Source organism: Billgrantia antri, assembly GCF_019430905.1.
GTDB classification, from domain to species: domain Bacteria; phylum Pseudomonadota; class Gammaproteobacteria; order Pseudomonadales; family Halomonadaceae; genus Halomonas; species Halomonas antri.
Genome location: NZ_JAHYCA010000006.1, coordinates 1 through 112,497, shown reverse-complemented (window position 1 = coordinate 112,497; position 112,497 = coordinate 1). Strand labels below are relative to the sequence as shown.

General features: G+C 64.6%; 107 protein-coding genes and 1 pseudogene (1 of these 108 only partly in view). 36 read left to right on the top strand and 72 right to left on the bottom strand.

Translation table 11 applies throughout. The features are described from left to right. The 8 genes from nosR to KPL81_RS15850 all read left to right on the top strand — a co-directional run. Positions 1-1,804, top strand: the 3' portion of a protein-coding gene (nosR, locus tag KPL81_RS15885) for a transcriptional regulator NosR (protein ID WP_219793017.1). 332 nt of this gene lie to the left of the window's left edge; the window shows 1,804 of its 2,136 coding nt (coding positions 333-2,136); the start codon falls outside the window, past its left edge; its stop codon occupies positions 1,802-1,804. Positions 1,805-1,807: 3 nt separating this feature from the next. Beyond that, entirely contained in the window at positions 1,808-3,682 is a 1,875-nt protein-coding gene (gene nosZ, locus KPL81_RS15880) for a TAT-dependent nitrous-oxide reductase (RefSeq protein ID WP_219793016.1), read from the top strand. Positions 3,683-3,765: 83 nt separating this feature from the next. Then, on the top strand, positions 3,766-5,076 hold the full coding sequence (locus KPL81_RS15875; protein WP_240549331.1) for a nitrous oxide reductase family maturation protein NosD: 1,311 nt from the start codon (positions 3,766-3,768) through the stop codon (positions 5,074-5,076). Then, positions 5,073-6,005 (top strand): ABC transporter ATP-binding protein, encoded by a 933-nt coding sequence (locus tag KPL81_RS15870; protein ID WP_219793015.1) that lies wholly within the window; start codon positions 5,073-5,075, stop codon positions 6,003-6,005. Before KPL81_RS15875 ends, KPL81_RS15870 begins: the two co-directional genes overlap by 4 nt. After that, positions 6,002-6,826, top strand: a complete 825-nt coding sequence (locus KPL81_RS15865) for an ABC transporter permease (protein WP_219793014.1) — start codon at positions 6,002-6,004, stop codon at positions 6,824-6,826. The genes KPL81_RS15870 and KPL81_RS15865 overlap by 4 nt, the downstream gene beginning before the upstream one ends. A gap of 29 nt (positions 6,827-6,855) precedes the next feature. After that, positions 6,856-7,440 carry a nitrous oxide reductase accessory protein NosL gene (locus KPL81_RS15860; RefSeq protein ID WP_219793013.1) on the top strand — a complete coding sequence of 195 codons (585 nt, stop codon included), beginning with the start codon at positions 6,856-6,858 and terminating at the stop codon, positions 7,438-7,440. Positions 7,441-7,504: 64 nt separating this feature from the next. After that, entirely contained in the window at positions 7,505-8,047 is a 543-nt protein-coding gene (locus KPL81_RS15855; RefSeq protein WP_219793012.1) for a hypothetical protein, read from the top strand. Beyond that, positions 8,047-8,427: a DUF6164 family protein gene (locus KPL81_RS15850; protein ID WP_219793011.1), complete on the top strand. Its 381-nt coding sequence runs from the start codon at positions 8,047-8,049 to the stop codon at positions 8,425-8,427. Before KPL81_RS15855 ends, KPL81_RS15850 begins: the two co-directional genes overlap by 1 nt. 46 nt (positions 8,428-8,473) lie before the next feature. Here KPL81_RS15850 and KPL81_RS15845 read toward each other — a convergent pair whose 3' ends face one another. The 9 genes from KPL81_RS15845 to KPL81_RS15805 all read right to left on the bottom strand — a co-directional run bounded on the left by KPL81_RS15845 (position 8,474) and on the right by KPL81_RS15805 (position 17,920). Beyond that, positions 8,474-9,028: a hypothetical protein gene (locus tag KPL81_RS15845; protein ID WP_219793010.1), complete on the bottom strand. Its 555-nt coding sequence runs from the start codon at positions 9,026-9,028 to the stop codon at positions 8,474-8,476. A 76-nt stretch (positions 9,029-9,104) separates the two neighbouring features. After that, the gene (locus KPL81_RS15840; protein ID WP_219793009.1) at positions 9,105-9,449 is read right to left on the bottom strand and encodes a cupredoxin domain-containing protein; all 345 of its coding nucleotides are present in this window, start codon (positions 9,447-9,449) and stop codon (positions 9,105-9,107) included. 26 nt (positions 9,450-9,475) lie between these two features. Continuing rightward, positions 9,476-11,149 carry a NapC/NirT family cytochrome c gene (locus KPL81_RS15835; RefSeq protein ID WP_240549330.1) on the bottom strand — a complete coding sequence of 558 codons (1,674 nt, stop codon included), beginning with the start codon at positions 11,147-11,149 and terminating at the stop codon, positions 9,476-9,478. Between the two features lie 163 nt (positions 11,150-11,312). Continuing rightward, a complete protein-coding gene (locus KPL81_RS15830) occupies positions 11,313-12,920 on the bottom strand; it encodes a cytochrome D1 domain-containing protein (RefSeq protein ID WP_219793008.1) in 1,608 nt (535 codons plus the stop codon). 270 nt (positions 12,921-13,190) lie between these two features. Next, positions 13,191-13,952: a Crp/Fnr family transcriptional regulator gene (locus KPL81_RS15825; protein ID WP_209475329.1), complete on the bottom strand. Its 762-nt coding sequence runs from the start codon at positions 13,950-13,952 to the stop codon at positions 13,191-13,193. Continuing rightward, positions 13,949-14,869, bottom strand: coding sequence for a c-type cytochrome biogenesis protein CcmI (gene ccmI, locus KPL81_RS15820; RefSeq protein ID WP_219793007.1), 921 nt, complete (start codon positions 14,867-14,869; stop codon positions 13,949-13,951). The genes KPL81_RS15825 and ccmI overlap by 4 nt, the downstream gene beginning before the upstream one ends. Beyond that, positions 14,866-15,348 carry a cytochrome c-type biogenesis protein gene (locus KPL81_RS15815; protein ID WP_209475325.1) on the bottom strand — a complete coding sequence of 161 codons (483 nt, stop codon included), beginning with the start codon at positions 15,346-15,348 and terminating at the stop codon, positions 14,866-14,868. The genes ccmI and KPL81_RS15815 overlap by 4 nt, the downstream gene beginning before the upstream one ends. Next, a complete protein-coding gene (locus KPL81_RS15810; protein WP_219793006.1) occupies positions 15,345-15,923 on the bottom strand; it encodes a DsbE family thiol:disulfide interchange protein in 579 nt (192 codons plus the stop codon). The genes KPL81_RS15815 and KPL81_RS15810 overlap by 4 nt, the downstream gene beginning before the upstream one ends. Continuing rightward, positions 15,923-17,920, bottom strand: a complete 1,998-nt coding sequence (locus KPL81_RS15805) for a heme lyase CcmF/NrfE family subunit (RefSeq protein WP_219793005.1) — start codon at positions 17,918-17,920, stop codon at positions 15,923-15,925. Before KPL81_RS15805 ends, KPL81_RS15810 begins: the two co-directional genes overlap by 1 nt. A 372-nt stretch (positions 17,921-18,292) precedes the next feature. On the opposite strand from KPL81_RS15805, the gene KPL81_RS15800 reads away from it, so the two are divergent. Beyond that, positions 18,293-18,814, top strand: coding sequence for a peptidylprolyl isomerase (locus tag KPL81_RS15800; protein ID WP_275951370.1), 522 nt, complete (start codon positions 18,293-18,295; stop codon positions 18,812-18,814). A 350-nt stretch (positions 18,815-19,164) separates the two neighbouring features. On the opposite strand, the gene KPL81_RS15795 is transcribed toward KPL81_RS15800, so the two are convergent. Together KPL81_RS15795 and hemE are read right to left on the bottom strand one after the other, a co-directional pair. Then, positions 19,165-19,485, bottom strand: coding sequence for a VanZ family protein (locus KPL81_RS15795; RefSeq protein ID WP_338035633.1), 321 nt, complete (start codon positions 19,483-19,485; stop codon positions 19,165-19,167). 46 nt (positions 19,486-19,531) lie between these two features. Beyond that, positions 19,532-20,614, bottom strand: coding sequence for a uroporphyrinogen decarboxylase (gene hemE / locus KPL81_RS15790; protein WP_209475315.1), 1,083 nt, complete (start codon positions 20,612-20,614; stop codon positions 19,532-19,534). Between the two features lie 168 nt (positions 20,615-20,782). Between hemE and ribA the strand changes: the two genes are divergently transcribed. After that, positions 20,783-21,418: a GTP cyclohydrolase II gene (gene ribA, locus KPL81_RS15785; RefSeq protein ID WP_209475313.1), complete on the top strand. Its 636-nt coding sequence runs from the start codon at positions 20,783-20,785 to the stop codon at positions 21,416-21,418. Between the two features lie 39 nt (positions 21,419-21,457). Beyond that, positions 21,458-22,129: a PAQR family membrane homeostasis protein TrhA gene (trhA, locus tag KPL81_RS15780; protein WP_209475311.1), complete on the top strand. Its 672-nt coding sequence runs from the start codon at positions 21,458-21,460 to the stop codon at positions 22,127-22,129. A 296-nt stretch (positions 22,130-22,425) separates the two neighbouring features. On the opposite strand, the gene KPL81_RS15775 is transcribed toward trhA, so the two are convergent. The 4 genes from KPL81_RS15775 to KPL81_RS15760 are packed head-to-tail and all read right to left on the bottom strand — an operon-like array spanning position 22,426 to position 25,640. Then, positions 22,426-23,295, bottom strand: a complete 870-nt coding sequence (locus KPL81_RS15775) for a DUF6999 family protein (RefSeq protein ID WP_219793003.1) — start codon at positions 23,293-23,295, stop codon at positions 22,426-22,428. Next, the gene (locus KPL81_RS15770) at positions 23,288-23,971 is read right to left on the bottom strand and encodes an iron-containing redox enzyme family protein (RefSeq protein WP_209475307.1); all 684 of its coding nucleotides are present in this window, start codon (positions 23,969-23,971) and stop codon (positions 23,288-23,290) included. The genes KPL81_RS15775 and KPL81_RS15770 overlap by 8 nt, the downstream gene beginning before the upstream one ends. 2 nt (positions 23,972-23,973) lie before the next feature. Beyond that, positions 23,974-25,074, bottom strand: coding sequence for a beta-ketoacyl-ACP synthase III (locus KPL81_RS15765; RefSeq protein ID WP_219793002.1), 1,101 nt, complete (start codon positions 25,072-25,074; stop codon positions 23,974-23,976). After that, a complete protein-coding gene (locus tag KPL81_RS15760) occupies positions 25,071-25,640 on the bottom strand; it encodes a diguanylate cyclase (RefSeq protein ID WP_209475303.1) in 570 nt (189 codons plus the stop codon). Before KPL81_RS15760 ends, KPL81_RS15765 begins: the two co-directional genes overlap by 4 nt. Positions 25,641-25,788: 148 nt before the next feature. Here KPL81_RS15760 and KPL81_RS15755 point away from each other — a divergent pair, with 148 nt between their 5' ends. The 3 genes from KPL81_RS15755 to KPL81_RS15745 all read left to right on the top strand — a co-directional run bounded on the left by KPL81_RS15755 (position 25,789) and on the right by KPL81_RS15745 (position 28,733). Beyond that, positions 25,789-27,174, top strand: a complete 1,386-nt coding sequence (locus KPL81_RS15755; protein ID WP_219793001.1) for an acyltransferase family protein — start codon at positions 25,789-25,791, stop codon at positions 27,172-27,174. A gap of 107 nt (positions 27,175-27,281) precedes the next feature. Next, positions 27,282-28,148, top strand: a complete 867-nt coding sequence (locus KPL81_RS15750) for a dienelactone hydrolase family protein (RefSeq protein WP_240549329.1) — start codon at positions 27,282-27,284, stop codon at positions 28,146-28,148. A 33-nt stretch (positions 28,149-28,181) separates the two neighbouring features. Then, positions 28,182-28,733: a thioredoxin family protein gene (locus KPL81_RS15745; RefSeq protein ID WP_219793000.1), complete on the top strand. Its 552-nt coding sequence runs from the start codon at positions 28,182-28,184 to the stop codon at positions 28,731-28,733. A 325-nt stretch (positions 28,734-29,058) separates the two neighbouring features. On the opposite strand, the gene KPL81_RS15740 is transcribed toward KPL81_RS15745, so the two are convergent. From KPL81_RS15740 to KPL81_RS15710, 7 genes are all read right to left on the bottom strand, one after another. Beyond that, on the bottom strand, positions 29,059-29,529 hold the full coding sequence (locus KPL81_RS15740; RefSeq protein WP_219792999.1) for a GNAT family N-acetyltransferase: 471 nt from the start codon (positions 29,527-29,529) through the stop codon (positions 29,059-29,061). Positions 29,530-29,640: 111 nt separating this feature from the next. Further along, positions 29,641-29,838: a hypothetical protein gene (locus KPL81_RS15735; protein WP_219792998.1), complete on the bottom strand. Its 198-nt coding sequence runs from the start codon at positions 29,836-29,838 to the stop codon at positions 29,641-29,643. Between the two features lie 35 nt (positions 29,839-29,873). After that, positions 29,874-30,152 (bottom strand): hypothetical protein, encoded by a 279-nt coding sequence (locus tag KPL81_RS15730; protein ID WP_219792997.1) that lies wholly within the window; start codon positions 30,150-30,152, stop codon positions 29,874-29,876. A gap of 518 nt (positions 30,153-30,670) precedes the next feature. Next, positions 30,671-31,435 (bottom strand): hypothetical protein, encoded by a 765-nt coding sequence (locus KPL81_RS15725; protein ID WP_219792996.1) that lies wholly within the window; start codon positions 31,433-31,435, stop codon positions 30,671-30,673. A gap of 774 nt (positions 31,436-32,209) precedes the next feature. Beyond that, complete coding sequence (locus tag KPL81_RS15720; RefSeq protein ID WP_219792995.1) at positions 32,210-32,578, bottom strand: hypothetical protein; 369 nt, start codon at positions 32,576-32,578, stop codon at positions 32,210-32,212. Positions 32,579-32,783: 205 nt separating this feature from the next. Further along, the gene (locus KPL81_RS15715) at positions 32,784-33,203 is read right to left on the bottom strand and encodes a hypothetical protein (protein ID WP_219792994.1); all 420 of its coding nucleotides are present in this window, start codon (positions 33,201-33,203) and stop codon (positions 32,784-32,786) included. A 379-nt stretch (positions 33,204-33,582) separates the two neighbouring features. Beyond that, positions 33,583-34,860, bottom strand: coding sequence for a hypothetical protein (locus KPL81_RS15710; RefSeq protein ID WP_219792993.1), 1,278 nt, complete (start codon positions 34,858-34,860; stop codon positions 33,583-33,585). A 77-nt stretch (positions 34,861-34,937) separates the two neighbouring features. Here KPL81_RS15710 and KPL81_RS15705 point away from each other — a divergent pair. Next, positions 34,938-35,437 (top strand): annotated as a pseudogene (locus tag KPL81_RS15705) (transposase); the annotation flags it as partial. Between the two features lie 633 nt (positions 35,438-36,070). Here the strand turns inward: KPL81_RS15705 and KPL81_RS15700 are convergent. From KPL81_RS15700 to KPL81_RS15575, 26 genes are all read right to left on the bottom strand, one after another. Further along, on the bottom strand, positions 36,071-37,066 hold the full coding sequence (locus tag KPL81_RS15700; protein WP_219792992.1) for a hypothetical protein: 996 nt from the start codon (positions 37,064-37,066) through the stop codon (positions 36,071-36,073). 481 nt (positions 37,067-37,547) lie between these two features. Then, positions 37,548-38,276 (bottom strand): hypothetical protein, encoded by a 729-nt coding sequence (locus KPL81_RS15695; protein ID WP_219792991.1) that lies wholly within the window; start codon positions 38,274-38,276, stop codon positions 37,548-37,550. A 370-nt stretch (positions 38,277-38,646) separates the two neighbouring features. Beyond that, positions 38,647-39,396, bottom strand: coding sequence for a hypothetical protein (locus KPL81_RS15690; protein WP_219792990.1), 750 nt, complete (start codon positions 39,394-39,396; stop codon positions 38,647-38,649). 69 nt (positions 39,397-39,465) lie between these two features. Beyond that, positions 39,466-42,816 (bottom strand): T6SS effector BTH_I2691 family protein, encoded by a 3,351-nt coding sequence (locus KPL81_RS15685; RefSeq protein WP_219792989.1) that lies wholly within the window; start codon positions 42,814-42,816, stop codon positions 39,466-39,468. Continuing rightward, positions 42,809-43,732, bottom strand: coding sequence for a DUF4123 domain-containing protein (locus tag KPL81_RS15680; protein WP_219792988.1), 924 nt, complete (start codon positions 43,730-43,732; stop codon positions 42,809-42,811). The genes KPL81_RS15685 and KPL81_RS15680 overlap by 8 nt, the downstream gene beginning before the upstream one ends. After that, entirely contained in the window at positions 43,733-45,805 is a 2,073-nt protein-coding gene (locus KPL81_RS15675; RefSeq protein ID WP_219792987.1) for a type VI secretion system Vgr family protein, read from the bottom strand. It lies immediately after the preceding gene. Between the two features lie 46 nt (positions 45,806-45,851). Continuing rightward, positions 45,852-46,322, bottom strand: a complete 471-nt coding sequence (locus KPL81_RS15670) for a hypothetical protein (RefSeq protein ID WP_219792986.1) — start codon at positions 46,320-46,322, stop codon at positions 45,852-45,854. Then, positions 46,316-47,221 carry a type VI secretion system PAAR protein gene (locus KPL81_RS15665; protein ID WP_219792985.1) on the bottom strand — a complete coding sequence of 302 codons (906 nt, stop codon included), beginning with the start codon at positions 47,219-47,221 and terminating at the stop codon, positions 46,316-46,318. Before KPL81_RS15665 ends, KPL81_RS15670 begins: the two co-directional genes overlap by 7 nt. Before the next feature lie 37 nt (positions 47,222-47,258). Next, positions 47,259-47,837 (bottom strand): GNAT family N-acetyltransferase, encoded by a 579-nt coding sequence (locus KPL81_RS15660; protein WP_219792984.1) that lies wholly within the window; start codon positions 47,835-47,837, stop codon positions 47,259-47,261. Then, positions 47,821-51,486: a type VI secretion system membrane subunit TssM gene (tssM, locus tag KPL81_RS15655; RefSeq protein ID WP_219792983.1), complete on the bottom strand. Its 3,666-nt coding sequence runs from the start codon at positions 51,484-51,486 to the stop codon at positions 47,821-47,823. Before tssM ends, KPL81_RS15660 begins: the two co-directional genes overlap by 17 nt. Positions 51,487-51,562: 76 nt before the next feature. Beyond that, complete coding sequence (tssA, locus tag KPL81_RS15650; protein WP_219792982.1) at positions 51,563-52,993, bottom strand: type VI secretion system protein TssA; 1,431 nt, start codon at positions 52,991-52,993, stop codon at positions 51,563-51,565. Positions 52,994-53,001: 8 nt separating this feature from the next. Continuing rightward, complete coding sequence (gene vasI / locus KPL81_RS15645) at positions 53,002-53,655, bottom strand: type VI secretion system-associated protein VasI (RefSeq protein ID WP_209475279.1); 654 nt, start codon at positions 53,653-53,655, stop codon at positions 53,002-53,004. Continuing rightward, positions 53,652-55,253, bottom strand: a complete 1,602-nt coding sequence (locus KPL81_RS15640; protein ID WP_219792981.1) for a sigma-54 interaction domain-containing protein — start codon at positions 55,251-55,253, stop codon at positions 53,652-53,654. The genes vasI and KPL81_RS15640 overlap by 4 nt, the downstream gene beginning before the upstream one ends. Before the next feature lie 3 nt (positions 55,254-55,256). Next, on the bottom strand, positions 55,257-58,019 hold the full coding sequence (gene tssH / locus KPL81_RS15635) for a type VI secretion system ATPase TssH (protein WP_219792980.1): 2,763 nt from the start codon (positions 58,017-58,019) through the stop codon (positions 55,257-55,259). 8 nt (positions 58,020-58,027) lie between these two features. After that, complete coding sequence (gene icmH / locus KPL81_RS15630) at positions 58,028-58,870, bottom strand: type IVB secretion system protein IcmH/DotU (RefSeq protein WP_219792979.1); 843 nt, start codon at positions 58,868-58,870, stop codon at positions 58,028-58,030. A gap of 3 nt (positions 58,871-58,873) precedes the next feature. After that, a complete protein-coding gene (gene tssK / locus KPL81_RS15625) occupies positions 58,874-60,208 on the bottom strand; it encodes a type VI secretion system baseplate subunit TssK (RefSeq protein ID WP_219792978.1) in 1,335 nt (444 codons plus the stop codon). Continuing rightward, a complete protein-coding gene (gene tssJ, locus KPL81_RS15620) occupies positions 60,208-60,729 on the bottom strand; it encodes a type VI secretion system lipoprotein TssJ (RefSeq protein ID WP_422674140.1) in 522 nt (173 codons plus the stop codon). Before tssJ ends, tssK begins: the two co-directional genes overlap by 1 nt. A 71-nt stretch (positions 60,730-60,800) precedes the next feature. After that, positions 60,801-62,183 (bottom strand): type VI secretion system-associated FHA domain protein TagH, encoded by a 1,383-nt coding sequence (gene tagH / locus KPL81_RS15615; RefSeq protein ID WP_219792976.1) that lies wholly within the window; start codon positions 62,181-62,183, stop codon positions 60,801-60,803. A 5-nt stretch (positions 62,184-62,188) separates the two neighbouring features. Further along, positions 62,189-63,208 (bottom strand): type VI secretion system baseplate subunit TssG, encoded by a 1,020-nt coding sequence (gene tssG / locus KPL81_RS15610; RefSeq protein ID WP_219792975.1) that lies wholly within the window; start codon positions 63,206-63,208, stop codon positions 62,189-62,191. Further along, positions 63,172-64,935, bottom strand: coding sequence for a type VI secretion system baseplate subunit TssF (gene tssF, locus KPL81_RS15605; RefSeq protein ID WP_219792974.1), 1,764 nt, complete (start codon positions 64,933-64,935; stop codon positions 63,172-63,174). The genes tssG and tssF overlap by 37 nt, the downstream gene beginning before the upstream one ends. A 74-nt stretch (positions 64,936-65,009) precedes the next feature. Then, positions 65,010-65,441 carry a type VI secretion system baseplate subunit TssE gene (tssE, locus tag KPL81_RS15600; protein ID WP_219792973.1) on the bottom strand — a complete coding sequence of 144 codons (432 nt, stop codon included), beginning with the start codon at positions 65,439-65,441 and terminating at the stop codon, positions 65,010-65,012. Positions 65,442-65,456: 15 nt separating this feature from the next. Beyond that, complete coding sequence (gene tssC, locus KPL81_RS15595; RefSeq protein ID WP_209475259.1) at positions 65,457-66,938, bottom strand: type VI secretion system contractile sheath large subunit; 1,482 nt, start codon at positions 66,936-66,938, stop codon at positions 65,457-65,459. An 83-nt stretch (positions 66,939-67,021) separates the two neighbouring features. Further along, a complete protein-coding gene (gene tssB / locus KPL81_RS15590; protein WP_209475257.1) occupies positions 67,022-67,531 on the bottom strand; it encodes a type VI secretion system contractile sheath small subunit in 510 nt (169 codons plus the stop codon). Between the two features lie 510 nt (positions 67,532-68,041). Then, positions 68,042-69,952, bottom strand: coding sequence for a 1-deoxy-D-xylulose-5-phosphate synthase (dxs, locus tag KPL81_RS15585; protein WP_219792972.1), 1,911 nt, complete (start codon positions 69,950-69,952; stop codon positions 68,042-68,044). 36 nt (positions 69,953-69,988) lie between these two features. Then, on the bottom strand, positions 69,989-70,897 hold the full coding sequence (gene ispA / locus KPL81_RS15580) for a (2E,6E)-farnesyl diphosphate synthase (protein ID WP_219792971.1): 909 nt from the start codon (positions 70,895-70,897) through the stop codon (positions 69,989-69,991). Continuing rightward, positions 70,863-71,159 (bottom strand): exodeoxyribonuclease VII small subunit, encoded by a 297-nt coding sequence (locus KPL81_RS15575; RefSeq protein ID WP_209475252.1) that lies wholly within the window; start codon positions 71,157-71,159, stop codon positions 70,863-70,865. Before KPL81_RS15575 ends, ispA begins: the two co-directional genes overlap by 35 nt. A 199-nt stretch (positions 71,160-71,358) precedes the next feature. On the opposite strand from KPL81_RS15575, the gene serA reads away from it, so the two are divergent. Beyond that, positions 71,359-72,609: a phosphoglycerate dehydrogenase gene (gene serA, locus KPL81_RS15570; protein WP_209475250.1), complete on the top strand. Its 1,251-nt coding sequence runs from the start codon at positions 71,359-71,361 to the stop codon at positions 72,607-72,609. Between the two features lie 78 nt (positions 72,610-72,687). On the opposite strand, the gene KPL81_RS15565 is transcribed toward serA, so the two are convergent. Then, the gene (locus KPL81_RS15565) at positions 72,688-73,362 is read right to left on the bottom strand and encodes a Fe2+-dependent dioxygenase (protein WP_219792970.1); all 675 of its coding nucleotides are present in this window, start codon (positions 73,360-73,362) and stop codon (positions 72,688-72,690) included. A 151-nt stretch (positions 73,363-73,513) separates the two neighbouring features. On the opposite strand from KPL81_RS15565, the gene KPL81_RS15560 reads away from it, so the two are divergent. Further along, positions 73,514-74,638, top strand: a complete 1,125-nt coding sequence (locus tag KPL81_RS15560) for a hypothetical protein (protein ID WP_219793209.1) — start codon at positions 73,514-73,516, stop codon at positions 74,636-74,638. A gap of 160 nt (positions 74,639-74,798) precedes the next feature. Here KPL81_RS15560 and KPL81_RS15555 read toward each other — a convergent pair whose 3' ends face one another. The 4 genes from KPL81_RS15555 to KPL81_RS15545 all read right to left on the bottom strand — a co-directional run bounded on the left by KPL81_RS15555 (position 74,799) and on the right by KPL81_RS15545 (position 76,758). After that, entirely contained in the window at positions 74,799-75,140 is a 342-nt protein-coding gene (locus KPL81_RS15555) for a hypothetical protein (RefSeq protein WP_209475243.1), read from the bottom strand. 74 nt (positions 75,141-75,214) lie between these two features. After that, entirely contained in the window at positions 75,215-75,337 is a 123-nt protein-coding gene (locus tag KPL81_RS20780) for a hypothetical protein (protein ID WP_276314099.1), read from the bottom strand. Then, entirely contained in the window at positions 75,334-75,492 is a 159-nt protein-coding gene (locus KPL81_RS15550; RefSeq protein ID WP_219792969.1) for a hypothetical protein, read from the bottom strand. The genes KPL81_RS20780 and KPL81_RS15550 overlap by 4 nt, the downstream gene beginning before the upstream one ends. Positions 75,493-75,519: 27 nt before the next feature. Next, positions 75,520-76,758, bottom strand: coding sequence for an amino acid deaminase (locus KPL81_RS15545; protein ID WP_219792968.1), 1,239 nt, complete (start codon positions 76,756-76,758; stop codon positions 75,520-75,522). A gap of 117 nt (positions 76,759-76,875) precedes the next feature. Between KPL81_RS15545 and KPL81_RS15540 the strand changes: the two genes are divergently transcribed. The 3 genes from KPL81_RS15540 (at position 76,876) to KPL81_RS15530 (ending at position 79,145) form a co-directional block, all read left to right on the top strand. Next, positions 76,876-77,667: an enoyl-CoA hydratase gene (locus tag KPL81_RS15540; protein WP_219792967.1), complete on the top strand. Its 792-nt coding sequence runs from the start codon at positions 76,876-76,878 to the stop codon at positions 77,665-77,667. Between the two features lie 132 nt (positions 77,668-77,799). Further along, a complete protein-coding gene (locus KPL81_RS15535; RefSeq protein WP_219792966.1) occupies positions 77,800-78,645 on the top strand; it encodes an IclR family transcriptional regulator in 846 nt (281 codons plus the stop codon). After that, complete coding sequence (locus tag KPL81_RS15530; protein WP_219792965.1) at positions 78,642-79,145, top strand: Lcl C-terminal domain-containing protein; 504 nt, start codon at positions 78,642-78,644, stop codon at positions 79,143-79,145. Before KPL81_RS15535 ends, KPL81_RS15530 begins: the two co-directional genes overlap by 4 nt. A 22-nt stretch (positions 79,146-79,167) precedes the next feature. On the opposite strand, the gene KPL81_RS15525 is transcribed toward KPL81_RS15530, so the two are convergent. Genes KPL81_RS15525 through KPL81_RS15510 form a run of 4 tightly spaced genes read right to left on the bottom strand, consistent with a single transcriptional unit; the run spans position 79,168 to position 82,627 of the window. Continuing rightward, the gene (locus KPL81_RS15525; RefSeq protein WP_240549328.1) at positions 79,168-79,677 is read right to left on the bottom strand and encodes a MarR family winged helix-turn-helix transcriptional regulator; all 510 of its coding nucleotides are present in this window, start codon (positions 79,675-79,677) and stop codon (positions 79,168-79,170) included. A 33-nt stretch (positions 79,678-79,710) separates the two neighbouring features. Continuing rightward, positions 79,711-81,006 (bottom strand): TRAP transporter large permease, encoded by a 1,296-nt coding sequence (locus KPL81_RS15520; RefSeq protein WP_219792964.1) that lies wholly within the window; start codon positions 81,004-81,006, stop codon positions 79,711-79,713. Beyond that, the gene (locus tag KPL81_RS15515; protein WP_219792963.1) at positions 81,003-81,554 is read right to left on the bottom strand and encodes a TRAP transporter small permease; all 552 of its coding nucleotides are present in this window, start codon (positions 81,552-81,554) and stop codon (positions 81,003-81,005) included. The genes KPL81_RS15520 and KPL81_RS15515 overlap by 4 nt, the downstream gene beginning before the upstream one ends. 17 nt (positions 81,555-81,571) lie before the next feature. Next, positions 81,572-82,627 carry a TRAP transporter substrate-binding protein gene (locus tag KPL81_RS15510; RefSeq protein ID WP_209475228.1) on the bottom strand — a complete coding sequence of 352 codons (1,056 nt, stop codon included), beginning with the start codon at positions 82,625-82,627 and terminating at the stop codon, positions 81,572-81,574. 384 nt (positions 82,628-83,011) lie between these two features. Between KPL81_RS15510 and KPL81_RS15505 the strand changes: the two genes are divergently transcribed. From KPL81_RS15505 to KPL81_RS15470, 8 genes are all read left to right on the top strand, one after another. Further along, positions 83,012-83,980, top strand: coding sequence for an MBL fold metallo-hydrolase (locus KPL81_RS15505; protein WP_209475226.1), 969 nt, complete (start codon positions 83,012-83,014; stop codon positions 83,978-83,980). A 100-nt stretch (positions 83,981-84,080) separates the two neighbouring features. Next, positions 84,081-85,793 (top strand): FAD-dependent oxidoreductase, encoded by a 1,713-nt coding sequence (locus KPL81_RS15500; protein ID WP_219792962.1) that lies wholly within the window; start codon positions 84,081-84,083, stop codon positions 85,791-85,793. Continuing rightward, positions 85,780-85,989, top strand: coding sequence for a DUF2783 domain-containing protein (locus KPL81_RS15495; protein WP_219792961.1), 210 nt, complete (start codon positions 85,780-85,782; stop codon positions 85,987-85,989). The genes KPL81_RS15500 and KPL81_RS15495 overlap by 14 nt, the downstream gene beginning before the upstream one ends. A gap of 16 nt (positions 85,990-86,005) precedes the next feature. Further along, positions 86,006-87,313, top strand: coding sequence for a homogentisate 1,2-dioxygenase (hmgA, locus tag KPL81_RS15490; protein ID WP_219792960.1), 1,308 nt, complete (start codon positions 86,006-86,008; stop codon positions 87,311-87,313). 93 nt (positions 87,314-87,406) lie between these two features. Continuing rightward, complete coding sequence (locus KPL81_RS15485; RefSeq protein ID WP_219792959.1) at positions 87,407-88,426, top strand: fumarylacetoacetate hydrolase family protein; 1,020 nt, start codon at positions 87,407-87,409, stop codon at positions 88,424-88,426. Positions 88,427-88,446: 20 nt separating this feature from the next. Beyond that, the gene (gene maiA, locus KPL81_RS15480) at positions 88,447-89,091 is read left to right on the top strand and encodes a maleylacetoacetate isomerase (RefSeq protein WP_219792958.1); all 645 of its coding nucleotides are present in this window, start codon (positions 88,447-88,449) and stop codon (positions 89,089-89,091) included. A 128-nt stretch (positions 89,092-89,219) separates the two neighbouring features. Then, positions 89,220-90,434 carry a multidrug effflux MFS transporter gene (locus tag KPL81_RS15475; RefSeq protein WP_219792957.1) on the top strand — a complete coding sequence of 405 codons (1,215 nt, stop codon included), beginning with the start codon at positions 89,220-89,222 and terminating at the stop codon, positions 90,432-90,434. A gap of 2 nt (positions 90,435-90,436) precedes the next feature. Further along, positions 90,437-91,645, top strand: coding sequence for an MFS transporter (locus KPL81_RS15470; RefSeq protein ID WP_219792956.1), 1,209 nt, complete (start codon positions 90,437-90,439; stop codon positions 91,643-91,645). Here KPL81_RS15470 and KPL81_RS20775 read toward each other — a convergent pair. Together KPL81_RS20775 and KPL81_RS15460 are read right to left on the bottom strand one after the other, a co-directional pair. After that, on the bottom strand, positions 91,640-92,146 hold the full coding sequence (locus KPL81_RS20775) for a SpoIIAA family protein (RefSeq protein ID WP_338035631.1): 507 nt from the start codon (positions 92,144-92,146) through the stop codon (positions 91,640-91,642). The two genes, KPL81_RS15470 and KPL81_RS20775, sit on opposite strands and share 6 nt — an antisense overlap. Beyond that, positions 92,118-92,282 carry a DUF1127 domain-containing protein gene (locus KPL81_RS15460; RefSeq protein ID WP_219792954.1) on the bottom strand — a complete coding sequence of 55 codons (165 nt, stop codon included), beginning with the start codon at positions 92,280-92,282 and terminating at the stop codon, positions 92,118-92,120. Before KPL81_RS15460 ends, KPL81_RS20775 begins: the two co-directional genes overlap by 29 nt. A gap of 166 nt (positions 92,283-92,448) precedes the next feature. Between KPL81_RS15460 and KPL81_RS15455 the strand changes: the two genes are divergently transcribed. Continuing rightward, positions 92,449-93,879 (top strand): aminotransferase-like domain-containing protein, encoded by a 1,431-nt coding sequence (locus KPL81_RS15455; RefSeq protein ID WP_219792953.1) that lies wholly within the window; start codon positions 92,449-92,451, stop codon positions 93,877-93,879. A gap of 1 nt (position 93,880) precedes the next feature. On the opposite strand, the gene KPL81_RS15450 is transcribed toward KPL81_RS15455, so the two are convergent. Next, positions 93,881-94,783, bottom strand: a complete 903-nt coding sequence (locus KPL81_RS15450; RefSeq protein WP_219792952.1) for an alpha/beta hydrolase family protein — start codon at positions 94,781-94,783, stop codon at positions 93,881-93,883. A gap of 96 nt (positions 94,784-94,879) precedes the next feature. Between KPL81_RS15450 and KPL81_RS15445 the strand changes: the two genes are divergently transcribed. After that, positions 94,880-95,233 (top strand): MerR family transcriptional regulator, encoded by a 354-nt coding sequence (locus KPL81_RS15445; protein ID WP_219792951.1) that lies wholly within the window; start codon positions 94,880-94,882, stop codon positions 95,231-95,233. 8 nt (positions 95,234-95,241) lie between these two features. Here KPL81_RS15445 and KPL81_RS15440 read toward each other — a convergent pair whose 3' ends face one another. The 3 genes from KPL81_RS15440 to KPL81_RS15430 form a co-directional block, all read right to left on the bottom strand. Beyond that, positions 95,242-95,685, bottom strand: a complete 444-nt coding sequence (locus KPL81_RS15440) for a hypothetical protein (protein WP_219792950.1) — start codon at positions 95,683-95,685, stop codon at positions 95,242-95,244. 118 nt (positions 95,686-95,803) lie between these two features. Continuing rightward, positions 95,804-96,007, bottom strand: coding sequence for a DUF2783 domain-containing protein (locus KPL81_RS15435; protein ID WP_219792949.1), 204 nt, complete (start codon positions 96,005-96,007; stop codon positions 95,804-95,806). A gap of 1 nt (position 96,008) precedes the next feature. Then, positions 96,009-97,688, bottom strand: coding sequence for an FAD-dependent monooxygenase (locus tag KPL81_RS15430; protein WP_219792948.1), 1,680 nt, complete (start codon positions 97,686-97,688; stop codon positions 96,009-96,011). A 103-nt stretch (positions 97,689-97,791) separates the two neighbouring features. Here KPL81_RS15430 and KPL81_RS15425 point away from each other — a divergent pair, with 103 nt between their 5' ends. Continuing rightward, positions 97,792-98,577: a helix-turn-helix domain-containing protein gene (locus KPL81_RS15425; RefSeq protein WP_219792947.1), complete on the top strand. Its 786-nt coding sequence runs from the start codon at positions 97,792-97,794 to the stop codon at positions 98,575-98,577. 152 nt (positions 98,578-98,729) lie between these two features. Further along, positions 98,730-100,094, top strand: a complete 1,365-nt coding sequence (gene chrA / locus KPL81_RS15420) for a chromate efflux transporter (protein ID WP_219792946.1) — start codon at positions 98,730-98,732, stop codon at positions 100,092-100,094. A 16-nt stretch (positions 100,095-100,110) separates the two neighbouring features. Here chrA and KPL81_RS15415 read toward each other — a convergent pair whose 3' ends face one another. The 3 genes from KPL81_RS15415 to KPL81_RS15405 form a co-directional block, all read right to left on the bottom strand. Next, a complete protein-coding gene (locus KPL81_RS15415) occupies positions 100,111-100,536 on the bottom strand; it encodes a hypothetical protein (RefSeq protein WP_219792945.1) in 426 nt (141 codons plus the stop codon). 161 nt (positions 100,537-100,697) lie between these two features. Beyond that, complete coding sequence (locus KPL81_RS15410) at positions 100,698-101,753, bottom strand: TRAP transporter substrate-binding protein (protein WP_219793196.1); 1,056 nt, start codon at positions 101,751-101,753, stop codon at positions 100,698-100,700. An 80-nt stretch (positions 101,754-101,833) separates the two neighbouring features. Beyond that, the gene (locus KPL81_RS15405) at positions 101,834-104,179 is read right to left on the bottom strand and encodes a cytochrome P450/oxidoreductase (RefSeq protein ID WP_219792944.1); all 2,346 of its coding nucleotides are present in this window, start codon (positions 104,177-104,179) and stop codon (positions 101,834-101,836) included. Positions 104,180-104,378: 199 nt separating this feature from the next. On the opposite strand from KPL81_RS15405, the gene KPL81_RS15400 reads away from it, so the two are divergent. The 3 genes from KPL81_RS15400 to KPL81_RS15390 all read left to right on the top strand — a co-directional run bounded on the left by KPL81_RS15400 (position 104,379) and on the right by KPL81_RS15390 (position 106,940). Beyond that, a complete protein-coding gene (locus tag KPL81_RS15400) occupies positions 104,379-105,056 on the top strand; it encodes an IclR family transcriptional regulator (RefSeq protein ID WP_219792943.1) in 678 nt (225 codons plus the stop codon). A gap of 85 nt (positions 105,057-105,141) precedes the next feature. Beyond that, positions 105,142-106,170, top strand: a complete 1,029-nt coding sequence (locus tag KPL81_RS15395) for an aspartate carbamoyltransferase (protein WP_209475184.1) — start codon at positions 105,142-105,144, stop codon at positions 106,168-106,170. A gap of 122 nt (positions 106,171-106,292) precedes the next feature. Continuing rightward, positions 106,293-106,940 carry a hypothetical protein gene (locus KPL81_RS15390; RefSeq protein ID WP_209475182.1) on the top strand — a complete coding sequence of 216 codons (648 nt, stop codon included), beginning with the start codon at positions 106,293-106,295 and terminating at the stop codon, positions 106,938-106,940. Between the two features lie 16 nt (positions 106,941-106,956). Here KPL81_RS15390 and ruvX read toward each other — a convergent pair whose 3' ends face one another. Genes ruvX through gshB form a run of 4 tightly spaced genes read right to left on the bottom strand, consistent with a single transcriptional unit; the run spans position 106,957 to position 109,946 of the window. Beyond that, on the bottom strand, positions 106,957-107,415 hold the full coding sequence (gene ruvX, locus KPL81_RS15385) for a Holliday junction resolvase RuvX (RefSeq protein WP_219792942.1): 459 nt from the start codon (positions 107,413-107,415) through the stop codon (positions 106,957-106,959). Continuing rightward, positions 107,415-107,987 carry a YqgE/AlgH family protein gene (locus KPL81_RS15380; RefSeq protein WP_209475178.1) on the bottom strand — a complete coding sequence of 191 codons (573 nt, stop codon included), beginning with the start codon at positions 107,985-107,987 and terminating at the stop codon, positions 107,415-107,417. Before KPL81_RS15380 ends, ruvX begins: the two co-directional genes overlap by 1 nt. Before the next feature lie 53 nt (positions 107,988-108,040). Then, complete coding sequence (locus tag KPL81_RS15375; RefSeq protein WP_219792941.1) at positions 108,041-108,949, bottom strand: TonB family protein; 909 nt, start codon at positions 108,947-108,949, stop codon at positions 108,041-108,043. Positions 108,950-108,974: 25 nt separating this feature from the next. Beyond that, complete coding sequence (gene gshB / locus KPL81_RS15370; RefSeq protein ID WP_219792940.1) at positions 108,975-109,946, bottom strand: glutathione synthase; 972 nt, start codon at positions 109,944-109,946, stop codon at positions 108,975-108,977. A 181-nt stretch (positions 109,947-110,127) separates the two neighbouring features. On the opposite strand from gshB, the gene KPL81_RS15365 reads away from it, so the two are divergent. Continuing rightward, complete coding sequence (locus tag KPL81_RS15365; protein WP_219792939.1) at positions 110,128-110,673, top strand: VOC family protein; 546 nt, start codon at positions 110,128-110,130, stop codon at positions 110,671-110,673. A gap of 32 nt (positions 110,674-110,705) precedes the next feature. Here KPL81_RS15365 and KPL81_RS15360 read toward each other — a convergent pair whose 3' ends face one another. Together KPL81_RS15360 and KPL81_RS15355 are read right to left on the bottom strand one after the other, a co-directional pair. Continuing rightward, a complete protein-coding gene (locus tag KPL81_RS15360; RefSeq protein WP_219792938.1) occupies positions 110,706-111,452 on the bottom strand; it encodes a CvfB family protein in 747 nt (248 codons plus the stop codon). Between the two features lie 99 nt (positions 111,453-111,551). Beyond that, positions 111,552-112,497 (bottom strand): aldehyde dehydrogenase family protein (locus KPL81_RS15355; protein WP_219792937.1); only part of this gene is annotated, 946 nt, incomplete at its 5' end.

The following is a 112,497-nucleotide window of genomic DNA, read 5'->3' as shown; positions in this document are numbered from 1 at the left end:
GGGTATTCCCGAGGCGAAGCTGGAGGGCTTCGCCGATGCGCACGTGGGCGCTCACGTCAACGACCGGCTCAAGGTTGGTGACAACCTCGACGCCATCTCCGGCGCCACCGTCACCGTCATCGTGGTCAGCGATACCATTCTGCGCGCCGCGCGCCAGGTGGCCGCCGAGCAGGGGCTGATCGCCGATCCTTCCGCCACTCCACCGGCGCGGGTGCTCGAGAACGTCTACGCCCCTGCCGACTGGGAAACCCTCACAGGCGACGGCACCATCCGTCGTTTCCAGCTGACCCACGGCGAAGTGGATGAGACCTTCGCCGGCACGCCCGCCGAAAACTACCTGCATACGCCGCAGCCAGCTGATCGCACCTTCATCGAACTCTTCTATACCTACCTCAACCCGCCTACCGCCGGCCGCAACCTGCTCGGCGACAATGTCTACGAGCAGCTGATGGCCCAGCTCGACGAGGGCGAGCATGCCATCGCGGTGATGGGCCGCGGCGACTATTCGTTCAAGGGCTCGGGCTATGTGCGCGGCGGTATCTTCGATCGCCTGGAGCTCAGCCAGGGCAACACCACCGTCAGCTTCCACGACCGCGACCACATCCGCCTGGGCAACCTGTCGATCGAGGGCGCGCCCGATTTCGCCGAGCGTGACATCTTCATCGTGCGCGATACGGCGGCCTTCGATCCGGGCCGGCCGTGGCAACTCGAGCTGCTGGTACGCCGCGCCTCCGGTCCGCTGGATACCGAGTTCAGCCGCTTCAGCGCCGACTACAGCGTGCCCGAGGCCTATATCGAACGACCCGTACCGCCCAAGGAGGAGCCGATCTGGGTCCAGGTATGGCGGGACAAGGCGTTCCAGATCGCCGTACTCGGCGCCGGCCTCGTCGTGCTCACCGGCATCATGCTGTTCCAGGACGTGCTGGTGCGCTATCCCCGCATCATGGGTCCGCTGCGCCTGGGCTTCCTGGTCTACACCCTGGTCTTCATCGGCTGGTACTCGCTGGCCCAGCTCTCTGTGGTCAATGTCCTGACCTTCACCAACTCGCTGATCAACGGCTTCAGTTGGGAATCGTTCCTGATCGACCCGATGCTGTTCATTCTCTGGTCGTTCGTGGCGGTGAGCCTGCTGCTGTGGGGTCGAGGCGTGTTCTGCGGCTGGCTGTGTCCGTTCGGCGCGCTGCAGGATCTGGTCAACAAGGCCGCGCGCAAGCTGGGTGTCAAGCAGTACGAACTGCCCTTCGGCCTGCATGAACGGCTGTGGGCGATCAAGTACATCATCCTGCTGGCGCTGTTCGCCGTCTCGCTGCACTCGTTGGGGCAGGCCGAGCGCTACGCCGAGGTGGAGCCGTTCAAGACCGCCATCACCCTGCGCTTCCAGCGCGAATGGGGCTTTTTGCTCTATGCCTTGGGCCTGGTCGCGATCTCGGCCTTCACCCACAAGGCCTACTGCCGCTACGTCTGCCCGCTGGGCGCGGGGCTCGCCATTCCCGCCCGTCTGCGCCTGTTCGACTGGCTCAAGCGCCATCGTGGCAGCTGCGGCACGCCCTGCCAGATCTGCGCCAACGAATGTGAAGTGGCCGCCATCCATCCCGACGGCCGCATCAATGCCAACGAGTGCCACTACTGTCTCGACTGCCAGATCACCTACCACGATGACCGCCGCTGCCCACCGATGATCAAGCGGCGCAAGCGCTACGAGAAGGCGGCGCGCGTGTCGGGCGGCAAGGACCGCGTCGAGATCCACGAACCCGCCAACGCCGTCGACCGGCTGCAGCGTATTCCGACCCACCAAGAGGACTGAACCATGAGTGACAAGAAGCAGATCGAGAACCTCGGTCGCCGGCACTTCCTGCGCAACAGCGCGGTGACCGGCGTCGCCGGGGCCGGCCTGGCCAGCGGCTTCGGCGCCGGCGCGCTGATGAGCAGCCGTCAGGCCCAGGCCGCGGGCGCCGCCGAGGGCAGCGTGGCGCCGGGCGAACTCGACGAGTACTACGGTTTCTGGAGCGGCGGTCACTCCGGCGAGGTGCGCGTGCTGGGCGTGCCCTCCATGCGCGAGCTGATGCGCATCCCGGTATTCAACACCGACAGCGCCACCGGCTGGGGCATCAGCAACGAGTCCCGTCGCATCCTCGGCGACTCCGCACGCTTCCTCAACGGCGACAGCCATCACCCGCACGTCTCGATGACCGACGGCCGCTACGACGGCAAGTACCTGTTCATCAACGACAAGGCCAACACCCGCGTGGCACGCATCCGTCTCGACATCATGAAGACGGACAAGATCACCACCATTCCCAACGTCCAGGCGATCCACGGCCTGCGCCTGCAGAAGGTGCCCCACACCAAGTATGTGTTCTGCAACGCCGAGATGCCGATCCCGCAGATCAACGACGGCCGCGACCTGGAGAACCCGGAGAACTACTGGACCATGTTCAACGCGGTGGACGCGGAGAGCATGGACGTGGCTTGGCAGGTGATCGTCGATGGCAACCTCGACAACACCGACGCCGACTACACCGGACGCTTCGTCGCTTCCACCTGCTACAACTCCGAAAAGGGTATGACCCTCTCCGAGACCATGAGCGCCGAGCGCGACTGGGTGGTGGTGTTCGACGTCGAGGCGATCGAAGCCGCCGTCGCCGCCGGTGAGTACGAGACCTTGGGCGACTCCCCGGTGCCGGTGCTCGACGGCCGCAAGGGCTCCCAGCTGACCCGCTATATCCCGGTGCCCAAGAACCCGCACGGCCTGAACACCTCGCCGGACGGCAAATACTTCATGGCCAACGGCAAGCTGTCGCCGACCGTGACCATCATCGCGATCGACAAGCTGCCCGAGCTGTTCGACGACGCCATCGAGCCGCGCGACACCGTGGTCGGCGAGCCCGAGCTGGGCCTGGGGCCGCTGCACACCACCTTCGACGGTCGCGGCTACGCCTACACCACGCTGTTCATCGACAGCCAGGTGGCCAAGTGGAACATCGAGGACGCCATTCGCCACTACAACGGCGAAGAGGTGAACTACATCCGTCAGAAGCTCGACGTGCACTACCAGCCCGGCCACAACCACGCCAGCCTCACCGAGTCGCGCGATGCCGATGGAAAGTGGCTGGTGGTGCTGTGCAAGTTCTCCAAGGACCGCTTCCTGCCGGTGGGTCCGCTGCGGCCCGAGAACGATCAGTTGATCGACATCAGCGGCGACGAGATGAAGCTGGTGCACGACGGCCCGACCTACGCCGAGCCGCATGACTGCATCCTGGTGCGCGCCGACCAGATCAATCCGGTGCGCGTGTGGCAACGCGACGACCCCTTCTTCGCCGACACCGTGGCCATGGCCGAGGCCGATGGCGTCGCTCTCGAGCGTGATAACAAGGTGGTCCGCGACGGCAACAAGGTGCGCGTCTACATGACCTCCGTGGCGCCGACGTTCGGCCTGACCGAATTCAAGGTCAAGCAGGGCGACGAGGTTACCGTGGTCATCACCAACCTCGACCAGGTGGAGGACCTGACCCACGGCTTCTGCATGGTCAACCACGGTGCGCAGATGGAGATCGGTCCGCAGCAGACCGCCAGCGTCACCTTCGTCGCCGACAAGCCCGGGGTGCATTGGTACTACTGCAACTGGTTCTGCCACGCCATGCACATGGAAATGACCGGCCGCATGCTGGTCGAGAAGGCCTGATAGCCTTCTGAGTGCCTGAAGGGAGTCGGGATCAGGCTGAAGAGAGCCTGGTCCCGGCCCACCCTTTAGTTCTGGAGAAACGTATGACCCGACGACCGACTCTCGGCGTCCTGACCCTGATTCTGACCGCCTGGCTGATGATGCCGGGCGAGTTGCTGGCGGCCGATTGGCGTGCCAGCCCGGGCGAATCGCTGCAGCCGCTGGTCGAACGGGCCAGCGACGGCGATCGCCTGTTATTGCCCGCGGGCCGCTACCCCGGTCCGTTGACCATCGACCGCTCCCTGACCGTGGAAGCCGCGCCCGGCGCCGTCATCGATGCCGGCGGCAGTGGCCACGGCGTGGTCCTCGAAGCCCCCGGCAGCGTGATCGACGGCCTCACCGTCGAGAACTGGGGCAGCGACCTCACCGCCATGGACAGCGGTATCCTGGTGGAGCACACCGCCACCGGCAGCATCATTCGCCGCTCGCACCTCGAAGGTCCCGGCTTCGGCATTCGCCTCGATTCGGTGAACGACGTCGAAGTGCTGGATAACGTCATTCGCGGCGACACTTCGCTGCGCTCGCAGGATCGCGGCAACGGCATACATCTGTACAACGTGCGCGACGTGCGGGTGGAGGGCAACGACATCCGCGAGGTGCGCGACGGTATCTACATCGACACCAGCAGCCAGAGCCTGCTGCGCGGCAACAGCATGCAGGATCTGCGCTACGGCGTGCACTACATGTACGCCCATGACAACCGACTGGAAGAGAACCTGACCCGTAACACTCGCACCGGCTACGCGCTGATGCAGTCGCGTCACCTGACGGTGATCGACAACCGCTCCGAGGGCGACCTCAACTACGGCATCCTGATGAACAACATCACCTACTCCACGCTGCGCGGCAATCGCATCAACGGCGTGCGCCAACCGCTCGATGCCAGCGGCCAGGGGATGGTCAGCGGCGCCGAAGGCAAGGCACTGTTCGTCTATAACGCCCAGTACAACCACTTCGAGGGCAACCGCCTGGCCGACAGCGACATCGGCATCCACCTCACCGCCGGCTCCGAGGACAACCGCGTGGTGGGCAACGCCTTCGTCGACAACCGCCAGCAGGTGATGTACGTCGCCACGCGCACCCAGGAGTGGTCGGAGGAGGGGCGCGGCAACTACTGGAGCGACTACCTGGGCTGGGATCTGGCCGGCGACGGCTTGGGCGATACGCCCTACGAGCCCAACGACGCCATGGATCGCCTGCTGTGGCGCTACCCCGTCGCGCGGCTGCTGATGCACAGCCCCGCGGTGCTGACCCTGCGCTGGGTGCAGCGCCAGTTCCCCGTCTTTCGCCCCCAGGGCGTGAAGGACAGCGCACCCCTGATGACAGAACCCGACTTCGGAGACACCGACCCATGACCGCGGTGATCGAATTCCACGGCGTGACCCGGCGCGACGGCGACGTGGTGCGCCTCGACGCCCTCGACCTCAGGGTCAGCGAGGGCGAGGTCCTCGCCCTGCTCGGCCACAACGGCGCCGGCAAGACCACTACCATGAAGCTGATCCTGGGGCTGCTCTCGCCCAGCGAAGGTTCGATCTCGGTACTCGGCGGCGCCCCCGACGGTGCTCATGCGGAGACGCTTCGCCGCCGGCTGGGTTACCTGCCCGAGAACGTCAGCTTCTATGAACAACTCAGCGGCCGCGAGGTATTGGAGTTCTTCGCCCGGCTCAAGCGTGTCGACCGGCGCCAAGTGGGCCAACTGCTCGAGCAGGTTGGCCTGGGGGCGGCCGCCGAGCGCCGCGTGAAGACCTACTCCAAGGGCATGCGTCAACGCCTCGGTCTGGCCCAGGCGCTGCTCGGCGAGCCGCGTCTGCTCCTGCTCGACGAGCCCACCACCGGGCTCGACCCCGCCGCCACCCGCGACTTCTACGAGACGGTACGCAGCCTGCGCGAGCGCGGCTGTACGGTACTGCTCTCTTCCCACGTGCTGCCGGGTGTGGAGCCCTATATCGACCGCGCGCTTATCCTGGGTGGCGGCCGGCGCCTGGCACTCGGCAGCCTCGAGACCCTGCGCGCCGAAGCCGCACTGCCGATGACCATTCGTGCCCGCGGCCGACTGGAGGGTGATGACTGGCAACGGCCCTGGAACGACACGCGCATCCAGGCCCGGCCGCTCAACGGTCATGAGGTGTCGCTTTCGGTTCCCGCCGACGCCAAGCTCGCCGTGCTGCGCCATCTCTCCACGCACCCCGGGGTCGAGGACATCGAGCTGCTGCCGCCTACCCTGGAGCACCTCTACACCCATTTCTCCGCCGGGCTCGCCCCCGCACAAGGAGAGGCTCGATGAACGCCATCCTGACACTCGCCGGCAAGGAGTTCCGCGACGGCATGCGCAACCGCTGGGTGCTGGCCATCACGCTGGTGCTGGCCCTGCTCGCCGTGGGCATCGCCTGGTTCGGCGCGGCGGCCAGCGGCGGACTGGGCTTCACCTCGCTGGCCACCACGCTGGTCAGCCTCGCCACCCTGGCGGTCTTCCTGATACCGCTGATCGCTCTGCTGCTGGCCTACGACGCCGTAGTCGGCGAGCAGGAAGCGGGCACCCTGCTGCTGCTGCTCACCTATCCGGTCAGCCGCACCTCGCTGCTACTGGGCAAGTTCCTCGGTCACGGCCTGATACTGGGCAGCGCCACGGCACTCGGCTTCGGCATTGCCGGTGTGGTGATCGCCGTGGGCGCGGAAGGCGTGGCACTGGGCGAACTCGCCGCCGGCATGGGCCTGCTGATCGCCAGCAGCGTGCTGCTGGGCTGGGTGTTCATCGCCTTCGCCTACCTGATCAGCGTATGGGTCAGCGAGAAGGCCCGCGCCGCCGGCCTGGCGCTAGTGGTGTGGTTCCTGTTCGTACTGGTATTCGACCTGGGCCTGTTGGCGCTGCTGGTCAGCGTCAAGCAGGGCGGCGACTGGCTGCCCTGGCTGCTGCTGCTCAACCCCACCGAGCTGTTCCGCCTGATCAACCTGGCCGGCTTCGAGGCGGCGCGCAGCTATACCGGCCTGACCTCCATTGCCGAGGGCGGCGCCTTCCGTCCTACCGTGCTGCTGCCACTGCTGACGGCCTGGGTCCTGGTGCCCCTGGGCCTGGCGCTGCTGCGTTTCCGTCATCGCTCGGCCTGAAACCGTCTCCCCTGTCCGGAGTGTTCGATATGTCGCGTTATCTTCTGCTTCCCCTGCTCCTGCTCTCGCTGCTGCTCGCCGGCTGCGGCGAGCCGGAGACGACCGCCCTGGCCGCCGCCGAGCCCATCGAGTCCGGCGACAGCTGTCACGTCTGCGGCATGCTGATCGACGAGCACCCCGGCCCCAAAGGGCAGGCTTTCCTGGACAAGAGCACCTCGGCGCTCAAGTTCTGCTCCACCGCGGAGCTGTTCGCCTTCCTACGCCAGCCGGAGAACGAGACGCGCCTCTCCCATGCCTATGTGCACGATGTCGCAGTAGCACCCTGGGCCACGCCGTCCGACGACGCCTTCGTACTGGCCAGCGAGGCGTGGTACGTGGCGGGTCACGATCAGCGCGGCTCCATGGGCCACACCCTGGCCTCGTTCAAGCAGCGCCACCATGCCGAAGCCTTCGCCGAGACCCACGGTGGCGAGCTCTATGCCTTCGACGACATCGACCTCGACCTGCTGGCCCGTCTGAGCCGCGGCGAGCTGGGTGGCGGCGACGCCATGGCCAGCATGACAGATCACGCCAGTGGGCACGCCGACATGCACGACACCAGCGGGGCACACTGAGCCCCGTGGGACAGCCGCCACACGGCGTGCTAGGCTCGGGCGCATCGCTTCTCGAGGATCCCGCATGCGTTTTTCCGCCCTGCTCGCTTCCACGCTAGCTGGCCTGGCCCTGGCCGGGCCTGTCGCAGCCACCAACTACAACGTCAGCGATGCCGAGCAGCATGACAGCTGGCACTCCGTGGTGCTGTCGCTGGGTGACGAGCGCCACTTTCGCGCCCTCGAGCAGACCAGCTACAGCGACTCGATCCTGAGCGTCAACTACACCGCCGGCGTGTGCGACCTGCCATGGCTCGAGGTGCGCGTCGAGCTGGAAAAGCACCAGCCCGAGAGCCGCGTGGCCAACCTGGTGCCCGGCGACCTGCGAGTGGATCACGAGACCATCCACAACGGTATGGCGGAGTTCATCACCCAGCGCGGTGACCGCGGCTTTTACGTCAACTTCTATCTCGACAACCAGACGCTGCTGCTCGACGAGATGCGCAAGGGCGAGACGCTGCGCCTGCGCTTCGATCGTGGCAACGAGGACTACTGGTTCATGAGCTTCGACCTCGAGGGTGCCGATGCGGCCATTGCCCGTGCCGAACGACTGTGCGAGGCGGCCGGCTGATGGCGACGCTGCTGTTTCGGCTGGCCAACGTCACCGAGGAGGAAGCCTGGGAAGTGCGCCGACTGCTCGACGAGCACGGCTTCGACACTTATGAGACCCAGGCCGGCTTCTGGCGCCTGGGAGTCGATGCCATCTGGCTGCGTGACCCCGCGCAGTTGGAGGCAGCACGCGAGGTGCTCGAGCGCTACCAGGCCGAGCGGCAAACGCGCGTTCGGCGTGAGCATGCCGAGATGGCCGAGCGCGGCCAGTCCCCGACCCTGTGGCAACGCCTACGCCACCATCCCATGCAACTGCTGCTGGTGGCGCTGGCGGTACTGGCCATGCTGGCGCTTACGCTGACACCCTTTCTGGGCCTGATCGAGCGCAGCGCTACTGGCTGAAGGCTGTCCATCGGCATGGCCGCCGGCAGGCGGCCATCGAGTTGCGCTACGGCTCTAAGCGAAACCCTTGGGTATCGAGGTACTCCACCGACAGGTAGTCGTCGAAGGTCCACAGTCGCACGAAGCGCCCGCGCTGTGACGTCCCTTGTCCCTCACCGCCCCATACTTCCAGGCTTTGCGGTGTTTCAGGCATGCCTCCGGCGAGCTGTTCGAACCACCAGGCGGCCATCTCTTCCTTCCACGGCTCGCCATACTCGGCCGCGAGTTCCTCAATGATTCGCTCGCGCTGGGCCACCTCGGGATGAAAGGCTACCACCAGAGCCAACTGATCGCTGCCGTCCGGAAAGACGTAGCGCAGGTCAGTGACTGGCTCGTTGGGCACCTGCAACGCACCGTCGACGAGCAGATCGCCCTCAGCCGTTTCGTGCACTTCGACCTCGGACACCCCATCGGCCGCAAGCCGGGCCATCACCTCCTGATGTGACATGCCGAACTCGGCGCTGCGGTAGCCCGTCGGCCCTTCCGCCGCCAGGGCCGCCGTGAACATCACCGCCGCCAGGCTGCCGACGAGCCAGGTCGACGCTTGGGTGTATCGTCTCATTGTCGCTCCTCCAGCATTGAATGGCTGGAGCCACCGGTCACGCCGGCGCTCGCAGCGAATGGCGATTTGTTGCTGATCATTCGGTCGGCACCACCGTGATTACCCCCTCCATGTCGCGCCGCTCGTGCGGGCGGCAGTGGTAGGGATAAGTGCCGGGTTCATCGAAGGTGCGCTCCCAGTACTCTTCGGGAAACAGCCGCGGCGAGCCCAAGTCCTCGTCGGCGAAGTAGACATCGTGGCTGGTGCGCTTCTCGGCGTTGACCCAGCGCACCGTGGTGCCGGCCTCCACCTCGAGCTCGGCGGGGTGAAAGCCGTAGTCGCGCATTTCCACTTCGACCACGGCATCGGCGGCCTGTACCGCCCCGCTCAGCAGGGCGGCGATCAGGAGGATCATGTTCGGTCGACGATATCGCTTGTTCATGTCGCAACCTCCTTCCCAGCGGGACCTCAGGGAGAGACTCGCGTGGCATTGATTTCCACCATGTCCTCGCCGAAGGCCTCGTCCGGATTCTCGACGCCGAAGGCCAGGCCGTACTGGAAGGAGACATGGTGGAAGCGCGAGTCGGCATGGTCGTCGTGCAGCGCCAGATTGAGGCTGTAGAGACTCCCCAGATCGAGCGGCTTGTCGCCCTCGGTGCCGGTCTTGAGCGCTCGGGTCAGGTAGGCGGTCCATACGCCGTCCTGCTCCTCGGCACTGAAGGCGATGGCCTGGCTGTCGCTGAAGTGACGCTCGTCAAGGACATAACCCGACTCGACGCTGCCGTCGCCGCTGCTGTAGCGCGCCAGGTCGAGATAGACGCCGGCATCGAGCAGCTCCTGGATCTCTGCCTCCTCCTTGAGCTTGTCCCAGCCGCCGCGGGCCGCGCCACGACGTCCCTTTATCTCGATGTCGGTACGGCTCTCGGCAAGATACTTGGTCACCCCGTTGCCGCTCATGAAGTCGAGCCGCTCAGCGAGTTCGCTCGCCGCCAGCGCCTCAGCCTCGGGCGCATCCGGCATGTAGGCGGAATCGTGGTGACAGCTTGCCCAACAGCCCCCCTGCTCTGCCAGCTCGACGCGTCCGTCGGATAGACCCACGGTCAGCTTGAAGGGATTTTCCGGATCCATCATGCCACCCTCGACGAAGGGCAGCGGGGCATGCTCGCCGGCCTCCCACTGGAATTGCATGTAGAGGTATTCATCGTCGAATGCGGCCTTGACGCTCATCGGCACGTGGCCGCGCTTGTCGCCCAGGTCGAAGGTCTCGATCTTCTCGCCGGCAACGGCCATTGCACCGATATCGGCTTCCTCGCCCTGGTGACACCACAGGCAGCGGTCGCCGAACTTGACCGCCCTGCCGCCGCCATGCTCGCTGCCGTCCTGAATCCACTCGATGGACGCCTGACCCGGCAGGAACAGCGTCAGATCGGTGGCCGGCACGGCCTCCCAGTCGAGCGAGGCAGCGAGGTTCTCGCTGACCGTCGCGGCTTCGCCCAGATCTTCCGTCTCCAGCGGCACCTCGCTCTCTTCGGTCTCAGTCTCCTCGTCCACGGCATCGAAGCGACCCGCCCAGACCGGCGACTCGTCCCAAGCCTCGGGCAGCTGATGCGCAATGCCCTGGTGACACTCGATGCAGGTCATGCCCTGCTCGAAGGCGCGGGCATGCTCGCGCGAGGCCCGGGCAGCCTGCTGCTCCAGGTCCATCGCCGACCAGTCATGACAGTTGCGACACTCGCGCGAATCGGTGCGCAGCATCGAGCGCCATACGTTCTCGGCCAGATGGAGACGCTTGGCCTCGAACTCCTCCTGGGTATCGATCGAGCCCAGCATCCAGTGCCACACCTCGCGGCTGGCCTGGATCTTGCGAATCATCTTGGGCCCCCAGGCCTCGGGCACGTGGCAGTCCGAACAGATCGCGCCCACGCCGGTGGCGTTCTGGTAGTGCGGTCGCTCCTGGTACTCCTCGTGGACCCAGCTCATCTCATGGCAGGAGGTGGTACAGAACTTGTAGCTGTTGGTCGCCTCCATCACGGTATTGAAGCCGCCCCAGAAGATGATGCCGGCAACGAAGAAGAGCACAGCGGCACCCAACGATGCCCCCAGGATGGTGATTTTGCGCCAATTGCGTGGACGCTCCCCCATGATCTTTCTCCCAAAGTGTCATGACACGAGTGCTTGCCTCACCTGCCGCCGCCCCAGTTATGATTGTTCGTGTCGGCCCCTTCTCCAGCCGCCCTGGCGTGCAAAGCGGCTGGAGAAGGGGCCGGGGTGCCCTGATGGCACCCCGGCGGTAGCGGCTGAGCGATCAGCCGACGTGATGCTTGCGGTTGTAGACGTTGAACTTGCCGGTCGGCGTGTTGAGTCCCTCGACGACCGCCTTCACTTCCAGGGTCTTGTCATCGAAGACGACGATGGCACCGTCGTTCTGGTGACCCTCACCGCGTGCCCAGATGGAGACCCACACCTCGGTACCGGTCTGGTCGTACTCCATGTGCACCGCCACGGCATCGTGCTCCAGCGGACGGTCGGCGACGTGGATCGGCGTCAGCTCGCGGGTCTCCTTGTTCATGACCATGACCCACTGGTTGACGTCGGGCTCGGGGTGCATGGCCTGATCGATCCACACGTGGGGCGAATCGGGATGGGTGCGCACGAACAGCCCCGGGCCGTCGGTCTCGATCTGGTCGCAGATCTGCCAGGCCTGATCGGGATGCCCTTCGGGATCGTTGCCCCAGAAGGTCAACAGGCCCTCACCCAAGTGGGTGGTGCCGGCCACCGGGCCGCATTCAGGATCGACCCAGTTGGCGCCCGGCCCCGGATGAGGCTTGGTACCGGTCTCCAGCATGCTGACCAGCTTGCGCGTCTCGGTGTCGATGAACACCATCTTGTCGCTCATGTTGGCGGCGATCTGGAAGTAGCGACCGGTGGGATCGAAGAAGCCGTCGTGCAGGAATTCAGCGGTCTCCATCTGGTCGATGCGCAGGTTGTCGATGTCGCTGTAGTCGACCTGCCAGACCTGGCCGGACTCCTTGACGTTGACCAGGAAGGTGGGGGCGTGCGGGGTGTTGTAGAGTGCCGCGACGCGCGCCTCGTTGCGGAAGTTGCCTTCGGTGTCGTAGCTGCGGGTGGAGACGACCTTGAGCGGCTCCATGGTCTCGGCATCGGCGATCACGAAGTGCGGCGGCCAGTAGGAACCGCCGATGACGTACTTGTCCTTCCACTCGCCGTAGTGGGAGACCGCCACGTCGCGGGCGTCATAGCCGATGAAGACTTCGGCGGTGACCTGCGGCGGGTCCATCCACAGGTCGATCTTGGAGAGGCGGCCGTCACGGCCCTGGACGTACCAGAAGCGGCCGTCGGAACTCTCCTTGGCCACGTGCACCGCGTAGCCGGTCTCGACCTCGGTGACCAGCTCCTTGGTGTCGGCGTCGATGATGCCCATGGCGCCACGGTCACGCAGGATGGTGACCATGAAGTTTTCCCAGTTGAGATCGTGCTGGGGCTCGGTGGGCAGATCCTCCGGCGCGACGAAGACCTGCCAGCGCTCCTTCATGTCGGCCAGCGACATCTCCGGCGGATCAACCGGGTCGTGCTGGATGTACTTCGAAATCAGCGTGATATCTTCCTCGGGGAGGATGCCGTCGAAGTTGTTCATGCCGCCTTCGGTGCCCAGCGTGATGATGCTCTCCAGACGACGCTGGCCCAGTTCCTGAGTGGTCTCTGGCAGCAGGTTCGGGCCGGTGGCACCGTTGCGCGTGGTGCCGTGGCAGCCGGCACAGCGCTGGAAGTAGATGGTATTGGCGCGATCCATCTCCTCGGCGGTCAGCTCCGGTGCAGCGGCCTGAACGGTACTCATGGCAGCCAACGGGAAGCTGAGGGCGAAGATCCCCTTGGTCAATGCTCTCTTGTGCATAACGTGCCTCGCTTGGTTTCCCCTTCGGGTGTGGCTGGCGGGTGCCCGGCATGACCTTTTCTTCTTGGTGCTGCGACCAGGTCCTTCAGCCACCCCCCACCTACCGCCATTAGTAGCAATTTTGTCTTCCGGCTCACTTGACCACTGTCAATTGATGCATCCTGGAGTTGACTTATGTCAGAGGAGGAGAAAAGAAATCGCATCCCGACATGCAACGACCCGCCGAGCGGGCCGTTTGGAGAGGTGGAAGGTATCGCCGGCCGAGACGACTCAGCGGCAGGGGCGTAGCATGGCCGCTTGCCGACTGCCCTGGACGGCGCTCGGCAACGGCGAGAGCACTTCTTCGGAGGTATTGGCGAAACGGCGCAAGGTGGTGATGTCTTCGACATACACGCAGTTGCGCTCGCAGCTGACGCCCACTTCCCGTAGTCGCGCCATGGCTCGGGAAAAACTTTCCGGCTTCATGCCCAGCCGACCGGCGATCAGCAGCTTGTCGCAGGGCAGGCAGACCCTGACGGGGCCATCCTCGTCGGGGCACAGCGAGACGATGAAGGCCGCCAGACGCTGGTAGGTGGGCTGCAGGGTGAGCTGGTCGAGCTGGCGTACCAGCGAGCGCAGCATGCCGGAGAGGTTGGCGAGCATATTGAGCGCCAAGCCATGGTTGCGCTCCAGCGTGGTAAGGAAGTGGTCGGCAGGGAAGAGCAGCAGCCGTGCATCCTCGGCCACCGCCGCGTTGACCGGAAAGCCCAGCCGGTCGAACATCGCCGCCTCGGCGAAGGATTCGCCGCGGGTGAACAGCCCGACCATGCACTCGTTGCCTTCGGCGCTTTCGCGGAACAGCTTCACCCAACCGTCGAGCACCACATAGAAGCGGTCCGCCGGTTCGCCCTTGCTGAACAACAGCGAACCGCGACGGTAGCTGCGCTCCACGGCACCGCCGGTGAGCAGCGCCAGGGTCTCGTCTTCCAGACCGGCGAACAGCGGCACCTGGCGCACCGCCTGCAGGGCCTCACGGCTCAACGAATTCTTCATGTCTCCCTCCTTGCCTGAGCCCCGTCGTGAAGGCCGTCGCCAGCTTGGCCAAGCTGATCGAGATTGCCTCGAATCACCTCAGCCTTGGCAGACTCCGCCGGCAACACGCCGAGCAGACGCTGCCAGTAGCGTCGCGCGGCGGTCTCGTCCGCCTGTTGCAGCGCCAGCGTGCCCGCCAGCCACAGCGCCTGGACATGCTCGGGGTCGATGGCCAGGGCGCGCTCGATTAACGCCGCAGGCTCGCCAGCCAGGCTGCCCTTGCGCTCGGCCAGCAAGTCGGCGTACCGGCTCAGCAGATCAGGGTCGCGCTCGCCGCCGTGCACCATGGCCTCGCGAAAGGCACGCTCGGCGGCCGGCAGGTCGTCGAGGAATACCAGAGTGCGTCCAAGCAGGACCCAGCTCTGCAGATCGGTAGGTTCCTGCGCCAGGCGGCCCTGCAGCTGCCGGGCCAGATGCTCGAACTCACGGCGCCGGTCGCCCTCAGAAAGCGGCTCGGCTTCGGCGATCGTCGCTCCTGCCGGCGCCTGAGTCGCGAAGACCTCCTCGGCATGCCCCACCGTCAGGTAGAGGCCAGTGGCAAGGAACGGCAACAAGGCGACACTGGCGCAGGCAGCCACCAGTGATGCACGCCGTTTGCCCTGCCCCTCGGTAGCGGAGCATGCATCGTGATCGGCGATCCCGCTATCGAGCAGCTCTCGCTCGAGATCGGCCAGCGCACTGTCATGCTGTTTTCGGGTCAGCATCCCCGACGCCAGGTCCTGTGCCAGCTCGCGCACCCGGTCACGGTGTACGGCCAGCAGGGACGCGCCCCGGGACTGCCCCTCCTCGTCGCGTGGAGCACGCAGCAGCGGTGTGAGCACGAAGCCCAGCGCCACGCCGCACAGGCCCATGGCCAAAAGCAGAAACAATCCGTTCATGGTTGCCTCCCGGTGTCCTCACGGCTCAGCCGATCGAGCAAGGCCCGCTCCCGACGGGTGAATGCAGGGTACGCTGCCATGTGCCGGCGTCCGACGACGATACGCCACCAGGTGAAGCCACCGACTACCAGCAACAGAAAAGGGCTGGCCCACAACAGCAGGGTGTTGGCCTGCAGCGGCGGCCGGTAGCGCACATAGTCACCGTAGCGTTGCACCATGAAGCCGACGATGGCCTCGGCGTCCTGCCCGGCCAGGGTCATGGCGTAGACCCGGCGGCGCATGTCGGCGGCGAGTTCGGCATTGGACTCATGGATGGTCTCGCTCTGGCAGACCGTGCAGCGCAGCTCGCGCACCAGGGTGTCGTACTGGCGCTGCTGGGCCTCGGTGGCGAACTCGAGCGGCTCGCCGATGGCAAGCGCCATGGCAAGCCCGGCGGGCAGCAGCCAGGCAAGCAGAAGGCAGGAGACTCGTGGGATCATGATTGCGCCACCCTCCTTGCCTCGCTGCCGAGCGGCTCTTCACGCAGCGACTCCGCCCTGAGTTTCTCAACCAGCGGCAACACTTCATCGAGAAGCAGCTGGCGGGTGAGCGGTCCGATACGCTTGTAGCGAATCACGCCTTCGGCATCGAGCACGTAGGTTTCCGGCGTGGCGTAGACGCCCCAGTCGATGCCGGCATCGCCCGCAGGGTCATAGGCAATGGTGCGGTAGGGATTATCGCTGACGCTGAGATAGCGCAGCGCCGATTCGCGCTCATCGCGGTAATTGAAGGCGTGAATGGGGATGTCGCCTTGCGCCAGTTCCATCAGCAGCGGTTTCTCCGCGCGGCAGGTGCTGCACCAGGTGGCCCAGACATTGACCAGCGCTACCTCGCCGATGAAGTCCTGCTCGGTCAGGGTGACCTCGGCGTCCTCCAGTGCTTCCAGCACGAACGGCGGGGCCGGCTTGCCTACCAGCGGAGACGGCAAGTCACGGGAATCGATGCCCAGTCCAAGGTACAGCAGCCCGAGCAGGGCAACCGTGGCCACCAGCGGAATCAACAGTCGGCGGTTCATCAGCTTGTCACCTCCCCGGGAAGAGCCCCCGCACTCTCCATCCGCTGACGGGGAGCGCGGCGACTGGCCAGACGATAGCGTTTGTCGGCGGCAGCCAGCAGGCCACCCAGTGCCAGCAGGAGGCCGCCGAACCACATCCAGGCCATGTAAGGCTTGTAATAGAGCCGAAAGCTCCAGGCATCGCCTTCCAGCCGTTCACCCAGCGAGACATAGACGTCGCGGGTCGGCCTGCGATCGAGCGAAGCCTGATTCATCGGCATGCCCACATGGGTGTCGTAATAGCGACGCTGCGGCGCGAGCTGGGCGACGGGCCGGCCTTCGCGGGTCACGTCGATGATCGCCTGATCGGCCTCCCAGTTGGGCCCCTGCACGCTCTCCATGCGCCGTAGTGTGAAATCGTAGCCGCCGACCGAGGCACTCTGCCCCGGCTCCAGTCGCACGTCGCGCTCGACCTCGTAGGTATTGACCATGGCGATGGCCACCACCACCAGCGCCAGCCCCACATGGGCCAAGTGCATACCGAGGAAGCTCGGCCGCGCGATCCGCCGTAGCCTCGTAGCGAACGGCTGGCGCGCCGAGCCCATGCGCTTGCGGATATCCAGCAGCGCTGTGAGCACGATCCAGATAGCCAGCATCAGCGAGAGTGCCGTCATCGGGCGCCAGACGCCCAACGCAAGTGGCCACAGTCCACCGGCCACCCCACTGACCAGAAGTGCCCAGCGCAGCTGGCGGAAGGTCTCCCCGGGATTCGCCTGCTTCCAGGTCACTGCCGGGCCGAGGCCGACCAGCAGCAGCAGCGGCAGCATCAGCGGGGCAAATACCGCATCGAAGTAGGGCGGCCCCACCGAGACCTTGCCCAGACCGAAGGCATCCAGCGCCAGCGGGTAGAGCGTGCCGATGAACACCGCCGCACATGCCACCGTCAGCAGCACGTTGTTGGCCAGCAACAGCGACTCGCGCGAATACCCGGCGAAGGCACCGCCGAGCCCGACTCTCGGTGCCCGCCAGGCATAGAGCGTCAGCGCGCCAAGCAGGGTCAGACTCAGCATGCCGAGGAGGAAGACGCCGCGCTCGGGGTCGGTGGCGAAGGCATGCACCGAGGTAATCACGCCGGAGCGGACGATGAAAGCACCGAGCACGGTGAGGGCAAAGGTGACGATAGCCAGCATCAGGGTCCATACCTTGAAGCCGCCGCGCTTCTCGGTCACCGCCAGCGAGTGGATCAGAGCGGTAGCGGTGAGCCAGGGCAGAAAGGAGGCGTTCTCCACCGGATCCCAGAACCACCAGCCACCCCAGCCCAGCTCGTAATAGGCCCACCACGCCCCCACCGCAATGCCCAGGGTGAGAAAGACCCAGGTCACCGTGGTCCACGGCCGCGACCAGCGCGCCCAAGCCGGGTCGAGCCGACCTCCGAGCAGTGCCGCCATGGCGAAGGCGAAGACCACCGCGGTGCCCACGTAACCCATGTAGAGCAGCGGGGGATGCAGAATCATGCCCGGGTCCTGGAGCAGCGGGTTCATTCCGCGGCCGTCCATGGGGCCCGGCACGATGCGCTCGAACGGGTTCGAGGTGAACAGCGTGAAGGCGATGAAGCCCACGCCGACCATGCCCATGACGGCCAATACCCGGGCCGTCATTTCTCGGGGTAGCGATTGGCTGAAGCAGGCCACGGCCACTCCCCATGCACTCAGCATGAATACCCACAGCAGCAGCGACCCTTCATGTCCGCCCCACACCGCCGTGAGCCGGTAGATCAACGGCTGCTCGAGGCTCGAGTGGCCGGCCACATAGCGCACCGTGAAGTCGCTGGCGACGAAGGCCCAAGTCAGTACGGCAAACGAGAGCGAGAGAAAGACGAACTGACCGCTGGCCAGAAAGCGGGCGCTGCGCATCAGGCGGTCATCGTCGAGTCGCACCCCCACCAGCGGCAGCAAGCTCTGCGCCAGTGCCAGGCAGAGCGCCAGAATCAAGGCAAAGCTTCCGAGTTCCGCCACCATGGGCTGGCACCTCCCGCCTCGCCGGCGACGACGCTTGGCGCCTGCCGGTCACTGTGTCAGGTCATGGCCGGGGCGAACAGGTCGGAGAGATGCGAAACAGGCTGCCTCGGCCGGCATGGGTGCATCGTCCGACCAACGCGACTAAATATCCATACCCGATACTTCTTTTCCCGGGCGGGTTGTGATCCATGTCAAAGTATGCGGCGTGGCGGGATGCCGCGCCCCGCATCGCGAGGCGAAAGCCTGACAGCGAGCGCGTCTGGACGTAAGCTAGGCACACCGTTTAATCGCCGAACATAAGTTTCCCACAATCAGGAGCTCACTGTGCTGAAGCGAACCTTGCTTTCCCTGCTCGCCGCCGCCAGCCTGCCGCTGGCCGCTTTCCAGGCCAACGCGGCCGACGTGGTGCTGCATACCAATCATGGCCCCATCGCCATCGAGCTGTTCCAGGAGCAGGCGCCGGAGAGCGTAAACAACTTCCTCACCTACGTGCAGGAGGGCCACTACGACGGCACGCTGTTTCACCGCGTCATCGACGGTTTCATGATCCAGGGCGGCGGCTTCGATCAGGACTTCCAGCAGAAGCCGACGCGCGCGCCGATCACAAACGAAGCCGACAACGGCCTGCGCAACGAGCGCGGCACACTCGCCATGGCACGTACCGGCGACCCGCACTCGGCCACCTCTCAATTCTTCATCAACGTCAACGACAACCGCTTCCTCGATCATCAGGGCACCCACTCCGGGCAGGCCTGGGGCTATGCGGTGTTCGGCCGTGTGGTAGAGGGTATGGACGTAGTCGATGCCATCAAACGGCTGCCCACCGGTAGCCGAGGGCCATTCCAGGACGTACCGCGCGAGCCGGTGATCATCGAGCGTGCCGAAGTGCAGTAGGCGAGCCTCTCCCAGACACGACGACGCCCGCCATCGGCCGATGGCGGGCGTCGTCGTATGAGCTTGGGTGTCTTAGGGAAGCGCTGAACAAATCGACGAGCGGGATGAAGCGGCTAGGTCCGTTCCCGACGAACCATCGCACTTCCCACATCCCTGTGGGTCGCAAGGCGCACGGAGCACAGAACCGAGCGAAGCGACAAACAGCCGTAGGCTGGCCCCGAAGGGGCGAGAAGCCGAAGGCTGCGAGTCAACCGGAGCATATGGGGTATATGTGAGGATTCCGACGGTCCGACGCTTCGGCACCGCGCAACGCAGTGATTCGCTCGCGCAGGCATTTGTGCAGTGCTTCCTTAGCGTCGCAGCAGGTAGCGTCTGACGGCTGCCAGCATCAGCACGGCTGCTGCCGCGCCAAGGCTATTGGCGAGGATATCGGCCCAGTCGCCGCCGCTGCGTCCCGGCACCGGGATCTGCAGGTATTCGATGCAGATGCCGAACAGCACCACGGCACTGCAGGCGCGCACCAGGGGCAGTCCCGCCAAGCCGGCCAGCCCTGCCAGGCCGGCGTAGCCGACGAAGTGGTTGAGCTTGTCCCACGGCAGGTGGGTGGGCATCTCGCTGCCCGGGGTCAGGCTGCCCACCGCAATGGCCACCGCGCCCAGAACGGCCGACACCGTCCATAGTCGGTGTCGGTCATGCCAACGGCGAACCCAGCCGGCTTCAGGCACTTTGGTGCTGAATGCTGCGGTGGTAGCGCGGGCTCAGTTCGTGCAGCGCCTCCATGAAGGCGGTGACGTTGTCGGGGTCGGTGAACTGGCTGATGCCGTGGCCAAGGTTGAATATATGGCCTGGCCCGTGGCCGTAGCTGTCGAGGATACGCCCCACCTCGGCGCGAATGGCCGCCGGGCGGGCGAACAGCACGTTGGGGTCGAGGTTGCCCTGCAGCGCCACCTTGTGGCCCACCCGGGCCCGCGCGTCGGCCAGCTCGGTGGTCCAGTCTATGCCCACCGCATCCGGCCCCGCCAGGGCGATGTCCTCGAGCCACTGACCGCCGTTCTTGGTGAACAGGATCACCGGCACGCGCCGCCCGTCGTGCTCGCGGATCAGCCCGGCGACGATCTGCTCCATATAGCGCAGCGAGAACTCCAGGTAGGCCGGCGTGGAGAGCGCGCCGCCCCAGGTATCGAAGATCTGCACCGCCTGGGCGCCGGCACGGATCTGCGCGTTGAGGTAGTCGGTCACCGCGCTGGCCAGGGTATCGAGCAGGTCGTGCATCACGCTGGGCGTGTCGTAGAGCATGGTCTTCACGTGACGGAAGTCCTTGCTCGAACTGCCCTCCACCATGTAGGTGGCCAGCGTCCAGGGGCTGCCGGAAAAGCCGATCAGCGGCACCCGGCCGTTGAGCTCGCGGCGAATGGTCGAGACCGCACGCATCACGTAGTCGAGATCACGCTCGGCATCGGGCACCGTGAGCGCTGCGACTTCCTCGGCGCTGCGCACCGGCTTGCGGAACTTGGGCCCCTCGCCGGTCTCGAAGTAGAGCCCCAGCCCCATGGCGTCGGGGATGGTGAGGATATCGGAGAACAGGATCGCAGCATCCAGCGGGTAGCGCTCCAGCGGCTGCAACGTCACCTCGCAGGCCAGGTCGTGGTTGCGGCACAGGTCCATGAAGTCACCGGCTTCGGCGCGGGTCGCGCGGTATTCCGGCAGGTAGCGGCCGGCCTGGCGCATCATCCACACTGGGGTGCGATCCACCGGCTGGCGCATCAGGGCGCGCAGAAAACGATCGTTCTTGAGATCCATGCAGGCAGTCATCCACAGGAAATGTCGGCCCATTGTAGCGCATCATGTTTCGCGCGGCTTGACCCGGGCCAAGTTCGGTGATGCCGCACTTTCGTGAGCCGGGCCGGCGTTCCTGCTAGAATGCGGGATTCACTTTCGGCATCGCCGTGGTCTTGACCGAGGTACCCCGTGACCATTCGATTCATCGCCGCCTCCCGGCTGCCCACCCCCTGGGCCACCTTCACCATGCACGGCTTCGAGGACGAGGCCACCGGCAAGGATCACATCGCCCTGACGCTGGGCGACGTGGCCGATGGCGAACCGGTACTCGGCCGGGTGCATTCGGAGTGCCTGACCGGCGACGCACTATTCTCGATGCGCTGCGACTGCGGCTACCAGCTACAGGAAGCGCTCAAGCGCATCGCCGACGAAGGGCGTGGCGTACTGCTCTACCTGCGTCAGGAGGGCCGCGGCATCGGCCTGCTCAACAAGATCCGCGCCTATCATCTACAGGACCAGGGTGCCGACACCGTCGAAGCCAACGAGCAGCTCGGCTTCGGCGCCGATCTGCGCCGCTACGACCTCTGCGTGCCGATGCTCGAGCATCTAGGCATTTCCAGCCTGCGGTTGATGACCAACAACCCGCGCAAGGTCGATGCCCTGACCCAGGCCGGGGTCACGATCGCGGAACGTGTACCGCTGACCACGGGTCTCAACCCTCATAACGAGCAATATCTCTCCACCAAGGCGGGAAAGCTCGGCCACATGATGGCACTGGGCGACTTCACCCAGGCCGGCGACGTGGATATCGAACGCAAGCCCTGAGGTCGACACGGCATCGGGGCGCCCCTGACGGAGACGTCCATGCCACCCACCAGAGGCTCAGGCGACCATCGCCATCATCTCCTAGAGGAGTTGCTCAACAGCATCAGCCACGGCATCGGCGCGGCGCTGAGCCTGGCCGGCATCATCGTTCTGCTGGTGCTGGCCAGCATGGCCGCCCACATCGACCCGTGGAAGATCGTCGGCATCAGCCTTTACGGCGTGACCCTGGTGCTGCTCTACACCGCCTCGACGCTCTACCATGGCGTGCGCCACCCGCGGCTCAAGCGCGTGTTCCAGCATCTGGACCACTGCGCCATCTACCTGCTGATCGCCGGCACCTATACCCCCTTTCTGCTGGTCAACATGCGCAGCCCTACCGGCTGGACGCTGTTCGCCATCGTCTGGAGCCTGGCGTTCGCCGGTATCGCCTGCAAGCTGGCCTGGCCCCACCGCTTCGGTGCGCTGCGGGTGGCAATCTACCTGCTCATGGGCTGGCTCATCGTCTTCGCCGGCGAGGAGATGAGTGCCAGCCTGCCCACGTCCGGCATCGCCCTGCTTACCGCCGGCGGCATCACCTATACCCTCGGTGTGGTGTTCTTCGCCATCAACGCCATCCCCTTCAACCACGCCATCTGGCACCTGTTCGTGCTCGGCGGCAGCACCTGCCACTACTTCGCGATATATGCCGCCGTGCTGCCGTTTACGGGCTGAAGCGACGACGTAAGCCATATCCTACAAAACTGATCGTCAATTTCTTACAAGAAACTTGCTCCAGGTTAACGTCGGTAGGCACCTCACGTTGGCACAGTGGAGGCGTACTGAGCACGGAGGCTCAGCCAGGGACGACCGGGTCAGGACGACTCATATCCAGGGAAGCTCGGGCGGAAGGGAGCTCGAGGTGGAAGTAAGGAAGCGAAGATCCAGCCCTGCCGCAAGGCCGGGCTTTCGTTTGGGCGCACGATGCGAGCCGATGAGCGCCAATATGGCCCACGGCACCATGCCGCCGACTATTTCTCCACAAGTGACTCGCTTGCCAGCGACGCCCGTCTGAGCCGCTCCAGCCGCGCGTAGAGATACTCGGTGAAGAAACCGTGCATCAGAAAGCGCTGGCTGAGATTCCATGGCCCGACAAGATAGTGCGGGTACTTGTTGTAGGCCATCTCGGCCAGGGTCGGATCGCCGATCAACTGGCCGATGCGTATCGCGATCGACTGGTCGAGGTTGAAGCCGTTGATGGCGTCGCGGTACTCCTCGCGGGTCAGCAGCAGGCAGAACAGGCACATGAACAGCGCATGGGCGCTCTCGAAGTCCAGCACCTGCGTGCGCCGTCGCGGCAGTTCGAAGGCGCCCTCCTCCAGCGGGTGCCAGTGCTGCCAATTGATCGCATCCGGCGCCAGCGGTGCCGGTCGCTGCCGCCAGTGGCCCATCTCCTCGATCACCCGGAACAGCTCCTGGTCGTGCTTGACGAAGCTGGCATCGAGCATGTCGTCGATTCGGCGCGGGTAGAGTGTCAGCGGCTCGACCGTCACCTCCGGGCTGTTGTCGATGAGGAAGTTGAGGATATTGGACTCGGTGGCGAAGTGGCGCAGGATCAACTGGTTGGCGCTGGGGCTGACGAAGTGGGTGCAGAACCAGCAGATCAGCCGCTGCAGCAGGCCATGGGCGCGAAACTGGGGCAGCGGCAGGCGCTTCACGAACCAGATCAGATGCAGCAGCATCGCCAGCAGGAATTGCAGCAGCGGGCGCAGCGACCAGCGCGTCGGGCTCTCGATGTCGTTCAGCCACAGCCGCACCGCCTCGGGCGCTATGGGCAGCGAATCGTCGGATTCAAGCGCACGCAGGAAGGGGCTGCGAGGCCTCGGCCTGGCATCAGCCATGATCGACCTCCTCCAGTTGCAGAGCGTAGAGCCGCGCCACCACCCGCGCGGTGCGCAGTATCGACTTCTGGTCTTGCGGCGTGCCGCATACCCGATCGATCAGTGCGTAGAGCTTGTCCAGGTGGGCGTCGTCGTTCTCGCCGTGGTAGCGCATGAAGCGGGTGTAACGACCATCGCCACCGGTGGCCTCGTCGATCCGCCGGGCCCAGTCGCCGGCCATCTTCTGCCCCAGCCCTTCGATGATCCACATGGCGCCGATCAGGTCCACCGGGTTGGGCTGGCTGGCGCGATACATCATGAAGGCGTGCAGCGCCTCGCTGCCGGCATTGCGCTGCCCTGCGCGAATCTCGCTCAGCTCGCCGCCCGCCGCCACGAAGTCCGCCTCCAGCATTTCGTAGTCGCGATGCTCCTCCTTGGCATGGCCGATCACCTCCGAGCGCACGTCGGCATAATCCCGCTCGAAGCTGGAGGCACCGCGGGTGATCCAGCGCGCCCCTTCTATCACCTGCTGACGCAGGTGCAGCAGCAGGTTACGGTAATCCTCGCGGGTGAACTTGCCGCGTTCCAAACGCTGGATGACCGGCACCCGACCCAATTGGCGCTCGAAATCGAACCAGACGCGCATCAGTCCCTGCAGGCACTCCTGCCCCAACTGGGTAGTGACCTTGCTTTCCATGATTACTCCTCCACGACCGTGAGCTGCATGTAGACGTTATTGAAGCGGCCGCTTTCCGGCACCATGCACAGGATGGTGTCGCCAGCCCGGTAGTCCTGGGTACGGCGGAACTCGTCGAGCATGATGAACATCGAGGCGCAGCCGGTGTTACCGCGGGTATAGAGGTTGGTGTACCACTTCTCCTCGGGGATGGCCGCGCCGGCCTGGGTCAACATGTCGAAGATCTTGCCGCGAAAGTAGTGCGACGAATAATGGCAGAGCACATGGTCGACCTTGCCCACCTCGACTCGCCGCTCGTCGATCAAGCGCAGCAGCCCATCCACCCCCAGCTTGACGATGTTGTCGAGCAGGCGAACGTCCTGGCGGATCAGCAGGGCCCCGGCAGCCTCCGCCTCGCCGTAGGTGGCGAAGTCCTGCCAGCTTCGCTCGCCGTCGACCGTCCGGCCGACGCTCATGCACACCGGGTAGGCGTCGGCGTGGGAGAAGCCGCGAATCCAGTCGATGCGAAAGCAGCGCCGACGCGGTACGTTTTCCAGCAGCAGCGCCCCGGCGCCGTCCGACAGCATCCAGCGCAGGAATTCAGCGTTGAAGTCGACCTCTTCCGACACCGCCTCGTAGCGGCTGGCCTTGAACAGGCGTGAGGCCAGCTCGCTGGCGATCACCAGGGCATTGTCGTGCTCGTCGGCCTTCAGCCCGGTGTAGGCCGCCTTGAGTGCCATCATGCTGCTGGAGCAGATGCCATGGCTGCTGTGCAGTTCGACGCCGGCCACGCTCAGCTCCGCCTGAACCATGCTGCCGAACCCCGGAAGCACCAGATCGCCCTGGCTGGTGGCCACGCTGAGCATGTCGAGTCGTGACTTGCCGAGAAAGCCGTCGTCAAGGCAGGCCTGCCCCGCCCGCGCCGCCATCTCGGCGTTGCTGATCAGGGTGTTGTGATCGGCATCGATGGCGTAATGGCGTTGCCGGATGCCGTTGGATTGCAGGATGCGTCGCTTCAGCCGGCTCGGCTTGCCGTGCACCAGGCCGAGTACCGCCTCTATCCGTTCGTTGTCCACGGGCTCACCCGGCAGGTAATGGCCGGTACTGGTGATGTAGACGCTCATGCGGACTCTCCCTTGTGCTTCAGGTAGTGACGCAGGCAGCGAAGGTTCTCTTCGAGGTAGGGAAAAACGCACAGCAGTGCCATGAAGGTCAGATAGTAGGGCAGGTAGCGCTCGCCGCCGTGGGGCACGTCAACGGGCACGAGATGCATCTGCCCCGTCCAGTTGAGGGTCACTAGGTCCACCACCACCTGCCAGTTGATCACCATGATCATGGCCAGCATGTAGAACGGCAGGCTGGCCAGGTAACTGTGCGCATGCATTTCCCAGATGCTGATGTGCCGCCGGGGTGCGGCGTAGTGCACGTCCCAGTGGGCCACGACCTCGTGCAGCACCCAGGCCAGCAGACAGAGCAGCAGCACCAGCACGTTGATGCGATAGAGCAGGCACATGAGAATGGGAATGCCCACTTGAATGCCCATGGCCGAGTGCATCAGGGTCTCCTTCAGCCCCGAGGTCTCCTCGATTCGCGTGGCGCGATGACAGCACCAGTCGACGAAGCCGGCGATTCCCCATAGCGGCAGGAAGACATACAGCAGGACATGGACCAGCAGTGTGTGGGTATCCATGGCGTTTTTTCCTCGGTTTCAGCGACTCTCACGGCGTGCTTGCAAGGCGCTGGCGTTTCATGGATGATATTAAAAAACACTGTTCGATAACTAATATCCACCAGGCGTTGAACATTTGCAAGCGCCGATCGAATGGAAACGCGACATTATGAAACAGGGAACGCAGAAGTTGGACTCGTCATCGAAAGACAATGGCAAGACTCAGGCAAGCCGGGACCGCTATCCCGACGCCCTGCGCGCCGGTGCGCTGCTTGTCGTCGTGTTCGGCCACTGGATTGCTACCCTGCCGCGGCTCGAGAACGGCCTGATGACCACCACCGACCACCTGCTGCTGGTGTGGACGGGCGCCGGCGTGCTTACCTGGGTACTGCAGGTGGTCCCACTGTTCATTTTCGTCTCGGCCGCCGTCAGCGCGGACGGTGCCCAACGCCGGCTGGAGCAAGGGCATCGCCAGCTGCATTGGTGGGCCGGCCGGGCGCTTGGCCTGGCGCGCCCCACCGTCACCTACCTGGCGGTGCTAGTGGCCTTCGTTCTCCTCGCCGCCTATACCGGCGGTCGCCTGCTCGGCCCCCTCAACCACTCGCTGACCGTCCACCTCTGGTTCCTGATGATGCTGCTGGGGGTACAGGCCCTGCTGCCGCTGAGCGTGTGGGCCGACAATCGCTGGGGGCTCAAGGCCGTGGCGGGCCTGCTGCTGGTCGCCGCTGCAGTCGACCTGCTGCGCGCCGGCATTTCGACACCCGGCGAGCTGCTGGAGCTGGGGACCCGGGTCACCGCCAACGGTGGCGGCATTGGCTGGCTCAATGCCGCTGCCGTCTGGCTGCTGCCGCAGCAGCTCGGCATCGCCTGGAAGCGCGGTCGCTTCTCGGGGCTGGGCTGGGGCCTCGCCCTGCTGCTGCTCGGCCTGCTGTGGTTGGCTGCCGCCGTGGCCTCGGGCTACCCCGTGGCCATGGTGGACGGCGCCTTCGGCATCCCCAGCAATCTGCTGCCGCCCACTCTGGCCCTGGTGGGCGTGATGTGGGTCCAGGTCGGTGTCGTGCTGACCTTCGAAAGTCCCGTACGCCGGCTGCTGGAGCGCCGCCGGATCGACAGGGTGGTGACGATCCTCGGCGCGCTGGGCATGCCGCTCTATCTCTGGCACAAGATCGCCGAACTTCCGGCCGCCTGGCTGGGCGAACGCCTGGGCCTGCCCATCGATGCCGGTATCCCGGGCGAGGCGGGCTTCTGGCTCGGCCGCCTGTGGTGGATTCTGCTGTGCATCGTCTCCGTCGCGCCGGTCATGGTCGCGGTAGTGACCTTCGAGATGCGCCGCAAGCGCGATGTAGTCTCTGCCACAGGAACATCGGCGATCCTTGTCGGGGGCACGGCATTGCTGGGTGGCATTGTCGCCAGTCTGGCACTCGGCGCCCTGCCCGGCGCCGTCTTCGGCCTCGCGGGGGTCGCCGCCGCCTCCTGGTTGCTGCGAGCCCATCCACAGCCAGTAGCGAAGCCGGCAACTCACCGCACAACGGCTCGAATGACGTCTGAGCAGTAGGCCGGTATACGCGGCCCTTCGTCGGCAGCTATGTTAATAGTGGATGGGAGACTAATGCTCTCTGACTTCGAGACCTGACCAAGAAAAACGAGCAAGGAGAGCTGCGCATGCGCTTACTTTTCACGCTCTTGTGCCTATTCTCAGTTGGGCTGACAAGCCCGGCCATGGCCCAGGAGAACAACCAGCCGACACCCGCCGAAGCCGAACCCAAGACCGATCCGGAGTTCATACCGGCCTGGGGGCCACGCGTCGAGGGCGAAATTTTCGAGTACTCGACCGGTGGTGAAACCTACCAGGGCTACCTGGCGCGCAACGTCAATGATGAAACGCCACGCCCGGCCGTGTTGGTGGTTCACGAGTGGTGGGGACTCGATGAATATGCCCGTGCCCGTGCCGACCAGCTCGCCGCGCTGGGCTTCGTGGCCTTGGCGGTGGACATGTATGGCGGCGGCCAGGTTGCCACGCACCCCGACCAGGCGGGCGAATTCTCCTCGCAGGTCATGCAGGATTGGCCCGCCGCCCGCGCCCGATTCGAAGCGGCGATGGCCCAGCTGCGCCAGCATCCCGCCGTGGCGGACACCGGCATGGCGGCCATCGGCTACTGCTTTGGCGGCGGGGTCGTGATGAACATGGCCTTGTCCGGCATGCCGCTCGAGGCCGTCATCAGCTTCCACGGCGCTCCTACCCAAGCGGCCTCCGCCCGTGGAGAATTCGAGGGTGTGGTGCAGATCCACAATGGCGGCGCGGACTCCCTCGTCGCGCGGGACGACCTCTCCGCCATGGCGCGCGCGCTCGAGGCACAGGGGGCCAATGTCAAAGTGATCAATTACCCCCAGGCCTTGCATGGTTTCACGAATCCCGATGCCGATGCGCTGGCAGAGGAGTTCGACTTGCCGCTCGGCTACAACGCAGCGGCCGATGCCTCCTCCTGGCAGGCAGCGCTGCTGCTATTGGACAAGACACTCAATCAATAGCACTCACCCAAACGAACAGGAGGCTTCGCATCCATGTCATTGACGCCTTCGCACATGACGGAACTGGGAAGCCCCTTGCCGGCTTTCCGCTTGCCCGATCCCCACGGGGCGGAAATCGACAGCGAGCAGTTCCGCGACACGCCCCTGCTGGTGGCCTTCATCTGCAATCACTGCCCCTTCGTGAAGCACATCGCCGATGCCTTCGCCGACTTTGCTCGCGAGTATGGCGATCGTGGCCTCGCGGTCGTGGCCATCAACAGCAACGACTTTGCGACACACCCGGCCGACAGCCCCGAGCGCATGGCCGAGGAAGCCCAGGCACGCGGCTACGACTTCCCTTACCTGGTGGACGAAACCCAGGAGGTGGCACGCGCCTTCCAGGCCGCCTGCACGCCCGACTTCTTCCTCTACGACCGCAACCATCGGCTGGCCTATCGCGGCCAATTCGACGACAGCCGCCCCAGCAAGGAGACGCCGGTAACGGGCAAGGACCTGCGTGCCGCCGCGGATGCGGTACTGGCAGGGCAGGCGCCGGACACCAACCAGATGCCCTCCATGGGCTGCAATATCAAGTGGAAACGATAGCGGCGATGAACCGCGACATTTGTCAGAAATTTCTTACACGCGAAGCTATCCCAGGTTAAATCGTTCTGGCTCGCGAGCTGTCACGATAGGCACATCGGGCTAGGGAGAGCCCATCAAGGAAGACCGAGCGACGGAATGCTCAGACCCAGGGAAGCTTGGGCAGGACGCCCAAGGTAGGATGGATAGGGAAGCGTCGATGAAAGGCCCGGCCGCAAGGCCGGGCTTTTTTTGGCTTCGGCTTGGCCGCAAGAAATGCACGATGCGCCCTGTCTCGATTGAGTCGCGCAAGATGAGGAGATGGCTCACCGTTCTGAGGCGATGCGCATCAGACAATTTGTCCACGCATGACATGCTGCGGACCCGCCGGCCCGCCATGGTACAATTCGCCCGTATCTTCAAAGCCACCCTTGAGGTAACAGGCATGCGCGCGCGGGTTCTTGCAATTCACCGTCAGGTAAATTTCCCTGTGCCCTGTAAAGTGCTCTTTTGCATAGGCAAATAAAGCCCTTACCGAAGCCACGCCCAGCCCCTTTCCCTGATAATCACTACCCAGGGCAAAAGCCCTAAGTCCCAATGCTCCATCAGGACAAAAGTCATAGCGCTCCGAATACCCAAGGTCCAGCTTGAAAAAGCCAACGACATTGTTATTCAGCTTGATCACATAGCGGTGAACGGAACCATTCTCTTCATCCAGGAACGCTTTCGCGTCACCGGCAAACGCCACCTGCTCTTCCGTCAGCTCTATGGTGAGCACCTCTTTTACATGTGACGGGTCAAACACCTCGATTGTGACCATAATGGCCCTCTTCAACCCTGTTCGCCTTTGCTGCAACATACCGGTTTTTTGCAGCATGACGAAAAGCCCAACCGACTGGCCGGGCTTTTCGTTACCGCCCCAGTTGGCTGACTACTGGTGCAGGGGAGCATCCTTCACCACTCCATCATCACCCTGCTGCAGTAATCGCTGCAGCTTGGCACGACCGAGCGCCGTCATCATGGGCAGCACCAACAGGCTCGCCGGCGCCGTAGGCAGAGCGCCAATGCCCAGGCAACCCAGGGCCGGAATTGCCCATGTCTCGTTGCCTTCTTTATAGGCATGAGCCATCAACGCCACCCCAAGCAGCGTGCAAGCGATACAGGCTAGAAGGATAAGAAACAGAAGAGGCATATAGTTTTGGCTGGAATAAAAAAACCGACAACTGCCACCAAGACCGCATACGCACAAACCCCAATGGTACCAAGATCATAGGTGACGTCTTGCTGACCGACCCCATCCTCCCTGAGATAGGCCAGTAGCGGCCCACCGAGGCTCCCAGCCTTCTTGAGGTGCACGATACCTTCTTTTCCGTTCATGCCGAAGAACATCTTGCCATCGGCATTTCTTATCTCGCCAAAAGCCGCCTTCTCTGGGTCAGTCATCTTCCGTCCAGCCCTGGTTCGCAGTAGTAGCACAATCGAATCGTCATGCTCCTGCAGCCGCTGGTAGAGGCCCGTGATGAACTGAACGTCGAAGGGAGCCTTGAAACTCGTCGGTAGCATTTTACTATCCCTGTCGTTGGTAACATTATGGCTGCATCGATGGCTCGCAGCCTCGCTTATAAAGCATGAAACTTCACAGGCAAATAATTAGCTTTTCCTTATAAGTTCACGCTACCGCCGGGGCAGACGCTCAGGCGCCTTCCCTGCTTTTGTCGTTTTCCTCCCCGCTGCGCGATTTCAGGCAACAGCGGGGCCAGGGCCTCCCCATAAAGGCCCAGTTATTGGCTCATTCGCTACGACTTAGCGAAGACGGATATTCTTGCGTTACTTCTCTTCCTGGATGTTCTTCACGCTGGCTTCGTCCATGCCGCGTCAGCTCCTGAAAAATTGGATGGGAAACCCAGTGTCGGGTCGCACGACTCCCGACGGGAAATGGCCAAGCCAGCCCCTTTCTGGTATCAGCCTGAGTGGGCGGCAAAGGGCACGCTGGGATAGGCCGCCTTCGGCGCCTCGCCGGCGCTTGGTTGCCCGAAGCGTTTCTCCACCGGCCCCAGGTCGAGGAAGGTCTCACCACGCGCATAAGCGGCCTCTACCTGGCGCGTCAGTTCGGTGAGTTCCGCCGAGGGCCTGGCCCATTGGGATTCGGGAAGCGGTTGGGACCACTCCTGTACCCAACCCTTGGGGCTGGCCTTGGGCAGCACATGCTTGACGCGGTACTCGGTGTACCAGCTGGCGAAGTAGGCCAGTTCCATCCAGCACTTGATGCGGTAGCGCCAGAACGGCTTGCCCTCCCGCTCATGGCGCTTCCGTTGCCTGGCCATCTCTTCCTTGTACCAGGCCACGCTATAGTCGTCGGCGCGTTCGGGTGCCGCCTCGGGGCCCTCTTCCATATAGCGACGGATCAGCTCCCATTGCATCATCGCCATCTGCAGGCCGGTCATGCCGGCCGAGACACCGGACCCGGCCAGGCTATAGCCCGGCCGCTCGGGGTCCGGCGGCAGGATGTGCAGTTCCCAGCCCAGCCCCGCCGGCCCACCGATGGTGACGGCCATGTTGCGGGCCGCCACCGCCACCACGTCTTCCCAGGGCACGAAGACGGTTTCCTTGCGCCAGCCGGCCAGGCGACGCATCCAGCGGTAGAAGAGGACATAGCCGATGGCCAGAGCAGGCAACACGACCAGATGAGCAGTCGCCATCAGCGCAATACCCTGGCGATCGAACATATGCATCTCGCCCCCGAGTCCACCGAGACTGACCAATGTTAAAAAGCCACTACTTGCAAACAGCGCAAACCAGAAGCCATACATCAGGTGCGCGCTGGGGGCCGGCAGAAAGACCTTTCGCCCAGGATGTTCCACCACGAAGGCCACTTCGCGGCGCTGACGATGGAAGCGCACCGGGGCGGAACCGCGAATCCAGAGATCTGGGAGCCATAGTCCGCCTATCGTAAAAAGCAGAATCCCCACATAGGCTCCTCCCCCCGTGATCCCCAGTGCGTCGCCCCAGGTGAAGCCGCCATAAAAGACCATAAAAACGACGAAGAAGAATACCCCTATAAAGGCGAGCATCATCCAGACCGCCGCCCCCCCCCCAGGCCAACATGCCGTTGCGGCTGACGTTATGCAGCAAATCCAGAGTTGCCTCGTCGCGGCGATGAACCAGACGTCCCACGTCCGCCCCAGCACCCGCCGTAGGCCCCAAGGGGATGGGCCGGGGGCTCAGGCTATAGAGCTCGTTGGGGCCACGTGTCAGATGCTCGCCGGCACGCAGCGCCATGGCGGGCGCTTCCTGTTCCTTGGCTGTAGTGGTCATGGACCGTCCTCCATGGTAACCCGTGTTAATGCCAAAGCTACGCATGAACCCCACGCTACCGCCGGGACAGACGCCCGGCGCTTGCCCTGATGCTTGACGTTTTTCGCCCCACTTTGCTGTTTCAGGCCAACAGAGGGGCCAGGGCCTCCCTGTGGAGGCCCGGTGAATGACTCGGTCGCTGCGGCTTAGCGCAGGCGGATATTCTTGCGGTACTTCTCTTCCTGGATCTTCTTGACGCTAGCTTCGTCCATGTCTCGCCAGTAACGTGGATTGCGACCCTGCTGCTGGTCCGCCGCGGCCGTGGTGGGATCCTTGTGGCGGTGGATCTCAAGGCCCGGCACATCGGGCAGCGGTTGGGAGACGTCCATGTAGCGCTGCAGGAATTGCCAGGCGGCCACGAGCTCGCCAGGCATCTTGGTCGGCGGGAACTGGGCGTCCAGTTTCTGCCGGACTCGCTGGAAGGGGTGATAGAGGATCAGCGAGTAGGTGGCACTGCCTTGGGTATCGGGGGTGCTTTGAAAAAAGGCATCGAACTCCCAGAAGGGGGCTTCCAAGCGAATCTCCCAAGGATGCTTAGAATCGTAAAGAGTAAACAAGCCTGTTTGGCGGTTAATTTGCCACAGGGGAAAGCTTCTCATTCCAAGAAAAATATCAGGCCGATATTTATTAAGCAATGCACAAAACTTCCAAGTCACAAAAGTTATAAAAACCACTGGAAGCATCATAGCACCACCCGTCAGAACAGCACCAACTGACTCTTCAAAATCCCACTTTCCAAATATTAAAAACAATAAAGTCAAGAAGAAGAAAAAAGCACAAAAAATAATGACCATGAAAAAAACCTTTTCCAAAGGCCATGATCATATAGAATATTTTTGCCACTGCCTTATAGTTAGGCGGCATAATACGTTTATGGTCATAACATACCTTTATGGCTTTGAAAGTATCATCGCCTTCTAGTTTCTTTCTCTCCCGTTGATCTTCCCAACTCTGAGAAATGGCTATATTGTTATAGCCATACTCTTCTTTCGTCCCGTTATCCCGAGTCTGGCGATCCCAGGAAAGCCGAGAGCCAATAATGGTATCCCGCTCAGGATTTTCTGCCTCCCACCGCTGACGCTTGATGGGTATATAGGCAGTTTCGGCATAATAGTCGCCGACGTTGTCTTTAGCGGACATTGAGCCTTTCCTTGATCCAGTAATCATCTTCAGCTCTCTCGACGCTGAGAATGTCCGACATATCGTCCGACATCTCCGTCAGTGTCAGCGTCAGAGCTATAAGTCCGTAGAGGGGGCGCGGACAACCTTCGCTGACGTTGAAAAATTGGCTAAGCCACTGAATTCTCAGGCCACAGGTGCCGATTTCAGGCCAAAATCGGGCTGAAAGAGTCGACGTCCGGGTCACCCTACGACTACTTGCAGTTCGTGTTCGAGACCCTGCCCACCCTCAGCGAGACTGACGACCTCAGCCCACTGCTGCCCTGGTGCTGGAAAGGGACGCTACCGTGGGCAGATGGGGTTCGTGGTTCGCTTACTCCCTAACTACCCAGAAAACCATCTAGTTAATTAAACAGTCAATCACAAGCCTGGCCTTTTTGCGAGAAAAAGAAACACCTTTCCTATACCTAGAGAGAAGAAAGCAATAAACAGGAAAGGTGGCCAAAAAAACAACAAAGCCAAAAAAAACTACAAATAGAAGAACAAAGTTACCACCACCAACCTCACCTACATCTTTCCAAGGGTAAGAAAGAAACGGGAGAGAATCGACAAAATACATAGACAATAGAGCAATAAAAAGGGAGAGCATAGAAACATACGCCGGCCCAGCGAATAGCACCCACTTCTTGCTAACCAAGGGAACTTCCTTTGAAGTATACCTCTCTACACCGCACAATTCACACCCACCATAATAATTCACCAACAAATAAAAAACTTGATCACAAATCTTGCCAGGCATAACGTCACGCCACTGAGGAGGTAGATAAACTTGGTCGACAGGGCCAATCTCTGCAACATGAACGCCTTTCCCTGAGAAGCTCAAGTCTCCTTTAACTTTATAAATCCTGCTTCCCTCTAGATAGTCCTTATTGAAGCTCTTAGGAGCCAAGATGAAAATAAAATAAATAAAAACAGGAAGAGGCAAAAGAAAACAAAACCCCAACATCCAATCATGCAAACCAACAAAAGTTGCGCCTGAAGCTATCAAAGATGCAAAAATACCAAACAAGTGCATTGAAGCAAAAGCAAGGCTTTCACTGTCGTATCTTTTAGGGAAGTAGGTTTTATCGAAGTCTTCAAAAACCTTCAAAATCTCAATTTTTTTATCTTTCGAATCACTAAAACGATCTTCGAAGACTCCAATGCGGCCTTCCAAAAAAGCAATACGAAAGTGCAAATTATGTCTTTCTGCAGCGTCCACTATATCAAACGAGCCATTTAGAGAAATCACTCCCACCTTGCCTTCGCCAACATCAACCACCTCAGCCTGATTATATTCCTTTATATGGTCAAGTGCATCAAAAGGAAAAATGACTTCCAGCCCTTCCAGATAATATCGAGTCTCAGTGTGAAAGCCTCGGTAGTAGAAGTTCAATCTCTCCACCGCACCCTCAATACTAAAAGCGCCTCCCCCCTGGTAAAGCTCCCCTGTAAACGCCACACCCAAGCTAGCTACAACCTTCTCTTTTTCTCCGAGCTGACGACATTCGAAACTTTTCAACTTTCGCTTTCTTAGTATTTTTGATACAGCCACCTTTTTCATAGAAGAGATAGTAAAAACCAGGCTCAATACTGCCAAGATAAGAAAAAAGACTTGCATAAACAGCACCTCAATCATGTCAAAAGTTCGACAAAAACTACTTGGCCGCAAATTCTGAGTGCAACACCTGACCAATCCGGTAAGGTGTTGACCCCATGTCCTATTCTGAACTCTGCATCGAAGAACGCGCCACGATCCAAGTCAGCCTGGAGCAAGGCTTGAGCATCAGAGAGGTGGCGGACCTGCTGGAGCGATCCCCGTCGACGATCAGTCGAGAGACACGACGCAATCGCTCGTCCGATGGCAGATACCGCGTTTCACACGCTCAACAGTATCGCCATGATCGCCGAGTAGGCTGTCGCCCAAAGCGCAAGCTGCTCCCAGGAAGCCCTCGGTTCGCCTTGATTCAGCACATGTTGCGTCAGCGCTTGTCTCCCGAGGCAGATCAGCGGCAAGCTCAAGCGTATGACGATTCCTGACCTTCGCGACGCCTACGTCTGCCGTGAAACGATCTACAGTGCCATCTACGCCTTGCCTGTCGGTGAGCTGAGAAAGGAGCTGATTCAGGGCATTGGGAAGGCGACCTGATCAAGGGCAAGGGCAATGCCTCGGCCGTCGGCACCTCCTCGAACTCAAGAGCGGTTACCTGATTCTGGCGACCGAACATATGCATCTCGCCCCCGAGTCCACCGAGACTGACCAACGTTACAGAGCCACTCATGGAAAACAGCGCAAACCAGAAGCCGTACATCAGGTGCGCGCTGGGAGCCGGCAAGAAAACCTTTCGCCCGGGGCGTTCCACCACGAAGGCCACCTCGCGGCGCTGGCGGTGAAAGCGCACCGGGGCGGAACCGCGGATAAAGAAATCGGGGTAAAGCTGCCATAAAAGACCATAAAGACTGCTGAGGCCCAGACAAAAAAAAGCACCGCCCCAACTGCCGCCCCCCCCAAGCCAGCATGCCGTTGCGGCTGACGATAGGCAGCAGATCCAGGGTTGCCTGGTCGCGGCGATGAACCAGACGTCCCACGTCCGCCCCGCCGCCCGCCGTGGGCCCCAGGGAGATGGGTCGGGGGCTCAGACTATAGAGCTCGTTGGGGCCGCGTGTCAGATGCTCGCCAGCGCGCAGCGCCATGGCGGGAGCTCCCTGTTCCTTGGCTGTAGTGGTCATGGACCGTCCTTCATTCCATGGTAACCCGTGACGTTTTTCGCCCCACTTTGCTGTTTCAGGCCAACAGAGGGGCCAGGGCCTCCCTGTGGAGGCCCGGTGAATGACTCGGTCGCTGCGGCTTAGCGCAGGCGGATATTCTTGCGGTACTTCTCTTCCTGGATCTTCTTTACGCTGGCTTCGTCCATGTCTCGCCAGTAGCGCGGGTTGCGACCTCGCCGCTGATCAGCCGCCGCCGTGGTGGGGTCCTTGTGGCGGTGAATCTCCAAGGCGGGTACATCGGGTAGCGGCTGGGAAACATCCATATAGCGCTGCAGGAATTGCCAGGCGGCGATGAGTTCGCCGGGCATTTTGGTCGGCGGAAATTGGGCATCCAGCTTCTGTCGGATTTGCTGAAAGGGGTGATAGAGAATCAGTGAGTAGGTGGCGCTGCCTTGTGTATCGGGGGAGCTTTGCAGATAGGCATCGAACTCCCAGAAAGGCGCTTCCAAGCGTTGTTTCCAGGCATTCCTTGGATCATAGATAGTGAAAAGCCCCGTTTGCCGGTTAAGCTGCCAGAGAGGGGCTTTTCTCATACCATAAAAAACCGTCGGCTTTATTTTTTCCAAATATCGCCCCCCCTGCCAGGTAAACAAACAAACCACGACTACAGGCAAGCATAGCCATAGATTCATCCACAAGGCTGTATAAAATACTTCAGCACCACCTCTACCAAACAACCAATAAAACAAATCAACAGCCACAAGAAAAAAAAAGCCAAAGATGAACAAGAAAAAAAATCCAATCGAAAAAGCCATAACAACACGCAGAAATTTTGCCACAGCCGTATAGTTAGGTGGCATGATACCTTTATAGTCATAACGCACCTTCATGCCTTTGAAAATATCATCACCTTCTAAATTTTTTTCAACTCGCTGAAACTCCCAGCGCTGAGAGATACCAATATTTTTATAGCCATACTCCTCATTTGTCCCATTATCCTGGGTCCGGCGGTTCCAAGATAACCGCGAGCCAATAATGGTATCCCGCTCAGGATTGGCCGCCTCCCACTGCTGACGTTTGGCAGGGGTATAGGCGGTGTCGGCGTAGTAGTCGTCAATGGTTTCGTTAGCCGACATCGAGGGTTTCCTTGATCCAGTAGTCATCCTTTGCCTCCTCGATAGTCAGTATTTCTGACATATCTCTGGGCATCTCCTCCAAGGGGGCCGGGCCCGGGAAAATACGCCGGCTGGGGCGCAGCGGTATCTGCGTCGTTTCACAAATTGCAGCTGAATGTCCCTGCGATCTTTTAACGGTGCTTCGCATGAGTAGAATCTCCCCACGCTACCGCCGGGACAGACGCTTGACGTTTGCCCTCATATCTGACGCTTTTCGCCCTGCGGCGCTATTTCATGCAACTGCGAGGCTAGGGGCCGTATAAAGGCCCGATGATTGACTCGATCGCTGCGACTCAACGCAGTCGGATGATCTTAGGTGACGTTCGAACGGCCTCGGTTGAGGACAACAGCATCACCTACAGCCCGCCAAAATAAACGGCTCGCTTGAAGGCATGACCATGCTATCCGAACCTGAAGTTCTGCTAGCGCCCACTAAAGCTACTCAGATATTGATTTTCCCTTCTTCGTATTTCGCATCGGGAAGATGTTTCCTGAAGAACTGAATTCTCTTTTCAAGCTCATCGCCATAGCAATAAACAAGGTGGGTAAGCGGCCTGTATCGAGAGTTCTTGCTGTAGGGCTTCCATTGATAGGTCAATGAAATGATATTACGCTTTCTCCAGACCCTTATGATCTCCGTTTTTTTCCACTCCATCTCATCATGCCGACTGTTTCGTTGCATCTTTTGATACTCATCCGACGACCCCATCATCCAGGCCATCAAGCCGATGCCGAGCGGACCGATGGAGGTAATAGCCAACCCAGGATCCATCAGAATAACAACACCGACTATCGGCAAAAGGATTATTGACACCCACTTCAACACCGGCTTGACGGAATCGATCTGCGGCTTCCACGAGCAGACCTCGGCACTCGCCTCCGTAAATCGATAGATAATAATTGTGGTTTGATGGGTGATACTCATCGCAATGAGTATGCCAAATAGAAACATCCCCCACCCCAGCAAAAAAGAGCCGAGTAATGTCTGTGCAAACAGGGAGGCCATATAAGCACCCCCCAAACACACTAATCCCATTGGGATAAGAGCCAGGTTAGCCACAAACGTATTGTAATCCCGAGCTCGAATCTGCCAGCTCATCACTGCGGGCTCATCGGCATGCTTCCAGGGCATCAGGGCTACATAGTCCTGCTTGGGTTGGATAAACCACATGACCTTATCCTTCCTCTTCAGGGGTAAGAGGCACCATGAGTTCGAGGCGGGCTGGCGCTCTGATGCCCCGACCTTCCTCGCTATTTGGCTCGATCCCCTTCTTTCCGCTTCCGGCGCGAGGTTTGTAGAAAGCCGAATCGATCCAGCCTTCAGCCACAAGTGAACAGATTCCACCACGCTACCGCCGGGGCAGACACTCTATGCCTACCCTGATAGATGAATTTTCCGCCCCGCTTAGCTGTTTTCAGGCAATAGCAGGGCCAGGGCCTTTCTGTGAAGGCTCGGTGATGGCTCGATTACTGCGACTTAATGCAGGCAGATATTCTTGCTATTCTTTCCAGCCTCATTAAATTCTCACCGAACAAATCTTCTAAAGCGCCATCCCCCCTTCAAACACTTCCATTTTCTTCTCGACATAAGGCACACGCGACACTTTTTTTCTTATTAACTCCACACATTTATCTTCTTCCCCCTTTTTACAGTATAGTGTTCTGTAGCCATTCTGAGTTACACCATTGTCAAGGTGGAAGGTAAATCTGAGTCCGATTAATCTGCGCTTTCTCCATAGCGCCACCTCCTCCACATCACTCCAAGAGGCGCTAAAATGATCTTCTCCCCTAGCCAGTTTCTGGTAGCTCTTGGAATTTCCCATCGCTAGAGCCATCAGACCAAAACCCGCCGGTCCTAACATGCCAAGCAGAAAGGCAGGGTCAAAAAAGGCAGCGATCAATATGGCTATGCCGGAGATGATGGCAGTCCATTTCATTACTGGCTTGACCGAATCAATCTGCGGCTTCCACGAAAACATCTCATAACCTTTATCCGTCAAGCGGTAGACGATTATGGAGGTCTGGTGAGTCATGCTCATTGCGACAGGCCATAGCAAAAAAAACAACACAAAAAAACCTTTCGTCAAAAAGTCAAACTCAAACCCCCTCACCACAAATAGCAAGTAATAAAAAAACAAACCTTCTATCACAACAAAGCCGAAAAAAGCCAAATTTGCAGCGAGAGTATTATAGTCTCTCACTCGAACCTGCCAGCTAATAAGCTCGGGCTCATCGATACATTCCCATAGCATCTCAGGAATATAATTTTTTCTCGGCTGTACAAACCACATTTCTCACTTATCCTTTAAACAGTTGACAGCTGAGCGGCTGTATGTAGAGCATTTCTATGCCGCAACCCATCATGCAGGAATCATCAGGTCAAAAAAACGACCTAAAGGTTGGCAGACAGCAGTGCTTTCCCTTGGTTCTATTCCATAAGCACCTTCATCGGCCTGCGGCTTATGGAATACATAGTCAGCGCTACTAGGGGAGTTCAATAGTGTCTCGGGATAATCGACCGACAGCGTAAAAGGCGCCGACGAATCTTGCAGGTCGGCGGGCAGCCAAGCCTGCCAGACGCGCATCTCCTGCGGGCCATAATCCGCCGATGCTGGTAGCTCACCAAGAGAACGCCTGGAGCGCTCTTCGATGCTGGAAGACTGCGCCCAGAACCCTTGGCTCGCATTTTGGGATAACTTGATCGCCTCCCCCGCCAGCATGGAAGGCAGCGCAATCTTGAGCCAGAAGCCCTGGTGAACGTTGACGGGGCTTCGCCCTTGATATCCCAGCCGAGTCACCGGCTCCAAGCGAACCGTCGGCTGATAGAGGGCTTCCAGCAGGGCACGCCATTCGTTAGCACGCCCTTCATCGTCATCTGGCCAATTTGGTGATCGACCCCAGCCACTCCGATAGAGCCATAGGCGGATGCCCTCGCGGTGGTACCTATTGGCAAAGTAAGTGGCGAAGAGGTATACAACCCCGGCAATGGCCAAGGTCCAGGCAGCCCAAGGTGCCATGATCCAAGCAAATGGAGCCAACCTTCCCAGCAGCGCCCCAATAAGCTGTGTGGTCGAAACCGCACTCATTGCTGCAGTAGCACTGCCTTTTAAGAATAAAGCCGCTCTCTCCTCTGAACTGGTCGACTGCTCGAATTGCCCAATGATTTGAGCCGTTTCTATTCCAGCAGCAATAGCCCCAAAAACCGCCATACCTGCCACCCGGGTGGTCAGCTTGGCCGCTATTCGGGAGAAAGCCGCATTCTGCCCTGGTCCGCTCCATTGACGAACGCCAGCCCTAGCCAATGCCCTAGGCTTACCAAATATCGAAGCCTCATTGGCCGCATGCTTATTCCAATATGGAACCACCCAGAGGGCCATCACCGCGCTGGTGGTGTAGCCAAGGCCGCTGATCAGAGATTGCCTGGCGTTGTCGTCCATCCCCTCGCGCTCGATGGTCTCGAGGGTAGCCCCTAGGTTCAGCAGGTTGAGCCCGGCGACCAGCAGCGGTAGCCCGCCTCCGTAGCGGTTCATCCAGCCCTGCATGCGGGCGCGAGTGGCGACAGCGCCTGCCTGCAGTTTGAGGCGTTGCTGTTCACGCAGCTCGTCGAAGCCCAGGGTCTCGGCTGGCCCACCTGGGCTGCCGCTCTGACGGGCGACGAAACGTTTCGGCTCACGGGTCATCAACTCGTCGAACTGCTGCTGTTGGCCATTGAGATCCCTTATCTGGGCGGCACGATCATGGGGCGCCGCCGGCCGAGAAAGAGTTGCCCGCAGCCCGCGGATGCGATTCTGAAGGCGTACGACATCTCTCCGCCAACGATGATGCCGGGCATCGTAGTCACCGTCACGAACCAATTGGGTGTCCCTGGCCACATTATCGGGATGCATGAAGGCCGCTTGCATGGTCTGCGACAACCCTCGGGCAAGTCGTTCTGTAGTGATCGTGGCTCCCGCGCCCGCCGCCGGGAGCAATTGATAGGCCAGCCCTTCCCAGGCGAGCCTGGCCGGCCCTTTCACGGCCGTTGCCAGAGTGTCCAGCAACGACCGCACATGGGGAGCCAGGGTCTGGAAGACCTTGCTGTTGCGCACGCTTTCGAGATCGAGCACGGCCTTGATCTCGTTGGCCCGCGAGGCATAGCTGGAGGCCTCCGAAACTTCCAGGCCGTCCGCTTCTCCCGCCTCGATGAAGTTTCTCGCCACCTCAAAGAGCGCCTGCTCCAGCTCCGGCGAGAAGTTGAACAGTGCCAACCCCAGCAAGTTGTCGCGTCGACGGGCTCGCTCGGTGAGCCATTGCTGGCCCTCCTCGCTGGCACCGAGCGCCTGGCTCACCATATGGGTGAACTCGATCAGTGCCTGGGTCTGAATCACATTGCAGCCATCGAAGCACAACGCCTGGGCCGAGGTGGGAAGTCGATCCAGCCAGGTAGTCAGGTCTTCACGGCAGCGCTGGCAGTGAACCTGCAATCGTTCCTGCTTAGGCTGCTGTGCATTAATAAAAGCCAGCGCTCCTTCATAATCCACGTCGCCGCGCCAGATCGCCTTTGCCTTCCACTCCCGGTAGTCGTCATCGTCTGGAGGATCGACGCCAAGATCGGCCAGCTCGGCCTCGTAGGCTGCCAGCTGGGTCTGTCGACTGTTAGCGCTGGCGTTCGTACGGATCGTTCTATCGAACGGACCACCCCGATTAATGGCGGTGGACAGCTCATCGCTCTGCCGCAGTTGATAATGGAGCCCAAGAAGTTCAATGGCCCTGCGCCGCTTGTCGGAGTCATTGCGCACGGCATCGGGGAGATCACTTTCATCGAAGCCACACAGACGCTGCACCACCAGGGCGGTGTTGAGACGATGCCCAGTCTCGTCTTCAAACTGCTCGTGGGCCATCTCCACACCCACCAGATTCATGGTCAGATCGTTGACGACTCCCAGCGGATCGTCCAAGGCGACAAACAGAGCCTGATCCTTGTCGGGTACCTGGGCCAGCACGGCGTTCTGATCGATTTCGGGCTTATGGGCTAGGGTGACATATTCCGTCTCTTCCTCTCCCTGCTGCTCCTCCTGGGTGAGCGTGCGTGTCATCACCGTGGTCGAGTCGAAGTCGCTAACCGCACCCTGCGGGGTGATGTCGGCCAGATGCTGCCCCAGTTCGCTCAAAGGTCCCACATGTGCGGTACTCTCGGGGGCTTCGATGGCCGAGCGTATGTTGAGCGGCCGCATGAAGCGTCGGCGAGCATCCACGTTCGAACGCATGTGCTCGCAGATTCGCCAGGTCCACTGTGCGGGAGAGTAGGCAAGCCAGATCCGACTGCGGCACGGATATAGCAGGTAGGGTTTGCTTTCTCCGTCGCCCTCGCGTTCGTCGGGCCGAGTTTCGTTGATGTTTTCAGGCCAGGGGATCCGCATGAACTGATGCCCCTCGACGCGATATTCGTGGAAGGTTCGGTCGATTTCATCCCAAACGTAGAGCCACCCATCGCGGAGTTGACGCAGCGTGTAGCTGCGCGTCTGCAGCTCAGGGTAGCCATGCTGTTGCCATGAATCGGACAGGGGGTGCGGCCCCTGTGTCGCCTCTTCCTCGCTCGACGCTTCATCGATGGCGTAGCGCACCGGGAAGATGGCGCATTCGAGATACAGCGGGCACATGCCGGTCGCCCCGAAGGGAGTCTCGCCGAACTCGGCGTCGCGCGCATCCTGTTGGGCTTGTCGATCAGACATGGTGTGACTTCCTTGTTGTCTCGTTGTTAGCCTCTTGGATTCCCTCAGCCGAGCGACACCAGGCATCGAATTCATACAGCTGTTGCTGTTGGGGCAACCTGCCGCGGGATGCGTCTTGAGCCACCCAGAGGGCGTAGGGGCCGGTCGGGGTCGTCATGAAGCCTGCCCCCCAGCGCAGGCTCAGCTCCATCCAGATGGCAAGTTGCCGCTCCGTCTGCGCTCCCCAGGCCAAGGCTTCATCCAGACGCGACTCCATCCAATCGCCTCTTTGTCCAATGGCCAGCCCTGACCAGGCCTCACCGGCATGGCGCTCAAAATATTCCGCCAAGCGTTCCTTGAACTGCCAGCGCGCCACCGCATCCAAGGCGTCGAGCTGCGGCGCGGCAAAGAAAGCAGGTGAATGAGACAGCTGATCGTCAGAAGGTGACTGACTGGCCTCCCCCCCGAAAGTTCTCCAAACCGGGTTCTCATGCTTGGCCCAGGCCGGCGCCCACTGCGCCACTCGCCAGGTGTCGATCGGCCCCATCACGTCGGCCGGCACGCTCCCGCCATAGCTCGCCAGCCAATGTCTCAGCACCAGTGGATCGGCGAATCTGAGCAGCCGCTGCGCTCCACCGACCTCGATCTCCACGAAGCCCAGCAGATGATCTCCCAGCTCTTCCGTGGATGCCGTACTCGAAATCAACGACATGGCGCGCGTTCGCTCGCCATCTCCCTCGGCGAGAATCTCGTCGACGAGGTGGCGCTCCCTTGGTACCACCAGAATCGGCCCTTCCGCCGCGACGTCCTTGAAACGGGTAAGCAGGTACAGCGGCACGATCTCGGCGAGATCGTCACGCGCATACAACCGCCTGAGGGCATCGGGATAGCGCACCCCATCCACCAGCACGTGCATGGCACGATCCAACTCGCTCACTTAAGCCCCCTCCTGGCCATTACCCGACTCGCAGATCTCGCAACTGGCTGGCGCCTTCAAAAGCGATGTGAGCTGGGCGCGGCGCTGGATCGGTGCCACAGCCTCGTGCGCTTCGCCGGTTGCCTCCCGCGGCAGCGCCGGCGCCTGGGCCGCCTGGCCTGAACCGGAGCCGGGGCTGCCGCCGGAGTTGATCTTGACTTGGGCGCCGACGATGGTGACGCCGCTGGGGTCGAGCTTGATGAAGCTGCCGCCGGCCTTGAGGGTGATCTCGGCGCCGGCTTCGATCACTACCTTCATGCCCGCCTTGTGGTGAATCTCCTGGCCGGCCTCGACCAGCTGCGCGCGGCCGTACTTCTCGTGACGGTTGGCATCGACGATGAGGTGGTCGTCGCCGTCGATCTGGGTGTGGCGGCTGCCGTGGACCGTCAGGTGATCGTCGGCGTCGACTTCGCCGATGCGGTCGTGATGCACGGTGAGGAAGCTGTCGTGGCCGATCTCCTCGGTGCGGTCGTTATTGGTGAGAAGCTCCAGGTCCTTCTGGGCGTGCAGCCAGATCTGCTCCTCGCCGGCCTCGTCCTCGAAGCGAAGTTCGTTGAACCCTTCGCCCTTGTGGCTCTGGGTACGGAGCACGGTACGGGTCTTGTGTGTCGGCAGTTCGTAGGGCGGGGTATTCACCGCGTGGTAGGTGCGCCCGGTGATCAGCGGCTGATCCGGATCGCCCTCGAGGAAGCTGACCACCACCTCATGGCCGATCCGCGGGATGGCGATGCTGCCGTAGCCGCCGCCGGCCCAGCCCTGGGAGACGCGCACCCAGGCACTGGCCGTTTCATTGGGTTCGGCGTAGCGATCCCAGGGGAACTGCACCTTGACCCGGCCGTGCTCGTCGCAATAAATCTCCTCGCCCTCGGGGCCGACGACGAAGGCGACCTGCGGGCCGTCGACTCTTGGCTTGGCGTTGGGTTTGGGACGCCAGGCCTGGTCGGCGGGTATCAGCACCAGTTCGTTGTCGAACTTGGTCATCTGGCCAAGGCCCGCCGCATCGCCCTGAGTGACACCATCCTCTTCCAGCGCCTGGGGCTGGCTGCCGGTGTGCGTGACCGACACTACCTGCCAGTCGACGTTGAGCTCGTCGAGATCGTGGTCGGTGAGGGTGAAGCGCGTGCCCGGGGCGAGCTCGGGCAGGTCGCTTTCGGCGCTACAGGTCAGGGCGTCGCTTCTCAGGTGCTCCAGGCGAATGCGGGTGAAGGCCTCGCCGGAGGCGTCGGCCTTGTAGCGGCCGGGGTAGTCGTAGTGTTCGTAGTCGTCTCTTTGGGCGTGTTCTTCCAGGCCGTCCGCGGCGTGTTCATGGAGTTGGGCGTAGGCGGGGTTCTTGAACGAGGTGTCCTTGAGTGTGACCGAAGCCGGGGCGACCCGGGCGAGCTGTTCGAGCTTGCGCACGTGGCGGCTCGGCGGGGTGCCGCCGGCGCGGCCGTGGTAGGTGCGGCTGCCCAGGTGGGCCAGCACCTGGGGCGCGTCGGCGAATACCAGGCGGTGGGTGCCACCGGGAGCATCTTCAAACTCATGAAAGTAGAACAGCCCCTCCTCGGCGGCCAGGCGCTGGATGAAGGCGAGATCGGTTTCCCGGTACTGAACGAGGAACTCTCTTTCCTGCGGTTCGCGGGTGGCGGCGAAGGCCACGTCGGTGAGGCCGCGCTCGTCGCACAGGGTGTTGATGACCGTGAGCGGCGAGACCTGCTGGAAGATGCGCGAGTTGTGGCGCAGGCCCAGGCGCCAGACGGCCGGGCGCGCGACCAGCGAGTAGATCGTGCGCCGGTGGCCGCGGTCGCCGCGACCGAACTCACTGACGATGGCATGCACCCGGCGCAGCACCTCGCCGTCCTGCCATATCGTCAGGCTCACCGGGCGGTCGAGGATGTCACTCGCGGCGAGGCTGCCGTCGCGGCTGGCGAAGCGCAGCGTGAGGGTGAAGGGCGCGGAGAGCGCCTCCTCCAGGGTGAAGTCGGTCACCGCCAGGTCGGCCGCTTCGGCTCCAGCGAGCGCTAGGGTGAATTGCAATCCATTCATAGTGCGCATCCATCCATAAGTTCAATCCGGCTCAAGCCAGCCAATTGGACAACTCTTAACTCGAGACTCGTTTCATTCGGTAAAACCACCCATCGTAAAAGAACCATAGCTCGTCACCCACCACCTCGAAGTGATAGCGCGGCCCCTCTTCGCTCAATGAGTTGACATAGATAACGTTGATAACGTCTCTATCCATACCAAAACCATAGAAATCCCCTCTCCTTTCCGAGGGCGGCGTAACCTCTCCCTCGTCCTGAGTGACAGGATGACAAACCATCTCATAAGAAGGGGATTCATATCGAACCCCATCCCAAAGGAAAAACAGATCTTCTGATACAAGAATTTTTTTATCGACTCGATCCATGGCTTCTTCACGTGGCGTTAGTCCACCCCGAAATCGGGTGACTTCAACCGTAGTATATTCGCCGAATACTTCTCGTACGTTGGAGCAGTCACAGGCAGCTAATGCAGAAGCCGGCATAAAAAGCAAAAAACCTAAAAAAAACAACACAAGTCGATTCACCATGTTTCATACACTCCCCTTGAATACACACCCCACTCTGCAGCACGGCGATTTATCAAACCTCGATTAACCACGCGCTGAGATTTATTCCAAGCTTTCCAAGCTTCCTCTAGGGTAGGGTAAGGAGTACTCGCCTCCGGGTCGTTTATCAACTTGACGGCGGATGACGATTCGAACCCTCTCACACCGATGTTATACGCCAGCATGACAGCAGCATCGAATTGATGTTGAGCCAGCGGAACCTCAACGCTTTCATTCACTGCTTCGACGAATGGTGCCAAGTCTCCTTCGAAGAGCTGCTCAGCCTGATCGCTATCGATTCCTTGTCGATATAACGGCCACTCAGCCTCGGAAATAAGATGACCGTAACCAATCGTGGCACCTTCCACCCAATCCGTTATCTCGCGCCCTGTCTGATCGTCATAGGGCATCAAACGAAGCTTTTCGACCTCCATCAGCCACTGCTTTCCGGCTTCGCTCATGGTGAGGTTCGTTGCCTGTCCTCTACCGGCCCCGGCGGAATCAAGTGCTGGATCAGTGGCCGCAAAAGCAGAAGTCGGTGAGGCTGTAGAGGCCATTGCCGCAACAGCTGCAACAAATGCACCTCCTCCTGACTCTCCTCCTACGGAACTGGCAGAACCGATCACCACCCCACCGCAGCTCACCGCATGGCCGGTGAGTGCTGCCGGCTTGCCGTCGATCAGGATGGTGCCCGAGCCTTCGGCGATGGCGCGCGGATGCGGTGGGCTATCGGGCTTGCTGTGCGGCGCCAGGGGATCGCCCAGGCGCGCCGCCGGCTTGCCATCGATCAGCACCGTCGGGCTGCCGGCGGTGACCGGCGTCGGCGGGAAACCGTCGTGGTCGGTACCGATGTCACCCACGAGTACGAATTTGCGTCCCATCTATCGTTCTCCTGTCTATGCGAGCCGGCCGGGCGGCCTAGTCCCACTCTGCGGGCGCCTCGAAGCTGGCCACCTCGAAGGCGTTGACGTGCATGCGTTGGAAACCGGCTTCCTCCAGGCTGCGCACGGCAGCCTGGCAGGCAAGCGGCAAGCGGACATGGAGCGGTACGCCGTTCAGGCTGCGCCGCGCGGCGCGCAACAGCCGGGCGCCGTGACCGCTGCCCTGCCATTCGGGCTCGATGAAGAAGAAGCGCAGTTGCCAGGCCGCCTCGTCATCCGGCCGGCACGCCAGCAGCATGCCGAGCGTGGGGCCGTCACCATGGCGCAGCTTGAGCAGCTGACCCTGCCAGCGGGCGATGCTGCTGCCGTCATGCTGCAGCCACTGTCCGTGCTGAACGGTGAATTCCAGCGCCCGGCGCAGGGTGGCTAGGCGAGTTTCGTCACGTAGTACCCAGGGCGAGTGGCCCTTGGCATCGGCGCGCCGAGCGGCCTCGAGAAAGGCGTCGATGTCCTCCATCACGGCCGCTTCCAAGCCTTTGGTTTCCTCCACCACGGCGGCAGGTGTCGCCTCCTTCCGGCGTTCAACACCTAGCAGGCGCTTAAAGGCTGCCAACATCGAGACCTCCTTCGGCATACAGCGCGGTGGGCAGTTGGAAGCCGGCGACCAGCGGGCGGGTGAAGGGGTTACGCGACCCGGTGGCATAGAGGCGATAGCGCGCCGAACCACCATCGACCTGGAAACGCAGCTCCAGATCGCGCTCGCTGGCACTGGTGATCTCGGCTTCGTCGAGCAGGCGGAACCAGGCCCAGGCGCCGTCGCGGCTGAGACTGCGCGGCGAGCGATTGACCTGGCTCGGCACCAGGATGATGCTGCTCTCGTTACCGCCGCGCAGGGCGTTGGGCCAAATCATCGAGACCCGCGAACTGGCACTGTGGGCGTAGTCGATGATCTGACCGTCGATGTTGATCACACTGCGGCGCTTGTCGGGGCTGAGACTCACCGGTTCCAGGGCGAACTCGACGTCGAGCACGCCGTCACGGCCGAAGTAGGCTTGGCGGATCTGCTCGGCGCGCTGGAAGGCAGTGAACACGCTGTCGCGCAGCAACGGGCTGCCCTCGGCATCGACCAGATATTCGGGCGCCTCCTCGATGAAGGGGCGCAGGTTGTCCTGGTAGAAGCGATCCAGCGTACCGTCGGCGGCGAAGAAGGCTTCGAAGTCAGCCAGCGCCACCTCACGCGAGGCTCCGGGGACCAGCGGATAGCGACCCGCCAGGCGCTCCTGGTAGGGCCCCACCACTTCATCGAGCCACTGATGCTCGAGATGGCGAATGGCGCTGGCCATCAGCAGCTGCCAGCTCTGGTCTGCCAGACTCTCGAGCATGCGATCCACCGGCGCCGGGGTATGCTCGGCGATACGCTTGAGGTTGTGAATGGGGTCGCCGCCGCTCAGCGCCAGGCGGTCGCGGGCATTGACGAATGCTGCACGGCCCGGGTCGCTGGCACCCTGCACTTCGCGCAGGTAGTCGCGCAGCTCGCCGATGGCGACCTTGATCTCGGCGATGTCGGCAGGGTTGTCGCCACGCGCATCGAGCAGCCCGTTGAGGTCGCGGAAGTTACGCTCGATCTCGCCGGCCAGGCGGTAGCGCGGTGAGCGCTCCAGCGCCTGGCGAGCGATCTCGTCGTCCTCCGGCAGCTCGGGATAGAGCCGGGTATGGTGGGCGACTTCACCGAGCAGGCGGTCAAGCGGCCGGCTGGCACCGAGCAGGGTGTCGGCCACTACCACCGCCTGGTCGATGTCGGGTAGCGGCACCAGGTAGAGGTCGTCGAGCACCTGACGCCAGGTCACGTGATAGTCGCTGACATAGCGCTCGTGCAGAGCGTCACGCAGCTGGCGCTCGTCGGCAGCGCTGAAGGCGATGTCGTCACGCTGTCCCAGCACCCAGAGGTCGATCAGCGCCAGCTCGGTGGCCTGCTCGATCTCCTTGAGGAAGAAGCCCTCGAAGCCATCACGAGTCAGCAGGGTGGGCAGGCGCAAACGCTCCAGCTCGTCGTCACGCGCCATGAACACGGCGTTGAAGGAGGGGCCGACGCCTTGATAGAGGTCGAGGGCTGCCCCGCTGCGGCGGCCGCTGGTGGCCTTGAGCGTGGCATAGACTCGCTCGTCCATCGGCTGGCGTGCCAGCTCCTGCTGGGCGGCCTGAAGGCTGCCGCGCAGTGCCGCCATGGCCTGCTCGGCATGTCGGTCGCCGGCCGTCACCTGACCCTCGAGGTCGGTGTGGGCCATGGCATAGGCGAGATGCCCCAGCAGGCGCTCCTGCACCCGGCCACGCTGCGGGAAGTCGCGCTGCCAGCGCCGCTCCATGAACGCCTGGACCCGCTCGGGCTGGCGCCCACTGGCGTCGGACATCATGCGCAGAATGCGCAGCAGCGCCAGCTTGTCGTTGCTGCCGGCCTCGGCGCGATTCATGTCATCCATGATGCCGATCATCAGCGAGGGCAGAAAGTGATAGCTCAGCATCGCCAGGTAGGCGTCTTCCACCTCACGCCCCACCGCATGCCCCTGGTAGAGCCCCATGTCGGCCAGCCACGGCAGGTGCTCGCGGTAGTCGCCGAACTCGAAAGTGGCGGCCCGCAGGCGATCGAGGGGCTCAAGCAATGCATAGCCGGTAGGGTCGTCGCTACGCAGTTCATCGGGCTGGGCAGCGAGGAAGTCCCGGGTCTTATCCTCCACCGCCGCCAAGGCCTGGGTGTTCTTCTGGTAGAAGTGGCTCCAGCCGCCCACCAGCCCCAGCCCAGCGAGCAGGCAGGCGAAGGCGCTGGTGCGGCGCAGCCGACGCCGACGCCGGGCAGCACGGGCGTTGTCTCCCGCCAGCCCCGCCTCGGGGTAGATCACCTTGTCGAACAGCTCCTCGGTGAAGTAGAGCGCACTGCGCGCGGCACGATGAGCCGGCTGGGTGGAATCGGCCATGCCGTAGCGGCGTGCCGCGGCGTCGACGAAGGGATCCTCCGGCACGCCCTGCTGGTAGACCGAGGTGAAGTAGGTACCGCGCACCATGGCTGCGGTGGAGTAGCGGTCGCTGGAGAGCGCCTCGTGCAGAAAGCCATGCAGCACGTCGCGCAGACCGGCAAGCTGGCGCACGAAGCGGAACACCGACTCGCGCTCCTCGCGGTCACGACACTCGGCCAGCAGCGTGGGCAGGCTGCGGTTGAGCCGCTCGAGCATGGCGTCGTAGGCGTTGGCGAACTCGTCGACCCACTGGTCGACGCGCTCCAGGCTCTCGGCACTGAAGGTGAAGCCGAGCGGTGCGCGCCGGGCGGCCCGGGAGTAGTGACGGAAGAAGTCGTCGAAGCCGTGCAGCAGGTCCATCTTGCTGAAGGTGACGTAGACCGGCAGGCGCGCCCCGTGGCGCTCCATCAACTCGCGCAGACGGGCGCGCAGCAGCGAGGCATAGGCCTTGCGCACCGCCACTCGGGCATCGCTGAGCCGCGCCAGGTCGAGCACCAGCACCACGCCGTCGAGCGGACGCTGGGCGCGGTTGCGCTCCAACCAGCCGACGAAGTGATCCCATAGCCGGCTCTGAAGTTCCTGGGGCTCGCCGCCTTCCAACGCGCCTTGGGTCAGCAGCTCACCGTCCGGGTCGATCAGCACCGCCTTGTCGCCGATCCACCAGTCGAAGCCGAACTGGTTGCCCTTCTTGCCCTGGCCCGAGGCCTTCATCACATGGGTCAGCGAGAAATTCTGGCCGGAGCGGTTGATCAGGCTGGTCTTGCCCGCATTCTCCACGCCCATCACCAGGTACCAGGGCAGCTTGTAGCGAGCGCCGGGGACGGCACCGAGATTATCGAGCAGCTCGTGCAGCGTGGCGTTCAGCGTCGCTTCCTGCTGCTCCACCTGGCCCAGCGTGGGATCGAGCTGCCGTTGTTCGTTCTGACGCCGCTCGTCGTTCACTTCGCGCAGCCGGCGAGCCAGGCGGACGCCCCATACCACGGCAGCCAGGGTGGCCAGCGCCAGGGTGGCGAGCAGGCGGTTGAGCCAGGGCGCCAGCGGGTAACTGTCACGTACCTGCCACATCGGCCCCAGCCACCAGATGGCGGCTACCAGGGCAGCCAGCAGCAGCCACCAGAGCACGACGGTGAGCTTGCTCGCCTGCTTGCCGAGGCCCTGGGCCTTGTTGCCGTGCGCCTTGGCCAGGTTGGCGTTGCTTTCGGCCCATGAGACGCCGGGTACCCAGCGACTCAGACCGGACTTCACACTTTTCCACATGAGGCTTGGCCCTCGTCCCTGTTGATAACGTTGTCGGACACGCTGCGGTGTCGGTTATGTCGCGTTCGGATCGTCTTCATGCGCTCTTGTCCCCCACGCTGCCGAGGCGCTCGAGCAGTGCCGGCTCCCAGCGTTCGAGGTCCAGGCCCGCCAGCGATGCCTGCACCGCGCGATACTGCTGACCGGCCAGTGCCGCCAGCCCGGCATCGTGAAGCAGATCGGCGCTGGCCAGCCGCCAGTAGGCGGTTTCGCGCGGCGACCGGGCCTGAGCCAGGCCGCGATCGAGGCCCGCCAGGGCCGCCTCGAGCCCCTCCGCGGCCAGCCTTTCGCGGGCCTCGTCCAGACCCTCCTGCCAGGGGTCGCCGCCGCCCGCCTGGCCACCTGCCGCGGCGCCGGCCGGCGCGGCCTGCAGCCATTGACGGGTATCGTCGTCGACGAAGGCGCTACCGTCGTTGAAGGTCAACGCCTCGATACCGGGCAGGCGCTCGACGAACCGGCTCGCTTCATCGCGAATGGCGGCGGCGCAGCGCGGGTGACCGAGCCGCTCGGCGGCGCCGGCACTGAGACGGTGCCCCTCCAGCCAGTAGGGGCTCACCGCCAGGCTGTTCTCGATGCGTTTCCACAGCGCCATGTCGGCACCGCGCGAGAGCGCCTCGCGATACTCCGCCACCCGGTCGGCGGCGGGCGGGGACAGCTCGGAGCGTACGCCGTCGCGGGTGGCCGGTAGCACCTGAATGGCGTGCCAGATGGCATGGCGTCGGAGGCGATAACCGAGCGGGTCGCCGGGGCTCTGCTCGCAGAGAAAATCGGCCATCTTCAGCAACGCCTGGCGATTGCCGCGCTCATTGCCGGCCTCCAGGCGCATCTCGGGCAGCTTGGCCGTCGGCGGTGCCTTACTGACCGGCGATGCGCTCTCCACCGTCTCGCCGCGCGACGCGGGCGCGGTACTTGCCGCAGCCTGGCTGGGGCGGGCCTGACGCAGCTGGCGCTGCAGATCCACCAGCGCCTCGTCCGGCAGTTGGCGTGCTTGGGCCGCCTCCAGCAGCGCCTCGAGGGCGGCATCGCAGGCCTGGTGCTCATCGGCGGCATTGTCGAAATCGAGTGTCTCGGCCAAGGCCAGGGCGCGCTGGGTGAACTGCCGGAAAAGCCGCGGCCGCAGCCGTTCGCCCTGAACACCGCCATAGGGGTAGGCGGCTTCCCACCACTGTTCGAGGCTGCCCGCCAGCAGGCGCAGCGACAAGGCGAAGCGCACGCCGTCGCCACCGCGCTGCAGGCAGTGCAGCAGGTGGCCGAGTACCTTGAGATCCTTGCCCGTGGTACTCAGCAGTCGCACCGCGCGCGTCTCGGCGCCCTCCCAGTCGACCCCGCCGTGTTGCAGCGAGCCGATCTTCATCATCTCTTCGTCGAGCCAGGCATAATCGCCGCTGTCGTCGACGGGTCGCCCGACGCCCTCCGGGGGGAGCGCGGCGAGCAGTTCGGTCAGCTGTGTCTCGTTGACGATGCGCATGCTCAACCTCACCAGCGACAGGCGTTGCGCAGCGGTTCTATCGCCTGACGCAGCCCGGCGATCTCGAAGCGCAGACCATCGAGAGCAGCCCGGTCGCTGGCAAAGGTCAGCTCGTCGGCATCCAGCAACTGCTGCAGCGTGGCGATGGCCGGCAGCCCTCTGCCGCCACTGACCACGAAGCCACCGTCGCGGGCCTGCCAGGCCTGCTCCAGTTCACGCCCGCCGGCGCGCAGTCTCACGCGTACCCGGGCGGTATCCAGCGCCTGGGGCAGGTGGAGCTGAAAACGAGTGATCGACTTCTCGCAAGCGATGACCAGTTGCGGCCGGGGCGGCAAGCTGCCCAGTGCCGGCACGCTGATCAGCACGCCATCGCTGCGCTCACGCACCAGCAAGCCCATGTCGTCGCCGTTGCGCTCGGCCTCCTGGGCATTGATGGCGTACCACAGCGCGGGGCGCGGGTCTTCGCTCGTCGTCGGCTCGTCGCGGGGCAGGAACAGGGCGTCGTAGCAGCCCAGCCGTTCCAGGCGCGATGCGAGCTCAGCGCACTCATGCGCCTGCAGCAGCGTCTCGGCGGCGGTGTCGGCCTGAACGGAGGGGTTCAGGGCCAGGCTCGCGGCCAGCACCAGCCATGGCGTCGGACGAAAGATCGGGATCGAACTCATTTGGCATCCAGTTCCAACTGACGGCACTTGTGTGCCAGGGTGCGCTTGGGTAGGCCGAGGCTCTCGGCCGCCAGGGCGCGGTTGCCGTCGAACAGCAGCAGACGCTGGCGAATCAGCTCCGCCTCGTAGTCGCGCAAGGCGCGCCGGAGGTCCTGAATGTCGCCGGCTCGCCCATTGAGCGGTGCTGTCGGCGCGGCGTCAGCGCCACGGTCCGGCTCGGTGACGCCCAGGCCGGCGAAGGCAGCGGGGGCGACGTCCTCGCCCGGGCGCGTCATGGCGCAGGCGTAGTCGATCAGGTTTCTCAGCTCGCGCACGTTGCCCGGGTAATCCCGCTCGCGCAGCAGGCGCAGCGCGGCCGGGGTGATGCCCACTTCCTCGCGCCCCTCGCGGGAACAGAAATCGGCGACGAAGGCCTCGGCCAGCTCGGCAATGTCTTCGCTGCGCTCGCGCAGCGGTGGCAGGGTCAGCGGGAACTGCCCCAGCCGGTAGTAGAGATCGGCACGAAAGCGCTGGTGTCGAATCCGCTCGCGCAGCGGCTGGTGGGTCGCCGCCACCAGGCGCAGATCGGCGCGCCGCTCTTCGCTCGATCCCAATGGCCGATAGCGGCCGTTCTCCAGCACGCGCAGCAGCTTGGCCTGCAGCGGCAGCGGCATGTCGCCGATCTCGTCGAGGAACAGGGTGCCGCCGTCGGCCTGTCCGATCAGGCCCTCACGCGCCCGATCGGCGCCGGAAAAGGCGCCCTTGGCGTGGCCGAACAGCTCCGACTCGAGCAGCGACTCGGGGATGGCGGCACAATTGATCGCCATGAAAGGCCCCTCGCAGCGGGTCGAAAGGCGATGAATGGCGCGCGCCACCCGGTCCTTGCCGGTACCGGTCTCGCCCTGCAGCAGCACCGCCAAGTTGGTCTCCGCCGCACGCACCACCTGGCGCCGCAGCGCCTGCATCGCCGTGGAGCCGCCCAACAGGTCGCCGGCCAGCCGCTCAGCCAGCGTCTGGCGCCGGGCGCCGTCGTTGAGCTGGGCCAGCGAGCGACGCAGGTGCGCTTCGCGCTGGCGCTCGCCCTGGTGCCGGGTCAGCCCCGCCCAAAGCCGGCACAGCAAGGCTTCGAAGGCGGTGAACTCAGGATCGGCCTCGAGCCGATCCAGGGCCGGTGTCTCGCCCGCCAAGACCAGCGCCCCCAGCCATTCGCGCTTGCCGTCGAGGGCACGCAATGGATGCACGACCAACTGCAGGCTGCCGGGCAGCTCGGCCATCTGCGCCTGAAAGCCCGGATGGTCGAGCCGCGAGCGCGCCTCCAGCAAGCCCAGGCGCAGCGGCTTGCCCTGGCGAATGGCGTGGGCATAGGGGTGGCGGAAGTCGTCGCAGTCGAAGCGCACGTCGTCGCCGTCACTACCCAGCCAGCGGCCGCTGCCATCCAGATACAGGCAGCCGACCCAGGCCAGGCCGTGGCCGGCCTGGAGAATGCTGCCGGCACAGGTACGCAGCTCGGCGGGCGAGGCGCTCTCGACCAGCGCCAGCGCGCGCGCCATGCCGTCGAGGCCAGGCCCCGCCGCCACACCGCCTTCGCACCAGCGCATGTCGATCGCCTTCGCCGTCATCGCCTACATCACCTCCGCGGTAAAGGCACCCGCCGCATCGACGCCCAGCGCCACCCGGGTCACCGGCTCACGCCGTGCCAGGCGATCGAGCAGCGCCCGCGACACCGGCGGCAGCAGCTCGCCATCGATCACCGACTCGAGCATGCGCGCGCCGTTCTCGCTGCGGGTGGCACGGGCGCAGATAGCGTCGCGCAGCGCCTCGTCGAGCACCACCTCGGCCTGGCGATGACGCGTGCGGATGCGCTCGGCCAGGGTATCGAGCTTGGCCGCCACGATATCGCGCAGGGTGTCGGCGCCCAGCGGGAAGTAGGGCACCACCTCCATGCGCGCCAGCAGCGCCGGCTTGAAGAAGCCGGCCAGCACCGGGTAGAGCGCGTCGTCCAGTGCCGCGGGGTCGTCGGCATGGGCGACGATGGCTTCAAAGCCCAGGTTGGAGGTGAGGAAGAACACCACGTTCTTGCAGTCGATCAAGCGCCCTTCACCGTCGGCCAGCTCGCCCTTGTCGAAGGCCTGGTAGAACAGGTTGAGCACGTCCGGATGGGCCTTCTCGACCTCGTCGAGCAGCACCACCGAGTAGGGACGCTGGCGAATCGCCTCGGTCAGCAGCCCGCCCTCGCCGAAGCCCACGTAGCCCGGCGGCGAACCGATCAGCCGCGACACCGTGTGCTTCTCCTGGTACTCGGACATGTTGATGGTGGTGAGGAACTGACGCCCGCCATAGAGCCGCTCGGCGATCTGCACCACGGTCTCGGTCTTGCCCACGCCGCTGGGGCCGACCAGCAGGAAGGCGCCCAGCGGACGGCCGGGGCGGCGCAGGTCGGCACGGGCGGTGAGCAGGTGGCGGTGCACACGCTCGATGGCCACGTCCTGGCCCTGCACCAGCTTGCCGAGGTGCTCGGGCAGCTCGGTGAGCCGGCTCAGCTCATCGCTGGTCATGCGCTCCACCGGCACCCCGGTCCAGTCGCCGATGACCTGGGCGATCTGCGCCTCCTCGACGCTGGCGTTGACCAGTGCGAACTCCTGCTGAAGTTCGGCCAGGCGCGCCTCATGGCGGGCCAGGGCTTCGTGCGGATCTTCCTCGGCTGCGACGGCGATCTCATCGGCAGCCTCGTCGGCGCCGTCTCCAGGGCTCTCGTCAACACCTGCTTCAAGGCCTTCTTCAAGGCTCGCGGCGGCATCCGCTGCCGTCACTCCTTCGATGGCCACATCGGCCGCACCAGCCCCAGGCTCAGCCTCGGCATCGACATTACCCGCTTCGAGCAGTTGGCGATGCAGGGCGATGATGGCATCGACGCACTCGCGCTGGTCGGCCCAGGCCGTCTCGAGCCGTTCGACCTCTTCTTCCAGCCGCGCCAGGCGCGTGTCGAGCTCGGCCTCGCGGGTGGCGTCGGGGCTGCGTCCCAGCAGGCGCTCGCGGTCGAGCTGCTCGCGCTCGCGCTGGGCGGCGATATGCTCGCTCTTGAGGTGGCTGAGGCGGCGCGGCGGCGTATCCAGCGCCTGGGAGAGCCGCGCGCAGGCAGTATCGAGCACGTCGATCGCCTTGTCGGGTAGCTGGCGCCCGGCCAGGTAGCGCGCCGAGAGTTCGGCGGCGGCACGCAGCCCGCTGTCGCCGACCAGCACGCCGTGGGCGCGCTCGTAGGTGTCGCGCAGGCCGCGCAGGATCACCAGCGCCTGGTCGACGCTGGGCTCGGCCAGAGACACCGGCTGAAAGCGCCGCGACAGCGCCGGGTCCTTCTCGAAGTACTTCTTGTACTCGCGCCAGGTGGTGGCGGCGATGGTACGCAGCTCGCCGCGGGCCAGGGCCGGCTTGAGCAGGTTGGCGGCATCGCCGCCGCCCTCCTGGTTGCCGGCACCGATCAGGGTGTGAGCCTCGTCGATGAACAGCAGGATCGGCCGGGGCGCCGACTTGACCTCCTCGATCACCGCCTTGAGGCGCTTCTCGAACTCGCCCTTCACTGCGGCCCCGGCCTGCAACGCGCCGAGGTCGAGGCTCATCAGCTCGACATCGGCCAGCGCGGCCGGCACGCGGCCCTCGATGATGCGCGCAGCGAGGCCCTCCACCACGGCACTCTTGCCCACCCCGGCGTCGCCGATGACGATGGGGTTGTTCTTGCGCCGTCGCCCGAGGATATCGAGCATCTGGTCGATCTCGGGGTCGCGGCACAGCACCGGGTCGAGCTCGCCGCGTCGGGCCTGCTCGGTGAGCGAGGTGGCGAAGCGCGCCAGGGCGCTGTCGCCCTGAGTGGCCTGGGCCTGGCGTCGTCCGCCCTCGTTGGGCTCGGCGCGTGGCGCCTCGGCGGAATCGGCGGCCAGCCGCTCGAAGCCGCGGCGCAGCCCCTCGCGGTTGATCTCGGCCAGCAGTGCGGCGCTCCTCGGCCCCAGGTAGCGCCCGGTATTGTGCAGCAGGGCAGTGAAGATCAGGCCGCTGCGCAGGCTGTCGTAGGCGAACTCGGTGGTGGCCAGCAGCCAGGCGTCCTGCAGCAGCTCGACCAGTAGCGGCGAGAAGCTCGGCGTGGTCACGGCCAGATCACGCGGCGGCCGGGTCTCTTCGGCCAGGCGGGCACGCAGCTCATGGAGATCGACGCCCTGCCCTTCGAGCAGGCAGCGCAGGTCGCACAACGGCTGATCGATCAGCGCCTGCAGCAGGTGGCCGACGGTGACCTCGGGCGCCTGCTGCTCGGCGCACAGCACCGCGGCCTGTTCCAGGCCTTGACGGGAAACGGCATTGAGGCGGCCGATCAGCGCGGGAAGCTCTACCCTGAGCATGGGATCTCCTAACGGTAAATCTGGTCGAGAAGGGTGCCGACCTGAGCCGCCTGCTCGTCGAGCGTCCAGGCGAAGCCGAGGTAGGTAGCGGCCATGGCGACGGCGAACAATGCGAACACCGTCCACACCGGCAGGCCGCGTCCACGATGACGCCGGCCCGGCATGACGTTGTCGAGCGGCCGGGTCAGGCTGTCCTCCGGGGTGTCGCCGAGCGCTGCCAGTTGGTCGCCTAGGGTGCGCACGATGTGCTCGTACTCCTCGCGCCCGTCCTCCATGACCCGGTAGCGCCCCTCGAAGCCGAGGCACAGGCAGAGGTAGATGAAGGCCAGCATGTCGCGGTAGCGCTGCGGCTCCTGTTGTAGCCGCGAGAGAATCGAGAAGACCTTCTCGCCACCCCAGGTCTCGTTGTGGAAACGCGTGAGCAGCGAATGCTCGGCCCAACTGCTCTGCTGGCCCCAGGGTGTGCCCATCACCGCCTCGTCGATGAACGAGCAGAGCACGTAGCGGAAGGCCAGCAGCGTGGGGCGGTCGTAGCCCTGCTCGGTGAGCTCTACCTCGATCGCCGAGATCTCGTCGACCACCTGGCGGTAGAGTCGGTCGATGTCGCTCATGCCGTCGAGCTGGCGCACCCGCACCACCATGCCCAGCAGTGAGCTGGCGGCGTCGACCAGCGGATTGAGGTTGTAACCGCGCAGGCGGAACCAGTAGTCCTCGTCGGCATCGAGCTGCTCGGCGTGGCTGTGGATCAGCTGCTCGAGCCCGCGTTCATCGATACGATCCTCATGGCGGCCGGGGGCAGGACGCGCCACCATCCCGGGGTTCGATTCGTATTGCGTGGCAAGTTCTTGCATGGCTTAGCTCCTGATCGCCCAGAACTGCATTTCAAGCCCGGGAAACTCCCCCGCCACGTGGAAGGCGAAGCCGCTGGCGCCGTCGAGCATGCTCCAGGCCTGGCTCTGCCGATCGAGGCGAAAGTAGCTGTAACCGGCGTGGTAGGGCAGTTCGCGCGGGGCCACCGGCAGCGGCTCCAGCGGCACGCCGGGCAGCTGCAGGCTGATGAGATCGCGGATGCGCTCGACGCTGGCCACCTTGGTCTGCTGCAGGAACAGCTTGCGCAGCCGCTCGTGAGGCATGTCTGCACGCACCGCGAGGATGAAGTCGGCGCTGTCGAGCAGGGCCGGGTCGGCCAGCGGCGCCACCAGCAGGCCATAGCGCCGCGACTGCAGCTGGATCGCCAACGCCCGCGGTTCGAGCACTGTGGAGAGCGCCTGGCGCAGGCTCTGCATCAGCTGGCGAAAGGCGCGCTCGGGGTGGTCGTGGTCGTAGGCCGGATACTCCGGCGGCAGCCGCGACTCGTCGGTGAAGGTGACCAGCTCGCTGGCGGTCTCGAGCATGGTGGCGAACAGCCGCTCAGGATGCAGGTGACCCAGGCGCGCCAGGTGCTGGAAGCGTGGCTGGGCGCGATTGAGCAGCTGCAGCAACATGAAGTCGGAGACATCGGCCACGCCGGCCTGGTGCGGCGAGGCGAGGCGATGGGCGATGTTGCGCGCACGCTCGCGCATCAACCCGGCCATCTCGCCGACGAAGCGCTGCAGCACGGGTGCCGCCTGGACGTTGAGCAGCGTGGGAATGAACTGCTCGTCGAGCACCAGGCTGCCGTCGGGCCGCCGCTCGTGGATGCGCGCCACCGCCAGGCAGGCGTAGGCGCTGCGGTCGTCGCGCTCGAGCAGCAGCCGTGGCGCGACCCGGGCGACCTCGAGCATGGCGGTGTCGCCATCGCGCGAGTGCAGGTCACGCACACTGCGCTGCGCCAGGCGGTAGCGTGTCGGCAGGTCGTCATCAGGCCAGCGCACCTCGCCCACCGCATCGGTGGCCAACGGCAGGCACAAATAGACGAGCTGGTTGGTGATGGCGGCATCATCGATCTCCAGCGGCTGCGGCTCGATGTCGTCGTCGGGCAGTTGAAAGGCCGTGCCGTCAGGCATCACGCCGCTGGCGCGGCTGAGGGCGATGCGGCCGAAGCTGAGGTATTCGGCGTTGAGTTCCAGCGTCTGAAAGCCGTACAGCGCATGGCTGACGCCACGCAGACGCGCCTCGAGCAGCCCCTCCAGGCTGCGCTGCTGCTGCTGGAAGTGCTGCGGCTTGATGAACAGCCCTTCACTCCAGACCACTCGGTTGCGGCTGGCCATCAGTCTTCCTTCCTCAGCTCGGCTTCGTCGGCACGCAGATGCACCAGCAGGTGGTAGTCCTCGCTGTGCGCCGTGACTTTGACCACTTTCTTCCATTGCGTCTTATCGGGGTCGCTGTAGAAGGCGATCAGGCCGATATAGCGGGTCTCCTCGTCGATCTCGAACGGCTCGTAGAACTTCCACTGCCCCGGCAGCAGGGTGAAGTCGTCATGGTCCAGATAGTTGGTGCCGAGAGCGCCTTCGAGGTCGTCGAGCAGTTGAGCGTGATCGGCCGCCATCAGCATCGAATCGTCCTTGAGCTGCAGGATCTGGAAGCGCAGCGGCGTGCCGTCGCCCTCGATGTTGGGATTGACGTCGGGCTCGGCCAGCATGGCTAGGTCGACCGTAGTCGGCCGATCCTCCGGATAGCCCACCGGAATCGAGGGGTCGCGCATTACCTGCCAGGCCTTGCCGGCGGCCTCACGAGTCGAGGCACAGCCGCTGAGAGCCAGTGTCAGCAGCGTCACCGCCACCCACAGCATGCAGCGTCTCGAGGCCAACTCGGTGCGCAAATGTCTTGTGCTCATGTTTCTTTTGCCTCGTATTATTGTGCTCACTTGGCTTCGCGCTGCTGACGACGTACCGACTGGTCGTAGGCCTGTTCGAACACCTCCCAGAACAGCTTGGCGAAACCTTGCTGACGACCGGAATTGAGCTCCTGGTAGTAGTGGCGATACATCTCCCAGGCCCAGCTGTCTTCGTCCTCCAGTCGGTTGCCCGCGCCGCGGTAGGCATGGAAGCGCTTGAGCAGCGCATCGGGAGCAAAGGCGTCGAGAATCGCCTGCAGCGCCTCGCCGATGGCCTCCTCCACCGCCGCCTGATGCTGGCCCTGGTGGGCCAGGCATTCGGCCACGGCGGCCGGCGCCGAGAGGTGTACCGGGCTGCGGCGCGCGGAGAACATTGTTTCCACCGTTTCGCGGTAGGGCTGGCCCAGGCGCAGCGGGTTGTCCTCGATCGGCTGCAGACGACGGTCACGCAGCGGGTAACGGCTGTCGTCCTGGGCGCGGTGCAGCGCCTGCAGGCCTTCGATGGCGGCGCGCAGGGTCTGGCCGGCTTCGGCGACGAAGTTGAGCTGTTGCTCACTATCGGCGAAGCGCAGCTCGGCACCCAGGGCGCGCAGCAGCGGATCGGTGCCGTCAGGCCTCGTGCTTGCGGGCACGGCATCCTGCCAGCGCTCCTCGAGCTGCTCACCGACCGAGCGCTCCAGATCGTTCAACAACCCTTCGTCCATTTCCCGGTTCATCTGTGTCTCGTCCTCGTCTCGTCGATTCGTCGTCGGCGCCGCCTCGCGACGTCCCTGCGGTTGATGTGATATGGCTTCGCTCCAGCCCGTCTCCTCCAGAGCCTCGAGCAGCGTTCCCTCGTCGCGTGCCGTCTCACCCTCGTGAGCCAGCGCCGTGAGTGGATCGCGCTGGCTGGCACCCGGCGTGGCCTCCCCCAGCGCCTCGAGCGGGTCGTCACGGCGCGGCGGTGGCGTCGCTGCCGGCATGGCGCGATAGGGCACCACTCCCTGGCCTGCCAGCGCCTCCTGCTCTTCGTCGATCAAGGCGGTAAGCGGCTGGGCGCCGGGCAGCCCGGCCTGACGGTCGCCGAGATGCACGCGCACGCGATACTCGCCGATGCCCAGCTCGTCACCGTCGCGCAGGGCGACCCGCCGGTCGCGGCCGAGCGGCAGCGTGGCGTGGTTGATGAGGGTCTGGCCGCTGCGATCGATCAGGCAGAACTGTCCATCGAGCAGGCGGATCTCGGCATGTGCGGGGCGAACGAGCCCGGCATGATCCTGCAGCAGCCAGTCGTCGCTGCCGGCGCTCCCCAAGGTGCCGCCGCTGGCCGGAAAGACGTGGCTGCTGGTGGAGCGCCCTTCCAGGCGTTCACTGTTGAGCACTACCAAGGTAACGGCGCTGGCGGTGACTCGGGGCCGGGTGAGGTAGGACATTGCGTTTACCCTGTCATCTGGATGCGCACCCGGCGCCGCCGTGAGGCGGCACCGGATTCGGGGTTGACGAAAGTGGTCCAGCCGAGCTGACAGCAACCGTGATCGCCGAGCCGCATCGGCTGTACCGCACTTTCCAGCAGCTCCAGCTCCAGGTCGTAGGCCAGCGGCTCGCGCAGCACGAAGCTGACCAACGTCTTGAGCGGCGCGTGCTCGCGGCCGTCGGGCAGGAAGTCACGGAAGCGGGAAAGGCTGAGCCCTTTGAGGCACAGCGCGAACTTGCCGCCCACATCGGCGACCCGCTCGCCGGCCACCAGATCCTGGCCCAGGGTCATGGCGCTGCGACCGGTGCGGCTGCGCTGGTCCTCGGGGATCTCGACCCAGCGGTGCACCCACTGTTCGACGCCTACGTCATCGAGATCGAAGCAGTGGCCGACGACGCTCTCGACTACCTCCGGCGAGCGCGACCGTCCCGCCAGCAGGCCGGCGTAGGCGAGCATCTTGCCCCAGTTGATCGGCGTCTCGCCGCGCAGCTCCTCGTCGGCCAGCCCCACCAGGGCGAATACCGCGGCGGAGAAGCCATCGCTGGCGCCGTCCTGGTAGCGCACGTAGTGGCGATACTTGCGCCAGCTGCGATGGACCAGGGTCAGCAGGCGGTGGTTGAAGAAGTCGAGGAAGTCGCGGGCGACCCCTTCATGGTGGGCCGCCTCATGGGCCAGCGTCTCCAGGTAGTAGCCAGGCAGTGGCGACTGGGCCCCCTGCAGGCCGAAGAAGCTGACTTCCAGCGCATATTCGCCGCTGGGGCGGGGCTCGAGCGCCACCACGTCGCTACCCGGGAAACCGAGCGATGCCGAAGCGCTGAAGCGCACCCGCTCAAGCCCCGGATGCCCACTGGCGGCACGCTCGAGATCGTCGTCGTGATGCCGATGCAGCAGTTCGACGAGCTGGTAGAAGTCATAGCGCCGGGCCCCCTCGATCAGGGCCGCCGGGGCTAGATCAGGGGCTGTTGGCCCGGCTGCAAGGTCCATGCGTAGCGTTCCTGGTTGTGGCGATTGACGACGTGCAGCTCGTGAAACGAATTGATGCTGGCGTAGAGCGAGAAGAACCGCGCCAGCACGCTGCCGAAGAGGTACAGGCTGCCTTCGTCACCGAAGGCCTCCTGATCCAGGGTCATGACCGAGCGCAGCCCGCGTACCGGCAGCCCGCGCTTGAGCCGGTCGATGGAGCGGGTCTCGATGTCCACCACCCCGGCCAGGCGCTTCTGTGACACGCGCTCGGCCTGACGGTCGACCAGCGCGCGGAAATCGTAGGCACGCAGCACCGAGCACAGCGCATCACGCTCGAGCAGCGACAGGTAGTTGAGCGAGAGATTGGAGATCAGCGTCCACAGCAGGCTGCCGTCCAGGGTCGGGCGCAGGGCCGCTGTGGGCCGGGTGATGTTGCGGTAATCGGCGAACACGGGACTGGTGTCGGTGGAGGCACAGATATCGCCGACCGCCAAACGCTCGGGCAGGGTGCGGTTGCTGCAGGTCAGGCGCAGCGAGATGGTTTCGCGCATGCCCAGGCAGGCCTGTTCGTCACCGCGCACGAAGGCGATATCGTGGTCGAAACCGTCGCCGCGGAGGCTGTTGCGTACCCGCACCCGGTAGTAACGCGCCTCGCGCCCGCGGTCGCGCTCGATCTGGTGCTGAAAGCTCTCGAACGGCACGTACTGGCGCGGCTCGCCACGCATCTTGCCGCTGTCGCTCTCCAGCCAACCCTGCACCGCATCGACGCTGAATACCTCGTAATGCGACGGCGCACGGCTGCTGGGCCGAATGCGGTATTCGCTACGCTCGCCGTTGAGGTCGATGGGGTCGGCGTCGTGACTGAACAGGTTGATCGCCGGTGCGCAATAGAGTGCCAGGTGCTCGTCGCGCACCTTGGCGTCGGCCGGCAGCGTGCGCGAGAAGACGAAGCGCAGCACGATGCGCGAGGCCTGCCGTGGCGGCAGCAAACGACCCAGCCCGACCAGATCGACGAAGTGGAAGGCCTCGGGAAAGCACAGGTACTCCTGCAGGATGCGATAGCCCTGGTGCACGTTGCGCGGATAGGGCAGCAGTGCATGACCGGGCTCGAAGCCCACCGGTACCAGCATGTCCCGCGGCAGCGGCATGACCGTACCATCCACCTCCAGCTCCAGGCGCGACAGGTAGTGACCGAGCCACAGGTAGAGGCTGCGTGCGGTATACCCACCGCCGCCCAGGTGCAGGCGCAGGTGGTCGATGCCCAGGGCATCGAGCGGCTGGTCGCCATCCACGTCGAGGGCAAGCTCGACGATCGAGGATTCCCGCGAGTGGCGCGCCTCGACGCCGCCATGCAGCAGCGGGTAGAGCGCCACGTCGTGGCAGGTGCGGAAGCGACAGGCGGTGCCGTCGATCGGCCGTGCCGCCATCATGCTGCCGGCGGCCACGTCCTGGCGACCGCTCAGCGCGCCCTGCTTGGGCGTGAACTGCATGATCGTCATGCTCGGCACCGGACGCAGATAGTTGGGCCACAGCATGGCGATCAACGAGTGGGTCAGCTCGGGGAACTCGTCCTCGACCTTCTCGCGCATACGACCGGTGAGGAAGGCGAAGCCTTCCAGCAGGCGCTCGACGTCCGGGTCGGTGCTGCGCTCGGAGAGGAAGCGGCTGAGACCGGGGTTGGCCTCGGCGAATTCCCGTCCCTGCAGCTTCAGATAGTCGAGCTCGTCCCGGTAGTATCGATTGAGCATGCGCGCCTCGTCCCTGATGCTTGTACTAGATGCTGGTTTGGCTCTATCAGTGTTCGGCGCCCGGTTTCAGGCACTCAGTTCAGGCATTGATAGCGCTTGTCGTTGAGCAGCAGATCGATGGTGGCCTGGCCATGGTCGTGGCCCAGCTCCACCGTGGCATGCACCTGGAAGCGCAGCTGCAGCGGATCGCTGCCACGCGGCAGCGACTCCACCTCGACCCCTCGCACGCGCGGCTCGAAGCGCTCGATGCACTGGCGAATGGCACGCTGAATGTTGCGCTCCAGATCGAGCACGCCGATGGTCGCGTCGTTGAAGTCGAGCAGGCCCAGCTCCGGGGCGCACTCGCTGTGCCCCGGGTGACTGTTGAGCAGGTCGACCAGGTGGCGCTTGATGGAGTCGACGATCTCGGCAAGGCTGGCCTCGGCGGCGATCTCCTCCGGTCGCCCGGGGGCCGCCAGGCGCTCGAACAGTCGGCTGCCGAGCACGCCACCACGGTGAAGCGTCATGGCCGCGTCCTCCCCTTACTCCTTGTCCAGGCGTCCCACCAGCGACAACTCGAAGTTGGCGCCCATGTACTTGAAGTGCGGACGCACGGCCAGCGACACCTGGTACCAGCCCGGATCGCCCTCGACGTCGGAGACCTGGATCGAGGCGGCCCGCAGTGGGCGACGGCTGCGCACCTCGGCCGGCGGGTTCTCCTGGTCGGCGACGTACTGGCGAATCCACACGTTGAGCTCGCGCTCGAGGTCCTGACGCTCCTTCCAGGAGCCGATCTGCTCGCGCTGCAGAACCTTGATGTAGTGGGCCAGGCGGTTGACGATGAACATGTAGGGCAGCTGGGTGCCGAGCTTGTAGTTGGTCTCGGCGGCCTTGCCCTCTGGCGTGTTGGGGAAGACCTTGGGCTTCTGCACCGAGTTGGCGGAGAAGAAGGCGGCGTTGTCGCTGCCCTTGCGCATGGTCAACGAGATGAAGCCCTCTTCGGACATCTCGAACTCACGGCGGTCGGTGACCAGCACCTCGGTGGGAATCTTGGCCTGCAGCTGGCCCAGCGCCTCGTAGGTGTGCACCGGCAGGTTCTCTACCGCGCCGCCGCTCTGTGGCCCGATGATATTGGGGCACCAGCGGTACTTGGCGAAGCTGTCGGTGAGCCGCTCGGCGAGCAGGTAGGCGGTGTTGCCCCACAGGTAGTGCTCGTGATCCTCGTTGACCGTTTCGCGGTAGTGGAAGGTCTTGACCGGGTTCTCTACCGGGTCGTAGGGCATGCGCAGCAGAAAGCGCGGCGCCGTCAGGCCCAGGTAGCGGGCATCCTCGGATTCGCGCAGGCTGCGCCAGCGGGCGTACTTGGGCCCCTCGAAGATAGCCTTGAAATCCTTGATGTTGGGCAGCTCCTGGAAGCTGTCGATACCGAAGAAGCTCGGCGCCACCGAGGAGAGGAACGGCGCATGAGCCATGGCCCCCACCGCAGCGGTGAACTGCAGCAGCTTGATGTCGGGGGTCGATGGCGTGAAGTCGTAGTTGCCGATGATGGCGCCCACCGGCTCGCCGCCGAACTGGCCGTACTCGGCCGCGTAGACGTGCTGGTAGAGTCCGCTCTGGCTGAGCTCCGGGGCAAACTCGAAGTCCTCGAGCAGCTCCTCCTTGGTGGCATGGAGCAGGTCGAGCTTGATGTTCTGACGGAAGTCGGTGCGATCAACCAGCAGTTTGAGGCCGCGCCAGGCCGACTCGATCTGCTGGAAGCCGCGGTCATGCAGGATCTCGTCGACCTGGCTGCCGATCTTGCGGTCGAGCTCGACGATCATGCGGTCGACCACCGCCTTGTTGACCTGCGGCGTATCGTCCTTGCTCTGCAGCAGTTCAGCGATGAAGGCGGCCACGCCCTGCTTGGCGATGTCGTAGCCTTCCTCGCTCGGTGCCATGCGGGTCTGTGCCATCACCTGGTCGAGCAGCGACCCTTCGGCCTGGGCCTCGGCGGCCTGCCCCTGCGTTTGTGCCATTTCGCTCATAATCCGTGCCTCGAATCCTTTGCCTGACTGGCGTGCGCCGCGCTAGCGCCAAGCGCACACGGTGGCGTTGTCGAATGGATGCGTCAGTCGCGCGAGTCGTCTTGGGTGTCCAGCAGCTCGAGCTCGGCGAGCAGCTGTGCCCGCGCCTCCTCGCTCTCCATCAGCTTCTGCAGGCGATCACGGAAATTCGGCACGTTACCCAGCGGGCCCTTGAGGGCAACCAGCGCCTCGCGCAACTCGACCAGCTTGCGCAGCTCCGGCACCTGGCGTGCCACGCTGTCAGGCGTGAAGTCCTCGAGGGCTTTGAATTCGAGATTGACCGCCAGGTCGCCGGCGTCCTCGCCTTCCTCGAGGCGGTTGGGCACGCTCGCCGTCAGCCCGAGGCCGGCTTCACGCATCACCGACTGGAAGTTGTTCTTGTCCACCGAGACCTTCTCCCGCGCCTCGATCGGCGTGGCCTCGGCACCGCCCTTGAAGTCGCCCACCACCAGCAGCTTGAGCGGCAGCTCGGTTTCCGCCTGCTGATCGCCGGTGGCCGGCACGTACTTGATGTTGATGCGCTCTTTCGGCGCAACGGTTCCTTCCTTCGCCATGTTGAAGCTCCCTGGTGAGCCGCTCTGTTTGGGTGGAATCGCCCTGCTGGGTCGGCAACGTCCCACGCCCCACCCGCATCGGCCCGGTGTCATGACCTGCAGGCTGATGTCATCGATGGTAGGTGAGAAGCGTTATCCCCTTGCTCGTGAGGCGTGAGGGTAAACAGGCAGCGCACGCGTGCCAAACGGCACTTTGGCGCACATGACAGTTACAAAGGCTTAACGCGATGCGGCATTGGCTTACACGATTCCGCTGCCAGTGCCGAAGCGGTGCGGATCGAACTCTTAATGCAGGCTCAGGACGACAGGCAATATCGCCAATGTCTTACAAAGCGTGTAGGAAATTAGCTACAACAATATAAGAGATATAGGGCAAAAAGATGCGCCAATCACCTCAACCAACACCCATATCGAAGGTGCTGGCGAGGTGAAAAATGCCAGTAGTGGCGACTGAGAAAAGTCGGCCGGGCGATTGCCCGGCCGCTAGAGATGACAGCGTCAGGGCGGGCTTCAGCCGAGGCGGGCGCGAATCGCCGCCTCGATTCCGGCGCTGTCAAGGCCGCATTCGGCCAGCAGTTCGGCCGGCTTGCCGTGCTCGACGAAGGCATCGGGCAGGCCCAGGTTGAGCAGGTCGACCTGTACGCCTGCGGCAGCGAGCAGCTCGTTGACACCGCTGCCGGCACCGCCGCTTACCACGTTCTCCTCAAGGGTTACCAGTAGATCGTGGTCGGCGGCGGCGGCAAGAATCGCCTCGCGGTCGAGCGGCTTCACCGAGCGCATGTTGAGGTGGGTGGCGTCGAGCACTGCGGCGACATCGGTGGCCGGACCGTTGAGGCTGCCGAAGGCCAGCAGCGCGATTCGTTTGCCAGGCTCGGCGCCGCTCCTGCGTCGCAGTTGCGCCTTGCCGATCTCCAGCGGTTCGAGATGGGCGGGTATCTCCGCGCCCGGACCGTTGCCACGCGGGTAACGCACCGCGGCGGGGCCGGGGTAGTGATAAGCGGCGCTGAGCATGGCACGGCACTCGGCCTCGTCGGCCGGCGCCAGGACCACCATGCCGGGGACGCAGCGCAGGTAGGAGAGATCCATGCTGCCATGGTGGGTGGGGCCGTCCTCGCCCACCAGGCCGGCACGATCGATGGCGAAGGTGACGTCGAGTTCCTGCACCGCCACGTCGTGGATCAGCTGGTCGTAGCCACGTTGAAGGAAGGTGGAGTAGATCGCCACCACCGGCTTCATCGCCTCGCAGGCCATACCGGCCGCCAGCGTCACCGCATGCTGCTCGGCGATGGCCACATCGTAGTAGCGTTCGGGGTACTCCTTGGAGAAGCGGATCAGGTCGGAGCCTTCGCGCATCGCCGGGGTGATGCCGATCAGCCGCTCGTCGACGGCGGCCATGTCGCACAACCACTCACCGAATACGTTGCAGTACTTGGGTGACTTCTTCTTGACCGGCGCGACGGGCTGACTCATCGGCGCATTGGCGTTCTTCTCCAGCTTGGTAATGGCGTGGTAGCCGATGGGATCGGCTTCGGCAGGCAGAAAGCCACGCCCCTTGCGCGTCTTGACGTGGAGGAACTGCGGGCCGTCCAGATCGCGAATGTTGCGCAGGGTCTGGATCAGCGTGGGCAGGTCATGGCCGTCGAGCGGGCCGATGTAGTTGAAGCCCATTTCCTCGAACAGCGTGGCTGGGCTGACCATGCCCTTCATGTGCTCCTCGGTGCGTCGCGCCAGCTCCAGCGCCCCCGGCAGGCGCGAGAGCACCCGCTTGCCCTCCTCGCGGAAGGTGAGATAGGGCTTGCTCGACAGGATACCCGCCAGATAGCTGGCAATACCGCCGACGTTCTCGGAGATCGACATCTCGTTGTCGTTGAGCACCACCAGCAGGTTGGCGTCCAGATGGCCGGCATGGGCCAGTGCCTCGAAGGCCATGCCGGCGGTCAAGGCACCGTCGCCGATCACCGCACACACCCGGCGCCTGTCGCCGCGAGTGGCACTCGCCAGGGCCATGCCCAGCGCCGCCGAGATCGAGGTGCTGGAATGCCCCACGCCGAAGGTGTCGTAAGGCGACTCGGCACGGCGCGGAAACGCCGCCAAGCCCCCGTACTGGCGGATGCTGGGCATCGCCTCACGCCGGCCGGTGAGAATCTTGTGCGGGTAGGCCTGATGGCCGACGTCCCATACCAGCCGGTCGTGGGGGGTTTCCAGCGCGTGGTGCAACGCCACGCTGAGTTCCACCACGCCCAGGCCGGCGCCGAAGTGACCTCCGCTGCGACCCACGCTGTAGAGCAGGTAGGCGCGCAGCTCGTCGGCCACCTGCAGCAGTTGGGCGTTCGTCATTGCCCGCAGCGCCGCCGGCGTGTCCAGCGAATCGAGCAGCGGGGTCAGCGGGCGCTCGACTGGAATTACATCGTAGAGCTTCATGTGCGGTTCGGTCGTCCTGGCTGTCATGCCGTGTGGCTAGTGGTCGCGCTCGATCATGTATCGGGCCAGCTGGGCCAGCGGTTCACCCGCTTCTCCCAGCGGCGCCAGGGCCAGCAAGGCCTCGTCGATGAGCTCGCTGGCCTTGCGCTGGGCCCCCTCGAGGCCCAGCAGTGCCGGATAGGTCGGCTTGTCGCGCGCGGCGTCGGCGCCCGAGGCCTTGCCCAGGGTCCGGGTGTCGCCGGTGACGTCGAGAACGTCATCGTGTATCTGAAAGGCCAGGCCGAGCGCCGCGGCGTAGCGCTCCAGCGCCGCGACGCGGGGATCCTGTTCCTCTACTGCCGTCAGCGCCCCCATGCGTACCGCCGCACGGATCAGGGCACCGGTCTTGTGGGCGTGCATGGTGGCAAGTGCCTCGACGTCAGGGTGGCCGCCAACGGCGGCCAGGTCCAGTGCCTGGCCACCCACCATGCCGTCGCGGCCGGCGGCAGAGGCGAGGGTGAAGATCAGCGCCGGCAGACGCGGATGGGCGGCGCGAGCGAGAACTTCGAAGGCCAGCGTCTGCAGCCCGTCGCCGGCGAGTATCGCCGTGGCCTCGTCGAAGGCGCGATGCACCGTCGGCTGGCCGCGGCGCAGATCGTCGTCGTCCATGGCCGGCAAGTCGTCGTGAACCAGCGAATAGGCATGGATCAGTTCGACGGCCGCCGCCGGCGCATCGAGTGCCTCGTCGCTTGCCCCCAGCGCGCGTCCAGCCAGGTAGACCATTGACGGCCGAAGGCGCTTGCCGCCTACCAGCAGGCCGTGTCGCATGGCCGCCTCGAGGCGCGGCGCCACGGCCCGTCTGGTGTCGAACAACTGCTCCAGGCAGGCGTCGACACGCGCCCGGTCGACGGCCAGGAGTGCTGTGAGCGAGTCAGTCTTCACTCTCGTCCTCCCCGGCCGGGGCATCGAAAGGAGCGAAGTCGGTGCTGCCGTCGGGCCGCTCGATCAGCGTGCGCACGCGCAGCTCGGCCTCATCCAGCCGGCGCTGGGCATCGCGGGTGAGGCGTACGCCCTGCTCGAACGCGGCGAGCGAGCCCTCCAGCGACAGCTCGCCGGACTCCAGCCGCTCCACCAGCTGTTCCAGTCTCTCCACGGTCGCCGCGAAATCGACGTCGGCTTCCTCGCTTCCCGCCGTACCGCTCGTCGCTTGCTTGTCACGCTCGGCCATGACACCTCTAGCTCGTCGCCGCTGATTACAGGAGGCACAGTATACACTCACTGCCCCAGGGGTCGTCTGCCTGCGCCGTGCAACGTGCAGTTCGCTCATCTTCGCGACGCAGCATTTTCATCTTCGCACGTAGCGGCTGTGGTAACATGAGCGCCCTGTTTTCCCGCACGCGGCGCACCAAGAAGGGGTTGATTCGACCATGGCCAAAACGTCCCTGGACAAGAGCAAGATCAAGATCCTGCTGCTCGAGGGCGTCCACCAGAGCGCGGTGGACAATTTCCTGAATGCCGGTTACACCAACATCGAGCATCTGCCCACCTCGCTCGACGAAGCCTCGCTGATCGAGAAGATCCGCGACGTGCACTTCCTCGGTATCCGTTCGCGCACCCAGCTCAACGAGCGGGTGTTTGCCGCCGCCGAGAAGCTCAACGCCGTGGGCTGCTTCTGCATCGGCACCAACCAGGTCGATCTCAACGCGGCGCTCGCGCGCGGCATCCCGGTCTTCAACGCGCCCTACTCCAACACCCGCTCGGTGGCCGAGCTGGTGCTCGCCGAAGCGATCATGCTGCTGCGCGGCATTCCCGAGAAGAACGCCCGCGCCCACCAGGGCGGCTGGCTGAAGAGCGCCAAGAACTCCCACGAGGCGCGGGGCAAGACGCTGGGCATCGTCGGCTATGGCAACATCGGTGCCCAGCTCTCGGTGCTCGCCGAGTCGCTCGGCTTCAACGTCATCTTCTACGACGTGGTGACCAAGCTCGGCATGGGCAACGCCAACCAGGTGGCGAGCCTCGAAGAGCTGCTGGCCCGTGCCGACGTGGTCAGCCTGCACGTTCCCGAGCTGCCTTCCACCAAGTGGATGATCACCAAGGACCAGCTGGCGCTGATGAAGCCAAGCGGTATCCTGATCAACGCCTCCCGCGGCAGCGTGGTGGTGATCGAGGACCTCGCCGAGGCGCTTCAGGCCGGTCGCCTCTACGGCGCCGCCATCGACGTCTTCCCGGTGGAGCCCAAGGGCAACGACGAGGAGTTCGTCAGCCCGCTGCGCGGTCTGCCCAACGTGATCCTCACGCCGCACATCGGCGGCTCCACCCTCGAGGCCCAGGAGAACATCGGCATCGAGGTCTCCGAGAAGATGATCACCTACTCGGATAACGGCACCACCGTCACCTCGGTCAACTTCCCCGAGGTGGCTCTGCCCGCCCACCCGGACAAGCACCGCGTGCTGCACATCCACGACAACGTGCCGGGCGTGCTCTCCGAGATCAACCGGGTCTTGTCCGAGAACGACATCAACATCTCCGGGCAGTACCTGCAGACCAACGAGAAGGTCGGCTACGTGGTCATCGACGTGGACAAGGCATACGGCCCCCAGGCCCTCGAGGCCCTGCGCCAGGTCGAGCACACCCTGCGCGTGCGGGTGCTCTACTCCGAGACCAACTTCGAGGACTGAGCCCTCTCCCGCTTCGCCGCGCCCGCCCGGGCGCGGCGTTTGCCCTCCCAGTTTTCGTCCCGCTGCCCGGCCTGCCCCCTACACCTCCGCCCACATGCGGATCAGGTTGGCCAGGCTCTTCGAAAGCATGTCGAAGGTGCGGGTCTTGCCGTTGGCCTCATACTCCTGGCGTCGGGTGGTATCGAGGTCGAAAAGAATCTCGCGCTGCTGCGGATCGCGTACCTGGCTCTGGGCCCAGCCCACGGCGGCGAGCCGTTCGCCGCGAGTGACCGGCTCGACCCGATGCAACGTCGAGGAGGGATAGAGGATCATGGCGCCGGCTGGCAGCTTGTAGGTCTGCTCGCCCGCCGTCGAGTCGATCAGCAACTCGCCCCCTTCGTAACTGTCCGGCTCGTTGAGGAAGAGCGTGAACGACAGATCGGTTCGCATGGCACCCTGTGGCGTGGTCATGATCGCGTCGTCGACATGATTGCCGTAGGCCATGCCCGCCTGATAGCGACTGAACATCAGCGGTTTCATGCGGCGTGGCCGCGCTGCCATCTGAAACAGCGGGTGAGACTGTAGTGCCTTGGCGACTTCCTGGCGTAGCTCGGCAATGTCGGGCCGACGACCGTCGGCCTGCTCGTTCCGCTTGACCGTGCGAGCATGCCATCCGGCAGTCTCCCGGCCATCGCGAAAGTCCGTTTCGGCCAGTGTGGACCTGATGCGTGACACCAACTCCGCGGAGAGGACCTGGTCGATGCAGAGAATCATGGCAGCGCTCCAGTCGAGACGAGAATGGGCAAACGAGTATAACTAACCGCTAATCGTTTGCGTTAGGCTTTGCAAGTCGGCAGCCTATAATGGCCTAGACAACGGCCAAGCGGCCGAGTCCCCTGATAAACGCAATCGACAAGGAGTCGACATGTCCAATAATCTCCGCACCAAGCTTTGGGTCGGCGTGGGTACCAGCGTGCTGCTCGGCAGCAGCGCAGCTAGTTGGGCCGAACTCGCCCCCCCTACCGACTACACTCAGGGTCCCGACACGTTGCTGCTGGCCAGCGCCGAGCAAGGCGGCGAAGCGGGCCACGCCCACGCCGGCGGTGAAGGCGGCGAGGGAGGAGAAGGCGGCGAAGCGGGCCACGCCCACGACGGCGGTGAAGGCGGCGAGGGAGGAGAAGGCGGCGAAGCGGGTCACGCCCACGCCGGCGGTGAAGGCGGCGAGGGAGGAGAAGGCGGCGAAGCGGGTCATGCCCACGCCGGCGGTGAAGGCGGCGAAGGAGGAGAAGGAGGAGAAGGCGGTGGCGCTTCCGATCCCTACGCTGTCTTTGACTACCTGAATGAGTCTGCCGGCGGTGAAGGCGGTGAAGGCGGTGAAGGCGGTGAAGGCGGTGAAGGCGGTGAAGGCGGCGACATAAATGCCAGCAACCCCGGCGTCTACTACACCAATCTGGCCATGATGAAGGGTCACCTGAGCGTCGCTCGCGATCTCTATCAGGCCGGTGAGGAAACGGCAGCCCAACCGCACTTCAGTCACCCGCTCGACGAGCACTACGAGCCGCTCGAGCCGGCGCTGCAGAGCCGCGGCATCGAGGGACTCGAGAGTACGTTGGTTGCACTGGTCGATGAGGTCCGCGATGGCGGCAAGTGGGAGGACAACGCCGAAGCCTACACGTCCGCGCTCGACGCCATCGACGCGGCCATGCAGGACGTCGATGCAGAGCTGCGCGACGATGTGGCCTTCCAGAGTCGCGTTCAGCTGGTGCTGCTGCGCCAGGCGGCCCACGAGTACGAGGAAGCCGTAAAGGACGGCGAGTTCGTCAATGTCGTCGAGTATCAGGACAGCTTCGGCTTCGTCACGGTCGCCAAGGCTCTGTTGGAGAGCCACGCCGAGCTCTACGAGGACAACACCGTCGAGGAACTTAAGGCAGGCTACGAGGGGGCTCTCGAGGCGTGGCCGTCAGCCGTCGCTCCCCAGACGCCGGTCATGACCCCGGGCGAGCTTTCGGCCGCCTTGTTCCCGCTTGAAGCGGAACTCGGCAAGTACTGAAGCCAGTGTCTACCGCAGGAGGGGTGTCGCCCCTCCTCGCTTTCCTGCCGGGCAGCATACTTCTGCTCCGAGGATCAGCAATTCGCGCCAGCATGACGCCATGGCACCTACAGCAAGTGCGACGTCGGCGGAACGTACCCGATGAGACCGTTCGAGCCTTTTACAGGCTTTGGATATCGATGACATAGCCAATGATCGGGTAGCCGGCCTGCTTGGCGGCTTTCTCGGCTTCGAGCTGTGCCTCCAGCTTGGAGATGCTGGTGGAGCGATGTTCGAAGACGGTGTCGACTTCCAGCTTGCGCGTCCTCACCGCCAGCCGGACCAGATGCCCGGTCCTGTAGGATTCGGCGGATTCACTGCCAGCGGTCGGTTTCGAGGGCTGTTTCCCCGGACGCTTGTCACCGGGCAGCTCGGGGGCAGGCGAGGTCTCGTGGCCGGGCTTCATAAAGGCATCAATTTCCCGCTTGACGCTCTGCTCGAACTCGCTCAGTTCGTCGCTCATTCAACCTCCATTGACAGAAGAAACCACCCCGTTCGTAACATATCAGAACGCCTCGCCGACCTGCTTAACGCAGGTTATGCCACCTCGGCCAGTGCCTGCAGGTAGCGAGGCGGGCCGCTTCGCCCCAGTAGCCTGAGACCCGCCCACAGGCTCACCTGGTTGGCCGTCAGCACCATCCGGCCGGCCTCGCGATTCAACGACAGTCCAGCACCTGCAGCCCGTCGACGCCGACATGGCTGTCGCTCAGGAAGGTCATCAGTTGCTCGGTCACTTCCGGCGGGTAGGGGCTGAGCAGGTCGACCTGCCGACAGGCGAGGGCCGCCAGCGCATCGCGAAAGGCCAGGGCGGTCATTCGGTCACACCGCGGACGTGCCTCAGCCTAGAAACAGGTCTGCATTACCTCGACTACCTCGAGCCGCTCATCGACGCGACAGATCCGCCGCCACTTGTCGAAGGTCAGGCAGGGGTGAGAGGTGCCGAAGGCAACGATATCCCCCACCCTGACCCGTCCATTGCCGACCTCGGGCTCCTCGCTCTCCCTCGGTAGCCTGACGAAGGCGTGCTGGTCCATCAGACGGATCACTTGCCAGCCCTGCACCGACAGGGCGCGCCCCCGCTCATCTCCCTCACGGTAGCGCCGCAGCGGCTCGGGCAACTGGTCGTGACCGATGTCGCGCTTTCCCATGCCGATGATTGCCTGCCCCGGCTCGGGGAGCGATACCACCTGAGCGAAGACCTCGAGCGCCGGCTTAAGCCCATGTTCGATCCGGGGCTGCCGTTCGAGGATGTCGCGCTGCGCCTGTCGATAGATGCCATGATCGTGCACGACATAGCAGCCGGGGCGCAGCACTGGCACGAACTGTGCGCCCAGGTGCGCCTCGTGGAACACCTCGGCGATCAGGTCGTACCAGGCCGAACCCGACGCCGTGATCAGCGGCTGCGGCGTTTCGATCAGGGCATCGCGTTCCAGCCCCTGGGCCGCCTCGACCAGTTGCCAGGCATAGGCGCGCACGGCGCGTTCGGGGTCGCTGCCGTGTACCACCCCTTCATAGCCCTCGAGGCCGGAGAGCACCAGTGCCTGCTCGCTGTCGATGCGCTCGGCCAGCGCCATCACCTCGTCGGTATCGCGGCAGCCGCAGCGTCCGCCCGGCAAGCCCAGCTCGATCAGTACCTTGAGGCGCAGGCCGCAGGCCGTGAAATAGCGCGCCAGCTGCTCGACGTTGGCGAGGCTGTCGACCACGCAGTAGAAATCGGCCCCGGCTTCTATCAGCCCCGCGACGATCGCCATGTTGGCCTCGCCAACGAGCTGGTTGGCCATCAGAAGCCGGTTGACGCCATGGCGGAAGGCCGCCCGGCACTGGGGCGCCGTGGCCAGGGTAATGCCCCAGGCACCGGCAGCCAGCTGACGCTGGAACAGCTCGGGGCACATGGTGGTCTTGCCGTGGGGGGCCAGGCGTGCCCCGTGAGCGTCGCAGAAGCCTTGCATCCAGGCCAGGTTGTGGGCCAGCGCCGACTCATGGATCACAGCGGCGGGCAGACTGACATCGGCCAATAGCCGGGTACCCGTTTGCGGCGCCCCCTTGTGCAACTCGTCGTGATCGTGAATCGAATCGTTCATGCTTCGCTCTCGCTGGGGGCGTCTGGCGGCAAGCCACACCTCTTTGGTCGCAGGGCTGACGAAAAGCCTACATGACAGGCTAGGCTGGTGACGGGCACGTTTCTACAGGATACGACAATGATGACAACTGTCGACGAGCGACCGGTGATTCGTCGCGACCAGCGCGGCGTCGCCACCCTTACCCTGAACCGGCCACGCCAGTTCAATGCGCTGTCGGAAGAGGTTCTCAAGGCCCTGGGCGGCGAACTCTCCCGTCTGGCCCACGACGACTCGGTACACTGCGTGGTCATCGCTGCCGAGGGTCGCGCCTTCTGTGCCGGGCACGATCTCAAGGAGATGCGCGCCAATCCCGACAAGGCCTATTACCAGGAGCTGTTCGCCCGCTGCGGCGAAGTGATGCAGCGTATCGTCCAACTGCCGGTGCCGGTCATCGCCCGGGTCCAGGGCCTGGCCACCGCTGCCGGCTGTCAGCTGGTCGCCAGCTGTGACCTGGCCGTGGCCGCCAGATCGGCCCGCTTTGCGGTATCGGGCATCAACGTGGGGCTGTTCTGCTCCACCCCGGCGGTAGCGCTGTCGCGCAGCATCGGCCGCAAGCGCGCCATGGAGATGCTCTTCACCGGCGAGTTCATCGATGCCGAGCAGGCGATCGACTGGGGGTTGGTCAATCGCGTGGCCGACGACGAGGCGCTGGATGAAGTGCTCGGCGAGCTTACCGCCAGCCTGTGTGCCAAGAGTCGCGTGGCGCTGCGCACCGGCAAGGCACTGTTCCAGCGTCAACTGCAGATGCCGCTGAACGAGGCCTACGCCTTCGCCGGCGAGACCATGGCCTGCAACATGCTGGCCGAAGACACCGCCGAGGGCATCGATGCCTTCATCGCCAAGCGTGAGCCACAATGGCGTCATCGTTGACCCCGCCTGAAGCGGCCGCCAGCAAGACAGTGGAAGCCATTTCCGCAATCGAGACAAGCCGGCCGCGAGCGGGTATCCTGTCGCTGGCCTTCCCCGCAAGGTCCGTCAGGCAATCGGAGAGGATGTACGCAGGTGAGTGAAGTCAAACGCAGAACGGCAGGGCGCCCGCCCGGCCCCGGCAAGAGCGCCAGCGGCCACAGCCAGTCGCTGGTGCGCGGGCTCAATCTGCTCGAGCGGCTGGCGGCGACGCCGGGCGGCCTGGCACTGTCGGAGCTGGCCGAGATGGTCGACCTGGCGCCCTCCACCACCCACCGCCTGCTGCAGGCTCTTCAGGGGCAGGGCTTCGTTGCCCAGGATAGCGAACTCGGGGTGTGGAAGATCGACGTCAAGACCTTCCGCATCGGCAACAGCTTCCTCGAGGCACGCGACTTCGTCGCCACCAGCCGGCCTTTCCTGCGCCGCCTTACGGCGCAGACCGGCGAGACCGCCAACCTGGGCATCCGCGACGGCGCCACCGCCGTGTTCCTGGCCCAGAGCGAGTCGCCGCAGATGATGCGCATGATCACCCGGCTCGGCTCGCGCGCCCCGCTGCACGCCTCGGGCGTGGGCAAGGCGCTGATGGCCTGGCTGCCGGACGACGAGTTCGAGCGGGTGCTGGCAGAGCGCGGCCTGTCACGCGTCACCGAGAATACCCTTAATAGCCCCGAGGCGCTGCGTGCCAATCTCGCCGAGGTACGGCGCCAGGGCTTCGCCTGCGACCGCGAGGAACATGCCATCGGCCTGCACTGCGTGGCCGCCTGCTTGCACGACGAGCACGGCACCCCGCTGGCGGCGATCTCGGTTTCGGGGCCGGTGGCGCGCATTCCCGAAGCGCGGCTGCTGGAGCTGGGGGAACTGGTGAAACAGACGGCCAGCGAAATCACCGCCCGCCTCGGCGGGCGCGTGCCCGCCGATCAGGGGCAGGTAGCGGAAGCGTGAAGCGAGCGCTGCGCGCCGTGTTGGCGCTGAGTCTTGCCTTGACCGGCCTGAGCCAAGCCTCAGAGCGGTTCCGGTTTGTTGCAGAAGGCCGGGTCGAGGATACCGGCAACGGGCTGGTGTGGATGCGCTGCAGTCTTGGTCAACGCTTCCACGAAGGCCGCTGCCTCGGCGAGGCGCAGCGATACAGCCTGTCCGACGCCGAGACCCGTATCGATGCCCTGGCCAGCGACGACTGTCCTTGGCGCCTGCCGCGTTTCTTCGAGTTGCGCGGCCTGATGCAGCCGAACATGGCAGAGGATACAGCCATAAACGGTGACGTTTTTCCCGATACCCCCGCTGGCTGGTACTGGACCCAGGTGAGTGCCGGCGGCCACTCGCAGCAAGACTGTTTCGTCGACTTCGCCGGCTGCGGCCGCACGCGCTGCAACATGGCCGGTCAGTTCCACGTACGCCCGGTCATGGCTACCAGTCAAGCCTCTCCCGCCTGCTTCGCCGATTGATTCTCGCTGGCCGCAGCAGCCCTCAGCCAATCCGCTCCAGCTGCCGCTCCAGCTTGCGCATCACGTTGAGCAGGTCGCGATACTCGCCGGCGGTAAGGGTCGCGACCAGCTCCGCCTCCCAGGCCTGGGCCTCGGGGATCAGCTTGACCAGCAGCGCCTGGCCGGCGGCGGTCAGGTGGAGATCCTGCTGGCGCTGATCCTCGGGGGCGGGCGTGCGGCGGATCAGCCCCCGCTCCTCCAGGGCCTGGATCGCCCGCGACACGCGGGCCTTGTCCATGTTGGTATAGCTGCAGACTTTCTTTGCCGTCAGCTCGTCGCAGTGGCTGAGCCAGGCCAGCACCCGCCACTGGGCGATATTGAGCTGGTAGCGCTCCTCGTAGAGCTCGGCCAGCGCCTGGCTGATGCGATCGGCCAGGCTGTTGAGCCGGTAGGGCAGGAACTGGTTGAGATCCAGCTCCTGCTTGGTCGATGGTTCGGCCAGGCTCTCGTCGCCCTCCCTGGCGAGGCTGGCCCGGCGTTCTTCCGTGTTCATCTCTCGAGACTCCTCACCTACGCTTGGCAGCGTTCAATAGAGCAGTTGCGGCAGGAACAGCACGATACCCGGGAACACCAGCACCAGCAATGCACGCCCCATCCCGGCCACCCAGAACGGCGTCACGCCGCGGAAGATCGTCCCCGTCGACACGTCCGGCAGCACCGCCCGCAACACGAACACGTTCATCCCCACCGGCGGCGTGATCAGGCTGATCTCGATCACGATCACCACCAGAATGCCGAACCACACCAGGTCGAAGCCGAGCCCCGCCACCACCGGGAAGAACACCGGTACGGTGAGCAGCAGCATCGACATGCTCTCGAACACACAGCCGAGCAGCACGTAGATGGCCAGTATCACCAGGATCACCAGGAACGGCGCCATGTCGAGCCCGTTGACGAAGGCCAGCAGGTCGCTGGGCAGCCCGGCGCGGTTGATGAAGTTGGCGAAGATCAGCGCGGTGAGTACCACGGCGAACAGCATGGCGGTGGTGCGCACGGTGTCCATCAGCACGTTCATCAGGATCTGCGGGGTCAGCGCGCGACGCCACAGCGCGATGACGAAGGCCCCCATGGCGCCGATGCCCGCCGCTTCGGTGGGGGTGAAAACGCCGAGATAGATGCCGCCGATCACCAGCACGAACAGCGCCAGGGTATCGCCCACGCTCTTCAGCGCCTTGAGGCGTTCGGGCCACTCAACCTTCTCGCCGGCCGGGCCAGCGTCGGGGTCGCGCCACATCACCCACTTCACCGCCACCAGGTAGAGCACGATGCCGAGAATGCCGGGAATGAAGCCGGCAGCAAATAGTTCGCGAATGCTGGTCTCGGTGAGGATGCCGTAGATCACCAGCATCACGCTGGGCGGAATCAGGATGCCCAGCGTGCCGCCCGCAGCGATGGACGCCGAGGCGAGGGTGTCCTTGTAGCCGTACTTGCGCATCTGCGGCATGGCGACCCGGCCCATGGTGGCAGCCGTGGCCAGGCTCGAGCCGCAGATGGCGCTGAAGCCGCCGCAGGCGACGATGGTGGCCATCGCCTGACCGCCCTTGCGGTGGCCGAGAAAGCCGTTGGAGGCGCGGAACAGCGCATCCGACAGCCCGGCGTGCGAGACCAGGTTGCCCATCAGGATGAACAGCGGGATCACCGACAGGCCGTAATCCATGGCAGTGTCGATCACCCTCCGGGCGGCCATGGATTCGGCGGCGCTCCAGTTGCCGGTGAGATAGTAGAAGCCGACGAAGCCGACGATGCCCATGGCGAAGGCCAGCGGCACGCGCAGAAACGCCAGGATCAGCAGGGCGGCGAAGCCGTAGAGTGCTTCTATCACTGGTCACCTCCCGGGGTTCTCTCCGGACTGAGGGGGCCGCCCCGCTCGAGCACGCCGAGGCCCTCGAGCAGATAGCGCAACGCCCGCAGCAGGGTCAGCAGGGCGGAGACCGCCAACATCACTGCCATCAGGTAGATCAGGTAGCCGATCGGAATGCGCAGGAACTCGGTCACGTCGCCCCACGCGAAGGCGCGCGCGCCCAGGGCCCAGACGCGGCTGGCCATGACCCACAGGGCCGCGGTGACCACCAGGTTGACCAGCAGCTGGCGAATCCAGATCAGGCGCGACGGAAAGATGGCGTCGAGCAGGTCGACGCTGACGTGCTCCTCGCGCCAGCACACCACCGGCAGCGACAGGAACACCAGCGCCGCCAGCATCAGCTGGGTCAGCTCGACGGTGCCGAGGATCGGTGAATTGAAGAAGAAACGGCCGGCGACGTCCGCCGTGGTCAGCAGCATCATGGCGAAGAGGGTGGCACCGGCCACCCCCTCCAGCGTCAGCTGCATGACACGGCCGACACGTTGCCAACGAGTCGACAGGCTGGTCATGACGGGCTCCTGCTGGATTACTGCTGCACCACGCGAGACGCGATGCTCTCTTCCTCGGCCGCCACGTCGAGCTGGTCGCGGAAGAAACTCAGGGCCTCACGGGCGTCGAGGTCGCCGCGGCTGACCTTGTCGGCCCACGTTTCGATCAGCTCGTCACTCACCTCGCGCAGCATGGCGATGTCTTCCTCGGAAGCTTGGGTGAAGGTGTTACCCAGTTCCTTGGCGAACTCGACGCCCCGCTCGTCGGAAACGTCCATCATGTAGCCGAACAGGCGCGACAGTTGTTCTCCCGACACGCTCTCGATGGCCTCGCGATCTTCCGCCGAGACTTCATCCCACACCATGGGATTCATGATGATGGCGAAGCTGCCGCGATAGAAACCGCCGTCCACGGTCAGGGTGTTCGGCAGCACCTCGGCGACGCGGAAACTGCGCAGCCCCTCGAGGGTCAGCATGGCGCCGTCGATGACGCCCTGGGAGGCGGCCTCGTAGACACCGGTGGGCGGCAACGCCACCCCGGTCACGCCGATGGCATCCGCCAGTTCGCTCATCAGGCCGCCGCCCGTGCGCAGCCGCTTGCCCTCGAGCTGGTCGAAGGTGTCGACCTGCTCGGCGGTGAAGATCTGGCCCGGTCCGTGCACGCCGACGGCCATGACCTCCAGGCCGCGATGCTCTTCGCCCTGAGCGAGATGCTCCTGGAAGGTAGTCCAGTAGGCGGACGAGGCGGCTTCGGAAGAGAATTCCTTAAAAGTGGGGAATTCCGGCAGCTTGGTCAGCTCGAAGCGGCCCGGCATGTGGCCATGGAAGATCCAGCTGGCGTCCGCGACCCCGTCGGCGACCAGCGCCATCTGCGCATTGGGCGGGCCGAGATCCTCGGTGACCTGCAGCGTTACCCGGCCCTCGGTCGCCTCCTCGATCCAGGCCTTCCAGGTCGGCCAGACGATGGTGTTGATGCCGTGGTTCGGTCCACCCCAGCTGCTCACGTTGATGGTGGTCTCGGCCATGGCCGACGTACCGAGGCCAAGGCCCAGCGCCGCCACGGCGCCGATCATGAGGCGGTTGGTATTTGTCATTGCGTGCTCCTGGTCGTCACGGGAGGCGTGCTCGCGCCACGCTGTGTGCCTGCGTTGTTGTATCGCGGCTGAGCGCTATCCCGATGGTGGCAAGAGCGCAGCAGCCTTCTCGTTTCACGCTGTCACCATGCCGCCAGTTAATCTCCCCTGCAACTAATTTGGCGACGAACGTCATTAGACTTAGGTCGCAAAAAATCAAAAAACCCATGATCTTAGGCAACTTTTCTCCACTCAGCTCACGCTAGGCTCTTCGTCTGGTCCGCAACTTGCTGGACATATAGTTTCAACAGCAACTATGCTCGCTGCATTCAGCACAACGAACGAGGCCTACATCGGCCCCCTAGACGTCGCCCACCGTGACGCCCCGACGACTCAGGAGGAATCATGAGCAAGAAATTCGCTTCCCACGCCGATACCGAAGAGAAGCAGGTCAGCTTCACCAAACTGGCGGAAGGCCTATACGCCTACACCGCCGAAGGCGACCCCAACACCGGTGTCGTCATCGGCGACGACAGCGTGATGGTGATCGACACCCAGGCCACGCCGATCATGGCCCAGGACGTGATCCGCCGCATTCGCGAAGTGACAGACCTGCCGATCAAGCACGTGGTGCTGACCCACTACCATGCCGTGCGCGTGCTCGGCGCCTCGGCCTACGATGCCGAAAACATCTACGCCAGCCAGCATACCTACGACCTGATTGTCGAACGCGGCCAGCAGGACTACGAATCCGAGGTCGGCCGTTTCCCGCGCCTGTTCCAGGGCGTCGACTCCGTGCCCGGCCTGACCTGGCCCAACATCGTCTTCCAGCAGGAACTGACGGTATTCATGGGCAAGCGCGAGGTGCGCATCATTCACCTCGGCCGCGGCCACACCAAGGGTGACACCATCGTCTGGCTGCCCGAGGAGAAGGTGATGTTCTCCGGCGACCTGGTGGAATATGGCGCCACCCCCTACACCGGCGACGCCTATCACGAATACTGGCCCGCCACCCTCGACCGCCTGCAGGCGATGAAGCCGCAGAAGCTGGTGCCAGGCCGCGGCGAAGCGCTGCAAACCCCCGAGCAGTGCCAGGAAGCGATTCAGGGCACCCGCGACTTCCTCGCCGATATGTACGAAAGCGTCAAGGCAGGCAAGGCCGCCGGCAAGTCGCTCTCCGAGTGCTATGCCGAGACCTACGCCAAGCTCAAGCCCAAGTACGGCCACTGGGTGATCTTCGACCACTGCCTGCCATTCGACATTACGCGCTGCTATGACGAGGCCGGCGGCGAATACCCCGACCCGCGCATCTGGACCGCCGAGCGCGACACGGCCATGTGGCACTCGCTGCAGGAAGTCGTCGAGAACCAGTAACACACTGTTTTCACAACACGTCCTGGCGAGTGGCGCCGGGGGGGCAGGTCGCCGCGTTGTGGCGCTGGCCTGCCTCGAGGCAGCCACAGTCGGAGGAAGCATGCCCACTACCTACAACAATCCCGTCTACCCGTATCGACGCCCGCCCGAACTCGACCGTGAAGGCGTGCGCCACTGCCCGGTGGTGATCGTCGGCGCCGGCCCCACCGGCCTGGCCATGGCCATCGACCTGGCCCAGCAGGGCATCGCGAGCGTCGTGCTCGACGACAACAATACCGTCAGCGTCGGCTCGCGGGCGATCTGCTTCGCCAAGCGCACGCTGGAAATTCTCGACCGCCTGGGCTGCGCCCAGCCCATGGTCGACAAGGGCGTGACCTGGCAGCGCGGTCGCGTGTTTTTCCAGGAGCGCGAGGTCTACGACTTCGACCTGCTGCCGGAAGAAGGCCACCGCATGCCGGCCTTCATCAACCTGCAGCAGTACTACTTCGAGGAGTACCTGGTCGATCGCGCCGATGCGCTCAGCGACCTGATCGACCTGCGCTGGCTGCACAAGGTCACCGAGGTCGCGAGTCACCCCGAACGCAGCGAGGTGATGGTCAGCACCGAGGATGGCGACTACCGCCTCTCCTGCGATTACCTGCTGGTGGCCGACGGCGCCAATAGCAAGATCCGCGACATGCTGGGCCTGGAGAGCAAGGGCCAGGTCTTTCAGGATCGCTTCCTGATCGCCGACGTGATCATGAAGGCCGACTTCCCCACCGAGCGCTGGTTCTGGTTCGACCCGCCCTTCCACCCCAACCAGTCGGTGCTGCTGCACCGCCAGCCGGACAACGTCTGGCGCATCGACTTCCAGCTCGGCTGGGACGCCGACCCCGAGGAAGAGAAGAAGGAGGAGAACATCCGCCCCCGGGTGCAGGCGATGCTCGGCGAGGACGTGGAGTTCGAGCTGGAGTGGGCCAGCGTCTATACCTTCCGCTGCCGCAAGATGGATGACTATATACACCAGCGGGTGTTCTTCATGGGTGACGCCGCGCATCAGGTCTCCCCTTTCGGCGCCCGCGGCGCCAACGGCGCGCTGCAGAGCACCGAGAACCTGGCCTGGAAGCTGGCCCGGGTGCTCAAGGGCGAGGCCCACGAGGCGCTGCTCGCTACCTACAATGACGAGCGCCAGCACGGCGCCGCCGAGAACATCCTCAACTCGACCCGCGCCACCGACTTCATCACGCCGAAGAGCCGCGTCAGCCGGCTGTTCCGTGACAGCGTACTGGAGCTGGCCGAGCGCTACCCCTTCGCCCGTCGCCTGGTCAACAGCGGCCGGCTGTCGATGCCGTGCCACTACGACGACTCTCCGCTCAACGGTCACGAAACCGAGGGCCTGCCGCTCGAGCTACGCCCCGGCAGCCCGGCCAAGGACGCCCCGATCGGCCTGGCTGGCCGGCGCGCCTGGCTGCTCAATCAACTGGGAGATCGTTTTACCCTGCTGCTCGACGGTCGCGTCGACAGCGCCCGGGCCGAGACGCTCAGGGCCGGGCTCGAGGCGCTGCTCGCGCATCAGGACGATCTCGACCTGCTGGTCGTCGGACCGGCACCGCATGCCCTGACCGAGCTGCCGCGCAGCCGCCAGATCGAGGACGTGGAGAATCTGGTTGGCGAGCGCTACGGCCTGACCGCCGGGGTCGCCTACCTGATCCGCCCCGACCAGCACGTCAGCGCCCGCTGGCACGAGATCAAAGCCGCCGACGTCGAGGCGGCGCTCGATCGCGCACTGGGCCGTCATCTGAATGCCGAGGAGGCTCGCCATGCCACGGCTTGAACTCGATCCCAATTTCACCGACCCGGACGCCTTCTATGCCGCGCTGACCGAGCTGCACCGCGAGTGCAGCGAAGCAGAGAGTGAGCGCATCAACGCCCGGCTGATCCTGCTGCTTGCCAACCACGTGGGCGACCAGCAGGTGCTTGAGGAGGCCCTGGCCATCGCCGGCCAGGCTGAAAAGCCATCAGACAAATAACGAGAGGGATCCTCCCATGACGACAACACTCGAGTACCAGAGCGGCTTTCGCAACCACTTCGCCAGCGAGGCGCTGCCCGGCGCGTTGCCGGTGGCCCAGAACTCGCCGCAGCGCTGCGCGTACGGCCTCTACGCCGAGCAGCTCACCGGCTCGGCCTTCACCGCGCCGCGCCACGAAAACCTGCGCAGCTGGCTCTATCGCATCCGCCCCTCGGTGGTACAAAGCGCCTACCAACCGCTCGAGAACCGCCAAGTGGCCACCTCACCGCTGGCCAGGCCCGCCGCCGACCCCAACCAGATGCGCTGGGACCCGCTGCCGATTCCCGCCGAGCCCACCGACTTCGTCGATGGCCTGCTGACGATCGCCGTCAACGGCGATGCCGGTACCCAGGCCGGCTGCGGCGTGCACGTCTATGCCTTCAACCGCGACATGACCGAGCGCTTCTTCTATAACGCCGATGGCGAGCTGTTGATCGTGCCGCAGCAGGGCACCCTGCGCCTGCGCACCGAACTCGGCGAACTCGAGGTCGCCGGCGGCGAGATCGCCGTGATCCCGCGCGGCATGAAGTTCCAGGTGCGCCTGGCCCAAGGCGCCGACGCCGCCCGCGGCTACATCTGCGAGAACTACGGCAGCCCCCTGGAGCTGCCCGGGCTCGGCCCCATCGGCGCCAACGGCCTGGCCAACCCGCGCGACTTCGAGAGCCCGGTGGCCGCCTATGAGGACGTGGAGGGCGACTTCGAGCTGGTGGCCAAGTTCTCCGGTCGCTTCTGGGTGACCCAGCTCGGCCACTCGCCGCTCGACGTGGTGGCCTGGCACGGCAACTACGCGCCCTACAAGTACGATCTTGCACGCTTCAACACCATCAACACGGTGAGCTTCGACCACCCCGACCCCTCGATCTTCACCGTGCTGACCTCGGCCTCCGACACCCCGGGGATGGCCAACATCGACTTCGTGATCTTCCCGCCGCGCTGGATGGTGGCCGAGAACACCTTCCGCCCGCCCTACTTCCATCGCAACCTGATGAGCGAGTTCATGGGCCTGATCCACGGCGAGTACGACGCCAAGGCCGAGGGCTTCCTGCCCGGCGGCGCCAGCCTGCACAACTGCATGTCGCCCCACGGCCCCGACGCCGAGACCTTCGAGAAGGCCTCCAACGCCGAGCTGACACCACAGCGCCTGGATGCGACCCTGGCCTTCATGTTCGAGAGCCGCTACGTCTACCATCCAACGGAAGCGGCGCTCAACGCGGACATCCGCCAGCGCGACTATGTCGACGTTTGGTCGACGCTGCGCTCGCACTTCGATCCCAAGCAGCCCTGACAGCCTTGAGCGATCCTGAATAGCCCCGAGAGACGAAACGCCGAACCGGACGGGGCCGAAGCGCCCCGCCCCTGACGAAAGGATTGAACCACGATGAAACTCGCTACTTTGAAGAACGGCCGCGACGGTGAATTGCTGGTGGTCTCCCGCGACCTGAGCCAGGCCGTCTCCGCCAGCGATATCGCCGCCACCCTGCAGCAGGCCATCGAGAACTGGGACGCGCTGAGTCCGAAGCTGGAAGCGCGCTACGCCGAGCTCAACGACGGCCGCGCCGCGGACGCCTTCGCCCTGGACCAGGGTCAGCTGCACTCGCCACTACCGCGCAGTTATCACTGGGCCGACGGCTCCGCCTACCTCAATCACGTCAAGCTGGTGCGCCAGGCGCGCAACGCCGAAATGCCCGAGACCTTCTGGACCGACCCGCTGATGTACCAGGGCGGAGGCGACAAGTTCCTCGCCCCCACCGAGGACATCGAGGCGGTCAGCGAGGAGCACGGCATCGACTTCGAGGGCGAGATCGCGGTGATCACCGACGACGTGCCCATGGCAGTCACCCCGGAGCAGGCCGCCGGCCACATCAAGCTGATCATGCTGGTCAACGACGTCAGCCTGCGCGGGCTGATCCCCGGCGAGTTGGCCAAGGGCTTCGGCTTCTTCCAGGCCAAGCCGGCCTCGAGCTTTTCGCCGATCTGCGTCACTCCCGACGAGCTGGGCGACGCCTGGCAGGACGGCAAGGTGCACCTGCCGCTGACCGTTCACCTCAACGGCGAGAAGTTCGGCGAGCCGGAGGCCGGCCCTGACATGATCTTCAGCTTCCCGCAGCTGGTCGCCCATGCGGCCAAGACCCGCTACCTGGGTGCAGGCGCCATCGTCGGCTCGGGCACCGTCTCCAACCCCGACCCCGACGGCGGCCCCGGCAAGCCGGTCGCCGACGGCGGCGTGGGCTACAGCTGCCTGGCCGAGGTGCGCATGGTCGAGCAGATCCTGCACGGCGCGGCGAAGACGCCGTTCATGCGCTTCGGCGACCGGGTGCGAATCGAGATGTTCGACCGCGACGGCGTGAGCATCTTCGGTGCCATCGACCAGCAGGTGGTTCAGTACCAACCCAAGTAAACCGCCAGGGAGAGCCAATCATGACCACACTGTACGGCTATTATCGCTCCTCGGCGGCCTACCGGGTGCGCATCGCACTCAACCTCAAGGGCCTGGCCTACGACCAGGCCCCGGTCAACCTGGTCAAGGGCGAGCAGCGTGGCGAGGAAAACCTCGCCCGCAACCCCCAGGGGCTGGTGCCGGTACTCGAGACCGATGGCGGTATCCAGCTGACCCAGTCGCTGGCGATCTGCGAGTACCTCGATGAGCGCTACCCGGAACCGCCGCTGCTGCCGGCGGATGCCCAAGGCCGCGCCCGGGTGCGATCGCTGGCACAGCTCGTGGCCTGCGAGATCCACCCGCTCAACAACCTCAAGGTGCTCAAGTATCTGGTGCACGAGCTCAAGCTGGACGACGAGGCCAAGCTGGCCTGGTACCGCCACTGGATCGCCGAAGGCTTCGCCGCACTGGAAGCGAGGATGGCGGGCGAGCCCGCCACCGGCACGTTCTGTCACGGCGACAGCCCGACCCTGGCGGATCTCTGTCTGGTGCCGCAGGTGTTCAACGCCGAACGCTTCGAGTGCGACCTCTCGCCGTATCCGACGATTCGGCGCATTGCCGAGCGCTGCCGCGAGCTTGAGGCCTTCGCCAAGGCCGCCCCGGGCGAGCAGCCGGATGCGGGTTGAGCAAAGCCGCGCTGTTTAGGCTAAAATAAGCAAGCTAACGACTATGGGCGCCGCCCTTTCCTGTTCCGGCCTGGAGCGGGAAGCGCGGCGCCTACCGGTCGTTGTTCGCCTTCCTGAGGAGAGTTCATGTGCTGAGGCTGAAGTCCCCTGCCATGGTGATTACGCTGGCGGCGCTGACTGCGCTGGGCCCGCTGGCCACCGACATGTACCTGCCGGCGATGCCGGCCATGGCCGCAGCACTCGACACCGGTCCCGACCAGATCCAACTGACCCTGAGCCTGTACATGGCCGGCTTCGCCCTGGCGCAGCTGTTCTGCGGCCCGATCTCCGATCGCTTCGGCCGCAGGCCGGTAATGATTGCCGGTTTCGGCCTGTTCCTGCTGGCGAGCCTGCTGTGCGCCTTCGCCCCCAGCATCGAGTGGCTCCTTTTCGGGCGATTCCTCCAAGCGCTGGGCGGTGCTGCCGGCCCGGTGCTGGGACGCGCCGCGGTGCGCGACATCCATGGCCCCCTCGAGGCCGGGCGCGTACTCTCCTACATGGCGAGCACCATGGCGCTCGCCCCCGCCCTGGCACCCATCGTCGGCGCAGGGCTGCTGCTGTTCTTCGGCTGGGAATCGATCTTCCTGCTGCTGACGCTCTATGCCGCGGCGATGCTGCTGGTGCTCGCCATTCTCATGCCGGAGCCACTGGCACGGGAGAACCGCCAGTCGGTGCATCCTGCCACCATCCTGCAGAATTACCGCATGCTGCTCGGCCAACGTGCGTTCATGGGCTACACGCTGGTCAACGCCAGCGGCTTCACCGGCCTGTTCGCGTTTCTCTCCGGCTCCTCCTTCGTGCTGATCGAGTTCATGGGCATGTCACCCTTCGGCTATGGGATCGGCTTCACGCTGATCGTTGCCGGCTTTTTCAGCGGTACCCTGATCAGCGGGCGCTTCAGCCACCGCCTGGGCCGTGACCGACTGCTGCTGCTGGCCACGTCGATCTGCGCCGTGGCCGGTCTCACCATGGCCGGGCTGGCGGCGGCGGCGGTCTACACACCCTGGGCGGTGATCGGGCCGCACATCCTGTTTCTGGTCGGTTTCGGCATCGTGATGCCACAGAGCATGTCCGGGGCGCTGGCGCCCAACCCGCAGTGCGCCGGCTCGGCCTCCTCGCTGTTCGGCTTCCTGCAGATGACCCTCGCCGCCCTTGGCGGCGCGCTGGTCGGTCGCTTCCACGACGGCACCTCGCTGACCATGGCCATCTCCATCGGCCTCGGAGGCGTGCTCTCCCTGGCGGCTTACCTGTTGCTGGTGCGCCCGGCCAGCCAGGCAGCCGCCACCAGCCAGACACGCTCATAGCAATGCACGATACCGCCCCTCCCCGCCTCGTCATCCTGCTGCTGGCCCTGGCCGGCTTCGCCAGCATGGCCTCGATGCGCGTCACCGACGCCATGCTGCCGGCGCTGTCCCAGGCCTTCGTCCGGCCGGTGGCCGAGGTGGCACAGAACATCACCCTGTTCGCCATTGCCTACGGCATGCTGCAGCTCGCCTACGGCCCGTTGGGCGATCGCCACGGCACCCTGCGGGTGATCGGCCTGGCCACCCTGGCCTGCGCGCTGGGTGCCCTGGGCTCAGCGCTGGCCGACTCTCTGTCGATGCTGCTGGTGTTTCGTACCCTCAACGGCGCCACCGCGGCGGCGATCATCCCGCTCTCCATGGCCTGGGTCGGCGACAACGTGCCTTACGAGCGACGCCAGGTGACGCTAGCGCACATGCTCTCCGGCGCGGTACTGGGGTTGATCTCGGGCCAGGTGGCGGGCGGCTTCCTGGCCGATACGCTGGGCTGGCAAGCGGCCTTCGTGCTGCTGACCCTACTGTTCCTCATCGCCGGCGGCCTGCTGCTGGTGATGCTCCGCCTGCGTCCCGAGCTGTCGCCGGCCATGGAGGATCGGGGTCGTATCGTTTTTTTCTCGCGCATCCGCGAGGTGCTGCTGATCGCCCGCGCGCGACGCATCCTCGCGCTGGTGTTCCTCGAGGGAATCGCCGCCTTCGGCGCCCTGGCCTTCGTGGCCAGCCATCTCTATACCCGGCTTGACGTCTCGCTGACCCAGGCCGGCCTGATGGTGGCGCTGTTCGGTGTCGGCGGGTTGATCTTCGCCGCCCTGGCGCGACCGCTGGTCGCCCGCCTGGGAGAGCCGGGCCTGGCCGCAGGCGGCGGCATGCTGATGGGGCTCGGCTTCGTCGGGCTGGCGCTCTCTTCACTGCCGGCGCTGGCCACCGCCGGCGCCTTCTGCGCCGGGCTCGGCTTCTACATGATGCACAGCACGCTGCAGATCAACGCCACTCAGATGGCACCCGCCATGCGCGGCACCGCCATGGCGGTGTTCGCCGGCTGCCTGTTCCTCGGCCAGTCGGTGGGGGTCAGCCTCGGCGGGCTGGTGCTGCGCCTGGCCGACAGCGCGTGGCTGCTGGCCGGCGCCGGGCTGTGGCTGCTGGCCCTAGGACTGGCCTTCGCCTGGCTGCTGCACCAATGGCACAGCGAACAGGCTGCCGCTACCGCGACTTCATAATCCGCCGTCGATCAGATCGCGGCGAAAGCCGGCGACCCAGCGCATGGCCTCTTCAAGCTCGCCGGCATGAAAGAGTCGCGCTTCGGTATTGGGAAACAGCTTGCCGGCCAGCCTGGTGGTGGTCTCGATCCAGCCCTTGTCGGCGATCACCGCAGCACGCTTGAAGCGGCGGTACTCGCCCAGCTTGCTCATGGCGTAGGCCAGATCGCGCAGCAGGGCGCCGGCCGTCATGTGGTCGAAGTCGGTCATGTCCGCCAGCACGCCGATATCCTCGTTGTACTCGAGTTCGACTCGATGGCAGGGATCAATACGTCGTAGTCCGCGCTGTGCAGCGTGCCCGAAATACGAAACGCCGCTACATACTCGGGTGCAGGGAGTGTCTCGATCATGGCTGGCTCCTCCTTGGCTGCCGATGGCTCGTATCCCATTAGGGTATCGTGCGGCACTGCGGGTTCCCGTGTCGTGCCGGTGCTCATCGCCAGAACGGTTTGCGCACTTCACGCCTAACAGTTTCTCGATCCAGGCCAATATCGGCTAGCAGGCGATCATCGAGATGACGCAGTTCGCCGCGGGTACGGTGACGCCGTTGCTGCTCCCTGAACAAACGGAAGAGGTGGAAAAGGCGTTTGACGATCATGACCGCATCTCCTGTCGGTGGGTTCTGACAGGTTATGGCCACGGAGAAAACCAATACAGATCCAACGAATTAATAGTTTTGCGGTACAGATGGCACTATGCTGTGGCTGTATCGTTCATTTTCTCTCCTTCTGTATCGAGATAGGGAACAGTTCGATGGATCTGTCATGAAGCGCTACGACCATGTGGCTCAGACCCTGACCCAGCGCATCGAGCAGGGCCAGTATCGTATCGGCGACCGACTGCCCTCCGTGCGTACGCTCTGCCGCGAGCTTGGCGTCAGCGTCTCCACCGCTCAGGAGGCGTATCGTCGGCTGGAGGAATCCGGCCTCGCAGAAGCACGCCCGCGCTCGGGTTACTATGTGCTGCCTCGGCCGACCCCGAGCGTGCTGCCCAAGGTATCGCGCCCGGCCCAGCGTCCGCTGGACGTGTCCCAGTGGGATCAGGTACTGGAGCTGGTCGCCTCCTCCCCCGTGCACGACCGCTTGCTGATGCTGGGGCGCGGCATTCCCGACCTCACTGCCGCCAGCCTTCGCCCCCTGCACCGCCAGCTGAGTACATTGCATCGGCATGTTGCAGCCCATGGGCTCAGCTACGACAGCCTGCAGGGCAGCCTCGAACTACGCCGTCAGATCGTCAGGCTGGCCGACAAGTCGGGCTGCCTGCTGCATCCCGACGATGTATTGATCACCACCGGCTGTCAGGAAGCACTCTCGCTCGCCCTGCGCACCCTGACCGAGCCCGGCGACGTGGTCGCGGTGGACTCACCGAGTTTCTACGGCACCATGCAGATCCTCAAGGCGCAGAAGCTCAAGGCGCTGGAGATCCCCACCGACCCGCAGAGCGGCATCAGCCTGGAAGCGCTGGAGCTGGCGCTGGAACAGTGGCCGATCAAGGCGATCCAGATCACCCCCACCTGCAACAACCCGCTCGGCTATACCATGCCCGAGGCGCGCAAGCGCGCCCTGGTCGCTTTGGCCCAGCGCTTCGACGTGGCCATCGTCGAGGACGATATCTATGGCGATCTCTCCTTCGACACGCCCCGGCCGCGCACTCTCAAGAGCTTCGACGACGACGGCCGTGTGCTGCTGTGCAGTGCCTTCTCCAAGACGCTGGTGCCTGGGCTTCGAGTCGGCTGGATGGCGCCGGGGCGCTATCGCGACCAGGTGCTGCACATGAAGTACGTTTCCACCGGCGCCTCGGCCACGCTGCCGCAGCTGGCGGTGGCGGAGTTCGTCCAGCACGGCCACTACGAGCGCCACCTGCGCGAGATGATCCGTCAGTACCGCCAGCATCGCGACATCATGATCGACTGGGTGATGCGCTACTTCCCGCCCGGCACAGGAGTCAGCTATCCCCAGGGCGGTTTCCTGCTATGGCTGGAGCTGCCGGGCAATATCGATTGCGTACGCCTCAAGGAGCGCCTGGTCGGCGAAGGGCTGCATGTCACGCCGGGGTCGCTATTCTCGGCCTCGGGCAAGTACCGCCATTGCCTGCGCCTGAATTACGCCACGGCGATGACGCCCGCCGTCGAAGCCGGCATCAGGCGGGTCGGCGAGGCGGTAACGGCGCTGCTGGACCAGCAAGTGCCGGCCTGAGTCACGATCCCGTCGTGCTCCCTTCCGCCGTTGCCGCCAATGCCGGCTCGGCACCTTGCAGTGCGGGCAGCAGGTAGCGCTGCCACAGCGCCTGCTCGTGCTCCGCGCGGAAGAAGCCGAAGTGGCCGATGCGTGTCAGGCCCGCCTCACGGGGCCGGATACGCAACAGGATACGCGGGGCATTGGTATAGAAGCCATGCAGCGACTCGGTGTTGCGCGCCGACATGAAATCGTCGTCACTGAAGGAGAGCGAGACCACCGGCGTGCGCACGGCGGCGAAGCGTTCACGCACGCCGGGCTCCGCCCCTACGGCGTACTCTGGGTGCAGGCACCAGCGCCGCCACTGTTCGACCACGCCGCGCGGCAGGTCCCCCACCATGTTGAGCCGCTTGCCGGGAAAATAGCCCAGCAGTGGCGTGAGCAGCGGCACGGCGCCGAACCAGAACAGCCATACCCGTCGCTTCAGCGCCGGTGCGTTCTCGCGCCAGTAGCCGCTGCCGCAGGCCACGGTGACGATGCGCTCGAGTCGCTCGTGTCCCGGCACCAGCGGCGGGATCTGCCCGCCCAGACTGTGGCCGACCCAATGGAGAGGCAGCCCGGGCGCGTGGCGCTCAAGCGCCTCGAGCATCGCCGCGGCATCAAAGCGCGCCCAGTCCATGATGGTGGCCGGAAAGCCGCTGAGCCGCGGCGGCCGCGACGCGCCCATGCCGCGGTAGTCGAAGGTGGCCACGGCCATCCCTTGGCCCGCCAGCCATTGCGCCAGCGGCGCATAGAAGCGCTGCGGCACGCCCATGGCGGGAGCGATCAGCACCGCCGCAGTGGGCTGCGCCGGGGTGAAGAAACGCGCGGCGATGGCCACGCCGTCGCCGGTCTGTAGCTGCCGCTCCTCGATCCTGGATGCCATCTCGTTGCCTCCTCGCCATGTCGTGGCAGCCCCCGTATGGCCGCGCCAAGCCATGGTAAGGTGTGGAGCCAACTCCACAGTCAAGGGGTTTTCCTCATGCTGATCGGCGAGCTGGAACGAGCCAGTGGGCTGGGCCGCGACACCATTCGCTTCTACGAGAAGCGCGGCCTGATCACTCCGCCCTCGAGACGTGACAACGGTTATCGCGAGTACACCGAGCAGACCCTGGCGGAACTGCGCTTCGTGCGCAGGGCACGTGAGCTGGAGTTCCGTCTCGACGAGATCCGCGAGGCGATGCCGCACTTCCGTCCGGAGCCGCCGTTCTGCGACGAGCTGGAAGCGCGCTTGCGGCACAAGCGTGAGGCGTTTTGCGCCCAGATCCGCGCGGCCGAAGCCAAGATCGGCATGATCGACGACCTGCTGGCGCGCCTGGTCGCGCCCCCACGCTGAGCGAACACTCACTCATCGCGAGGCGGCGGCTTCAACGTTTCGAGCGCCTCGGCGTTGGGGCAAAACTCCCGGCACTCCTCCTGGGATGCCTGATGCCGCAGCGCCAGCCAGCAGGCCGCAACTTTCGGGCAGGCGCTGCAGACGGTGCGCAAGGAATGGATGGCCGGATCCTGGCGACAGGCGCCAGGCTCGAGGCCGAAGCGGTGCATCATCGACGGGAGCAAGGTTTCGGCAGCAGCGAACTCCAGCTCCCGACTGGCCAGGCAGCGTGCTATCGCCTGCTCCAGCGAAGGGCTCATGGGGTGCGCCAGGTCATGGATGAGCTGGCTCAGCGCTTTCGGCTCGCAGCACCTGAGTTCGAGCAGAGCCCGTTCACCTTCGAGAAAATCGTGCAGCTGTTTCTCGTCACCTGGCGGCAGAAGGGGCTCTTGGAGAGGTCGAGGTTTACTCATCGAGGCGTTCCTCTACGGACATTCCTTACCGTAGCCCCTGTGCGTCATCTCGCCTTGACCACGCTCAATTTATAGCCAATGAAGTAAGCCCTCGCTTACTCGAAACCGGCCATAACCATCAGCCGGAAACGCCGGCGATACCTCGCCGCGCCTCTTCGACGGCTGCCGCCACTCGCTCGATGTCACCCACCCGATGGGCCAGTGCCAGCGCCAACTGCGCCAGAAACAGGCGCTCCTGGCTTTCGGGCAAGGTATCCAAGGTCTCGGCCAGGGTCTCGTAGACCCGCTCAAGATCGGCGAATGGCAGTGTGGTAACGGTCATCTCATTTACCTCCCAGGGTAGTCACGAGAGCGGGTTCCAGATCGGCAGGATCGAGGTGCTTCCAGCGCGCCGCCACGTGGCGGTCGGGGCGCACCAGGTAGGCGCTGCCGGGCTCGGCGCCGTAGGCGGCGAACAGGCCACCGTCGCAATCCACCAGTGCGCCCTCGGCACCCGGCTCGCGGGCCACGCGCAGCAGCTCGACGGCCTGGCCCCGGGCCTGCAACGTAGCCAGCCGCTCTGCGAGTGTCGGATCGGGCCGCCCGTCCTCGCTGAAGTGCAGCAGGACGAAACCTGTGCCCAGATGATCGAGCAGGTAGTCGTCCTCGCCCAACCGGCGGTTAGGCAGCGGCGCGCCGGGGATCGGCCCGGCCTCGAAGTCGGCATCGTCGGGCAGGGTCAGCGGGCTCTCGGCGTAGGTGTAGGGCGTGACCTGGCGTGGGTTGGCGAAGCCGCTGGCATAGTCATTGTGCAGCGCCAGCGTGAGGGCGGCGTCGCGCATCAGCCGGTAGCCCCGGCTCGGCGGGGTCATGAAGCGGGTGCTCTTGCCGGCGTTGGCGAAGACGTCCAGGGTGGCGCCGCGCCGCTCCGGGCTGTAGCTGTCGAGCAGTCGATCAGGCGCCAGCCCCTTGAGCACTGAGGCCAGCTTCCAGCCGGCGTTGGCGGCGTCGGCCAGGCCGTTGTTGAGGCCACGCACGCCGAAGATCGGCACCAGGTGGGCGCTGTCGCCGATGAACAGCACCCGGCCATGGCGGTAATCGTCCAGCGCCAGGGTATGGGCCTTGTAGAGGCTCCACCATTCGAGCTCCCAGTCGTCGCCCTCGCCTAGCACCTCGCGCACTATCAGGCTCACCCGCTCGCGGATGCTGGCCTCCTCCACCGCCGCCTGCGGGTCTTCCTCGGGGCCGAGCTGGTAATCGATGCGCCAGATGTCGTCGGGCTGCTTGTGCACCAGGATGGTGGTATCGGGCAGGGCGTGGGAATGGAAGAAGGCGCGCCGCTCGGTAGGAAAGTCGGAGCGCAGGCGAATGTCGGCGATCACGTAGCGGCCTTCGTAGGCCTCGCCGTGCAGGGCGAGGCCGAAGGCCTTGCGCACCACGCTGCGCGCGCCATCGGCGGCCAGCAGGTAGTCGCACTCGAGGCGGTAGTCGCCCTCGGGAGTGGTCACCTCGAGAGTCACGCCGTCCTCATCCTGGCTCACGCCGGTCACCGCGCTCTGCCAGCGTAGTTCGACGAGGCCGCTCTCGCCGGCCTTGTCGATGAGGAACTTCTCGATGTACTGCTGCTGCAGGTTGATCATCGGCAGGAAGCGCTCCTGCTCGGAGTGGGGCATCTCGAAGCGAAAGATCTCGCGGTCGCGAAAGTAGGTGCGCCCCTGCGTCCAACCCAGGCCCTTCGCCACGAAGGGAGCATCGACGCCGAGCTGCTGCAGAATCTCCAGGCTGTGGCGGGAGATGCAGATCGCCCGCGAGCCGTCGTTGACGGTCGCCTTGTCGTCGAGAACCACGCTTTCGATGCCGTGGCGCGCCAGTTCCAGCGCGGCGGTGACGCCCACCGGGCCGGCACCGACGATGGCCACCCGATGGCGCACCGCCCAGCCATCCAGCTCGGGAGGACGAACGAAGGGAAAGTAGGGATAATCGAAATAGAGCGAGTCGGTCTCGGCGCGTCCGGCGGGTCGCATGGGCGGCTCCTGTTGGCGTTGTGTCTACCGACAGACTACTCCGGTAGCGACCCGACGGTGTCCCGCAAAAGCCAGGACAGCACGCAACGAGAGGCAGCGACATATGCGCGAACCCAGCGATGAACATGCCAGCGATTGGCCGGGGCTGATCCCGGCCATGGCCGAGTGCGTGGCGCGGCTGGGCGAGGCGGGTTTCGACGAAGCACTGCTGGCATTGCTGCGCCAGGCGGTGGGTATCGAGCAGTGCATGGTGTTCGCCTTCGACGGTCGCGACGAGGTCGACTGCCTGCTGGCGGATAACCGGCGCACGCCGCGCATGGCCGGTCGCCTGGCGGAGCTCTACACCGGCGGCCTGTTCCGCCAGGATCCCAACTACCAGCGCCTGCGCCAGCTGATGGCGGAAGAGGGCGAAGAGATCGGCGCGGAAGTCACGCCGATGCAGGCCGACGCCATGCCGGCAGCCTATCGCAGCCACCTGTTCGCCTTCCCCAACCTGGTCGACAAGGTCTCGCTGACCCTGCCCGGGGAGCAGAGCGTCTACTACCTCAACCTCTACCGTGGCCGCGAGGCCGGCCCCTTCGGTCGTGACGACCTCGCTCGCCTGGACGCCCTGGTGCCGCTGCTGGCCAGCCTGATGCGCCGCCACTACGGCCAGGCCAGACCCATCTCGTCGCAGCGGGCGAGCCCCGAGGAGGCGGCCATCCTCGCCCCGCTCTCCGAGCGCGAGCGCCAGCTGTGCCTCTACCTGCTGCGCGGCCATACCCTCAAGACCGCCGCCGCCGAACTCGATATCGCCCTCTCCACTGCTGAAACCTATCGCAAGCGCGCCTATGCCAAGCTCGGCGTGCCCTCCAAGGCGCGGCTGGTGGCGCTGTGTCGTAGCAACTAATCCTCTCTTCGCGAGGGACAGCCATGAACGGGGCTGATCGCCTTGCCTCGCATATCAATGGCTGGCGCAGGCCTCCGGTGTAACCACACGACGCTGTCATCTCGAGCGGCTAAGATGGGCGGCTTGGCTTCGAGTGCCTGAAGGAAGACCGCATGCTACCGCCCCTGCCACACGACGTTCCCTTCCGCGAGGCCGTGCACGTCTGGCTGCGCATCGCCCTGTTCAGCTTCGGCGGCCCGGCCGGGCAGATCGCCGTGATGCATCGCATCCTGGTCGAGGAGAAACGCTGGATCGGCGAGAACCGTTTCCTGCATGCGCTCAACTACTGCATGCTGCTGCCGGGGCCGGAAGCACAGCAGCTGGCGATCTACATCGGCTGGCTGATGCATCGCACCAAGGGCGGGCTGCTGGCCGGCACGCTGTTCGTGCTGCCCGGCTTCATCAGCATCCTGGCGCTCAGCTACCTGTATGCCGCGCTGGGTAATGTGGGCATGGTGGAGGGGCTGTTCTTCGGGTTGAAGGCAGCGGTGCTGGCCATCGTCATCAACGCGGTGGTGCGCATCGGCAAACGCGCACTACGCAACAACACGATGTTGGGCATCGCCGCGGCGGCGTTCGTGGCGATCTTCTTTCTCGATATCGCCTTTCCGCTGATCATACTGGGGGCGGCGCTGATCGGCTTCGTCGGCGGCAAGGCCGGCTCGCCGCTGTTTCGTGTCGGCGGCGGCCATGGTGCGGAGGAGGCCAGCGGTCTGGCCGACGGCGATTCCCTGCTCGGTGCCGAGCTGCCCGCCCATGCGCGGCCCAATCGCGCCTGGTCGCTCAAGATATCGGCTATCTGCCTGACGCTGTGGCTAACGCCGGTGGCGCTGCTGCTGCTGACGCTGGGGCCGGACAACCTGTTCAGCCAGATCGCCACCTTCTTCAGCCGGATGGCGGTGGTGACCTTCGGCGGCGCCTACGCAGTGCTGAGCTACGTGGCCCAGGCGGCGGTGCAGAGCTACGGCTGGCTGGCGCTGGGAGAGATGCTCGATGGCCTGGGCATGGCCGAGACCACGCCCGGCCCGCTGATTCAGGTGGTGCAGTTCGTCGGCTTCATGGGCGCCTTCCGCGACGCCGCCCCCCTCGATCCGTGGCTGGCCGCGCCCCTGGCAGCGGTGCTCACCACCTGGGTCACCTTCGTGCCCTGCTTTCTGTGGATTTTCCTCGGCGCCCCCTACGTGGAACGCCTGCGCGACAACGCCGCGCTGAGCGGCGCCATGACGGCGATCACCGCCGCGGTGGTGGGCGTGGTACTCAATCTGGCGGTATGGTTCGGCCTGCATGTGGTGTTCGCCGAGGTGGGCGAATGGCGCAGCGCAGGACTGCGCTTGCTGATACCCGACGTCGCCAGCCTGGACGTGGCCGCCTTGGTGCTGTCGGTGGCGGCCCTACTGGCGATCTTCCGCTTCGGCGTGGGCATGCTCAAGGTGCTGGGGGCCTGCGCCCTGGCCGGGGTGCTGCTGTCGCTGTGGTGATCGCCGGCAGACGACGTCAGGCCGTCTCGGCCAGACGCTCGAAGGCCGCCGCATTGGGGCAGAAGGCACGGCACTCGTCGAGCCCTGCATTTCGGCGCATGGCGCCCCAGCAATGACCGGCCACCGGGCAGGCGTTGCAGTTGCCGCGCAGGCTGGGGTAACTGGCATGCTCGGCGACGCTGGTCGGCTCGAGGCCGAAGCGCTGCAGCATGGTCGGCATCAGCGTCTCGGCCGGCACGAAGGCGCGAAAGCCGCCACGGTCGAGGTGACGCGCCATCTCGCGTTCGAAGGCGGGTTCCAGCGGCGTCTCGAGGTCCTTGAGCATCTCGCTGTAGACCTGCGGCGACTCCGCCTCGATGTCGTGTACCAGCCGGCGCGTGGAAGCGCGGTAGCTGCCCTCGCAGAGACGGTTCCACCATGTGTTCTTGGCTGCCTGGCTCATGCTACCCCTCCTTCTCGGTGCGTTTCCCGCAGTATCGACTCCCGGGCTCTCGGCAGCATTGACCGAGGTCAAAATAGTTTCAATTGAAACTTAAATCGCACTAGCCATGACGCAGCGAGCGCGGCCATGGCCGCGCTCGCAGAGTCGTCTTGGGGGCCGGATCAAACCTCGGGATCGATTACCTCGTCGGCGGAGAGCCCCTCCTCGCCTTGGGCGGCATCGAGCTGCTCGAAGAAGTAGGCGTGTGCCGCCTCGCCGTCGATGCCCTTCTGCTCGGCCGTTTCCATCCAGGCCTCCGGTAGATCGGCCACCATCTGCTGGAAGCGCTCGATCTCCTCGGCGGGCAGCTCGACGAAGGTATTGCCTTGCTCCTTGGCAAACTCGATGCCACGCACGTCGACCACATCCATCATGTAGCCGAACAGGCGCGAGAGTTTTTCGCCGGAAACATCCTGGATCGCCTCGCGATCCTCGGCGGAGAGCGAGGCCCAGGTGTCGGGATTGATCACCAGTGAGAAGCTGCCGCGATAGAAGCCGCCCGGCATCTGCACCGTGTAGGGCAACACCTCGGCCAGGCGAAAGCTCTTCAGCCCTTCCAGCGTCAGCATAGCACCGTCGATGACCCCCTGGGTCGCCGCCTCGTAGGTGCTGGCCGGCGGCAATGCCACCCCGGTAAGCGCCAGCGCGTTGGAGATATCGCCCATCACCCCGCCACCGATACGCACGCGCTTGCCGTCGAGGCCATCGAGGCTGTCGATCGATTCGTTGAGAAACAGCGAGCCCGGACCGTGCACCCCCACGCCGATCACCTCGACGCCGCGATGCTCGCCGGCCTCGGCGAAGTACTCGTTGTGAGTGCGCCAGTAGGCTACCGAGGCGGCTTCGGAGGAGAAGTCTTCGAAGGTCGGGAATTCAGGCAGCTTGGTCAGCTCGAAGCGCCCCGGCATCAGGCCGTGGAACAGCCAGGTGACGTCGGCCACGCCGTCGGCGATCAGCTCCATCTGGGCGTTGGGCGGGCCCATGTCGTGGACCACGTTGACGGTGACGCGCCCCTCGGTGGCATCCTCCACCCACTTGCCCCAGGTTGGCCAGACGATGGTATTGACGCCGTGGTTGGGGCCGGCCCAGGTGCTCACCGTGAGTTCGGTGGCCGCGGCGCCCTGGAAGGCGCCCAGGGAGAGGGTGGTAAGCACGGTCAGTGTCGCGAGCTTGTGCATCTTCATTTTCATTGTCGTTCCTCGTGAGTCCCGATTGTCAGGGTTGGCGTACGTCTTGCGTGTTGTGGTTGTGTTGGGGATTAGAGAGCCAGAACGAGCTTTTTCCCCTTCGCCCTCGAGCAGCAGCTCATCAACCGATCCTGGCCGGCGCGCTCGGCAGCGGTGAGCACCTTATCGCGATGATCGATCTCGCCCTCCACCACCTCGACCTGGCAGGAGCCGCACAGGCCCTCTTCGCAGTCGCTGGGCACGTCGACACCGGCGGCACGCAGCGCCTGCAGCAGGGTGCGGTCCGCGGCCACCTCGACGACGAGCTCGGAGTCGGTGAGTTCGACCTCGAAGGCGTGCTCGTGCCCCGGGTCCAGCAGTGCGCCCTCGGCAGTGAAGTGCTCCACGCGCAGGCTGCCCTCCGGCCATTGGGCGGTGCCGGCTTCAAGCGCCGCTAGCAGGCGCTCGGGGCCGCAGGCATAAAGCAGCGTACCGTCGCGGGGCTCGGCGAGCAGGGCGGCGAGATCGAGCCGTGCCCCCTCGGCCTTGGGATAAAGCCGCAGGGCATCACCGTGGTCGCGCTCGAGCCGTTCGATGAAGGCCATGCTGGAGCGCGAGCGGCCGGCATAGTGCAGTTCAAAGGGCTTGCCCAGCCGCTTGAGGCGGTCGGCCATGGCGATGATCGGCGTGATGCCGATACCGCCGGCGATGAGCACGTAGCGGTCGGCCGTCTCGTCGAGGCGGAAGTGGTTCTTGGGCCCCCGCAGGCGCAGGGGCATGCCCGGTTTCAGGTGCTCGTGGATCCACGCCGAGCCACCGCGCCCGGACTCTTCGCGCAGCACGGCGACCTGCAGCCAGTAGGAATCGTCCGTCTCGCCGCACAGCGAATACTTGCGCACGTAGTCGTCCACGATCAGGTCGACATGGGAGCCGGGGCTCCACTCCGGCACGCGGCGCCCATGCGGATCCTCCAGGGCGAGCTGCAGTACGCCTTCGGCGGCGGCATGCACCTTGGCGACGACCATTTCGCGGGCGATGTCCTGGCGCGACGGCGCCCCGACGGGAAAATCGCGCTGGGCGTCGCGCACCGCCGGGTCGCGGCGCTCCGGGTTCTGCGCCGGATCCCAGCGCACCCACAGCGCCTCCGGGCCGCGGAACGAGGTATTGGGCAGGAAGGTGAACTCCTGCTCCTCGAGCTCCAGGTGCGGTAGGCGGCGGGTGAATTCCTCGAGGAAGATGCGCATCTCCATCCGGCCGAGATTCTTCCCCATGCACTGGTGGCTACCGTAGCCAAAGGTGAGGTGGTCGACGGCGTTGTCGCGGTAGATGTCGAGTTCGTCGGGGTTTTCGAAGTGGGCTGGATCGTGATTGGCCGAAGCGGTGACCATCAGGATCTTGCCGCCCTCGGGGATGGTCACGCCGCCTACCTCGGCGTCGCGGGTGGCGATGCGCCGCCAGGCTACCACCGAGCCGGAGTGACGCAGGCACTCCTCGGCCGCGGCGGGAATCAGCGCCGGGTTGTCGCACAGGTCGGTCCACACTTCGGGGCGCGAGAGCAACTGGCGGAAGGCGTTGGCGGTGGCCAGCGCCGTGGTCTCGTGGGCGGCGACGATGATCGCCATCATCATGGAGTGCAGGTAGTTGTCGGTGACGACATCCGGCTTTTGCCGGTTCTTCTCGATCATGTCGTACATCCAGCCGTGGCCTTCCGGCCGGGCCTGCATCTTCCTCAGTACCTCCCCCGAGTACTGCCAGAACTTGCCGACCCCCTCGGCCACCTCGACTTGCTGCTCCGGCGACGGACGCCCCCAGGTATTTAGCGTATGGGCAACGGAGAAACGCCGCAGCTGCTCCATGTCCTCCTCGGGCACGCCGAGGAAGTGCAGCGCCACGGTAAGCGGTACTTCCCAGAACATTTCGGCGACCAGGTCGGCACGGCCGCGGTCGATGATGGCGTCGAGCTTCTCGCGCACCAGGCGGCGCACCACCGGCGCATGCGCCTCCAGCGCCTCGGGTGAGAACGCCTCCAGCAGCTCGCGGCGCCGCGCCATGTGGGCCGGCTCGTCCTCGTTCACCAGCGTACGGTTCATGCCGTAGTCGTAGCTCTCGAGCACCGCCTGGGCCTCTCGGCTTGCCGGCGTGATCTTCTCCAGCGCGATCGACGGCGAGAAGGTGAGGTTGTCGCGGAAGATCGCCTTGATGTCGTCGTAGCGACTTACGACCCAATAGCCGAGCCGGGGGCTGTAGAACACCGGCTCCTGCTCGCGGGACCAGCGCAGCGCCTCGGCGGGGTCGAGCTGGTAGGGGCGTTCGAAGGGATCGAAGGCCGCCGCCCGGGGCGACACGGGGCAACCGTCGGGCGCCAACGCCGGCTCATCGCCGCCGTGAAAGGGGCAGCCGCCCGCACCGCTAGCGTTCCGCTGTGTTGCTGATGTCATGAGGCCTCCCGCGTGGCTGTCGCCCGAATCGTTGCTGTCATGAGTGGCTGGGCTTTCCTGTCGAATTGTTTTACTTTTATCGCACACTTGGTATCGTTTAACGAACACGTAAGGAAACATAGGCAGTTTGCCCGGGAACGTCAATCCCGCCGGCTGCGCTACCATGCACTGCCAACATCAACTCGAGAGATGCCGTTCGATGGCTACCACCCTGCAAACCCTGGACCGCGGCCTGCACGCGCTGGAAATCGTCGCCGAACACGCCGAGGGCATCAGCGTCGCCGAACTCGCCGAGCGGCTCGACGTGCACCGCGCCATCGCCTATCGCATCGTCACCACCCTGGAACAGCACGGCCTGGTGGCACGTACCAGCGAGGGCGCGCTGCGCCTGGGCGCCGGCATATCGCTGCTGGCTTCGCGCTTCGAGCCGCAGCTGCGCAGCGTGGCCCAGCCGCTGTTGCAGGCGCTGGCCAAGGCGACCCGAGCCACCGCCTTCGTCTCGGTGGCCCAGGGCGAAGAGTGCGTTGTGCTGCTGGTGGCGGAGCCGGAGGAGGGCCTGTTGCGGGTGGGCTATCGGGTCGGTAGCCGCCATCCGCTGTCGCAGGGGGCGGCGGGTATCGCCATCCTGGCTGGCCGTGCCCCGCACGCGGACGACAGCGAGGCGGTGCGCCAGGCGCGAGCCGACGGCTACAGCCTGACCCGCGGCCAGTTGCAGCGCGGTGCAGTGGGGGTAGCCAGCCCCGTGGCCACGCCGCAGTTCCGTCCCGGCATCGAGGCCTGCGTGGGCGTGGTGGCGATGGACGACCTCGATACCGAGCGGGCAATAGGCGAAGTGAAGGCTTACGCACACGAGTTGGCCGAACTGCTCGGCCGTTGAGCCTCATGTCGTCGCACGCTGTGAAGCGCGGCCTCGGTGGCGTTACACTACGGGCCATCCTTCGCTGCCACCTTCGAGGCCCTCGATGAGTCGCCACCTGCTCTCCGTCGATTCCCTGACCCGCGAAAGCGTCGACCACCTGATGCGCGTCGCCGCCCGCATGGAGCCCATCGCCCAACGCCGCCAGGTCACCCGGGTGCTGGAGGGCGCCGTGCTCGGCAATCTGTTCTTCGAGGCCAGTACCCGCACCCGGGTCAGCTTCCACGCCGCCTTCTGCCGCCTGGGCGGCAGCGTCTGCGACACCACCGGCTTCACCTTCTCCTCCATGGCCAAGGGCGAGTCGCTCTACGACACCAGCCGGGTGATGAGCGGCTACTGTGACGCCATCGTCATGCGCCACCCCGACCAGGGCTCGGTAGCGGAGTTTGCCGCCGCCACCCACGTGCCGGTGATCAACGGCGGCGACGGCCCCGGCGAACACCCCAGCCAGGCGCTGCTCGACTTCTATACCATCGACAAGGAGTTCACCCGGCTGGGCAAGCAGCTCGCCGGCGCCCACGTACTGCTCACGGGCGATCTCAAGTACGGCCGTACCGTGCACTCACTGATCAAGCTGCTGTCGCTCTACGATCCCATGCGCATCACCCTGGTAGCGCCGCCGGGGCTGGAGATGCCCGATTACCTCATCGAGCTGGTCGCCTCCCGCGGCCACCGCGTCGAAGAACGTACCAGCCTGGCCGACGACTACGCGGACGTGGACGTGGTCTACACCACCCGCATCCAGAAGGAGCGCTTCACCGCCGAGATGAGCGAAGGCTTCAGCCTGTCGCGTGACTTCACCGTCGACCGCGCCTTCATGGACCAGCGCTGCGGCCGCGACACCATCGTCATGCATCCGCTGCCTCGCGACAGCCGCCCGGATGCCAACGACCTCGACGTGGATCTCAACGGCGATCCGCGCCTGGCGATATTCCGCCAGACCGACAACGGCATTCCGGTACGCATGGCGATCTTCGCCACTCTGCTGCAGGTGGAAGAGCTGATCGAAAAGGACTTGCGTCCGGTACGCTGGTTCGTTCCCGAGCGGGTCGGCGTCGACGATCCTGCCCTGTGACTAGGCAGCCAACGCTCGGCATCGCTATGCTGAGGACGAACGGAACCTGACGAACTCGAAGAACACTCTTTAATAACAATGGCGTTGCCCACCAAGGCAGCCGGAGAAAGGAGATGTGACGCATGAACCTGGAACGAGCGTACATACTGCTGGCGGTGTTCTATAGCGTGCTGGTGGCAATCGGCGTCATTGCCCTGCTGGTGGGCGGCGGCCCGATCTGGGGCGTGGCGACGGTGGGCCTGGGGGCGCTGGTCGCTGCCGGACTGTGGGGGCATACCACGGGCAAGCCGGTGATGAATCCGCGTATGTGGCGTCCGCTGGCAGGCATCCTCGCGGCCGCCTTCGTGGTGCAGTTTTTTGCCGTGTTCGCGCTGCATCCCCCCGGTGCCGAGTTGGCCTGGCTGCTGACCGGCGCCATCTTCTCCGTACTGCCGGCGATCATGCTGTTCCAGTACGGCAAGCGGGACCAGGAGGTGTGGGCCACGCCCGAGGAGCGCGAAGGTGGCAAGATGCTCGACGACCTGCTGAGCCGGCAGCGCGAGTTGGTGCTGGAAAAGCAGGAGGTCGACCGCCAGGCCACGGTCAAGCTGACCAAGGCCGGCAATGCCTATCGCGCCAGCGTCACCCGCGGCTACGGTGGCCAGGTGGAGCGCTTCGAGGAGAGTTTCACCTGCCCCGCCACCCTGGCCTTCTTCGTGCTCAAGTACACCTGCATCTCGGTGAAGGACATCGCCGCGCAGTACGACGAGGAACGGGTACTGACCACCTGAGCCCTGCCCGGGCCTGTCATCCACGCGCCGGCAGGCCCTCACGGCGGGCGAACCAGCTCTCCAGGATCAGCACCGCCGCAATACCGTCGACGCCGTCGTCGCGGTAGCTCTTGGCGGGGTTGCGCAGCCGCCCCGACTCACGGGCGATGGCCTTGGCCTCGCGGGTGGAGCCGCGCTCGTCGACCATTTCGCAGGGCTTGCCGTAGCGACCGTAGAGGCGCTTGCCGAACTTGCGTGCCCGCGTGCTCATCTCCGACTCGCTGCCGTCCATGTTGAGCGGCAGCCCCACCACGAACAGATCGGGCTGCCACTCCTCGACCAGCCGCATGACCACGTTCCAGTCGGGAATGCCGTCGCGGGCCGGCAGCGGTTCGAGCTGGCGGGCGCTGGCGAGCAGTTCGTTACCCACCGCCACGCCGATGCGGCGAGTGCCGAAGTCGAAGGCCAGGATCAGGCGCGCTCCCGCATCGGCCATTACGAGTGCCCGGCCTCCCGCGACATCAGGTTCAGGTCGATACCGAGAATGCCGGCGGCGGCACTCAGGCGCTGCTCCGGTGGGATCTTGAACAGGATTTCCGCCTGCGCCTCGACGGTAAGCCAGGCGTTGTCCTTGAGTTCCTGCTCGAGCTGACCCGCCTCCCAGCCGGCGCAGCCGAGGCACACCAGAAACTCCTCGGGGCCGTCCCCCGCGGCCAGCGCCAGCAGAATGTCCATGGATGTGGTGAGGGCGATGTCGTCATCGACCTGGATACTGGAATCCCAGGGCTCGCTGGAACCGCGATGCAGGATGAAGCCACGATCCTTGTGGGTCGGGCCGCCGTAGTAAACCGGCGCGTTGCGATGCGGACTCTCTTCGCCGTCGAGTTCGAGCTGCTCGAACAGCGCATCGAGAGTGATCTCCAGCGGCCGGTTGACGATGACCCCCATGGTGCCGTTCTCGTCGTGGTCGCAGAGATAGCTGAGGGTGCCGGTAAAGTTGGGGTCTTCCAGGTGCGGCATCGCCAGCAAAAAGTGATGTCTCAAGCCTAGGTTTTGCACGGATTGCATGGGACTCCCGGGCGGCGATGTTGGGCCGAGGAAACACGATATGGCCGTTTCCTTTAGCGCACGCCAAAATGGTTGCCTTGTCCGAACCGCCAGACGCGGGTGATTGAGAGGCTGTCCAGCTCTCCCATGGTGCTGTCGAAGGGCCGGTAGGGCCCGGCACCGTGCACGGTTTCCAACGCCGCCTGATCGAGTTCGGTATGTCCTGAGGATTGTACCACCTCCGCCTGGCGAAGCTGACCATCGCGTCCGATCACCACGCGAATGCGCAGCTGGCCGTGCAGGTGGCTCGGCGCCGGATGAACTCGGTTGCCATAGTCTTCGACGCGACGGGTCCAGTCGTCGATGTAGCGCGCCTCCGCGGCGCGCTGCGCGGCGGGTCGCGACAGGTCGTCGGCAGGCCCGGCGATGTTGGCATCGAGCCCCTGCTGACGAATGCTGCGGGTGGCCTGCGCCAGCAGATCGCGGCCCGTTGCCGTGGGCGCCTCAGCGGCCTGCTCTGCCGACGATTCCGATGCCTCGGGAGCGCTTTCGCGAGCCTCCGCCTGCGATGAGGCTTCGCTGGCCGGCTCGGCGTCGGCTGGGGTCTCGTCGACGACTTCGGGCTCGCTGGCGGGCGGTTCGGCCTGAGCAGCCGGCTCCACAACGCTGCCGGGCGCCTCGAGTACCGGCACTTCGTCAATCGCACTCGCCCGCTGTTCGGCAGGCGCCTCGGCGGTCTCCACGCCGGCGGCTTCCTGGTTCGTGTCGGCAATGGCCCGCGCCTCTACCGGCGCCTCGGCCGGGCGAGTCACCAGCACCACGTCGAGGCTGGAGCGCTCGGCCGGTGGCGGTGCAAACGGCCGGCTCGCCACCAGCCCGATCAGCAGCAGATGCAACAGCAACGCGAGCGACAGCGCCAGCCAGCGGCGGTAGGGCCGCGTGACCGGTGCATAGTGGATCGGGTCGCTGATCGAGGCCACCATGGGCGGTCTCATCCTCCTCGTACTGCTATGCTTGGGAGCGCTGCGCCAGGCGCCGCTCGATGGCCTCCATCAACAGGCCGGCGATGTCGGTGCCCCGTTGGTCGTCGATCTCGCGCACGCAGGTGGGGCTCGTCACGTTGATCTCGGTGATGTAATCGCCGATCACGTCGAGTCCGACGAACATCAGCCCCTTTTCGCGAATCATCGGCTGTACCTGTTCGATCAGCCAGTGATCGCGTTCGGTCAGTTCGCGACTGATGCCGGTGCCGCCGGCAGCCAGGTTGCCGCGGGTTTCGCCGGCCATCGGCACCCGGGCCAGACCGAAGGGCACCGGCTCACCGTCCACCAGCAGAATACGCGTATCGCCGTCCTTGATCTCGGGGATGTAGCGCTGGGCCATGATCTGGCGCTGGCCGCGCTCGGTCAGCATCTCGATAATGGCACCGAGGTTCCGCCCTTCGGGACGAACGTGGAAGATTCCGCTGCCGCCCATGCCATCGAGCGGCTTGAAGATGACATCCTGATGTTCGGCATGGAAAGCGCGCAGTACCGTCTCGCTGCACGACACTACCGTCGGCGTACAGCACTGCGGAAACTGCTGGGCGAACAGCTTCTCGTTGCATTCCAGCAGCGCCCGTGTGGGATTGACCACCAGCACGCCCTCGCGTTCCGCGAAACCCAGCAGATGCACGGCGTTGAGAAAGTGCGCATCGACCGGCGGATCCTTGCGCATCAGGATCACATCGAGCTCGGCCAGCGGGCGTTGCTCCGGCGCTCCCAGCGCGTACCAGTCGTCGGGATTGCAGAAGGCGGCGAGATCGCGCATGCGCGCATGGGCGCGGCCGTCGCGCAGGTAGAGATCCTCCTGCTCCATGTAGTGCAGCGACCAGCCGCGCTCCTGGGCCGCCCACAACATGGCCAGGGTAGTGTCCTTCTTGTAGGTGAGGTGGGCAATGGAGTCCATCACCACGCCCACCCGCAGGGGTCGTTCGCTCATCTGTTGGCTCATCGGCACCGTTTCCATCGTGATGCGGGAAATGAGCGCAGTATGACCCAGGGTTTCCGGCAACACCAAGGCAGCTTGACAGGGTGCACCAAGCCTCCTATTTTAGTTTCAAATGAAACTAAAATTACGAACCGCTCCCTGACGCTCCCCGCCCATTACCGCGAGCCCCGTCATGATCGAACTCCAGCAGATCCACCACGTCGCCTATCGCTGCCGCGATGCCAAGGAAACCGTCGAGTGGTACCAGGACAAGCTCAACATGGACTTCCTGGTCGCCATCGCCGAAGACCGCGTGCCCTCCACCAAGGCGCCGGACCCCTACATGCACCTGTTCCTGGATGCCGGCAACGGCAACATCCTGGCCTTCTTCGAACTGCCCAATTCGCCGGAAATGGGGCGCGATCCCAACACGCCGGAATGGGTCCAGCACATCGCCTTTCGCGTCGCCGACGAGGCCGCACTGCTCGCCGCGAAGGAGGAACTGGAGCGCAAGGGCGTGGAGGTGGTCGGTCCCACCGAGCACGGCATCATCCGCTCGATCTATTTCTTCGACCCCAACGGCCATCGCCTGGAGCTGACCTATGTGAAGGGCACGCCGGAGCAGATGCGCCAGCTCAAGGAAGTGGCGCCGGCGATGATCGAGGAGTGGTCGAAGACCAAGCGCGCGCCCAAGCATGCCGCCTGGCTGCACGAGGAGGAGTTCAAGGCGCTCGACTGAGCACCCTATCGAGAGGTCTCGGGCGGCTCGAACTATATCGACTCGCTCGAAGCACCGGGCGTCAGGCGGATACCGCTCTCCTCGATGACGATCAGGCGGCGCTTGTAGAGCCGCCCGATGGCCTGCTTGAAGGCGTTCTTGCTCACCCCCAGGCGCGTCTTGATCGCCGTGGCATCGCTGCTGTCTGAGAGCGGCAGATAGCCGCCGCTCTCGCGCAGCGCCTTGAGCACCTGCTCGCCTACCACGTCGAGGCGTGCCGGCCCCGGCGGCAGCAGCGAGAGGTCGAGCCGACCATCGTCACGCACGCGCTTCACGTAGCCCGTGACCCGCTGGCCACGGCGCAGCGGCCGGGTGACGTCGTCGCGGTAGAGCAGCCCCCAGAAGCGATGATCGACCACCGCCTTGTAGCCGAGGTCGGTAACGTCGGCGATGACTAGTTCCACCGCGTCGCCCGGCGCCAGCCCCGTCGCCGCATCCTGCACGAAGCGATCGAGCTTCTGCGAGGCCACCGGCCGCCCCTGCTGATCCTCGTAGAGCCGTACCAATACCCGCTTGCCAGGGGTGGGACGGAAGCGCTGCTCGCCGAAGGGCAGCAGCACGTCCCGCGCATGGCCCCAGTCGAGGAAGGCGCCGGTCTCGTTGAGCGTGACCACCTCCAGGTAGGCCACCTCGCCCACCTGGGCCTTGGGCGTGCGCGAGGCGCGCTCACGCTGGCGGTCCGATGGGGGCCTTGGAGAGTTCGGGCGGCCCTGGCGACGGTCGTTGGGAGGAGAGGCCATGCATAGCTCCACAGGTGGGTAGGGAGCCATTATGGCAAATACGACAAGAAAAAGGCGGCACGAAGGCCGCCAAAGGTTCCAGTCATTCAAGTGTTGGCGCTACGCCTCGCGCTTACCGTCCACCAGGCGTGACACACCCCAGGGGTTGCCGTCACGCAGCGGCTCGGGCAGCAACCCCTGCGGCAGCGCCTGGTAGCACACCGGGCGCAGGAAGCGGAAGATCGCCGCGCTACCCACCGAGGTGGTGCGGCTGTCGGAGGTGGCCGGGTAGGGCCCGCCGTGGACCATGGCGTGGCATACCTCGACGCCCGTCGGCCAGCCATTGGCGAGGATCCTGCCGGCCTTGCGCTCGAGAGTCGGCAGCAGCGCCTTGGCCGCGTCGAGGTCGCCGTCGTCCATCTGCAGCGTGGCGGTAAGCTGGCCTTCGAGCTGGCTCGCCACGCGCTTCACTTCCGCCAGGTCGGCGCACTCGATCACCAGCGAGGTGGAACCGAACACCTCCTCCTGCAGCTCGGTGTCAGCGAGGAAGTCGGCCGCCGTGGTGACGAACAGCCCCGCCTGGCACGGATGGGCCGACTCGCCGGCCTGGCCGCGGGCGACTTCCCTGACCCTGTCATTGCTCGAAAGCCGACCCACGCCCTGCTGGTAGGCGTCGTGGATGCCCGGGGTGAGCATGGTCTGGGCGGCGCTGCCCTTGAGCGCATCGCCCGCCGCCTCGACGAAGGCGGATAGCTCAGGCCCCTTCACCGCGATGACCAGGCCCGGGTTGGTGCAGAACTGCCCGGCGCCCATGTTGAGCGAGGCGACGAAGCCCTCGGCGATCTGTGCCCCACGGGCACGTAATGCCTCGGGTAGCAGGAACACCGGGTTGATCGAACTCATCTCGGCGTAGACCGGGATCGGCTGCGGGCGGGCCTGGGCGGTCTTCATCAGCGCGGTGCCGCCGCCGCGGGAGCCGGTGAAGCCGACGGCTTGAATGCGCGGGTCGGCCACCAGCGCCTGGCCGATCTCGCGGCCCGAACCGAACAGCAGCGAGAACACGCCC

Bases quoted from the DNA above. Each gene is read 5' to 3' on its own strand.
- nosZ (WP_219793016.1), top strand. From the start codon at position 1,808: ATGAGTGACAAGAAGCAGATCGAGAACCTCGGTCGCCGGCACTTCCTG.
- KPL81_RS15875 (WP_240549331.1), top strand. From the start codon at position 3,766: ATGACCCGACGACCGACTCTCGGCGTCCTGACCCTGATTCTGACCGCC.
- KPL81_RS15870 (WP_219793015.1), top strand. From the start codon at position 5,073: ATGACCGCGGTGATCGAATTCCACGGCGTGACCCGGCGCGACGGCGAC.
- KPL81_RS15865 (WP_219793014.1), top strand. From the start codon at position 6,002: ATGAACGCCATCCTGACACTCGCCGGCAAGGAGTTCCGCGACGGCATG.
- KPL81_RS15860 (WP_219793013.1), top strand. From the start codon at position 6,856: ATGTCGCGTTATCTTCTGCTTCCCCTGCTCCTGCTCTCGCTGCTGCTC.
- KPL81_RS15855 (WP_219793012.1), top strand. From the start codon at position 7,505: ATGCGTTTTTCCGCCCTGCTCGCTTCCACGCTAGCTGGCCTGGCCCTG.
- KPL81_RS15850 (WP_219793011.1), top strand. From the start codon at position 8,047: ATGGCGACGCTGCTGTTTCGGCTGGCCAACGTCACCGAGGAGGAAGCC.
- KPL81_RS15845 (WP_219793010.1), bottom strand. From the start codon at position 9,028: ATGAGACGATACACCCAAGCGTCGACCTGGCTCGTCGGCAGCCTGGCG.
- KPL81_RS15840 (WP_219793009.1), bottom strand. From the start codon at position 9,449: ATGAACAAGCGATATCGTCGACCGAACATGATCCTCCTGATCGCCGCC.
- KPL81_RS15835 (WP_240549330.1), bottom strand. From the start codon at position 11,149: ATGGGGGAGCGTCCACGCAATTGGCGCAAAATCACCATCCTGGGGGCA.
- KPL81_RS15830 (WP_219793008.1), bottom strand. From the start codon at position 12,920: ATGCACAAGAGAGCATTGACCAAGGGGATCTTCGCCCTCAGCTTCCCG.
- KPL81_RS15825 (WP_209475329.1), bottom strand. From the start codon at position 13,952: ATGAAGAATTCGTTGAGCCGTGAGGCCCTGCAGGCGGTGCGCCAGGTG.
- ccmI (WP_219793007.1), bottom strand. From the start codon at position 14,869: ATGAACGGATTGTTTCTGCTTTTGGCCATGGGCCTGTGCGGCGTGGCG.
- KPL81_RS15815 (WP_209475325.1), bottom strand. From the start codon at position 15,348: ATGATCCCACGAGTCTCCTGCCTTCTGCTTGCCTGGCTGCTGCCCGCC.
- KPL81_RS15810 (WP_219793006.1), bottom strand. From the start codon at position 15,923: ATGAACCGCCGACTGTTGATTCCGCTGGTGGCCACGGTTGCCCTGCTC.
- KPL81_RS15805 (WP_219793005.1), bottom strand. From the start codon at position 17,920: ATGGTGGCGGAACTCGGAAGCTTTGCCTTGATTCTGGCGCTCTGCCTG.
- hemE (WP_209475315.1), bottom strand. From the start codon at position 20,614: ATGGATCTCAAGAACGATCGTTTTCTGCGCGCCCTGATGCGCCAGCCG.
- trhA (WP_209475311.1), top strand. From the start codon at position 21,458: ATGCCACCCACCAGAGGCTCAGGCGACCATCGCCATCATCTCCTAGAG.
- KPL81_RS15775 (WP_219793003.1), bottom strand. From the start codon at position 23,295: ATGGCTGATGCCAGGCCGAGGCCTCGCAGCCCCTTCCTGCGTGCGCTT.
- KPL81_RS15770 (WP_209475307.1), bottom strand. From the start codon at position 23,971: ATGGAAAGCAAGGTCACTACCCAGTTGGGGCAGGAGTGCCTGCAGGGA.
- KPL81_RS15765 (WP_219793002.1), bottom strand. From the start codon at position 25,074: ATGAGCGTCTACATCACCAGTACCGGCCATTACCTGCCGGGTGAGCCC.
- KPL81_RS15760 (WP_209475303.1), bottom strand. From the start codon at position 25,640: ATGGATACCCACACACTGCTGGTCCATGTCCTGCTGTATGTCTTCCTG.
- KPL81_RS15755 (WP_219793001.1), top strand. From the start codon at position 25,789: ATGAAACAGGGAACGCAGAAGTTGGACTCGTCATCGAAAGACAATGGC.
- KPL81_RS15750 (WP_240549329.1), top strand. From the start codon at position 27,282: ATGCGCTTACTTTTCACGCTCTTGTGCCTATTCTCAGTTGGGCTGACA.
- KPL81_RS15745 (WP_219793000.1), top strand. From the start codon at position 28,182: ATGTCATTGACGCCTTCGCACATGACGGAACTGGGAAGCCCCTTGCCG.
- KPL81_RS15740 (WP_219792999.1), bottom strand. From the start codon at position 29,529: ATGGTCACAATCGAGGTGTTTGACCCGTCACATGTAAAAGAGGTGCTC.
- KPL81_RS15735 (WP_219792998.1), bottom strand. From the start codon at position 29,838: ATGGCTCATGCCTATAAAGAAGGCAACGAGACATGGGCAATTCCGGCC.
- KPL81_RS15730 (WP_219792997.1), bottom strand. From the start codon at position 30,152: ATGACTGACCCAGAGAAGGCGGCTTTTGGCGAGATAAGAAATGCCGAT.
- KPL81_RS15725 (WP_219792996.1), bottom strand. From the start codon at position 31,435: ATGTTCGATCGCCAGGGTATTGCGCTGATGGCGACTGCTCATCTGGTC.
- KPL81_RS15715 (WP_219792994.1), bottom strand. From the start codon at position 33,203: ATGTCCGCTAAAGACAACGTCGGCGACTATTATGCCGAAACTGCCTAT.
- KPL81_RS15710 (WP_219792993.1), bottom strand. From the start codon at position 34,860: ATGATTGAGGTGCTGTTTATGCAAGTCTTTTTTCTTATCTTGGCAGTA.
- KPL81_RS15700 (WP_219792992.1), bottom strand. From the start codon at position 37,066: ATGTCGGCTAACGAAACCATTGACGACTACTACGCCGACACCGCCTAT.
- KPL81_RS15695 (WP_219792991.1), bottom strand. From the start codon at position 38,276: ATGTGGTTTATCCAACCCAAGCAGGACTATGTAGCCCTGATGCCCTGG.
- KPL81_RS15690 (WP_219792990.1), bottom strand. From the start codon at position 39,396: ATGTGGTTTGTACAGCCGAGAAAAAATTATATTCCTGAGATGCTATGG.
- KPL81_RS15685 (WP_219792989.1), bottom strand. From the start codon at position 42,816: ATGTCTGATCGACAAGCCCAACAGGATGCGCGCGACGCCGAGTTCGGC.
- KPL81_RS15675 (WP_219792987.1), bottom strand. From the start codon at position 45,805: ATGCGCACTATGAATGGATTGCAATTCACCCTAGCGCTCGCTGGAGCC.
- KPL81_RS15670 (WP_219792986.1), bottom strand. From the start codon at position 46,322: ATGGTGAATCGACTTGTGTTGTTTTTTTTAGGTTTTTTGCTTTTTATG.
- KPL81_RS15665 (WP_219792985.1), bottom strand. From the start codon at position 47,221: ATGGGACGCAAATTCGTACTCGTGGGTGACATCGGTACCGACCACGAC.
- KPL81_RS15660 (WP_219792984.1), bottom strand. From the start codon at position 47,837: ATGTTGGCAGCCTTTAAGCGCCTGCTAGGTGTTGAACGCCGGAAGGAG.
- tssM (WP_219792983.1), bottom strand. From the start codon at position 51,486: ATGTGGAAAAGTGTGAAGTCCGGTCTGAGTCGCTGGGTACCCGGCGTC.
- tssA (WP_219792982.1), bottom strand. From the start codon at position 52,993: ATGCGCATCGTCAACGAGACACAGCTGACCGAACTGCTCGCCGCGCTC.
- vasI (WP_209475279.1), bottom strand. From the start codon at position 53,655: ATGAGTTCGATCCCGATCTTTCGTCCGACGCCATGGCTGGTGCTGGCC.
- KPL81_RS15640 (WP_219792981.1), bottom strand. From the start codon at position 55,253: ATGACGGCGAAGGCGATCGACATGCGCTGGTGCGAAGGCGGTGTGGCG.
- tssH (WP_219792980.1), bottom strand. From the start codon at position 58,019: ATGCTCAGGGTAGAGCTTCCCGCGCTGATCGGCCGCCTCAATGCCGTT.
- icmH (WP_219792979.1), bottom strand. From the start codon at position 58,870: ATGCAAGAACTTGCCACGCAATACGAATCGAACCCCGGGATGGTGGCG.
- tssK (WP_219792978.1), bottom strand. From the start codon at position 60,208: ATGGCCAGCCGCAACCGAGTGGTCTGGAGTGAAGGGCTGTTCATCAAG.
- tssJ (WP_422674140.1), bottom strand. From the start codon at position 60,729: ATGCTGTGGGTGGCGGTGACGCTGCTGACACTGGCTCTCAGCGGCTGT.
- tagH (WP_219792976.1), bottom strand. From the start codon at position 62,183: ATGTCCTACCTCACCCGGCCCCGAGTCACCGCCAGCGCCGTTACCTTG.
- tssG (WP_219792975.1), bottom strand. From the start codon at position 63,208: ATGGACCTTGCAGCCGGGCCAACAGCCCCTGATCTAGCCCCGGCGGCC.
- tssF (WP_219792974.1), bottom strand. From the start codon at position 64,935: ATGCTCAATCGATACTACCGGGACGAGCTCGACTATCTGAAGCTGCAG.
- tssE (WP_219792973.1), bottom strand. From the start codon at position 65,441: ATGACGCTTCACCGTGGTGGCGTGCTCGGCAGCCGACTGTTCGAGCGC.
- tssC (WP_209475259.1), bottom strand. From the start codon at position 66,938: ATGAGCGAAATGGCACAAACGCAGGGGCAGGCCGCCGAGGCCCAGGCC.
- tssB (WP_209475257.1), bottom strand. From the start codon at position 67,531: ATGGCGAAGGAAGGAACCGTTGCGCCGAAAGAGCGCATCAACATCAAG.
- dxs (WP_219792972.1), bottom strand. From the start codon at position 69,952: ATGAAGCTCTACGATGTAATTCCAGTCGAGCGCCCGCTGACCCCGCTG.
- ispA (WP_219792971.1), bottom strand. From the start codon at position 70,897: ATGCCCCGGCCGGGGAGGACGAGAGTGAAGACTGACTCGCTCACAGCA.
- KPL81_RS15575 (WP_209475252.1), bottom strand. From the start codon at position 71,159: ATGGCCGAGCGTGACAAGCAAGCGACGAGCGGTACGGCGGGAAGCGAG.
- serA (WP_209475250.1), top strand. From the start codon at position 71,359: ATGGCCAAAACGTCCCTGGACAAGAGCAAGATCAAGATCCTGCTGCTC.
- KPL81_RS15565 (WP_219792970.1), bottom strand. From the start codon at position 73,362: ATGATTCTCTGCATCGACCAGGTCCTCTCCGCGGAGTTGGTGTCACGC.
- KPL81_RS15560 (WP_219793209.1), top strand. From the start codon at position 73,514: ATGTCCAATAATCTCCGCACCAAGCTTTGGGTCGGCGTGGGTACCAGC.
- KPL81_RS15555 (WP_209475243.1), bottom strand. From the start codon at position 75,140: ATGAGCGACGAACTGAGCGAGTTCGAGCAGAGCGTCAAGCGGGAAATT.
- KPL81_RS15550 (WP_219792969.1), bottom strand. From the start codon at position 75,492: ATGACCGCCCTGGCCTTTCGCGATGCGCTGGCGGCCCTCGCCTGTCGG.
- KPL81_RS15545 (WP_219792968.1), bottom strand. From the start codon at position 76,758: ATGAACGATTCGATTCACGATCACGACGAGTTGCACAAGGGGGCGCCG.
- KPL81_RS15540 (WP_219792967.1), top strand. From the start codon at position 76,876: ATGATGACAACTGTCGACGAGCGACCGGTGATTCGTCGCGACCAGCGC.
- KPL81_RS15525 (WP_240549328.1), bottom strand. From the start codon at position 79,677: ATGAACACGGAAGAACGCCGGGCCAGCCTCGCCAGGGAGGGCGACGAG.
- KPL81_RS15515 (WP_219792963.1), bottom strand. From the start codon at position 81,554: ATGACCAGCCTGTCGACTCGTTGGCAACGTGTCGGCCGTGTCATGCAG.
- KPL81_RS15510 (WP_209475228.1), bottom strand. From the start codon at position 82,627: ATGACAAATACCAACCGCCTCATGATCGGCGCCGTGGCGGCGCTGGGC.
- KPL81_RS15505 (WP_209475226.1), top strand. From the start codon at position 83,012: ATGAGCAAGAAATTCGCTTCCCACGCCGATACCGAAGAGAAGCAGGTC.
- KPL81_RS15500 (WP_219792962.1), top strand. From the start codon at position 84,081: ATGCCCACTACCTACAACAATCCCGTCTACCCGTATCGACGCCCGCCC.
- KPL81_RS15495 (WP_219792961.1), top strand. From the start codon at position 85,780: ATGCCACGGCTTGAACTCGATCCCAATTTCACCGACCCGGACGCCTTC.
- hmgA (WP_219792960.1), top strand. From the start codon at position 86,006: ATGACGACAACACTCGAGTACCAGAGCGGCTTTCGCAACCACTTCGCC.
- KPL81_RS15485 (WP_219792959.1), top strand. From the start codon at position 87,407: ATGAAACTCGCTACTTTGAAGAACGGCCGCGACGGTGAATTGCTGGTG.
- maiA (WP_219792958.1), top strand. From the start codon at position 88,447: ATGACCACACTGTACGGCTATTATCGCTCCTCGGCGGCCTACCGGGTG.
- KPL81_RS15470 (WP_219792956.1), top strand. From the start codon at position 90,437: ATGCACGATACCGCCCCTCCCCGCCTCGTCATCCTGCTGCTGGCCCTG.
- KPL81_RS15460 (WP_219792954.1), bottom strand. From the start codon at position 92,282: ATGATCGTCAAACGCCTTTTCCACCTCTTCCGTTTGTTCAGGGAGCAG.
- KPL81_RS15455 (WP_219792953.1), top strand. From the start codon at position 92,449: ATGAAGCGCTACGACCATGTGGCTCAGACCCTGACCCAGCGCATCGAG.
- KPL81_RS15450 (WP_219792952.1), bottom strand. From the start codon at position 94,783: ATGGCATCCAGGATCGAGGAGCGGCAGCTACAGACCGGCGACGGCGTG.
- KPL81_RS15445 (WP_219792951.1), top strand. From the start codon at position 94,880: ATGCTGATCGGCGAGCTGGAACGAGCCAGTGGGCTGGGCCGCGACACC.
- KPL81_RS15440 (WP_219792950.1), bottom strand. From the start codon at position 95,685: ATGAGTAAACCTCGACCTCTCCAAGAGCCCCTTCTGCCGCCAGGTGAC.
- KPL81_RS15435 (WP_219792949.1), bottom strand. From the start codon at position 96,007: ATGACCGTTACCACACTGCCATTCGCCGATCTTGAGCGGGTCTACGAG.
- KPL81_RS15430 (WP_219792948.1), bottom strand. From the start codon at position 97,688: ATGCGACCCGCCGGACGCGCCGAGACCGACTCGCTCTATTTCGATTAT.
- KPL81_RS15425 (WP_219792947.1), top strand. From the start codon at position 97,792: ATGCGCGAACCCAGCGATGAACATGCCAGCGATTGGCCGGGGCTGATC.
- chrA (WP_219792946.1), top strand. From the start codon at position 98,730: ATGCTACCGCCCCTGCCACACGACGTTCCCTTCCGCGAGGCCGTGCAC.
- KPL81_RS15415 (WP_219792945.1), bottom strand. From the start codon at position 100,536: ATGAGCCAGGCAGCCAAGAACACATGGTGGAACCGTCTCTGCGAGGGC.
- KPL81_RS15410 (WP_219793196.1), bottom strand. From the start codon at position 101,753: ATGCACAAGCTCGCGACACTGACCGTGCTTACCACCCTCTCCCTGGGC.
- KPL81_RS15405 (WP_219792944.1), bottom strand. From the start codon at position 104,179: ATGACATCAGCAACACAGCGGAACGCTAGCGGTGCGGGCGGCTGCCCC.
- KPL81_RS15400 (WP_219792943.1), top strand. From the start codon at position 104,379: ATGGCTACCACCCTGCAAACCCTGGACCGCGGCCTGCACGCGCTGGAA.
- KPL81_RS15395 (WP_209475184.1), top strand. From the start codon at position 105,142: ATGAGTCGCCACCTGCTCTCCGTCGATTCCCTGACCCGCGAAAGCGTC.
- KPL81_RS15390 (WP_209475182.1), top strand. From the start codon at position 106,293: ATGAACCTGGAACGAGCGTACATACTGCTGGCGGTGTTCTATAGCGTG.
- ruvX (WP_219792942.1), bottom strand. From the start codon at position 107,415: ATGGCCGATGCGGGAGCGCGCCTGATCCTGGCCTTCGACTTCGGCACT.
- KPL81_RS15380 (WP_209475178.1), bottom strand. From the start codon at position 107,987: ATGCAATCCGTGCAAAACCTAGGCTTGAGACATCACTTTTTGCTGGCG.
- KPL81_RS15375 (WP_219792941.1), bottom strand. From the start codon at position 108,949: ATGGTGGCCTCGATCAGCGACCCGATCCACTATGCACCGGTCACGCGG.
- gshB (WP_219792940.1), bottom strand. From the start codon at position 109,946: ATGAGCGAACGACCCCTGCGGGTGGGCGTGGTGATGGACTCCATTGCC.
- KPL81_RS15365 (WP_219792939.1), top strand. From the start codon at position 110,128: ATGATCGAACTCCAGCAGATCCACCACGTCGCCTATCGCTGCCGCGAT.
- KPL81_RS15360 (WP_219792938.1), bottom strand. From the start codon at position 111,452: ATGGCCTCTCCTCCCAACGACCGTCGCCAGGGCCGCCCGAACTCTCCA.